We start from the raw sequence: 115,343 nt of genomic DNA, 5'->3' as shown, positions 1-115,343 counted from the left end.
AGATAGGTCGGGATGAGTCCGGCGCCGAAGAACATCGTCGCCATCAGCGTCATCAGCAGCTTGCCGTGCGCGAAGGAGTCCCGCCGGCTCAGCCCGTAGGCACAGAGCACCGAGATCACCATGCTGAAGGCCGTACCCACGAGGGTCAGGCCGACGCTGACCAGAGCGGCCCGGGTGACCGCGCCGCCGCCGAGCAGTTCCTTGTACGCGACGAAGGTGACGGTCCTCGGCCAGACGACGAGACCTCCGGCGTCGTTGATCGTCCTGGTGTCGGAGAGACTGGTGACGATCACCACCCACAGGGGCACGAGGACGACCGCGCAGATCGCCACGAGACCGAAGCCCTTGAAGGCGAGTCCGGTCCTGGTCGGCTCCTCCTCCCACACGGGGCGGGGTTCGATCCGCAGTGCACGCCGGAGCGGTGACTCCTCGGGTTCCACCGAGGGCTGCTCCGTGCGGTCCCGCTGCGCGTCCGTTTCCAGAAGAGTCGTCATTTCTTGGAGTACACCCCCTGTTCGCCCAGCATGTGGGCGACCTTGTTGGCACCCAGCACCATGGCGACGCTGAACAGCCCCTTGAAGATTCCGGCGGCGGCCGCGTAGCCGAAGTCACCGGTCTTGATGCCCGTCCACCAGATGTAGGTGTCGAGGATTTCGGAGGCGCCCGGACCGACCTGGTCGCGCTGGAGCAGGATCTGCTCGAAGTCGAGATTGAGCGCACCGCCGACCCGCAGGACGAGCAGCAGTGCGATGACCGGGCGCAGCGCGGGCAGGGTGACGTGCCACATGCGGTGCCAGCGCCCCGCCCCGTCCACGGCCGCGGCCTCGTACAGATCGGTGTTGACCGCGGCGAGCGCGGCGAGGAACACGATGATGCCCCAGCCCGCGTCCTTCCATACGGCCTGGGCGGTGACCAGGAACTTGAAGAAGCTCGCATTGGTCATCAGGTCGAAGCCCTCGTGCCCGTGTTCGCGCATCCACTGCGCGACGAGGCCGGCCCCGCCGAACATCTGCTGGAAGACGGTGACGACGAGCACCCATGAGAAGAAGTGCGGCAGATAGACGACGGCCTGGACCCAGGCCCGTACCCGTGCGCTCATGATCGTGTTGAGCAGCAGGGCGACGGCTATCGGGATGGGGAAGAAGAGGAGCAGCTGGGTCAGGAAGATGACCAACGTGTTGATCAGGACTTGCCAGAAACGGTAGTCCTCGAAGATCCGGGCGAAGTTGTCGAAGCCGACGAAGGGGCTGCCGGTGATGCCCAGGTCGTACACGTCGTAGTCCTGGAAGGCCACGATGTTCCCGAGCAGCGGGATGTAGTTGAAGATCAGCAGCAGGGCGATGGCGGGCAGCGTCATCAGGACGAGCGTGCGGTCCCGGCGCAGACGCAGCCGCCAGGTGATGCCGCCGGCCGGTGGCGTGGTCCCGGCCCGGCGTGCGCTTCTCCGGCCGCCGGCGCTCCTTCCGCCGTCGTCGCCCGCGCTCTTCCCGCCGTCGCTGCTCCCGCCGCCGGCCGGGCCCGTCGCGTCGGCCGCGAGATCCGTCCCGGCCGCAACCGTGGCCCTTGGCTTCACCGTGTGCTCCCCATGTCGTGCTCTCCGCCCTGGCCGCCGGGCACTCTGCGCCCGGCGGCCGTCTCGCTGTCGTCCGTACGGTTCGGTCCCGCCGTACGGGTCAGTTGCCGGAGCCGTTCTTGTCGAGAATTTCCTGGTACCAGTCGCGCAGCTTGTCGCCGCCGCTGTTCTTCCACGTCGTCACCGCGGCGTCGACGTCCCCGACCTTCTTGCGGCCGCGCCGGATGTCCTTCTGCAGGTCGTCGAAGGGCGTGTACAGGGAGGCGTACCGCTGCGGTTCGACGATCTGCATGCCGAAGAAGAGCGGCTTCTTGATGAACGGGGCCTGGCGGGCCATCCAGCCGGCGTAGTCCTTCACCAGCTGCGGCTCGTCCGGGAAGGCGATGGTGTGCGGGGGTGAGGCCAGGAACAGGAACGTGGAGGGCTGGGCCTCCTGGATGCCCTGCGGGGTGAAGGTCGGCACCCCGTCCTTGACCGTGTAATGGGTGTCCTGCACACCGTAGTTGGTGAGCATGAACTCCTTGGTGCCGTACGGCGCCGCGGCGTAGTCGGCGATGCCGAGGAATTCCTCGATCTTCGCCTTCGGCAGCGTCTTGCTGAGGAAGGTGAAGATGCCGGCCGGGTCGTCCTGCCACAGGACCGGCTTACCGCCGTCCTGGTCGAAGAAGTCCAGCGCCTGCATGTCGAACTTCGGGTTGGCGGTGGCCTGCTCGGTGACCATGCCCTTCCAGCCACCGGTGCCGTCGTTGTACATGAGGACATGGCCGCCGGTGAAGCGGATCTTGGAGTCGGCGTCCTTGCCGGCTTCGGCGTCCGGGTGGACGTACCCGCCGTCGTGGAGCTTGCGGGCGAAGGCGAGCGCCTCGCGGTACTCCTGCGTCTCGATCTTGTGGACGAGCTTGCCGTTCTCCAGCTTCCAGTAGTGCGGAGCGTCGGGAAGAAGGCCGAATATCTTCTGGATGCAGGTCCACAGGTCGTCGAAGGCCCAGACCTTCTTCTTCGCGTCGGTGTACTCCTTGCCGAAGGCCAGCAGGTCGTCGGCGCTCGCGGGCACGGCCCCCGAGCCGACCAGGTCCTTGCGGTAGAAGATCGCGTTGCCGAGGATCGGCTGCGGCATGGGCAGACCGCGGAGCTTGCCGCCGAAGACGGAGTACTGCCAGGCGCCGGTCGGGATGTTCGCCAGGTTCGGGTACTTCTTGATCACGTCACCGGCCAGGTACGGACTCAGGTCGGCGAACTTGGCGGTGATCGCGTTGCGGATCTGGCCCTGCATGTTCCAGCCGGGGATGGTCATGACGTCCGGGAGATCGGAACCGGCCAGGACCGCGCCGATCTTGTCCTGGTACGTGTTGCCGTCCTGCGGGTCGAAGTTGAGCGTCGCGCCGACCGCCTTGTTCACGGCCGTGTAGTACGGGTTGTCCTTCTTCGGGACGGTGCCCCACAGCGGGGTCATGATCCGGAAGGAGGAGCCCTTGCCCGGTACCGACTTCACCGAGGTGGCCAGCGGGTCGGGCAACTTGGTGAAGCCGGGGCTCGATCCGTTGACGCTTGCCACGTCGGGCTGGACCAGGTTCGACGGTATGTAGTTCGGCAGGACCTTCTTGAGCGCCTTGCCCGTCGTCGTGCCCTCCTTGCTCCCGGATCCGGAGCCGCCGCCGCACGCGGCGAGCAGCGGTACTCCGCCGGCCACGGCGACCGCGGCCACGGCGCTGGAAGCGAGGAAGCTTCTCCGGCTCGGAGCGGTGGAGGCGGGGGAGGAATTCGGCGTCATTGCGTCAACCCTTCGAGGCGCACCAGGACGACACACGGCGGGCGACCGCCGTTCGGCTCCTGTGTCTGAGGTGGGGCGTTACTGGCTGAGCCGGGCGGGCCGGAGGAACCGGCCGAACCGGCCGAGGTGAAGCGGTTCAACAAGGAGGTGGCAGAACGTGTCACCGTCCTGGGAAGTCAAAGGCGGCAGGCACTCCATCGAAGTGCGGTCGGCGGTGCGTCGAAGCGCTTCGATGTTGCAGCGAGGTTAAGTGAAGCGCCCCGGCCGCACAAGAGTCCGTTTCCAGATTCCTCCGACCTGTTTCCGAACCGTTTCCCCGCGCCGCAGGGCTTTGTTGTGGGCGAATGGCGAAGGTGTGCCCTTGACACCTGCCGGGTTGGGCACAGAGCATCGAAGCGCTTCGAAAGATCTTCCGAGGACTGGGCGGATCCTTCGCGGCCCGGCCGGCACATTCCCGGCACGGACACCCGGAAGACCTCCCACCTTTCCAAGGGGACCCGCACGTGACGGAACAACCAGAGCCCTTCCGCGACCCGGAGCTGCCCTTCACCCGGCGCGTCGACGACCTGGTCGGGCGGCTGACCCTCGACGAGCGGATCGCGATGCTGCACCAGTTCGCGCCCGCGGTGGACCGGCTCGGGCTCGGCGCCTTCCGTACCGGACAGGAGGCCCTGCACGGTGTCGCCTGGATGGGTCCCGCGACCGTCTTCCCGCAGGCCGTCGGATTGGGAGCCACCTGGAACGACGACCTGGTACGCCGGGTCGGTGAGGCCGTCGGCAACGAAGTCCGGGCCAAGCGGGCCAAGGATGACCGGGTCGGCCTCAACGTCTGGGCCCCCACGGTGAATCTGCTGCGCCATCCGCTCTGGGGGCGCGGCGAGGAGGGATACGCGGAGGACGCCGCGCTCACCTCCGCCATCGCCGTCGCCTACACCCGGGGACTGCGCGGCGACCACCCGCAGTACTGGCGGACCGCCCCCGTGCTCAAGCACTGGCTCGCCCACAACAACGAGACCGACCGCGACACCTCCTCCTCGTCGGTCCGCCCCAGGGTCCTGCACGAATACGACCTCCGGGCGTTCCGCGGCGCCGTGCAGGCGGGTGCGGTGGCCGGCGTCATGCCCGCGTACAACCTGGTCAACGGGCGGCCCAACCACGTCTCGCCGCTCCTGGCCCAGCAGCTGCGGAGCTGGACCGACCGGCCGCTCGTGGTCTGCTCGGACGCCGGGGCGCCGTCCAACCTGGTCGACTCCGAGCACTACTTCGACACCCATGAGGAGGCCACGGCCGCCGCGCTGAAGGCGGGGGTCGACAGTTTCACCGACCACGGTCAGGACTCCACCGTCATGACCGGACGCATCCGCCGCGCGCTGGAACAAGGGCTCCTCGACGAGCGCGACATCGACACCGCGGTCCGTCGGCTGCTCGAACTGCGCTGCTCGCTCGGGGAATTCGATCCCGGGCTCGACCCGTACGCGAACATCGCGGCGTTCGACACGGCCGAGCACCGGGCGCTCGCCCAGGAGGCCGCCGAACAGGCGGTCGTCCTGCTGAAGAACGACGGACTGCTGCCGCTCGACCCCGGGGCGGGTGGAACGGTCGCCGTCGTCGGGCTGCTCGCGGACTCCTGCAAGCTCGACTGGTACAGCGGCACGCTGATCCACCGCTCCACGCCGCTCGACGGGCTCCGGGCCCGGTTCGGCGCGGACCGGGTCACCTTCGCCGAGGGCGCCGACCTGGTCCGTCTGAAGTGCGCCGACGGCTGGCTGCGGATCCCCGAGACCGAGCACGGCGACGACGCCGGGCGCGGCGCCGAGGGTGCCCTCGACCCGGCCCTTCTGGCGGGACGCACCGACCTGCCGCCGCTGACCTGCGGCGACACCCCGTCCGAGCTGGCGCTCGTCGACTGGGGCGATGGCGTGATCACTCTGCGGGACCCCGCAGGCCGCTATCTCTCGGTCGCCGACGACGGCTACGTGCGCGCGTCCGCGGACGAGCCGGGCGGCTGGATCGTGCAGGAGACATTCCGGTGGGAGGAGGCGGAGGAGCACGCCGGAGGTCACCGCCTTCTGCACATCGGAACGGGTAGGCATGTCTCTGTTGCCGCCGACGGCGTAAAGGTTGCCGGTCAGGACGAGGAGATTTCCCGCAGCGCCGCGGCGGACGCCGCCACCGTCTTCGAGATCGAGGTGACCGCCCGCGGGGAGGACGCCGTGGCACGCGCCGCCGCCGCCGCGGACACGGTGATCGTGGTGGTCGGCAACGACGCACACATCAACGGCCGTGAGACCGAGGACCGCACCACCCTCGACCTCCCCGCCCACCAGGAGCGGCTGTGGCGCGCCGCGCATACCGCGAACCCACGTACTGTCCTCGCCGTCACCTCCGCCTACCCGTACGCACTCGCCGAGGCCCAGGCCGCACTGCCCGCCCTGCTCTGGACGGCGCACGGCGGCCAGGCCGCCGGAACCGCGCTCGCCCGGATCCTTTCCGGCGACGTCTCCCCGGCGGGCAGGCTCCCGCAGACCTGGTACACCTCCGACGCGGAGCTGCCCGGCCTGCTGGACTACGACATCATCGGGTCCCGGCAGACGTACCTGTACTACGAGGGGACGCCGCTGTACCCGTTCGGTCACGGCCTGTCGTACGCGGCCTTCACGTACTCGGCACTGACCGCCGAGATCGACGGGGACCTGCTCCGGGTCTCGCTGACCGTCAGCAACACCGGCGAAGTCGCCGCCGACGAGGTCGCCCAGCTCTACGTACGGGCGGTCTCGCCGTCCGTCGTCCGGCCGCTGCGGCAGCTCGTCGGACACCGGCGGCTGCACCTCGCGCCGGGCGCGGGGCGGCGCGTCGACTTCGAAATCCCGGTGATCGAGCTCGGCCACTGGGATGTGGCGCACGGCCGCTTGACCGTCGAGCCCGGTCCGTACGAGGTCGGGGCCGGGGCCTCCAGTTCCGACATCAGACTCACCGCCGCTGTCACCGTCGACGGCGAACGGCCCGGTCCGCGCCCCGTCCTGCGCCGGGGCCTGGAGGCCGCCGACTACGACGAGCAGCGCGCAACCGAGATCGTCGACCGCACCAGGACGGACGGCGACGCCGTGACCGCCACCGGGCCGGGGAACGAACTCCTCTTCCAGCGCTGCGACTTCGCGGACGGCATCCGTACCGTCACGGCCTCCGCGGCCGGGGAGGGCTCCGTGGAGATAACCGTCGACGGCCGCACGGCGGTCATCGGCGTCCCCGCCACCGAAGGGCGCTACGACTACCGCACGTGCTGCGCCCCACTGACCGCCTCCGGCGTCCAGGACGTGCGCGTCACCCTGCGCGGGACCGTGCGTCTCGCCGCACTCTCCTTCGCCGGAGACGGCCGGTGACCGCATCCGCCCGCCGAACCACCTTCACTCACAGTCCAGTTGTCCCCGGCAAGGAGTCCGCATGAAGTTCACCGACGGCTTCTGGCTCATGCGTGAGGGCGTCCGCGCCAGTTACGCCACCGAGATCCGCGACCTGCGTGTCGACGCCGACCGGTTCACCGCCTACGCGGCGGTCAAGCATGTCGCCCAGCGCGGCGACACCCTCAACACCCCGCTGATCACCGTGGACTGCTTCTCCCCGGCGGAAGGCGTCATCGGCGTACGCATCACCCATCACGCCGGAAAGGCCCACCACGGACCGGACTTCGAGCTCACCGGCGCCGACTCCGCGGCCGTCGGCGCCGGCACCCGCCGGGACGGCGCCGTCACCGAACTGACCAGCGGCCCGCTGACCCTGCGCATGGACGGCGACGGACCGTGGGGCATGACCTTCCTCGACGCCGGGGGCCGCCGTCTCACCGGCACCGGCACCAAGGGCGCCGCCTTCGCCACCACCCCTGACGGTGCGCACCACATGGTCGCCCAACTCGGCCTGGAGGTAGGGGAGAACGTCTACGGGCTCGGCGAGCGCTTCACCCCGTACGTGAAGAACGGCCAGACCGTCGACATCTGGCAGGCGGACGGCGGCACCAGCAGCGAGCAGGCGTACAAGAACATCCCGTTCTACCTCTCCTCGCGCGGGTACGGCGTCTTCGTCAACCACCCCGGCAAGGTGTCGTTCGAGATCGGCTCGGAATCGGTCGGCCAGGTGCAGTTCAGCGTCGAGGACCAGTCGCTGGAGTACTACATCGTCGCCGGACCGACACCGAAGGAGGTGCTCACCCGCTACACCGCACTGACCGGCCGTCCCGCGCTCCCGCCCGCCTGGTCCTTCGGCCTCTGGCTGACCACGTCGTTCTGCACCTCGTACGACGAGGAGACCGTCACCGCGTTCGTCGACGGCATGGCCGAACGCGACATCCCCCTCTCGGTCTTCCACTTCGACTGCTTCTGGATGCGCGAGTACCAGTGGTCCGACTTCCAGTGGGACCCGGACGTCTTCCCGGACCCGGAGGCCATGCTGGCCAGGCTCAAGGAACGCGGCCTGCGCATCAGCATGTGGATCAACCCGTACATCGCCCAGAAGTCACCCCTGTTCGCGGAGGGCGCCGAGCACGGATATCTGGTGCGCCGGCCGAACGGCGACATCTGGCAGTGGGACCTGTGGCAGCCCGGCATGGCTCTTGTCGACTTCACCAACCCGGCCGCCCGGGAGTGGTACAACGCCAAGCTGCGGGTCCTCCTCGATCAGGGTGTGGACTGCTTCAAGACGGACTTCGGCGAACGGGTGCCGACCGACGTCGTCTGGCACGACGGCTCCGACCCGGAGCGGATGCACAACTACTACGCGCAGATCTACAACCGCACGGTCTTCGAACTGCTGGAGAAGGAGCGCGGGCACGGCGAGGCGGTGCTCTTCGCCCGCTCGGCGACGGCGGGCGGCCAGCAGTTCCCGGTCCACTGGGGCGGCGACTGCTTCGCCTCCTTCACCGCAATGGCCGAGTCGCTGCGCGGCGGTCTCTCCCTGTCCCTGTCCGGGTTCGGCTTCTGGAGCCACGACATCGGCGGCTTCGAAGGCACACCCGACCCGGCGGTCTTCAAGCGGTGGCTCGCCTTCGGCCTGCTCTCCTCACACAGCCGCCTGCACGGCAACGTGTCCTACCGCGTGCCGTGGGCGTTCGGCGAAGAGGCGGTGGACGTGGCCCGGAAGTTCACGCTCCTCAAGCACCGTCTGATGCCGTACCTGTACGGGGCCGCCGCCGAGGCCCACCGCACGGGCATCCCGATGATGCGCCCGATGCTGCTGGAGTTCCCCGGTGACCCCACGACCCGGATGCTGGACCGCCAGTACATGCTCGGCCCGGACCTCCTGGTCGCCCCGGTCTTCACGGAGGACGGCCAGGTCGAGTACTACGTCCCCGAAGGCACCTGGACCCATCTGCTGACCGGGGAGACGGTCACCGGTCCGGTCTGGCGCCACGAGACGCACGGCTTCGACAGCCTGCCGGTCCTGGTCAGGCCCGGCGCGGTGATCCCCTGGGGCGCGGACGAGCGGCGTCCCGACGGCGACTGGCTGGACGGAGCGACCCTGCGGGTGTTCGGACCGGCCGGGCCGGCGGCCGGGACGCAGGTCACGGTGGTGGACCTGGCGGGCATCCCGGCGGCGACCTTCCACGTGACACGTGACGGGGGCGCGGTGCGGGTGACGGCCGACGGGACGGACCGGCCGTACCGGGTGGTGCTGGAGGAGACCGGGGCGACGGCGGAGGGGACGGGCACGGTGACGGTGGCGCCGGTCTGACCGCCGTCCGCGGCTCACGATCCCGCCCGGCAGCCCGCTACCACGCGCTGCCGGGCGGTGCCACTGTCCGGAGGGTCAGCGCGTGCCGCGGGCCAGCGCGGCGTCGGCGGCGGCTGCGGACCGCTGCCAGAGCGTGGTGACCGGCTCCCAGACACGGATCCCGCGGGCCATGCCCACGGAGGCCGCGCCGAACGTGACCCCGTAGTGCGACGGGTCGGCGGCCACACTCAGACTGCCGACCACATGCCCCTCGGTACCCGCCGGATCGGCGGTGCGGAGCGCGGCGTACGCCCGCTCGCCGCTCGGGAGGAGATAGGGGGCGCTCTGCGCGGGCGGCACGGCCTGGGCGGAGCCGTCCAGCCCCCTGAAGGTGATCGACGGGATCCGGTCGACGACGCAGCTCCGGCTCCCGCGGTTGGTGACGCCGATGCGCACCACGTTCGGCCGGCCGCCGGGCGCGGCCTGCAGGCGGAGGAACTTCTCCGGGCACACGCCGGGACGGGAGGCCACCGCGCGTGCGGAGGGCGCTGTGCCGGCGGCGGCTGCGCCGGTCGCGACGAGCACCAGGGCGGAGGCGGCGGCGACCGGGACGGTGAACGCGGAAGCGAGGGTGGAGCGGAGTCGCATGGTGTCTCTCCCGGATGCTCGACGGCCTGTGATCGCGGCAGGGTGGCCGGTCGTCCGCCCTTGCGCGGAGCTGGTGCGGACGGACCAGATCAGTATCTGCCGTCCGGTTGCGACCTGCCCATCGTGACGGATATGAACCTTCTGCCGGTGCGGCGGGGAGAAGCGGAGAGCGGGGCACGCGAGCGCGCCCCGCACCCGGTCAGTCGATGGCGGCGAAGGTGATCGTCACCGGGGTCTGCTGGATGCCGCTGTTGTTGCCGACCTGGAAGCTGTGGCCGAGGAAGGCCGAATCGGCGATGCTGTTGCCGCTGATCGTCTGCGTGGCGGTCGTGCCGTCACCGTTTCCGTTGCCGACGTCACCGTCGGCGGCGGCGGTGCCGGCCATGCCCAGGAGGGCGACGATGGCGACAGCGGGCACGGTGAGAGCAGTGCGGATGCGCATGAATGCTTCCTTCGACGAGGGGAGGAGCTGGCTCGCCCAGCAAATCGACCGCCCCTGCGACACGCCCCGATTCACCCGTACATTGGCGTGCCGCGGCCTGCGTGATCCGCTCGCGGTGCCATGCGTCATCGGACGGCCGGGGCACAGCCGTCCGGCTGCCCGCCGTGCTGTACGCGGGGTCCGTCAACGGGTGAAGCGTGGCAGCCACTTCGCCTGGTAGTCGGGATGGCCGGCGTCCTCCGCCGCCATCTGTCTGACGACGAATCCGAGCCCGACCGCGCGGCCGGAGGTGAAGTCCTGCTGAGGACGGTCGGTGTCCAGGGCGGCCACCTCCTCGTACTCGTCCAGGAGAACCCTGCTCGTCTCGATGCGACGCAGCGTGCGCGCGGGATCCTGCAGGGCGATGTGATCGTCGTAGCCGTGCGTGCGCAGCGTGAACGCGATGGCGCCGGTCCGGTCGTGGATCTCGCCCGGTGCCTCGGCCGGGCACCGCCATCGCTCGCCGCCGGCTGCTCGCGCGACCTGTTCCTCCTCGGTCAGGCGCGCCCGGACGAAGGCCACCATGTCGGAGTTGTCAGTCATCGGGTTCCGCATCCTCCACCGTCGGGTACGGCCCCGGAGTGGCAAGGTCACTTGCCGCTCCGGGGCCGGGCTGGTCGTTCAGCACGAGGATGCCGTACGGCGGAAGGCGAGGACACATCGCGTCCGGGCGCGTTCCGCCATCCGGACAGGGCTGCCTGCCGTGCTACCGGGCCCGCACCGTCGCCAGCACCTCCCGGTCCGGCTGAAGAGTCAGTGTCGGTACGGGGTTGACGTCCCCCGGGTCCACGTCCAGTTCGAACCGGCGCCCGAGCACCGCCAGGACCAGCACCGCCTCGACCATCGCGAACCGCGTACCGAGGCAGGCGCGGGGCCCGCCGCCGAACGGGAACCACGCGTACTCCGCGATGTCGTCGCCGTGTTCGGCGTCCCAGCGCTCCGGGCGGAACGCCTCCGGCTCCGGGAACCACCGCTCGTCGCGGTGGGTCGCCCACTGGCTGCTCCACACCCTCGTGCCCTCGGGCATGTCCACCCCGCCGATCCGCGCCCCCTCCTTCGCGACACCGGTCACCAGCCAGATCGTCGGGTAGAGCCGCAGCGTCTCCTTGACGACCGCCTGGGTGTACGTGAGTCGCGCGTAGTCGTCGAACTCCGGTTCCCGGCCGCCTTCCAGGACGCGGTCCAGTTCCTCGGCGAGCGCCGCGCGCGCCCCCGGATTGCGCGACAGCAGGTACCACGCCCACACCAGGGTGGAACTGGTCGTCTCGTGACCGCCGATGTACAGGGTGACGGTCTCGTCGCGGATCTCCTCGTCCGTGAGGTGCGCGCCGGTCTCGTCCACCGCCGTCAGCAGCCTGCTCAGCAGATCGGGACGCTCACCGTCACCGCCGCGATGGCGGGCCGCGACCCTGCCCACCTCGGCGTCGATGACCGCTGCGGCCTTTCTGATCCTGGTCCGGCCGGGCGTCGGCACCCAGTCGGGGAGCAGGGCGCCGATGCCGCTGAACTCCTTGCCGATCTCCTGCTGGGCGACGTCCATCGCCCGGCCCATCGCTTCGGCGTCCGCCGGGGTGTCCACCCCGAAGATCGTGCGGACGGCGATCTTCTGGGTGAGGGCGGCCATCTCCCGCTTGATGTCGATGCGGTCACCTCCGGACCAGGTGTCCGCCAGGTCCACCGCGCTGCCCGCCATCGTCGCCGCGTACGACCGCACCTGCTTCGGCCGTACCGACGGCTGCACCAGCGACCGCTTCCGCCGCCAGTCCGTCCCCCGTGCGACCACCACGCCGTTGCCCATCACGGTACGGAACGCGATGCCCAGCGCCGGCTGGTCGAAGGTCCGCTCCGTCTCGGTCAGAAGTTCGCCTATGCACTCCGGATCTGCCAGAAACACACAGGGGTTGGGTCCGAACTGCCAGCGCACCATGTCGCCGCATCCGCGAAGCCGCTCGAAGAACGCCAGCGGGTCCTTCCCGAACTGCGGAAGATTTCCGAGGAACGGCAGCCCTTTCGGGCCCGGTACGGGTAGGTGGCCGTGCGGCTCGGCATCGACGGCCGGACCGGTTTCCGTGGACATGAAGGGTCTCCGCTCCCTGCTGGCGCACCGGCGTCCGGTGCGCGGCGACATGGCTGGACTCCTGGGTGCCGGCTGGGCCGGGATACCCGTCGGCCTTGTGGGGCAGTCGAGTTGACGAGACTGTCCGGTTCACGTTACGGGAGCGCCTGCGGCGCGGCGGCGCAGTGGAGCGGCTCCCGGGCGCCACCGGACCGGGAGACGGAGCGAAATGGGTTGCCGGGGGAATGGGTGGTAGCGGGACTTTCGTGATCCGTTCATTTCTCTGACCGTGGAGCAAGTCCGACAAGGGAAAAGGAGTTCGGCCGGTGATCCTGGGCCCGTGCGGAGAGATGTGGCCACCGGGGAAGGCTCCAGCAAAGTCACCTGCTGCCTGCGGTGGAGCTGCACAGTGAATTGCGACCCCCGGGTCGATTCGTCTCCCGGGCCGGTGGGTGACGTGGCCGGCAAGGTTTCCGATTCGCGGCTGCGGCGGAGCCCTGAGCGGTTCCGAACGGAGGCCGCGACGCCCATGACCGTGTTCGCATCCCCGTCCGAGGGTGTCGCCGGTGGAGGCGAGGGTGTCGACGGATTCGAGCAACAAGGCGGCAGGTGTGGGGAGTTGATGTATGACGTACCTCACATTCCCCGTACCTAGCGTCACTTGCACGACGGAGGACTCCATTGCGCGTAGGTGTATTTAGACACATCTAGAGGTCGCCCAACGCCGGATCGATTACGCATGGTGCGCGGTACTCAAAGTTCCGTTTAGGGGCATGGGTGACCGCTGGGAAAGGTGTGGCTACTGTTCCCTAGCCTCCATGTCTCCCTTGCGGTGAGCGCCTGGAGGTCTGGCGCCACGGCCAGGAAAAGCGGGAATCAGTCGCAGGGGGAACCATGTTCGACGTGAAAAGCGTTTTCGGTAGTTGTGCCGTCGCCGGGAGCGGTGACTTCCGCTCCGGCCGCAATGGTGCCGGCCGCCTCTGCGGACATGGGTCCGTCAGCTCCTGACGCGTCGGCCGATGCCTGATGACTCCATCCTGGGTGCGCGTTCACAGTTGTCATGAACGCGTCCTGTCGGGCGGCGTGGGTGCCCTGATCCCATCGCGCAGGGGTGGGCCGGGGCGCTGCCCCCGCCCCGGGCGGCACCAGACCATTGCTTGCTCGGCGACTGAACCGCGGTCACCCGGGGTCGGGTGACCGCCTGTGATGCGTCAACTGCCACAGGCGTAGCCGCCATGCCTCCGTCCTCTCCAGATCCCGTCCACCGGGCCCGGCGGCCCGGTCCGTTCGGCGCCGCAGTGCTCGCCGAACGCCTCACATCTCCCGTTGACCTCGCCGGTGCGTCGGTGTGGCCGGCAGTCAACGGGTCGGCTCCGTGCACCGACCGGGCGCGGGGTGTCCCTCCAAGGAAGTCGGGAAACAACTCTCTTGAGATCCAGAACAGCCAGAAGAAGAACGTACTTACCCATCGCGGTGGCCGCCTGTACCGCGCTGGCCGGTGGCCTTCTGCAGGCCAGTCCCGTCACCGCGGCCCCGAAGCCGAGCCCCAGCAGCAGTGGCCCCGCGGCGCAGTCGCCCGGCCGGGTCACGGATCCGGACACAAAGTTCGGCAAGGGCTGGAAGACCTCTCCGGACCGTGCCGTCACCGCTGCGGCAGACACCGGCGGTCTGGACATCCTGGTCGCGGACAGCGCGAAGGCGTACGCGTGGAAGAGTGTGGCCACGCTGGCGGAGCCGGGCGTGCCCGCGGACTCGTGGATCGGCAACCAGTGCGTCATGGACGCCGATCACATCGCTGCCGTGTACGCGCCACGAGCCTTCACCAACAAGCCCGACCTGATGCAGGGCGGCGCGTTCGCCGCCATCGTCAACACCGGTACCGGCAAAGTGGTGAAGCTGCCGTTCACGGCATCGCTCGCCTACTTCGACCCGTCCTGCAACACGCGCACCCACACGGCCGCGTTCACCGCCTACCGCGGGATGAACGACCCGAAGAAGATGCAGACGCGCATCGTGACGGTCGATACGGCCGGAAAGCAGACCGGTTCGTCCGCGACAGCGGGTGAGGTCACCAGCGCGGTGCCGGTTCAGGACGGCGCGATCGGCGGACGCGGGCGCGACCTGGTCCACGTCGGCAGGACCGGCAAGGTGACGACCCTCGCCTCCGCCGACAGCACGCCGTTCGACATCCGGCCCACCTCGCGCGGGCAGATCGCCTTCGTCGACCGCAAGGGTGACTCCGGCGCACACGCCAAGCTGTGGCGCGGGAGCGGCGAACCGTCCGTGATCGCCTCCGGCAAGCTCGGCGACCTCAGCCTGCACCAGGGCACCGAGGGACGGGTGTTCCTCACCGGCAAGCCCACGAGCGCGCACACGGAGAGCACAGGCGTCACCCGTCTGGACGCACCCGCGGATCGTGACGTCTCGACGTTGGGCCGCCTGGCCGTCGAACCGGTCCTCACACCCGGCGTCCGCCGTGGCCTGAGCCGGATCAAGGACGCGGGCAAGAACTTCAAGAACGCCGACCCCGGTCCGGAAGCCGGCTCGGCAGGCGCGCCGGACACCGAGGACCCGGATCAGCCGGTCACGGTGACCTCCACCGCCACCACCACTGGGAAGAAGATCACCCAGACCGTGGAGAGCATCAGCGCGGCCAGCGGCAACGGGACATTCTCGCCCGCATTGACGGACGCCGCAGTCCCGGCGGTGGCGCCCCGCGCCGGTACCGTCACCGCCGCGCCCTCGGCGCACGACCCGGTCGACACCGACCGCTGGTGCTCCGTACCCCGCAACGACGTCAAGTCCCAGGCCCTGCAGCCGACACCGAATCAGGTCGAGTGGGCTGTCGACATGGCGGTGCGCGGCGAACTCCGCTCGCAGTACATCACCCAGGGCGGCTGGCGCGACCAGGCGGGGCTGGGAACCGTCGACCCGCAAGGCCTCTTCCCCCGCCCCTCGTTGACCGGCGGCGGCCGCATACCCGCCAACGTGCTGCTGGGAGTGATGGCGCAGGAGTCCAACCTCTGGCAGGCCGAGCCGGGCTCGATCCCCGGCCAGATGGGTAACCCCCTGGCCTCCTACGCCGGCTTCTACGGGCACGAGGGCACCGAACCCGCCGGCTACTGGAAGATCCACTGGAACCTGTCCGACTGTGGGTACGGCGTGGGGCAGGTCACCGACGGCATGCGGCTCGCAGGCTTCGAGAAGGAGGGCGAGACGGCTCTGCCCCCGGCCAAGCAGCGTGCCGTCGCCCTGGACTACTCGGTGAACGTCGCCGCCTCCCTCTACATCCTCGCCGACAAGTGGAACGAGGTTCATGAGTCGGGGCAGACGATCACCGTCAACAACGACGACCCCTCTCGCGTCGAGAACTGGTTCGCCGCTCTGTGGAACTACAACCTCGGCTTCAACCCTCGCTCCGAGGAGGGGACGAACGGCAACTGGGGTCTGGGCTGGTACAACAACCCCGCCAACCCGATCTACCCGGCGGACCGCGACCCCTTCATGGACATGAACGCGGACCCGGAGAACTGGCCCTGGGACGCCTCCCACCCGCAGTACTGGCCGTACGAGGAGAAGGTGATGGGCTGGGCCGCCTGGTCCATCGACACCGGCTTCTCCTACGCCACATCCGGCCGCCAGGACTGGCCGGGCGACTCCGGCTACTCCTCGGCCGGTTTCCGTCCGGCGTGGTGGACCACGGTCGAGGCGCGCACCGCGATCAAGCCGCCACTGGACACCTTCTGCAACACGCACAACAACTGTGACACCTCCAACCCTCCGGACTGTCCCACCGAGGAGTGCTACACGCAGTACTGGTGGCACGAGGCGAACGTGACGTGGAAGGCCGACTGCGCCACGACGTGCGGTAACGAGAACATCAAGTACGAGTCACTGGTCTCGGAACCGGGGCGCGGCACCCGGCTGCAGAACGGCACGCCCACCTGCGCGAACGAGGTCAGTACGCCCCCGGACTCGCTGATCGTGCACTCCATGCCCGACCAGACGGACACCTACAGCTCATGCGGCAACACCGGCACCGACTCCGGAAGTTTCCAGTTCACCTTCAACCCCGACCCCTCCGCTACCGGGCCCGGCCTGGGCCCGTACGAGGGCAAGGCCGATCTGGCCCAGGTCGGCGGCGGCTTCGACGGCCACTTCTGGTACGCCCACACCCGTGACACCGCCCACCTGGGCGGTCCGAGCGGACTGATGACCGTCACGGGCACCTGGACGCTGGAGAAGAGCGTCTCCTGGGCGCGTGTCATGGTGCACGTGCCCGACACGGGGGCGCACACCCGGCAGGCCGCCTATGTGGTGAGTGGTTCCGACAGCACCTCCAAGACCCGGATCGTCGAACAGCGAGCGAACCGCTGGGTCAGTATCGGCGCCTTCCACTTCACCGGCACCCCCCAGGTCACCCTCACCAACGCCACCCCCGACGGCACAGGGGACGAGGACGTCGCCTGGGACGCCGTCGCCTTCCAACCGCTTCCGGGCAAGCCCAAGAACATCGAGGTCGCCATGGGCGACTCGTACAGTTCGGGTGAGGGCGCCTCGGACCCGGGCGGCGACGACTACTTCCCCGAGTCGGACTACGTCAGCAAGGTCGGGGGTGACAAGGTCAGGGACGACTGTCACCGCTCCTGGCACGCATGGTCCCGCCGTGCGGTTCTCCCGGGGGAGACCCAGTCGACGGGAGACCTGGCCGACTCGTGGAGCACACGTCAGGAGTACAGCTTCATCGCCTGCTCCGGCGCCCGCCACTTCAACATCCTCAACATCCCCAAGGGCGGGGAGCTGCCGCAGATAGATCAGGGATATCTGGACCAGAACACGACTCTCGTCTCCCTGTCGATCGGCGGGAACGACATGCAGTTCGCCGACATCATCAAGAAATGCATCACGGAACTGCTCGGTGCCTGCCCGAACTCCTCGATCAACGAGCGTGACCCGGACACCGGCGAGGAGACCGGAGGCAAGACGCCTGCCCTCAAGGACTGGGCTCCGGTGTGGGCCCACGACACGGTCCGGCCGCGGCTGGTGAAGACATTGCAGGCCATCCACGCCAAGGCCCAGAACGCAAAGATCGTCCTCATGGGATATCCGAGGCTGTTCGAGAAGGACGGTCAGTGTGCGGGTGCGACCGGCATCGGCACCGAAGAAGGACCCTGGCTGAACGAAATGGCCGACAATCTGGCGGAGGAGATGAAGGGGGCGGTCACGGACACGGGTTCCTACGCCGTCTTCGCCGACCCGCGTGAGGCATTCGCGGGGGAGGCGGTCTGCGGGGACACGGAGACCGTCAACGGCATCGTCCTGAGCGGTTACGCCAAGGCGGACGCGACTCCGCCCCAGCCGTCCATGAAGTCCTTCCACCCGAAGGTCTCCGGGACGGCCCACTACGCCGAGGCGTTCGAGGACGCTCTCGCGCAGTAGTGTGCTCCACCATCCATGAGACCGGGGGCGTCCCACGCACGCCGGGGCGCCCCCCGGTTCTTCGAGTACCTGTACGGACGGCCCGCCCACGTCTCGGGGAGGAACACCGTGGTCATGCGCCCCTACCTCATGCGCGGTACGAAAACGGCAGTCGTGGCAGCCCTCGCCACCGTGGTCGCGTGGAAGTCGTCCGAGTGGCTGAACGCCTGGGCCGATCACTCCGCCGGCGCCCAGGTCGCCTCCGGAGAATCGGAGTGGACGGCAGGCTTCATCCAGTATGTCGTCGCCGGCGCCGCGGGCGTCCTGGTCCTGCCGCTCGCCGTCTGGCTGGGGTTGCGCCTGACCGGGGTCAAGGGCAACCATCTGGCTGTGGTCGTCCCGGGCTTCACCTGGTTCGCCGTCGTCGGCGCCCACCTCGTCGACGCCCGCCCCGGTTGGGGCACGGTCCTCTGGTCCGTGACGGCTGAAGCCGCGGTTGCCGCGGCGGCCGCGACCCTGCAGGGCGCACTCCGTACGTCGGAGCATGCGTGAGTCCGCGTCGGTGGGCACGGCAGGCCGCGCTGCGCGTGGGGAGGGCGCTGGCCACCACCGGCATCGTCCTCCTCGCGCACGGCTACGACCTCGTGATGAAACCGAGTCCGAGGACGGTACGCAGACTGGCGGGGAGCCGCGCGGCGCGGACGGCGCGTGAGGCGGCCGAACGACAGGTACGGGACGTCGTCCGGACCTACGCCGCGCTCCCCTTCCTCGAACTGCGCCTGCTGGCGCTGGAGGACACCTGTTCGGGCGGCGGCGGCTGGGGCTTCGACACCGGCGAGCAGCACAGAATCTCCTGCACCCTGCGTGCCGCCGCCTATTACACCGTCTCCCCGGACGTCGGCACGGCTCTCGAAGACCTTCCGTTCGTCATCGGGCGGACCCTGACCTGGGACACCCCGGACGGGACCGCGGTGGACGAAGTGCGCACGTGCACAAGGAAGAACGATCCGCCGGTCCACCGGTGCCTGCGTGAGGGCGAACTCCTGACCGTGAACGAGCTCCGCAGCACGTACGGCCCCGTCCTGCGGCTCACGCTCCACCCGGTCACCTACTTCCGCAAGGGCCGCTGACCGACGGAAGGCCGACCGCCGCCGCCGTTCCCCCGCTCACCACGCGGGCCACGGCCTCGCCGCGGGATGCGGCGCGGCGCCCCCGCCCCACCGGTGTGGGGCGAAGGCGCCGCGTGCGGGGCCGGTCGGCGGACCGGCGCGGGTCAGACGCCCGGCGGGACCCTGGACGGTCGGCCGTTGCCCCGGGTCAGGGAGTAGCCGAACACGGCGGCGAGCGCACCGAGTACGCCACCGCCCACGGTCCAGATCCAGCGATCCGTCCACCAGCCGGAAGCCCAGCCGTCGTCGGGCTCGCTGCCGAGCGGGACCCGGGCCGTGGACCCGTCTTCCGACGAGGTGCCGTCCGCCGTCTGCTGAACCGATGACACTCCCGGCACCAGCGGCTCGCCCAGCGTCCCGTCGACGTCGTGCGCGCCGCCCTCGTCCGACGACGTCACCTCGACCTCGGTCCGCACCGGCTGTCCGAGGTCGGCCGACGGCAGATCGACGACCGTCAGACGTACGTAGTAGCTGCCCGGCAGCGGATCGTTCGCCCACGGCTCGGACCAGGCCCGGACGGTCCGCAGGACGCAGGAGAGTTCGGCCTTCGACGCGTCGGCGGCCGCCGTCACGGTCTGGTGGCCGTACATGCAGGCCTGCCGGCGCCGCAGCCCGTCGTACACGTCGACCTGCCAGGTCGACGCACCGTGTCGGGTGGCGCTCTCGGGCAGCGTGACCGTCGCCTTCACCGTGGCCCGCTGGCCGGCGTCGGCGGGGAACACCCAGTACAGGTAGTCACCCGTGGACGCCCCGGCGGTGGCGCGCTGGTCCTGCTGGACCGCCGTCGCGGTACGGAAGGTGGTGCCCGCCTCGGTGGGGCCCGCGGCGCCGTCCGAGGCACTCGGGCTCGGGCTCGCCGACGGATCGTCGGCCGCGGCTGCCCCCGTCGGGGTCAGCAGGGCGATCCCGGTCAGCAACGCTCCCGCGAATATCCGTCGTGTACGCACCATCAGTTGGTCCTCCATACGGCGATGCGCCAGCGCGAGATCCAGCCGAAGACCAGACCCGCGACCAGACCGGTCAGGACGAGCACGCCCAGCAGCCACCAGCCGCGGCCGAGACCGAAGGCGGCTGCGTCCGCGGCGTCGTCCGGCGCGTCCACCACGTCGACGGTCAGCTCGACCGGCATGCCCGGCGAGGTCTTCACCGAGGCGGGAGCGGAGAAGGAGTTGCTGAGCTGGAGGCAGACGGTCTCGGCGGGCGGCGTCTCCTCGCCGTCCCGCGCGTCCTGTTCGGGCTTGGGGTAGCGCAGTCCGGACGAGATCGCGTCGGTACGGCCGGTGCCGGACTCGGATCCTCTGACGATTTCGCGGCCGTGCACGGTCACCGCGCGCAGCAGCACCCCGTAGTCGTTGTCGACGGCGCGGTCGGCCGACACGCTCGCCGAGGCGCGCAGCTCCTGGCCCGGCTTCACGTCCACCCGGTACCAGCGGTGCTCGCCGATCTTCTCCCGGTCGGTGTAGAGGCCCGCCTTGAGCTGCGGGGCGGCGGAGCAGCTGTCCGCGCCCTCGGTCGCCACCGGGGTGACGACAGGTTCGGCCGCCCGGTCCACCAACTGCGTGACTCGCCCGGAGAGTTCATCGGTGTGCTGGACTGCGGTGTAGGTGCCGCCGGTCGCCTCGGCGATGCAGGTCAGCTGCTCGCGGATCTTGGCGTTCGGGACCAGGCCGAGCGTGTCGATGACGAGGTGGATGCCGCGGGCCGCGATGTCGCGCGCGACCTCGCACGGGTCGAGCGGACCGCAGGTGTCCTCGCCGTCGCTGATCAGCACGATCCGGCGGGTGGCGTCGCCGCCTTCGAGATCGTCGGCGGCGCCCAGCAGGGCCGGTCCGATCGGGGTCCAGCCGGTGGGGGCCAGCGTGGCGACGGCGGTCTTCGCCTCGGTGCGGTCGAGCGGCCCGACCGGGTACAGCTGCTTGGTGTCCTTGCAGCCGACCTTCCGGTCGTTGCCCGGGTAGTCGGCCCCGAGGGTGCGGATGCCGAGCTGCACCTCTTCCGGCACCGCGTCCAGGACCTCGTTGAACGCTTGCTTGGCCGCGGACATCCGGGACTGGCCGTCGATGTCGCGGGTCCGCATGGAACCGCTGACGTCAAGCACCAGCTCGACCTTGGGGGAGGCTTTGGTGGGGGCTTCGTCGGCGGCGGCCGGGAGCGCCGTGCCGAGCCCGGCGGTCAGGGTGGCGAGCAGAATGCCCACCCCGACCGTCAGCCTTCTTCTTATGATCATCGCCGGATACTAGTGAAGATCACATGCCATTCCCAAACCGGTCCGGAGCTGCCCGGGACACCGATGTCCCGGGCAGTGCGGAGCGCGTGACAGCCAGTCAGTGACTGTTGCAGGACGTGGTGGGTGCGGCGGCTACCGCTCCCCGCCGAGCAGCGGTGCCGCGGCCCGCTCCAGCACCGAGTTGACCCGGTCCCAGGTGTCCATGTCCCGCGTGACGGGCGGCAGTTCGGTGTCGGCTTCGCCGCCGGCGTTCCACCCGGTGACGGTCGCGACCGGGTCCTCTCCGGTGGCCGCCGCGGCGGCGAGCGCGGCGGCGCCCAGCGCCACCAGTTCGCCGCTGCCGGGCACGATCACGGGCCGCCCCGACAGTCGTCGCACCGTCTCCACCCAGGTGTGGCCCTGCGCGCCGCCGCCGATCAGGCGCAGCGGGCGGGCGGCGACCTCGGGGTCGGCGGGGTCGAGACCGCAGGCCCGCAGCAGTTCGTCGAGGGCGCGCAGCACCGTGACGACCGCGCCCTCGTAGGCGGCGCCGAGGAGTTGCTGCGCGGTCGTGTCGTGCCGGAGCCCGGTGAGCAGACCGGAGGCGGTCGGCAGGTCGGGGGTGCGCTCGCCGTCGAGGTAGGGGAGGATCACCGCCTCGCCGCCGGGCGCCGCGTCGTTGCGGTCCAGGCCGAGCAGGGCGGCGACCTTGTCCACGGCGAGCGTGCAGTTGAGCGTGCAGGCCAGCGGGAGGTACGTGCCGTCCGCCGCGGCGAATCCGGAGAGCGCCGGTGACGCGGGCCGGGTGCGGGACGCGGCGAAGACCGTGCCCGACGTGCCGAGGCTGAGGACGGGGTGGTCGAGGAGCCCGGCGCCGCCGAGTCCGAGGCCGACGGCGGCACTCATGTTGTCGCCGGTGCCCGCCGCGACGGCGATTCCGGCAGGCAGGCCGAGCGCCGCGGCGGCCTCGTCGGTGAGCGAACCGGCGCGTGCCGCTCCGCTCTGCGCCACCTCGGGCAGCAACGCGGCGTCCAGGCCGAGCAGTTCGAGCAGCTCGGGGTCGTAGGCACCGGTCGCGGTGGAGTACCAGCAGGTGCCCGACGCGTCGCCGGGGTCGGTGACGGCGGTGCCCGCGAGCCGTTCGGTGAGGAAGTCGTGGGGCAGTCGGACGGCGGCGGTCGCGGCGGCGGTCTCCGGCTCGTTCTCGCGCAGCCACTGCCACTTCGACGCGGTCATCGCGGCCACCGGGACCGATCCGGTGCGGGCGGTCCAGGCGTCCGGACCGCCCAGCGCGGCCGTGAGGGCGGCGGCCTGCGGGGCGGACCGGGTGTCGTTCCACAGCAGGGCGGGGCGGAGCGGGCGGCCGGTCCGGTCGAGGACGACCAGACCGTGCTGCTGGCCGGCCACCGCGATGCCGGTGACGGATTCGGCCGGGACGCCCGCTTCCTTGAGTCCTGCGGCGACGGCGTCACGGAGCGCCTGCCACCACACCTCGGGGTCGGTCTCGCGGGCTCCCGCCTCGCCGGTGACGACGTGCGGGGCGCGCCCGACGGCGAGCAGCCGCCCGGTACCGGCGTCGACGAAGGCCGCCTTGGTGGACTGGGTGGAGCTGTCCACGCCGATGACGACGTTACGCGGCGGCATGGGTTACCTCATTCTCACGGTGCAGGGGCCGCAGGGGCCGGTGGGCCCGGCGGCGATCTATTTGGTCGTGCAGAAAACAAATTACGTGATGGAGCCCGTGCGGAACAGGGGGCGCTTCGGATTTTCCGTGATGGGGGGTTTACGTCCCCGGGGGAGTGCGTGCATGATTAGTCATGACACTGAACAAATAGGAGTTCGAGGCCGCCACCGGCCGCGGGCCCGACTGCACCGAAGGTGGTCAGACAATGACGGAACGCTTCAAGCCCACCCCGGGGGACAAGTTCACCTTCGGCCTGTGGACCGTGGGCTGGCAGGGTCGCGACCCGTTCGGCGACGCGACCCGCGCCGCGATCGACCCCGTCGAGACCGTGCAGCGCCTGGCCGAGCTGGGTGCCTACGGCGTGACCTTCCACGACGACGACCTGATCCCGTTCGGCTCGTCGGACACCGAGCGCGAGAGCATCGTGAAGCGGTTCCGGCAGACGCTGGACGCGGCCGGCCTCGTCGTGCCCATGGCGACGACGAACCTCTTCACCCACCCCGTCTTCAAGGACGGTGGCTTCACCGCCAACGACCGGGACGTCCGTCGGTACGCCCTGCGCAAGACCATCCGCAACATCGACCTCGCCGTCGAGCTCGGCGCCACCACCTACGTGGCGTGGGGCGGCCGTGAAGGAGCCGAGTCGGGCGGCGCGAAGGACGTACAGGTCGCGCTGGACCGGATGAAGGAAGCCTTCGACCTGCTCGGCGACTACGTCACCGAGCAGGGCTACGACCTCAAGTTCGCCATCGAGCCCAAGCCGAACGAGCCGCGCGGCGACATCCTGCTGCCGACCATCGGCCACGCCCTCGCGTTCATCGAGCGCCTGGAGCGCCCGGAGCTCGTGGGCGTCAACCCGGAGACCGGTCACGAGCAGATGGCCGGGCTGAACTTCCCGCACGGCATCGCGCAGGCCCTCTGGGCGGGCAAGCTCTTCCACATCGACCTCAACGGTCAGTCCGGCATCAAGTACGACCAGGACCTGCGCTTCGGCGCCGGTGACCTGCGTCAGGCGTTCTGGCTCGTCGACCTGCTGGAGACCTCCGGTTACGCGGGCCCGCGCCACTTCGACTTCAAGCCGCCGCGCACCGAGGACTTCGACGGCGTCTGGGCGTCGGCCGCGGGCTGCATGCGCAACTACCTGATCCTCAAGGAGCGCGCTGCCGCCTTCCGCGCGGACCCGGCGGTCCAGGACGCGCTGCGCGCTTCCCGGCTCGACGAGCTGGCCCGGCCCACCGCCGAGGACGGCGTGGCCGGACTGCTGGCCGACCGCTCGGCGTTCGAGGACTTCGACGTCGACGCCGCGGCCGAGCGCGGCATGGCGTTCGAGGTGCTGGACCAGCTGGCGATGGACCACCTGCTCGGCGTCCGCTGACGTCTGCCCGTACAAGGTGGGGCCGTACCTGCGCGAGCGCGGGTACGGCCCCGCTTCCGTTGCGGCCGGTACGGGCCGGCGGGGGCGGGTACGGACCCAGCCCCCGGTGCAGCCGGCTCGTACCCGGGCACCCGGGTACGAGCCGGCTCCTTCTCAGCCGGCGACCCGCGTCGTGTACGCCACCGGGTCGACCAGCACGTCCTGCATCACCAGCGCCGCCGCGCCCCGCGCCGCGTCGCCCGCGACCGACGAGGCCCGCAGCCGGCCGCCGCCCCGGGACCACAGCCCCGAGACGACCCGGCCCGTCAGCTCCTCGTCGACGGGCGGCGACAGCCACGGCATCAGGCCCCGGTATATCCCGCCGAGCACCACCGCATCGGGGTCGAGCAGATTCACCGCCCCGGACAGCACCCGTCCGAGCATCCGGCCGGCCGCGGCGACCGCGGCCACCGCCCGCTCGTCGCCCGCGCGAGTGCGCCGCGCCAGCTCGGCAACCCCGACGCCGCTGCCGGTCTCCTCGATGCCGGCCGCCCGCAGGAGCGCCGCCTGTCCCGCGTACTGCTCCAGACAGCCGCGTGAACCGCAACGGCACTCCGGCCCCTCGGCGTCCACCACCACATGCCCGATCTCCCCGGCGAACCCGTGCGCACCGCGCAGCAGTTCGCCGTCGATGACCAGGGCGCCGCCGACACCGATCTCACCCGTCAGGTACAGGAAGCTGCGGATCTCGTCGAGCCCGCCGAACCAGAGCTCGGCCAGTGCCGCCAGATTGGCCTCGTTCTCCGAACTCACCGGAAGTCGGGTGCGGCCGGGGCGCCGCGCGGCGAGCGAAGCGGCGAAGAGCTCCTCCGCCGGTACCTGGTTCCAGCCCAGGTTGGGTGCCTGGCGCACCGCACCGCCGGACACCAGACCGGGCAGCGCCAGCGCCACCCCGACCGGGAACAGCTCCTGCTCGGCCGCCGAGTCCAGGGTGCGTGCCGCGATGCCGGCCGCCCGCGCGAGCACCTCCTCGGGCGGCGCCCCCCGGTTGTCGAGATGCTCGGTCAGCCGGACCCGGCCGGTGCCGGCCAGGTCGACGACACACACCGACACATAGTCGATGTTGACCTCGACGCCGAGCCCTGCGGGCCCGGTCCGCGCCACCTTGAGTGCCGTGCCGGGGCGTCCGGCCTGCCCGCTGAACGTCTTGCCGGACTCGGTGAGGAACCCGCCGTCGATCAGCTGCTCGACCAGCGAGGAGACGGCGGCACGGGTCAGTCCCACGCGTGCGGCCACCCCGGCCCTCGTCGCCTCGCGCTCACCCTCGTCACGGACGGCCCGCAGTACCAGACTGAGGTTGCTCCGTCGGACGGTGTCCTTGTCGGCCTTGGGCCCCAGCGTCGTGAGGTTGCTCTTCATATCACTGCTGAGCCTATGCGATACCGCACGTCAGTACGGTCTTGAGGCCGCATCGGTTTCTCGTCGTCCCGCTCGGCCGGGAGTCGCCCGGCGGCCCGGGCGGCGGGCACCGTGGCAGCGGCCCGCCGAACTCGTGGGGCCGGCCGCCGAGTCCGGGCCCAGGTGCGGCGACCGGGGCCGGGAACGGCTGCTGCGCGGGCGCCGTCGCGTCGTCGGACTGCACGCCGTATCCGCGGCTCCCGGCGGCGCGCGGGCTCCGACGGCTCCGGGATCGCTGTGAATGTGAAGAACCGGGGGTTGCCCCACCGGGTCGGCGGGATAGTGTGCCCCGGTGACAACGCAATCGAACGTATCTGCTGGTTGGTATCCGGATCCGCACGGCGCACCTCAGCTGCTGCGCTACTGGGACGGTGCCCGGTGGACCGAGCACACGAACCCGGCCGGCGGCCCGCAGCCCCAGGCGCCGGTCCAGGCGCAGGCCCATGCCCAGGCGCAGGTGCCTCAGCAGCAGACCGCCCCTCAGCACCAGCAGGGCGCGGCCCCGAGTGGCGCCACGCTCTTCAACCAGCAGGTCCTGGTCGTGAACCAGAAGGCCAAGCTGATCGAGGTGACGAACGAGTACCGCGTCTTCGATCAGCAGGGAAACACGATCGGCTCGGTCATCCAGGTCGGCCAGAGTGCACTGCGCAAGGTGCTGCGGTTCGTCTCCAGCATCGACCAGTACCTGACCCACAAGCTCGAGATCCGTGACGCGTACGGGCAGCCGCAGCTTCTGCTGACCCGCCCGGCGAAGTTCATCAAGTCCCGCGTCATCGTGCAGCGTCCGGACGGACAGCCGGTCGGCGAGATCGTGCAGCAGAACGCCATTGGCAAGATCAACTTCGCCATCATGGTCGATGGCCAGCGGGTCGGCGCCATCAAGGCGGAGAACTGGCGCGCCTGGAACTTCGCGATCGTCGACCACAACGACGCCGAGATCGCCCGGATCACCAAGACCTGGGAAGGTCTTGCGAAGACGCTGTTCACCACGGCGGACAACTACGTGCTGCAGATCCACTACCAGCTGCCCGAGCCGCTGCTGAGCCTTGTCGTGGCGACGGCACTGACTGTGGACACGGCCCTCAAGCAGGACGCCCGCGGTCTCGGCTGACGAGCCCCCGCCGCACACGGCGGCCCTGTCCCACCGGCGGAGATGAGACCCGCTCGGCCCGCACGAGATATGCGGACCGAGCGGGTTTTCTGTGTGTTCGCCCGGGCGGGGCCGATCCGGTTTCCCCGCTCCCGGCCGTGCGCGATGATCCATTCATCTGGTATACCGAATACCGATATGAAGATCCCGGGACTTCCGGAGACGCGCAGGGAGTACGTCGATGAGCAGCAGCCGAACCGCCGGGGCGCCGGCCGGTGACACGATCGGTGGTGCGCACAAGTCGCTGCGCGACCAGGTGTATCTGGAGGTACGCGAGCGGATCATCGACGGCCGGTACCCCTCGGGGCAGCGGGTCGTGGAGCGGGAGCTCGCGGTCGAGCTGGGCGTCTCCCGCATCCCGGTGCGCGAGGCGCTCCAGCGGCTGGAGACCGAGGGTTTCATCGCCGTGCAGGCCCGCAGGGGCGCGTTCGTCGCGCCGCTCGGACCCGCGGAGGCCGCGGACTTCTTCGACATCCGTGAACACCTGGAGGCGCTCGCCGCTTCCCTGGCGGCCCGCCGCGCCGACCGCGACGGGCTGCGCACCCTGGAGAAGCTCCTGGAGCGGGCCCGGCGGGCCGCCGGTTCACCCCGCAGGGCCAGGGAACTCAGCACCGTCCACGCCGACTTCCACCGCCAGATCGTCGTCATGTCCGGCAACCCGCTGCTCCAGGACCTGATGGCGCCCCTCGACGGGCGTCTGCGGCGGTTGTTCGGTCTCACCTCCGTGCCCGCCGACGGCCCGGTGATGTGCGGTGAGCACGAGCAGTTGTACGCGGCGATCCGCGACGGCGACGCGGACGCGGCTGAGCGCATCGCCCGCCGACATGTGGCCGGTACCCGCGCCACCACGATGCGGATCCTCACCGCCACCGCCGATGCCGCCGAACAGCCGGACACCGCGCAGAAGACCTGAGTACGAACCGCACCGTCCCGAAGGAGATCCCGCCCGATGGCTACCGCCGCCCGTGCCCACGTCCTGTTCACCGCCGTCCGCACCGCCGACGGACACACCCGTGACCTGCTGGTCTCCGACGGCCTGATCGCCGCCCACGACCCGGCGGGACTCCCCGACGGCTGCCCGACCGTGGACGCCGCCGGAGTCCTCGCCCTGCCCTCGCCCGTGGACGCGCACATCCACGTCGACAAGACGACCTGGGGGCAGGAGTGGCTGAGCCGTGAACCGACCGCTTCCCTGCGCGATCTGATCGAAGCGGACGTGCGTGCCAGGTCCCGGTTCACGGCCTCCGTCGAGGAGCGGGCCGGGGCGCTGATGGACCAGGCGATCGCCCATGGCACGCGGGCCATGCGGGCGCATGCCGATGTCGCACCCGTGCACGGCCTCGCCGGAGTCCAGGGCGTACGGGCGGCGGCGGACGCGCGCAAGGACCTCCTGGACGTCCAGATCGTCGCTTTCCCGCAGGTGGGCCTGGTGTGCGAGCCCGGCACCACCGAACTCGTCGAAGAGGCGATGTCCGCGGGCGCCGACGTCATCGGCGGCCTGGACCCGATCGGCTACGACGGCGACATGGAAGGGCAGTTGGACTTCCTCTTCGGCCTGGCCGGCCGGACGGGCGCGCCGATCGACATCCACCTGCACGACCGCGGCGTCACGGGCATACGGCAGGTCACCGAGGTCGCCCGCCGCACGGTCGAGGCCGGCATGCAGGGGCGCGTCACGCTCAGCCACGCATTCGCCGTGTCCGAGCTGACCGGCGACGAACTCGCCCGCACCGCGGCCCTGCTGGCGGATTCGGGCGTCTCGCTCGTGACCTGCGCAGGCGGTGGTGGACCGGCCATGCCGACCGCACGGCTCACCGCGAGCGGGGTGCTCGTCGCCGCCGGATCCGACGGGGTGCGCGACGCGTGGACCCCGTTCGGCGACGGCTCCATGATCACCCGGGCGCATCTGCTCGCGTACCGTACCGGCGCCCGCACCGATGCCCAACTCGCCGCCTGCTACGAGGTCGTGGCCCGGGGCGGCGCGGACCTGCTCGGTCTGCCCGCCTCCAGGCTGGAGGTCGGCGACCCGGCCGACTTCGTGCTGCTGGCCGCCGGTTCACTGCCGGAGGCCGTCGTGGACCGGCCGGTCCCGGCCGCGGTGGTGCGGGGCGGCCGGGTCATCGCCCGCGACGGCCGGCTGATCTGAGGAGGATGCCGGGTGACCGGGGCATCACCGGCGGTCCAGCGCGCGGTCGGTGAGCCTGCCCGCCGATCCGGTGTACCGGGTGGGGTCGGTCAGTTCGGCCAGATCGAGACCGGCGAGTTCCGGTTCCTCGTTCAGGACGTCGAAGAGGACGTCGGAGAGGTCTGCCGTCTCGGATCGCGCCCGGGCGGCGGCGCCCGCCAGGACCTCCTCGGCGCGCACCCGGCCGATCCGTCCGGCGAACACCGCGACCAGCCGCTCCGAGACGATCAGGCCGTCGGTGAGGTGCAGGTTCTCCAGCATGGCGTAGGGGGCGACCCGTAGTTCCGCCACGAGTTCTGCGGCGTCGCGCGCGGCGCCGCCGACGAGCCTCAGCAGATCGCGCAGTGGCTCCCACTCGGCGTGCCATGCCCCGGCCGGACGCTCGTCCTCGGCGGCCAGCGAGCCGTACAGGGTGGCTGCCAGGCCGGGCGCCCGGCGGGCGGCGGCGGCAATCAGCGTGGCGCGCACCGGATCGGTCTTGTGCCGCCTGGCGGACGAGCCGCCCCCCTGGCCCTCCTCGGCCTCGCCGATCTCGGTACGGGACATCGTGAGCACGTCGGCCGCCGCCTTGCCGAGCGCGCCCGCGGTGAAAGCGAGCGCTCCGGTCAGATCCGCGATCGGCGTACGCAGCGAGTGCCAGGGCAACGCGGGCTCCATCAGGCCGAGTTCACGGGCGTACACGGCGACCAGGGCGGGACCGTCCACGTCGTCCGGGGCGGCCGAGAATGCCGAGAATGCCGCCAAGGTGCCTGCCACACCGCCGAGTTGGACCGGCAGCGAATCCCGTACCACCGCCAGCCGGTCCCGTGCGTCGAGGGCGAGGGCTCGCCACCCCGCCGCCTTCAGCCCGAAGGTGGTCGGTACGGCGTGCTGGGACAGCGTGCGGGCCGCCATGGGAGTGTCGCGGTGCATGGCCGCGTGCCGTGCCAGTTCGGCCGCCACCCGCTCAAGATCGGCAAGCACCGCCACCAGTGTCCGTGAGGCGACGAGCATCGTGGCCGTGTCGAGAATGTCCTGGCTGGTCGCCCCCCGGTGCACGTACGGCCGTGCCTCCTCCGGTACGGCCGACGTGAGGTCCGCGACCAGGGGGACGACCGGATTGCCGTCGGAGCGCGCCCGCAGCGCCAGGTCCCGCACGTCGAAGCGGTCGGCGTCCGCCGCCTCCGTCACCGCCGGTCCGGCCCCGGCCGGGGCGAGCCCGGCCGTGGACTGTGCTCGGGTCAGGGCCGCCTCGGCGTCGAGCATCGCCTGAAGGAAGGCGCTGTCGCCGGTGGCCGTCTCGGCGGGGGAGCCGGCCCACCCGGGGGCGAGCAGACCGGCATCGCTCTCGTGCATCAGCTGAACTCCATGAGGACCGTTGTGCCGGCGCCCGGCGGGGGACGGCGGACCGGAGGGTGCGCCGGTCCACGGGCGTCGCGATCAGTGTGGCCCGGCGCTCCGCGTCCAGCGACTCCAGCGGACGACGGCGCCCGGCCGGGGGAGCGCCCGGCCGGAGGGCCGCACCTGCTCTTCCCGGCGCCGGTTCCGGGCGCGGCCGGCGGTGTTCCGCACCGCCGGGCAGCCCCCGGCGGCCCTCAGCCCTCCTCGCCCGCCCTGTGGATGCCGAAGACCGCGCCCTGGGGATCACGTACCACCGCGATCCGTGGCCCGTCCGGGACGCTCGTCGGCGGCATCATCAGCTCGCCGCCCGCGCCCTGCGCGGTGGCGGCGGCCGCGTCGACGTCCGGCACGGCGAAGTACGGCAGCCAGTTCGGCGGGGCCTCGGGCGGGAACCTGTCGTCCATCACCAGCATGCCGCCGAAGTCCTCGCCGTCCACACCCCACTGGGGGTAGGTCTCGGACGCGCCGACCGTCCAGCCGAACACCGACGGGTAGAAGGCGAGCGCGGGATCGGCCTCGTGGGTGACGAGCTCGACCCAGCCGAGCGCGCCCGGGGCGTTGAAGCGCTCGGCGCCGGCGAAGGCCCGGCCCTGCCAGAGCGAGAACACCGCGCCGGACGGGTCGGCGACCACCGCGAACCTCCCCTGGTCGAACACGTCCATCGGTCCGGCCAGCAGCGCCCCGCCCGCCGACGTGACCTTCTCGATCGTCGCGTCCACGTCATCGGTGGCGAACGAGACGGTCCAGGCGGGCAGCTGCCCCGGCTGGTGGACCGGGCTGAGCGCGGCGACGCGCGCCTCCCCGAGATGCGCCATCGTGTAGCCGCCGGCCTCCTCGCGCGGATCGGTCTCGGACCGCCAGCCGAAGAGCGCCGCGTAGAACGACTTGGCCGCTGGGATGTCGGGGGTGCTCAGCTCGAGCCAGCAGGGACCGCCGGGCACCGGTGCGGAGAGCTTCATTCGTTCCCTCTGTTTCTCCGTGGACGCGTGCGTGTCCTGGTGTTCTCGCAACCTACGACCCGCCGGGAGACCGAGCCATCGGGGCGGCTGCAGCGGGGCGGCGCCGTGGCCGGGCGGAGGAGCCGCCCGGGCCTGGACCGGGAAAAGTGTTTTACGGGTGTAATACCTGTTAAAGTAGTGGGGTGAGTGATACAACCATCGGAATCCGGCAGCCCTCGGTCCGCAAACTCCCGCTGGCGGGCGTCCTGCGCCTGGCCCGTCCCTCGGACATGTGGTTCAAGCCGGCACTGAGCGTGGTCGTCGCCTCCGCCGTACCCGACCTGGCGCTCCATGCCTTCGGCCGGCTCGACCTCGTCATGTACACGATGGCCGGGTCGCTCTGTGCGCTGTACGGCCACAGCCTCCCGTACGCCCGCCGCGCGCGAACCGTCGCCATGGTCGTCCTCGGCATGCTCGCCGGCTTCGCGATCTCCCTGCTGACGGCCTCGCTCACCGACTCGACCGCGGTGCTGATCGCGGTCGGCGCCGTTCTCGCCGCCGCGCAGAAGGCGCTCTGCGACGCCACCCGGATCGGGCCGCCCGGGCATGTGATCTTCACGTTCGTCACCTCGGCCGCGCTCTTCGCCCCGCAGCACCTCGGTCAGCTGCCCGGGCATCTCGCGCTCACCGTGGCCGCGGGCGCGGTGGCCTGGCTGGTCACCGTCGGCCCCGCGCTGATCCGCCGGGAGGGCCCGGAGCGCCGAGCCACCGCCCGCGCGCTGAAGGCCGCCGCCGCGTACGCCGACCACCCCGGCCACCGCACCCGGCACGCCGCGGCCGCCGCCGTGCACGCCGGCTGGCAGACACTGCTCGCCGCCGGGCGCCCCACCCCCGTACGCAGGGAGCTGGAGCGGCTCCTCGTGCACGCCGAAGCCGCACTCGCCGAAGCCGCCCTCGGGGGCCGTGCCGCCGACCCCGCACGGCTGCGCGACTGGGCCCGGCAGGTCCTGGCCCGCGGGCCCGTCCCCGCCCCGCCGGCCGCCCCCGGCACCACCGAGGAGCTCTTCGGGATCCAGGCCGAACGGGCCGCCCACCGGGCCGGCAGCCGTCGCGACACCCTGCGTGCGCCGTTGCGCGCGCTTGCCCCCGGCTCCCCGTTGCTGCCCATCGCCGTCCGCACCCTGATCGGCTGCGCCCTGGCCGGATACGTCTCCATGCTGCTCGGCGTCGGCCGCCCCTACTGGGCGATCGTCACCGCCGCCTCGCTCTATCAGGCCAATGTCACGCTGTCCTGGAACCGCGCGCTGCAGCGCACCCTCGGAAACCTCCTCGGTGTGCTCGTCTTCGCCGCCGTCCTCCCCGTCACCCGGACGAGTCCGCTGGCGCTCATCGGATGCTGCCTCTTCTTCAACTTCGCCGCCGAGGCCCTGATCACCCGGAACTACTGGCTCGGCTCCGTCGCCGTGACCCCGATGGCACTCCTCGTCATCGAGTTCGGCGGTACCCATCCGGCCGGCGAACTCATCGGTGACCGGGCTCTGGACACCGTCATCGGCGCGGCCGTCGGCCTGCTCGCCGCCATGGCCGTCACCAACCGCCGGGCCGCCGGGCGCCTGGAACGGGCGCTCGCCGCCACCGAGCGGGCCCGCGCCCACGCCGTACAGACCATCGCCGTCCCGGTGCCCGCCCCCGCCGCCCTAGACGCGGCGCGGCGCAGGCTGACGGGATCGCTCGTGGAACTGCGCGAGGCCGGCGACACGGCAGCGGGCGAATGGTGGCAACGCGCGCTGCCGGTGGAACAGGTCCTCGCGGCGGAGCAGGCAGGACACCGTACGCTCGCGGCGACAGCAAGACGGCGGGGGCTGATCGCCCCCGTACTGGAGAACGGAGCGGTGTGACCGACGACATCGTCGCCTCGGTGGTACGGCAGTGGCAGGCCGTCAACCCGGAGCTGGACACCGGACCGATGGAACTCATCGGCCGCATCAACCGCTGTGCCGCCCTGCTCCAGCAGGCGGAGGACGCCCCGTTGCGCTCCGCGGGACTCACCCGCGCCGAGTTCGACCTGCTCGGCGCCGTGCGCCGCACCGACCGCGAACTGACCCCCGGTGAACTGGCCAGGGAGACGTTCTCCTCCGGTGCCGCCGTCACGAAGCGGCTACGCGTGCTCCAGGAGCGCGGCCTGGTCGACCGCCGCAGCGATGCCCGGGACCGCCGCGTCGCGCACGTCCGGCTCACCGAGGAGGGGCGCGCGCTGGTCGACCGGTTGCTGCCCAGGCAACTGGCGTACGAACGCACCGTGCTGTCCGGCCTCGACGAGCGGACCCGCGGCCGGCTCAGCTCGCAGCTCAGCGAATTGCTGGTGCAGCTCGAGGGACGGCTCGGCGGGGCGCGGCGCTGAGCCGAGCACCGGACCCGCCTCACGCGGTGGGCCTCAGTCAGGCGTCCACCTGCCGGCGCGCGGCCGGCACCGGACCGCACGCCGCCGTGTCGCCGACAGCGCCGTCTGCGCCGGAACGCGGGACGGCTCAGGGGCGGCGCCGCCCCTGAGCCCCGTCGTCAGGAGCGGTGCGGGGCCGGTGCCGTAGGGGTTCCGCCGGACCGCCGCGCCGGGCCGAGCACCGCGGCGGCCCGGCGCAGCCCCGCGGCCCTGCGGATGAGCACCGCCTCGTCGCTCCGGTCGGTGGGCGCCGATGCCACGAGGGCGAGCCGGTCGCGCCGGCTGGACCCGGCCAGTGGTACGGCGACGCATTCATGCCCCGTGCCGACTCCCCGAGGCTGGGCGCGCATCCGCGTTCGCGGATCCCGGCGAGCTCCGCGAGCAGGGCGGACCGGGACGTGAGGGCAGGGCGGCGGCCTCGGTGACGGTGAGCGTGTCATGGGAGAGGAGCAGCCGCATCAGGCGGAGCCCGGTGTCCAGCGATTCGATGGTGCAGCTCCGTTTCGGGCCCACGATGGGGTTCGCCCTCTCCAGTACCGCCCGCACCGGCCGTCACGGCCGTGACTCGGTCCTGCACCCGTCCGACGGTCATGATTCTGCTCCTTTCGATCCGCTCCGATCAGACGTGCCCTTGTAGCGCGGAGCGGAACGGAATCACTCGTTCGGGAGGTGGTGTGCGCTCCACGGCTTCACCTCCGGGGTGAATGCTGTTGGCGCCGAAGGGCTTTGGCCCGATCGGCAGTCGGGGGGTGTCCCGGCAAGCGGTACGGAGGTCGGTGTCTGCGGTGGATGCATGCCGCCCGTCACTCCTCGCGCACAGCTGGAGGCGGGGCGTGCAAAAACTCGTGAGTTTATAACTGCGGAAGCGCTTCCGCAGAGGGTTGGGTGAATGTGCCGAAGCGCTGTTTCGATCTGGCTAAGCTCACGCGCAGTGAAGTCGAGTTGATGCAAATTCGAGCGCTTGTTCCCTCATGCCCCTGCATGTGCGTATACCTCCCGAATCCACCGCCAGAGGTCTTAGATGGTTCGTGTTGAATCACCGCCGATCGACCGAGAAACCCCCATGGCCCGCGTCGCGTTGTTCCCCGTGCTCCTCGTGGCGGGCGCCACCGCCGCCGCTGCCGCACTGGTCGCCGAGCCCGCGCGGATGCCGGTCGTCTGGTGCGGTGCGGCCGCCACCGCCGTGATCGCGTCACTCACCGTCGCGCTCGCCCGACGCGCACGCGCGATGCGCAGGCAGCGCGCGGAGTACGAGCACCGCATCGCCGTCCTGGAGCGACGTCTCGCCAGCCATGACGAAGAGACCGTACGGATCAGCAAGGAGCTGCTGCCGGCGGCCATCCACCGGCTCCGCGTGGGTAACTCGCCCGACGAGGTGCTGCGCGACATCGTCGACGCCGACGAGCTCTACCGCGACCTGCCCGACGCCCAACGCACCCTCGTCTACACGGTGTTGGACATCATCGACAACGAAGAGGCGATGCGTGACTCCGCGCAGCGTGCCTTCGTCAACGTCGCCCGGCGGGTCCAGGCGATCGTCCACCGCCAGGCCAGCGAACTGCGGGAGATGGAGGAGCACCACGGGCGCAACCCCGACGTCTTCGACGACCTGCTCCGCATCGACCACGGCACAGCGCTGATCGGCCGGCTCGCCGACTCCATCGCGGTACTCGGCGGCGCCCGGCCCAGCCGCCAATGGCCCAAGCCCGTACCGCTGTTCAGCGTGTTGCGCGGGGCCATGTCCCGGATCCTCGAATATCCGCGCGTCGATCTGCACTCGATCGCCAAGGTCGCCATCATCGGCACCGCCGTCGAACCGCTCATCCACGCCTGTGCCGAGCTTCTCGACAACGCCACCCGCTACTCCCCGCCGCAGACCCGTGTGCACGTCACCGCGGTCGAGGTGCAGACCGGCATCGCCATCGAGATCGAGGATGGTGGGGTCAGCCTCAGCGAGGAGGCCCGTGCGCGGGCCGAGAACATGCTCGCCAGGGCCCAGGCCGGGTCCAGCATGAACGACCTCGGCGAGTCCCCGCGTCTCGGCATGGCCGTCGTCGGCCGGCTCTCCCGGATGTACGACCTCCAGGTCTCGCTGCGGCAGTCCGCGTACGGCGGGGTCCGTGCCGTGCTCATCGTCCCCCGCGCCATGATCACCACCGGCCCCGCGCCGGGTATCGCCCACGGCATCGGCGCCACGTCGAGGCCTACCAGCGACATCGACCTGGCGAACCTGAAGCACGTCGTCCCGGCGCGCAGCAAGCGCCGCACCCCCCTCCCCGTGGAATCACGCCCGGCCACCGGACCGGTCGCCTCGGACAGCCGGCCGGCCGCCCCCGCGTCCGCCATGGAGGACGACGTCCCCGTGGTGACGGAGTGGACCGCGGGCGGGCTGCCGCAGCGCCGCAGCCGCGGTCGCGCGCCGCTGGGCTCGCACAACCTCCCCGCACAGCCCGTCGCCCCGCCCGCGGGGCAGCGCAACGGTCACAGCAACGGAAAGGACAAGGAGCCGCCGCCCGGCCTCTGGCTGGAGGCGTTCACCAGCGCCGTCAACGGCGTGCCGCAGGAGCGGAAGAACGACGAAGACACCGATGGCGCGTGGGACAAGGGAGACCTGAAGTGATCCAGCAACGGGGCAATATGGACTGGATGCTCAAGGAACTGGCCGACGACGTTCCGGACATTCATCAGATCGTGGTGCTCTCCGCGGACGGGCTGCGCATCGCCCGGCACGGCGGCGACCCCGATGTCGCCGACCGGCTGGCGGCAGCCTGCGCCGGGCTGCAGAGCCTGGCCGCGGCCGTCGCCTCGGAAATCCCTTACAGCGACGGTCTGATGAAACTCGTGGTCATCGAAGTGACCGGGGGTTTCTTCTACTTGATGGCCGCCGGAGCGGGCGCGTACCTCGCAGTCCTGGCCGGAGAGACAGTGGACGCGGGACTCGTCGGAGCACGAATGCGCGACATGGTCGTCCGGATCGGCGCCCATCTGACGAGCCCGCCGCGCCATGACGGGCAGACCGGATGAGTTCTCCCCGACGAGAACGCCGGAAGGCCGATCCGGCCCTGAGCGATCCGGAGCGGCTGTACGTCATCACCGGCGATCCCGACGGAGGCGAGCGAGCGGCACTCGACCTGGTCACCATGGTCGTTGCCAAGGAGGAACCGGCACCGACGGTCCAGCCCGAGCAGGCCGCGATCCTGCGGCTGTGCCAGGCGCCGTTATCCGTCGCCGAGATCTCGGCTTATCTCAGCCTGCCGTTCAGCGTGGTGACCTCGCTCCTCACCGATCTCCTCGCCACCGAACTGATCGAATCGCGCGCGCCCATCGTCCGCGCCACTCTCCCGGACAGGTCCCTTCTCGAAGCGGTGATGCATGGACTTCAGAAGCTCTGACACGATCACCGGCCCCCGGACCGAGGACGTCCTCCCCACCACGGCCACAGCCGCCGTGAAGGTGGTGATAGTCGGGGGGTTCGGGGTCGGCAAGACGACCATGGTCGGTTCCGTCAGCGAGATCCGGCCCCTCACGACCGAAGAGACCATGACCCAGGCCGGCGTCGGCGTGGACGACAACGTCGGAGTGGAGAGCAAGACCGCCACCACCGTCGCCATGGACTTCGGCCGGATCAGCATCACCGAGGAGCTGATCCTCTATCTCTTCGGCACCCCCGGCCAGGAACGCTTCTGGTTCCTGTGGAACGGCCTGTTCGAGGGAGCCCTCGGCGCCGTCGTCCTCATCGACACCCGGCGCCTGGAAGTCAGCTTCGACGTCATCGGGCGCCTGGAGGAGCGCGGGGTGCCGTTCGTCGTCGCCGTGAACACCTTCCCGGACGCCCCGAAACACCCCGTCGAGGCTTTGCGCAGCGCACTGGACCTGCCGGACGAGGTCCCGATCATCGACTGCGACGCCAGACTGCGCGCGTCCAGCCGAGATGTGCTGATGACCCTGATGCGCTACCTGCACAGCCTGGCCCTACCGGTCGACTGACCGCAGCACGTCCCCCGGCGCCCCCACCTCCGGCTCGTCCCACAGCCTGAGCCCCGCCCGATCATCCGCCCTGAGCCTTGGAAGCCTGATCCCTGGAGCGATCGTGACAACCCCTTTCCACTACGAGCCCGGAGCAGCCACGGGGCCGGTTCCGCCCCCACAGTGCCCGGCCCACGGACTCGGTGTCGGAGCCGGCGGGCTGCGCCGGTTCTACGGCCCCGAGGCCGAGCAGGACCCCGCAGGGCTGTACGAGAAGCTGCGCGCCGAACACGGCACGGTGGCACCGGTCCTGCTGCACGGAGACGTCCCGGCCTGGCTGGTGCTCGGGCACAGCGAGAACCTGCACGTGACCCGCACCCCCTCGCAGTTCTCCCGCGACTCACGGCGCTGGAACGCTCTGCAGGACGGCAGCGTCGCCCCTGACCACCCCCTGGCCCCCATCTTCACCTGGCAGCCGGTCTGCGTCTTCGCCGACGGCGCCACCCATGAACGCCAGCGCGGCGCGGTCACCGACAGCATGGAGCGCATCGACCACCGAGGTGTCCGCCGCCACATCAACCGGTACAGCAACCGGCTCGTCAACGACTTCTGTCAGGAAGGCCGCGTCGACCTGGTCAGCCAGTTCGCCGAGCGGCTGCCGATGATGGTGATGTGCGCGATCCTCGGCATGCCCGAGGAGTACAACGACCGGATGGTGCAGGCCGCCCGCGACATGACCCGCGGCACGGCTACCGCCGTCAGCAGCAACGCGTATGTGGTCGCCGCACTGAACCGGCTGGTCGCACGGCGCCGGGCCGAGCCCGCCGCCGACTTCGCCACCTGGCTCGTCGAGCACCCCGCCGGCCTGACGGACACCGAGGTCAGCGAACATCTGCGGCTGATCCTCATCGCCGCGTACGAGGCGACCGCCAACCTGATCGCCAACGTGCTGCGCATGGTTCTCACCGACCCGCGGTTCCGGGCCCGGCTCAGCGGCGGCCACATGACGGTGCCGGAGGCGGTCGAGCAGACACTGTGGGACGAGCCGCCGTTCACCGCGGTCTTCGGCCGCTGGGCGGTCGGCGACACGGAGCTGGGCGGTCAGCGGATCAAGGCGGGCGACGCGCTGATCGTCGGCATCGCACCCGCCAACACCGACCCGGTGGTACGGCCCGACCTCACCGCCAACATGGAGGGTAACCGCGCCCACCTCGCGTTCAGTGGCGGACCGCACGAATGCCCCGGCCAGGACATCGGGCGAGCGATCGCGGACGTCGGTGTCGATGCCCTGCTGATGCGCCTGCCCGACCTCGAACTGGCCGTCGAGGAGCGCGAACTGCAATGGATCGGGAACATCATGTCCCGGCATCTGGTGGAACTGCCCGCCGACTTCGCCGTGCGTCCGCCGCAGGACGACAACGAACCGCCGTCGATGGGGCGGCGCAATCCGCCGCGCGAGGACTGGGAGGTGCAGTCGCCGGTCCGGCACACGGTGCCCACCCCGGTGCCGACGCCCCCGCCCGCTCCGGCCGGTGCCGGGGCGCGGGCAGCCTCCGTTCCGGCCGACGGGCCGGGCACCGGCATGCCGCCCGGCGACGCGTTCGAGGACCGGTCGGCGTCCGGCCGGATCCCGCAGCAGCGCAGGCCGGCCGCACCGGCCAGGCTGTGGCGTGCGGTGACACGCTGGTGGAACGGGTACTGACCGGGCAGGCGTGACCGAGCACGATGCGGGCCGGTGGCCCGGGGCTGGTGCCCCGGGCCACCGGCCCGCGCGTCAGTCGTGGCGGCGGGCACGGCGCAGGCGCAGTGTCCCCCGTACGATGCGGAAGCGTGAAGCTGACAATTCTGGGCGGCGGCGGATTCCGGGTTCCTCTCGTGTACGCGGCGCTGCTCGCCGACCACGCCGAGGGCCGCGTCACCGCCGTCACCCTCTACGACACGGATACCGACCGGCTCACCGCCGTCGCCCGCGTCCTCGCCGATCAGGCCGCCGGCGTCGAGGACGCACCCGTCGTTCTCGCCACCACCGAGCTCGACGAGGCGCTGCGCGGCGCCGACTTCATCTTCTCCGCCATCCGCGTGGGTGGTCTCGCGGGCCGGGCCGCCGACGAACGGGTGGCTCTCGACGAAGGTGTGCTCGGCCAGGAGACGGTGGGCGCGGGCGGCATCGCGTACGGACTGCGTACCGTCCCCGTCGCCGTCGACCTCGCCCGGCGCATCGCACGGCTCGCCCCGCACGCCTGGGTCATCAACTTCACCAACCCGGCGGGTCTGGTGACCGAAGCCATGTCCCGTCACCTCGGGGACCGGGTCATCGGCATCTGCGACTCCCCGGTCGGCCTGGGCCGCCGTATCGCCCGGGTCCTCGGCGCCGACCCCGAACGGGCCTGGATCGACTACGCCGGCCTCAACCATCTGGGCTGGGTCCGCGGGCTGTACATCGACGGCCGGGACGAACTGCCGCGACTGCTCGCCGACCCGGAGCTGCTCGGTTCGTTCGAGGAGGGGAAGCTCTTCGGCACCGAATGGCTGCGGTCGCTCGGCGCGATCCCCAACGAGTATCTGCACTACTACTACTTCAACCGTGAAGCGGTGCGCGCCTACCAGGACGCCGAGCGGACCCGTGGCGCCTTCCTCCGCGACCAGCAGGAGGGCTTCTACGCCCGGATGAAGGACCCGGCCGCGCCCGCCTTCCCGACCTGGGACCGGACCCGCGCCGAACGCGAGGCCACCTACATGTCGGAGAACCGGGACGTCGCCGGGGCCGGAGAGCGCGACGAGAGCGATCTCGAATCCGGCGGATACGAACACGTCGCCCTCGCTCTCATGCGGGCAGTCGCCCGCGACGAACGGACCTCCCTGATCCTCAACGTCCGCAACCGCACCACCCTTTCGGTGCTCGACGCCGACGCCGTCGTCGAAGTGCCGTGTCTCGTCGACGCGAACGGCGCGCATCCGGTGACCGTCGCCCCCCTCCCGTACCACGCCGTCGGGCTGGTCACCGCGGTCAAGGCCGTCGAACGTGCCGTGCTGGACGCGGCGGAGAGCGGATCGCGCTCCGCCGCCGTACAGGCCTTCGCACTGCACCCGCTCGTCGACTCGGTCTCGGTCGCGCGACGGCTCGTCGACGGGTACACGAAGGTCCACCCCGGACTCGCCTATCTGAACCGCCCCTGAGTCACCGGCCCCGGGGCGTGCCCAGCGCCCCGGGGGCACCTGCACCGTCCGGTGCCCCCTCCGCCCCGCCCACGGTCATGACGCGACGCCCGCGGTCAGCCCCGTCAGGTCGGCGAGGAGTTCGGAGACGGTCACCGTGTCCAGACCGGCGAAGGTCATCGGGTACGTGCGCAGCGGGTGATGGTCGGCTGGGCGGTCGTCGAGCCATATCGTTTCGAGGATCTGGTCCGGGAACATGTCGACGGCTCCGACCGCGATGCCGGTGTCCAGCGCGATCACCAGATACACGTCGTCGGCGAGCCGCTTGGAGATCCACCGCTCCACCCCGGCGTCCTGCGGCGCACCCCGTTCCCAGCCGCGCCGCTCGAGTCCGAGTACCTTGCCCGTGGGTACCTTCAGCCCCTCGAACCGGGTCAGCCGGTGGCCGTCGCCCTCTTCGCCGCTCAGCCGGAACACCGCACGCCCCAACTGCGCGAACGGCTGCAGGGTCCCGAGCTCCGCGAACCCCTCGGACCAGTCGCCGAGCCGCTCACCCAGCGCCAGCGGGTGCGCGATCCGTACCGACGCCCCGTCGGGCAGTACGAAAGGATCGCCCGCCACATCGGCGAAGGTACGGTCCCCTGTCACCCGGAACGCGGTCGTCGCACCGTCGGTCCCGCACAGCCAGACCAGCCCGCCCACCAGGTGCTGGAGGAGCGGGTGCTGAAGGAGGAGTTCGCGGAACTCCGCCGGTGTCCAGGAGCGCTGCCCGACCATCGCCGCCTCCAGGCGCCGTATCTGGTCGGAGGCGACCGTGCGCACGTCCTTCTTCAGTGCCATGAACCGCTTGCGTTCCGCCGGGGCCAGCTCCGCGTCGTCCCGCGCACCGGGCACCGGCAGGTCCTTGCGGCGCTTGCCGTCACTGTCCAGTACATACGGGCGCAGCTGCTCGTCGAAGCCGACGGTGAAGCGGCGGGCGCCGTAGTCGACGACCGTCGTCCCCCTGGCGTCGAGCCCGAAGTCGGGCACCAGTCGGTCGGAGAGCTGTTCACCGGTGAGCCCGAGCACGGCCGCCACCTCGGTGATCCTCTCCTGCGCCCGGACCTTCAGCGCCTTGAACCTCACCCGCTGCGCGATGCCGTGCAGATGCAGCAGTGCCACATCCGTGCCGATGGCGGCGAGCACGTCGAGGCCCTCCACCGCACGGTGATGGGCGCCCTCGCCGGGCCAGGCGCGGATGACCGGAGTGAGCCGGCGCACCGTCCCGTCGTCACCGAGCAACCCGAGCGCGTGCAGGGCCCAGGACTCCTTGGCGGGCAGTCCGGCCAGCCGCCACCGCTCGAAAAGCGCCCAGGCGAAGGCGGCGAGCGATTCGGGCTCAGCCGTTTCCACCAGGACCGGGACACCCGGATACGTCTCTCCGGGTCCGGACAGCGCGAGCACCATCAGGGCGTGCCGGACCGACTCCTCCGGCAGCGCACCCCCGCCCCTGACCATGATCTGCGGCAGCAGAGCGGGCTCCGCCCATTCGGGTACGACCGGCAGCCGGGCAGGCAGCGACCGCTCCAGCGGATCCCCCGACAGCAGCTCGTCGATCACATCTGCCGCCCCGGTGCCGTACCCGGCGGCGGCGGCGCGGACCGCCGCGTCCCCGTGGACCGCGGCGATCTGCAGCAGTGCCTGCTCGGCGGCGCGGCGGGCGGCACCCGGCCCGCCCACCGCATCCGGCACCAGGAGCGCGGCCGCGGTGGCGCCGTGCCGGGCGAACCAGGAACGTGCCGTCGCCGCTGTCGACTTGAGCCGCGTCGACCAGTCGGCCATGTGCCGTGCGACGGTGACATCCACGAACGGCAGGAGCAGCGGGGCGATGGAACCCGGGTGGTGGGGCGCGGCGCGGAGCAGCACGGGCAGCGCGTCGAGTCCGAAGCGGGCCGCTACCGGCTTCAGCGTCTCCTCGGCCTCCCACAGGTCGTCAGGGGCCCACTTGCCGAGCCAGGGCCGGACCGTCTCCTCCGGGCCGTGCAGGAACATCCAGGCGGGCTGGAGATCGGTCAGGGTCTCCGTCGCCACGTACGACGCGGCCTCCCTCTCCCAGTGTTCGGCGTCGAGGGGCATGCGCTCGCGCTCCCGGTTGTACCAGGTGCGGCACGCCGCCCACTTCTCCTTCTCGCCCGGCAGCCACGAAACGGCGGGCGCCCCTTCGGCCGTCAGCTCCTCCACCACGGTGGCCGCGGTGGACCTGCGCGGGCGGGACCACGGCGGGGAGACCAACAGCTCGGGGAGTGACTCCGCGGGCGCGTCGGCGACCCGGCCGACCGGGTCGAGCAGCGGTTCGACGACTGCGGTCAGGCCGGCGTCGAGCGCCGGCAGTGCCCTCCTCACCAGGTCCCGATGGGCACCGATGTGCCCCGTCAGCAGCAGCCGTGTCGCCTCGGCGGGCCCGGGTGCCGAACCGTCCCGCACGGCCTCGGCGAGCAGCCGCAGCGCGCGGACCGGATAGCGATGGGTCGCCTTGAGCAGCGCGGCTCCGACGTGCTTCGCGTCCGCATGGGCGAGGAGCAGGCGGAAGGCCTCGTCGGAGGGGAGCTCGACCAGGGCGTTCGCGACGCGCTGCAGATGGTCGGTGCGGTACCGGTCGCTCAACTCGAGTCCCAGCAGCGGTGCGACCGCTGTTCCGATGCCCTCGGCGACCGTGGAGATCAGGGCGGCCGACCAGCCGAAGCCCCCCTCGGGGAAGAAGCCGGCCTGCTCGGGGGCGTTGAGCGAACAGAACACCATGGAGCGCAGGGTGTGGTCGCCCTCGGCGACCACCTGCGCGTCCGCACAGAGCTCGGCCACCCACTCCTGCTCGCTCGGCGCCAGATACGACACGACGATGCTGCGTACGAGATCGTCACGGCAGCGGGCGAGCGCGGCGACCGTCGTCCGGTACGTCCCCTCGTCGGCGCCGGCGAGCAGCGCGCGGACCCGGTCGGCCGCCGGGCGGCGCGCCGCCGACCAATAACCGTTGCGGCGGTCCGACCGTGTCTCCAGCCACGTGTCGTACCGGCGCGTGCCCTCCTGGGTCCAGTGCGCCTCGACCACGAAGAGCTCCACGACCGCGCGGGCGGCGAACGGGAGCCCGTACGTGTGGACCCAGCTGTCGGCCCACGCCGCGTGCGTCAGTGGATGAAGGCCGATCGCCGCGGCGAGGACCGCCGCACCGGCGGGATCGGGGCTGCCCGCCAGATGTGCCCGGGCGGATTCGACGAGCCGGACGTCACTGCGCGGATCCGTCAGGAAGTCGGCGATCCACTCGCGCTCCTGGGAGATGCGGCGCTCCACCGTGTCCAGCGCCTCCTGCGAGGCCTTGCCCGCCGTCCGGCGCACACCCCCGCGCCGCGGATGGAGTTGACGCCGCCATGCCTCCGGCAGTTCGAAGGTGTCCTCGTCCGGCAGGGCGTCCGCGGGGCCGGACGACGCGGACCCCGCGGCGCACGGACCCGCGGACGCCGGAACTGCCGGTGCGGCTTCCGCGCCCACCTCGCGGTAGCCCTTCCGCTCCTTCTCCACGACCGTCCGGCGGACCTGCTCCTGCGCGGCCTCCACCGACGCGTACTCCTTGCTCTGCGTGCGGCCCCCGCCGCCGACCCGTCCGTACCGCACCGTCACCACGGCGCCGTCGGCCCCGGTCTCCCAGAACTTCGACGCACTGCCCTCGACGTACTCCCAGCGCCGCACCGGACCGCCCCCTCCACACCCGCACAGCCCGCTTCCGGCGGGCTTCTCGATCACTGCTGCCACAGTAGATCCCGCCACTGACAACGCAGCGTGACGATCCGTCGGAAGGGGCCGACCGGCGTCCGTCCGCCGCACCGTGCCACCGCGCCGTCCCGGACGTTCCGTGGCCGGGCATGCCGGAGGGCCGGGGCGCCCTCACGACGCCCCGGCCCTCCGCCCCCCGTCCGCCCCTTTTCCGTCGTCCCGGACGCCGGTGCTCAGCCGGCGGGCACCGCGTGCGGTCCACCGGCCGCCGCCCAGGACGGCGTCACCCCCATCACCTGGCAGACCATCAGGAAGAGCGGAATGGGCGGAGTGTAGGGGGCGCGGCTGTCGGGCGCGTGGATGAGCCGCGGCCGGACCGCGGGTACGCTCGCCCCCCTGGCGTAGGTGACCTGCGGGGGCCAGTCCAGATCGAGGTCCGAGCAGGCCGGGACGATCCACCACCAGCGGTCGGCGTCCGCGAAGACACAGCCGGTGCGCGGCAGATGGGACATCAGCCGGAAGCCGTGTGCGGCAGGCACCCCCACCGCGTCGCAGCCGAGGCTCGCGGAGAGCGTGGGAGGCAACGGCAGTTGTACTAGGCCGTCACCGGCGCCGGGCAGCCGCTGCTCACGGGAGCGGCGCGCGCCGATCAGCTGGGACATCGCGTTCTTCAACATGGCCGCTCCGAGCCGTGCGGGAGTTCCGCCCAGACGATGCGGCCGGAACCGTCCCCCGCGTCGCGGGAACCCCAGGCGCTGCTCATCGTGTCGACGAGCAGCAGACCGCGTCCGTGCTCGTCGTCGGCGGTACGGCACAGCTTCGGACCGCCGGGCTGGTGTCCTTGGTCCTGCACGGCTATCCGAAGCCGTCTTTCGAGGCAGCGCAGCTCGCACACGACGCGAGCGCTCGCGGTGTGCACCACCGCGTTGGTGACCAGTTCCGAGACGATCAGGACCGCGGCGTCGTGTGCCTCCGCGTCCAGCCGCCACTCGTCCAGCCGATTGCGTGTCAGCCGCCGGGCGCCGGCCACCGACTCCGGATGCGCGGGCAGCGCGAAGCAGTAACGGAGCGCTTCCGTCCCGGGGCTGAGGTCGGTGAGCCGGGGGATGAGCGCACTGCCAGGTGCCACGACCGATTCCTCACAGTGGGGGATTCGTCACGCTTCGCATCTCCGGGGGTGAGAGCGGGCATGACTACGTGAACTTGTTCACTCGCCAACTCTCCCCCTGTCGCGAACACTTGGCAAGGGGCACTCTGAAATTTCCAGAGTGGTTGTGTCCTTGACGGCATACGCATGGCACACTGCTCGCACGTAGCGCATCGGGAGGTCTGAAGTGAGCGAACCGCGGTCCGCCCCGACCGTGGGTCAGGTCGTTCTCGGCAAGCGCCTGCAGGATCTGCGGGAGCGCGTCGGCCTGAGCCGCGACCAGGCCGCCAAGGTGCTCCGGGTCGCTCCTGCGACGATACGCAGGATGGAGACCGCCGAGGTCGCACTCAAGATCCCCTATGTGCACATGCTCCTGAAGGCGTACGGGGTCGGCGACGGGGAGGCCGACTCCTTCGTCGAGCTCGCCGAGGAGGCCAACAAGCCGGGCTGGTGGCAGAGGTTCCACGACGTCCTGCCCGACTGGTTCAGCATGTACGTCAGCCTGGAGGGTGCCGCGAGCCTCCTGCGCATGTACGAACCGCACTTCGTCCCCGGGCTCCTGCAGACCGAGGACTACGCCCGTTCGGTGATGCGTACCGGTGCCATCGGTCAGACCCGGCCCGAGGACATCGAGCGTCATGTGGCGCTGCGGATGGAGCGCCAGTCGCTGCTGACACGTCCGGACGCCCCCCGGCTGTGGGTGGTGATGGACGAGACGGTCCTGCGCCGCCCCGTCGGCAGTGCCGACGCCATGCGTGAGCAGATCGACCGGCTGCTGGAATCGACCGAGATGCCCAACGTGACACTGCAGATAGCGGAGTTCACGACCGGCCACCACCCGGGCACCTACGGCCCGTTCGTCCTCTTCCGGTTCGCGGTCCCCGAACTGCCCGACATGGTGTTCAGCGAGTACCTGACCGGTGCCGTCTACTTCGACGCGCGCCCCGAGGTGGCCTCCTACCTCGAAGTCATGGACCGCATGGCGGCTCAGGCCGCAACTGCACAACGCACGAAGGAAATCCTCCGGGACTTCCGCAAGGAGCTGTGATCGATGGACCCCATATACAACGGCATGCCTGCCGCTGAACTCGGCTCCGAGGGCTGGTACAAGCCGTGGAGCGGCGGGAACGGCGGCAACTGTGTCGAGACCATGAAGCTTGCCGACGGCAGAGTCGCCGTACGCCAGTCCGCGGACCCCGACGGCCCCGCCCTGATCTACACGCCTCGCGAGATGGCCGCGTTCATCCAGGGAGCCAAGGCCGGCCAGGCGGACTTCCTGCTCACCGGGAACTGAAGCACCGGGCGCCCGTCCCAGCCACACTCTGTCCTTCCGCCGATCCACGGACCAAGGAGCGAGCCATGACCGGGCACGAGCCCCAGCCCACCGAGATCGACACCTGCAAGCCGCATCCTGCCCGGATGTACGACTGGTTCCTCGGCGGCAAGGACAACTACCCGGTCGACGAGCAGATGGCCCGGCAGCTCCTGGACCTCGACGCGCGGGGGCGCGACATGGCCCGGGTCAACCGGGCGTTCATGCACCGTGCCACCCGGTGGCTCGCCGAGAACGGCATCCGGCAGTTCCTCGACATCGGCACCGGGATTCCCACCGAGCCCAACCTCCACCAGGTCGCCCAGCAGACGGCGCCCGACGCGCGCATCGTCTACTGCGACAACGACCCGATCGTCCTCGCGCACGCGGCCGCTCTGCTGCGCTCCACCCCCGAGGGCGCCACCGAGTACATCCAGGCCGATGCCCGGGAGCCGGAGGCCATCCTCGAACAGGCAGGCAAGGTACTCGACTTCGACAGGCCGATCGCTCTCTCCCTGCTGGCCCTGCTGCACTTCCTGGACGACGAGGACGGCGCGGCCGGCCTCGTCGACCGACTGGTGGAGCAGCTCCCCTCGGGCAGTTATCTGGTGCTCTCGCACACCACCGGGGACTTCGACCCCGAGGGCGCGGCGCAGGCGGCCGCCATGTACCGGGCCCGCGGAATGACGCTGCGTCCCCGCTCGCGCGCCGAACTCGGCGCGTTCTTCGGCGGACTCGAACTCGTCGAACCGGGCGTCTCGCTCTCCGCGCATTGGCATCCGGAGCTCGGCGAGGTCATCGACGTCACGGGCGACGAGCCGATCCCCGGCTACGCGGGCGTGGCCCGCAAGCCCTGACCCGGCCGACGCGGTGGCTCCGCCGAGCCGCGTCCGCCGAGCGCCGCGCCGTAGTCGTGCCGGTCACCCGCCGTCGACGTACCGGACGACCCGACCAGCGGCAGCGACGCGCCCTCCGCCGACGACGGCCGGTGCCAGGTGGCGCGCGGGGCGACGGACACCGCGTCCCGTTCGAGCGTGACCGTGCGCTCGCCGGCGTCCTCACGAAGCGCGATCTCCGGTAACCGGCTCCCCGTCCGTACCGGGCTCACCCTCGCCGGGCACCGGCGCAGGCTGACCCCGAGGCACCGGCCTCCCCGCAGCACGTCACAATGGACACATGTCCCGACGCAGCACCCACCCCCGGCGCTCCGCCGCCGCGAGCACCCCGTCCGCCGGGGCCACCGCGATCACCCAGGCCTCGCCGTGCCCGTGCGGCCTGCCCGCCACCTACGCCGACTGCTGCGGGCGGCTGCACGCCGGGACCGCCGCCGCGCCGACCTGCGAGGCGCTGATGCGTTCGCGGTACACCGCTTTCGTCGTCCAGGACGCGGCGTATCTGCTGCGCACCTGGCACCCGGACACCAGGCCGCCGGTCATCGACTTCGATCCCGGGATGCGCTGGGTGCGCCTGGAAATCCTGGACACGACGGACGGCAGCGCCTTCCACACGACGGGCACGGTCACTTTCCGCGCCCACTACACGGACAGCGGTCGGCCCGGCTCGCTCCACGAGCAGAGCCGCTTCGTCCGGCACGAGGGCGGCTGGGTCTACGCGACCGCGGTCTTCGTCGACTGACGGGCGCCTCACCGTCACCCGGGCCGCGGCACGTGCAGGAATACGGCGGTGTCAGGCCGGAGCCGTCACCCGGGACTCCGCGTCCGGGGCGGCGGGGGACAGTTCCTGCTCCAGGTCCTCCGCCAGCAGCCGCTTGGCGATCACGTCGACCGCCGCCCGCAACCGGCCGTCGTCGGGACGGGCGCCGTCGTGGTCCAGCTGTTCGTTGAGCCACTTCGCCCAGGCGGCGGAGATGGCCCGGGCCTCCCGGCTGCCCGCCTCGGTGTGGGTGAAGAGGTGACCGTCCCCGGTGAGGTACCCCTCCTCGATCATCCGGTCGAAGACCGGCACCAGTACCTCGGGCGGGATCCGGTGCCGGTTCGCGATCAGGTTGAGGCCCGCGTGGCCGAGCATCCGGGTGAACAGTTCGACCTGCATCACCGCCCAGGCCCCCGCCATGTCGAGCCGGGTGTCCGAGGCGGCGACGATCCGCCGGGCCGTATCGGGGCCCGCGCCGCGCAGGATCTTCGCCACCGAGAATTCGAGCAGCTTCTCCGAGTCCCCGGCGCTCGGGGACGCGAACCCCTCACCCATGTCGGTCGAACCGGCCCGCGCGGTGTCCCGCAGTTTCACCTGTTTCAGGAAGAGGGCGACGACGAACCCCAGCAGCGCGACCGGCACCGTCCACAGGAACACGGTGTGGAGTGTGTCCGCGTACGCCTGGGCCAGCGGAGCGGACTGCGAGGCGGGCAGGCTGTGCAGTCCCTCCGGGCTCTGCGCCGCCTTCGACAGCACCGCGGGGTCGCCGCCGGCCCGTGCCGCGGCCGCGACCCCCTCGGTCAGATTCGGCCCCAGCGCGTTGGCGTAGATCGTGCCGAACACCGCCGTACCGAAGGAACTGCCGAGCGTGCGGAAGAACGTCACGCCCGACGTCGCCGTCCCCAGGTCCGCGTAGTCGACCGTGTTCTGCACGGCGATCGTCAGCACCTGCATGGAGAGCCCGATGCCGACGCCGAGCACCAGCATGTACAGCGATTCCAGCCAGACCCCGCTGCCCGGACCCATCCGGGACAGCAGGTACAGCCCGGCCGCCATGATCAGCGAACCGATGATGGGGAAGATCCGGTACCTGCCGGTCTTGCTGACCACGTTGCCGCTGAAGACCGAGGCGACGAGCAGACCGATGACGAGCGGCAGCGTCCGCACACCCGACAGGGTCGCCGAGTTCGCGTCCACGAACTGCAGATACGTGGGCAGGAAGATCATCGCACCGAGCATCGCGAAGCCCACGATGAAGCTGAGGATCGAGCAGACGGTGAAGACCGGGTTCCGGAACAGCCGCATGGGCAGCATGGGTTCCTTCGCGCGGATCTCCACCAGGCAGAAGAGCGCGAGCGCGACGACGCCGCCCGCGAAGAGACCGATGATGACGGGCGACCCCCAGGCGTACTGATTGCCGCCCCAGCTCGTCGCCAGGATCAGGGCGCTCGCACCGGCTGTGACCATGGCGATGCCCAGATAGTCGATGACCGGCCGGCCGGCCGCCTTGACCGCCGGGATCGTCCGGGCGGCCGCGATCACCACCACGATCGCGATCGGCACATTGACGTAGAACGCCCAGCGCCACGAGAGATGGTCGGTGAACAGCCCGCCGAGCAGCGGCCCGACCACCGTGGCCACTCCGAAGACCGCACCGATCGCACCCTGGTACTTGCCGCGCTCACGCAGCGGGATCACATCGGCGATCAGCGCCATCGAGGTGACCATCAGCCCGCCCGCGCCGATGCCCTGCAGCGCTCGCCAGATGATCAGCATCGACATGTTGGTCGCGAGCCCGCACAGGAACGAGCCGGTGATGAAGACGATCGCCGAGACCTGGAAAACGATTTTCCGGCCGAAGAGGTCACCGAACTTGCCGACCAGGACCGTCGCCACCGTCTCGGCGAGCAGATACGCGGTGACCACCCACGACATGTGCGCGGCGCCACCCAGGTCCGCGACGATCGTGGGCAGCGCCGTGCCGACGATCGTCTGGTCCAGGGCGGCCAGCAGGATGCCCAGCACGATCGTGACGAAGACGATGTTCCGGCGACGCGGGTCGAGCACGGGCGGCGCGGCGGCGCTCTGCGTGGCGGGGGCGGTCTCGCTGGCGGTGGTCACGCTTGCACCCTCACATCGGGCCCTGCCTCCCGCATGTGGGGGACGGCCGGACGGGTCAGCGCAGCAGCGCCCGCACCGACGCCTTCATCCGGGCCACGAACGCCTCCCGCACCTCGTCCGGCACCCGGTCCAGCGAGAGGTAGGGATTGAGGTCCTCCAGCTCGACGAGCAGCAGCTCACCGTCGGCCGTCCGGCAGGCGTCGACCCGCTGGATGCCGTGCGCGAGGTCGTTCCATTCCACGAACCGCCGGGCGAACGCGAGGTCCTCCGCGGTCGGTGCGTACGGCTCCAGCACCCAGCGCCGCTCGGGGTGCGGCGCGTACAGGGCGTACTGGAAGTCGCGGTCGACGAAGTAGAAGGACACCTCGTAGCGGAAGTCGATCCTCGGCTGCACGAGCACGGTGCCGTCCGCCTCGGCGGCCACCTCTGCCGCGAGCCCGTCCGGGGCGACGAACCGCAGCCCGACCGAGTCCGCGCCCAGCTTCGGCTTGATCACGTACTCCGGGGCCGCGGGAAGCAGCCCGAGATCGGCCGCCCGGTCCACGGTCGCGATGACCGGGTACCCCGCGGCGGCGAGATCGACCAGATACTGCTTGCCCGCCATGTCCCCGCGTCCGGTCAGCGGGTTGTACACCGGCACCTTCCGCTCGCGTGCTCGGGCGCAGAACGCGTCGTACGCCTCCTGGTAGTGGAGTACCGGTCCGCTGTTACGTACGACGACGGCGTCGAAGCCGTCCAGCAGAGCCGCCGCGTCCCGCGGATGACAGAGCGCGACATCGAAGTCCTCGCGCAGCCGCGAGGTCAGGAAGATGTCCTCGTCGCAGTAGCGCCGCCCGCGCGCCTCGTACGCGAGATCGGTGACGAAGAGGACGGACGGGCGCGGGCCGGCAGGCATGACGTTCCCCCAGGGGGTGTGTGAGAGGACAGCGGATCAATAACCTTGATGGCGTTGTCCGTTCACCACTTTGGAGCGTCATGACCTCTGCCCCGCATGAGACGCACGCGTCGCCACCTCCGGACATTCTCTCGCCCGCGTTCGCCGCCGACCCCTACGGGGCCTACCGGACGATGCGCGAGAGCGCCCCCCTGATCCGCCACGAGGCCACGAACAGCTACATCGTCTCCCGGTACGAGGACATGGAGCGGGTCTTCAAGGACAAGGCGGGAGAGTTCACCACCGACAACTACGACTGGCAGATCGAACCGGTCCACGGCCGGACGATCCTGCAGCTCAGCGGCCGTGAGCACGCGGTGCGCCGGGCCCTGGTCGCCCCTGCCTTCCGCGGCAGTGACCTGCAGGAGAAGTTCCTCCCGGTCATCGAGCGCAACGCGCGCGAACTGATCGACAGCTTCCGGCACGCCGGTGAGGCCGATCTCGTCGGCGCATTCGCCACCCGCTTCCCGGTGCTCGTCATCGCCGACATGCTCGGCCTGGACCGTGCGGACCACGGCCGCTTCCACCGCTGGTACACCACCGTCATCGCCTTCCTCGGCAATCTCGCCGGGGACCCCGAGGTCGCCGCGGCCGGCGAGCGGACCCGCCAGGAGTTCGCCGCGTACATGATCCCGATCATCAGGCAGCGCCGGGACTCGCTCGGCGACGACCTGCTCTCCGGGCTCTGCGCCGCCGAGGTCGACGGCGTCCGGATGAGTGACGAGGACATCAAGGCGTTCTGCAGCCTGCTGCTCGCGGCGGGCGGCGAGACCACCGACAAGGCCATCGCCTCGATCTTCGCCAACCTGCTGGCCCACCCCGAGCAGCTCGCGGCGGTGCGGGCGGACCGCAGCCTCGTCGACCGGGCCTTCGCCGAGACGCTGCGTTACACCCCGCCGGTCCATATGATCATGCGCCAGACGGCGACCGAGGTCACGCTCAGCGGCGGTACGGTCCCGGTCGGCTCCACCGTCACCTGTCTGATCGGCTCCGCCAACCGGGACGAGTCCCGCTACCGCGATCCTGACCGGTTCGACATCTTCCGTACGGACCTGACCAGCACCACCGCGTTCTCGGCCGCCGCCGACCATCTGGCGTTCGCGCTCGGCCGGCACTTCTGTGTCGGGGCGCTGCTGGCCCGGGCGGAGGTGGAGACCGGGGTGAACCAGCTGCTGGACGCGATGCCGGATCTGCGCCTGGCGGACGGCTTCACCCCCACCGAGCAAGGCGTCTTCACCAGGGGTCCGCAGTCGCTCCCGGTCCGCTTCACTCCGGTCACCGCCGGCTGACCCGCGGCGCTCCTCGCCCGCCACGTGCGGGGACGCCCCCTGGGTGCGGCGGATGAGGTGTGGCGTTCTGCACCTGTTCGCCCGCATGGCTGTCCCGTGGCAGGGCGTCGGGACCGCAACAGGCCTGTGCTTCGGGCGTATCCGGCGGGAGCTGCATTCCGCACGGCAGGCGAAATGGGTCAACTTGCCCTAGTTTGAGCAAGAATGATCCGCACAACCCGAGGAGTAGCAGTGAGCAGTGAAGGTGCCAAGGACAAGATCAAGGGCAAGGCCAAGGAAACCATGGGCAAGGTGACCGGCGACCAGCGCAAGCAGGCCGAGGGCCGGACGGACCAGGCCAAGGGCCAGGCCAAGAGTGCCGCTGAGAACGCGCGCGAGAGCGCGAAGGGCGCGAAGGACTCGCTCAAGCACAACCGCTAGCGGACACCGCCCGGGCCTCGTGCCCCCTGGAGCCCTTGCCCGCACGGGCAAGGGCTCGGGCCGTCCGGGACCCCGCTGCCGGCGAGGTGTCGCGTCGCCCGGCGGTGGCATCGGTTTCGAGGTGACGGTCACCGCCGGGCGTCCGTACAGCCGGCACGGGGTGGTGACGCCCCGCTGTCAGCGGATGTGCCGCCCGGAGATCGCCCGCGCGATGACCAGCCGCTGGATCTCGCTGGTGCCTTCGAAAATGGTGTAGATCTTGGCGTCGCGGTACATCCGCTCCACCGGGTGCTCCCTGCTGTATCCGGCGCCGCCCAGGATCTGGACGGCCTTCTCCGTCGCTGCGACGGCCAGTTCACCGGCCCGCAGTTTGGACATGGAGCCCTGGCCGGCGTTGAAGGTCCGGTCGTTGCGGGCCATCCAGGCGGCCTGCCAGATCAGCAGCCGTACGGCTTCGATCTCGGTACGGATGTCGGCGAGGGCGAACGCGATCGACTGGTTCTCGATGACGGGCCGGCCGAAGGCCTGCCGGTCTCCCGCGTACTCCAGCGCGTACTCGTACGCCGCCCGTGCGATGCCCAGTGCCTGCGCGCCGACGGTGGGACGGCTGACCTCGAAGGTCGCCATCGCCGCCTGTCCCTTGGCATCGGCGCCTTCCCGGGCGCGCGCGAGGCGGATGTCCAGCTTCTCCTTTCCGCCGAGCAGGCAGTGGCCTGGCACCCGCACGTCGTCGAGGAAGATGTCCGCTGTGTGCGAGGCGCGCAGTCCCAGCTTCTTGACGGTGCGGCCGGCGGCCAGCCCGCCGGTGCCGGGCGGCACGATGAACGCGGCCTGCCCGCGGGCGCCGAGCGACGGGTCGACCGAGGCGACGACCACGTGGACCTCGGCGATACCGCCGTTGGTGATCCAAGCCTTCTGGCCGGAGAGCACCCACTCGTCGCGGGCCTCGTCGTAGCGGGCCCTGGTCGTCATCGCGGAGACGTCCGACCCGGCCTGCGGTTCGGAGACGCAGAATGCCGCGACCTTCGGATCGTCCGCGTCCCCGTAGCACTGCGGGACCCACTCGGCGAGCTGGTCCGGCGTGCCGGAAGCGAAGATCCCGGCGACGGCGAGGGAGGTGCCGAAGAGCGCCATGCCGATTCCGGCATCGCCCCAGAACAGCTCCTCGTTGGCTATCTGGAGGGAGAGTCCGCTGGGGTCGCCGTACATGTCGGCGAGCGATTCGAAACCGTACAGACCGATTCGGGCCGCTTCCTGGATGACCGGCCAGGGAGTCTCCTCCCGCTCGTCCCATTCGGCGGCCGCGGGGCGGACGACCTGGGCGGCGAAGCCGTGCACCCAGTCCCGCAGGTCCCGCTGTTCCTCGGTGAGCGCGAGAGAGAAGTAACTCATCGGCTCAGGCCTTCGGGATGTCGAAGTAGCGGGTCAGCCCGGAGGCCAGGCCGACATCGCCGGCCACCTTGAGCTTGCGCATCATGAACATGGTCACTGGATTGCCGTTGCCGGAGACGAGTTTGAGGAACTCGGTGTCGCCCATGATCAGCGTCGTGCGCGGTTCGGCCTCGGACCGCCCCTCGCCGACCCGGCAGGCACCGGCGGATATCTCCGTCTCGAAGATCTCGTCGCTCTCGCCGGTGATCTTCCAGCGGATGAGGGCCTGCAGCTGTCCGGCGGCCTCGGGGCGGAACTGCTGCTTCATCCTGCCGAAGACCTCCCGGAGTACACGGGAGCGCAGTTCGCCGTGCATGACCTCGCCGAGCTGTTTGGCGGACAGTCCCTTGACGATACGCGCGAACTCCTCGGGTGACACGGCCGAGAAGTCGAGCCCGGCCAGCTCGTCGACGAGGTCGCCGCTGCTGTTGTCGGCCACACCAGTTCCTTACTCCAGAGTAAACTTACTTTTGAGTAAGGTAAGGGCCGCGCCGTCCCTCCGCAAGGGAGGTGCGCGGCGTGCGAGGTGCGGGGGAGTCACCAGGAGCTGTCGGGGCGCACCGGTAGCTGGGGGTGGTGGGCGGCCAGGACCTTGTTGGCGCGGGCCAGTTCGGACAGGGCCTGTTCGCGGTCCGCCTGGTCCTCCATGCCGAGCCGCGGACCGCGGAACCTGCGGACCTCGCGGGCGGCGCACTCGGCATCGAACTCCGCCTGAAGGATGTGCGCAGGGATGCAGGACCCGATCAGCGCGGCGACGCGATCAGGGATCGGCACAGGGACGAGGAGGTGGGAGGCGGTCATGGGCGGTTCCCTCTCGGAAGATTGACCAGGAGGTGGTGCTGCGCGACCGCGGTGTGAGCGGTCGACTCCTCCTTATGTAACGGGACGCAGTTCCGGGTTTCTCGTTGAGAACGTCTCCGTCTGGCAACCGTTCGGGAGTGACCGGCTTTTTCCCCTTACCCGTAAGTAAGTTGACTCCACGTGAGGTACGTGCTCGGGTCGGAATCCGTACTGCGCCGCTCAGGGCGGAGCGTCGTCGCTGCGGGCGCGCAACTGCATCGCACGCAGCACCGCTTCGGTCGAGAACCGCGACTCGGGGTCGACGAGTTGTTCGCCGAAGATGGTCTCCAGATTGCGCATCCGGTAGCGAACCGTCTGCGGGTGTACGTCGAGCAGCTCTCCCATCTGGGCGGCGGTGCCGCGGGTTTCGAGCCAGATCCGCAGTGTCTCGATCAGCCGCTCGCGCCGGTTGGCGCTGATCTCGGCGATCGGGGCGAGTTCGCGCCGGGCGAGCTGGTCGAGGAGCACCGGGTCGGAGAGGAGCCACAGGGTGATGAGATGGTCTTCGCAGCGGACGACGGGAGCGTCGTCGATGACACCCGTGTCGATGAGTTCGAGGACCCGTCGGGCCCAGCGGATCGAATCGGAGGCGAGGACCGTCGGAACGGTCAGGCCGATGGCTGCGTGAGCACCCGGGAGCGCGTGGTCGAGCATGCGTCTTCGCACCTCGGTGAGCGGTCCCGGGACCAGTAAGTGCGGCTGCGGGTCGGTGAAGTCGGCGAGGACGTCGCGGTCGGCGGCGAGCCGCCCCAGGTCGGCCGATCCGCGCACCGCGACCATCGTCACCTGCTCGGGCAGCGTCCATCCGGTCTGGTCGCACAGCTCGGCGATGGCGGTACGCGGCACCGGCGGACCGGCGAGGATCAGATGGAGCAGCCGACGCCGCAGCGTGTCCGAGTGGTCGCCGGAGGCCGCCCTGACCTCCAGGTAGCCCTCGCGGGAGAGCGCTTCGAGCTCGTCGACGTAGGTGAAGAGCGCGTCGGCGAAGCTCAGCATCATGGTGGGGGAGAGGTTGTAGCGTCGGCCGACCTTCTTGGCGCGCCGCAGCGCGATCCTGGCGCCGAGCCGGTACGCACCCTGCAGCTGGTCCAGGCTCCGTCCCTCGTACGCCTCGAACCGGCCGAACCTGCGGCACATCTCGTCGCGGAGCGCGGAGGGCGCGGCCGGTTCGGCGACCTGGTCCACGAAGACGGAGATGCTCTGTTCCACGCCGACGCGAATGCCCTGCCCGTACGGCCCGTCGAGCAGGCGCGCGTACTCCGGATACGCGCGGGTGACCTCCAGTCCGATCTCCTTGATCAGGCTGGGGAGTTCCGGCCTTACGATCGCGGCGAACTCCTGCGGCAGTGGTCCCAGTGGTTCCCCGATGTCCGAGAGTGGCGCAACGCCCGGCATTCCTGTGCCCCTTGCTCTTCTGTGCAACCGATGGGGGGATGGGCACGTGGGAGAGCGCTCCCACGTGCCGTCAGGTGCATACCAACTTGGCGTGTCGAAGATAGTCCAACCCGGGGCTCGTGGACACAGGCGTGACAGGACGAGATGCAAGGGGCACGTATTGCCGTGCCGGGTGGGGGCCGCTGCCGTGCCGGGTCTGCCGGGGTTCCGGCGGCAGGGCGGCGGGTGCGCAGTCGGGTTCGGCGTGCGGGGACGGGCAATTTCGGAAAAGGAGCGAAATACCTGTGACGCCGTTACCCGTAATGGAATGCGTGAAGCGATCGATAGGGAAGTCGTCATTCGACTGCCGTGGTGCGGCGAAGTCAAGGCCCGGTGCCGGGCGCGGGTCCCGGCGCGCCTGCCGGATCCGGCGTCGCCCGGGGGCAGGGGCTGTGACGTGGGGAGTTGCCGGAGAGGCGGTCGCCGGCCGGTCGAACCGACGGAGACGGGCCGGACCGTCTCGGGGGCGCAACTGCTCACTTCTGGATAAGAATCCAAGGAATCGTACTCGCCCCGGAACAATTTATTGGCCCAGCGGTGCGCTATCGGATTTTCTTCGGCCGGAGTGTTGCGAAGCCACGTTACTCGCCCGTAGCGTCTTCGCCGAACGCAAGTGGTCGGGCAGTCGTCAGGTCGGACTGCCACTTCTCTGTCCTGCGACCCGGCACGGGAGTTCCGCCTATTCCGGCCGGAGGCGAGTCCCGGAACCGGGTCGCACATCCTGAAGGGATATGGAACCGTGAACACCCTTGCACGCAGAGCCGCAGTCGTAACCGCCGCCCTCGGTGCGGCCATCGGAATGACGGTGTCCTCGGCCTCGGCCGGCACCACGGCGACGTGGACGGTCACGCCGTCCGGCGCCTACACCGCGCACGCCGACTTCCCGACGCTCGACGTTCCGCTGGCATCGCTGGAATGCGACTCCTCCGACGTGACCGCCGGAACCCTCCAGGCGACGAGCCCCGACGGTGTCGGCATCGGTGACATCACCAACATCACGTTCACGAACTGCAGTGTCGCCGGAATCGGTTTCAGCGTCACGATGAAGGCGACGCCCTGGAAGATCAACGCAGTTCAGCCGAACGCCGGAAACTCCGACTGGGTCGACGGCACGGTGAGTTCGATCTCGGCCCACATCTCCGGTATCGGCTGCAGCGCCGACTTCACGGGCAAGGTCTACGGGCGCTACCAGAACGACACCGGCGAGCTCGTCATCGACGGTTCGGGAACCGACCTGGTCGCGTCCAACGCGAGCTGCCTCGGTCTCATCAGCAACGGGAATGTCGCCAGCTTCAACGCGTCGTACGCGGTGAGCACCTCTCCGGTGATCTCGACGCCGTAATACGCGCCGCGTACACAGGCCGGGCCGTCGGCGCGCAGATTCCGGCGCCCTCGGTCCGGACTGCTCCTTGTGTCCGGGTGACGGGCACGGCACCGTGCAGGGCAACACGTTGGACGGCAGGAAGTCGAGGACAGGGCCGACATGACCGTGAAGACACCTGTGACCGCCGGCAGACGGTCCGTACGCCTGGCCTCGGTCGCGGCCGCCGCCACCCTGGCGGGACTGCTGTCCGGTCCCGGGTCGGCCGTGGGCGCGTCGGATGCCGTGGACGCGGTGGCCTACGACTGCCAACTGCCGTCCGGCTCCGGTCGGGTGTCGATGGAGGTGCGCGCGGACTTCCCGGAGTCCGGAGAGACGGGCGTGCCGATGAGTCCGCAGGACGTGAGTATCACGGTGGCGCTGTCGGGCGCCGACCTTGCCTCGCTCCTGCCGGCCGGCAGCACCACGGTGATGAGCACGGCGACGCTCGATGTCGAGGTGGCGCAGAACGACCGTACGGCGCAGGCGCAGTGGACGGACTTCGCCGCCCCCGCCACGCCACTGGGCGTCGACGAGGACGTGCGGTTGGTGCACGCGGGAGAGGTCCCCTCGGTGACCGTCGGTGCGGCGGGCGATGTCACGCTCACCGCGGGGAAGCTGAAGCTGGATCTGCGGGCCGTCGCCGACGGGCAGGCGACCGGGGCGGCCCCCGTCGTTCTCCCGTGCGAGCGGAGTGCACAGGAGTCCGGGCTCCTCGCGACGGTCCCGGTGACGGGTGACACGGCACCGGGAGCCACGCCGACCACGCAGCCGGGCGGGCCCGGCGAGGACGGCGGCGGCAGGAACGACGCCATCACGGTGACGCCGCGGGACGAACCGGCCGAGGACCCGGCGAATCCGTGTCCGGTCGACCCTCCGGTGGGGGAGATGGACACCGGTGACGCGCCGAAACCCGCCCCGGGTGCCGATCTCACCGTCCGTGATCTGCCCGGGGCCTTCCCCGGATGCGCGTTCGCGGTGGGAATGGCCAATGTCCGAAAGCTCGATGGCGCGATGATCATCAATGATCCGGCGAAGAATCCCGCGCTGATCAGCGTCTACGCGAACAAGCGGTCGTCGACCCGTCGGGCACAGCAGGCAGGGGGGTCGTTCAATCAGTTCGACTCCATCGGAAATCTCAAGCTTCCCGACGCCGAGTCCACTTTTCTGGCATTCGGATTCCAGCCCGTTTCGGCCCGGGTGGAGTTCGAGAACGGGCCTTTGACGATCTCCACGGGTACCGCGATCCCGCATCCCCCGGTGCGGGAGAACTTCGCGGTGGCTTCGTTCATGCAGTCCTTGAGACTGTACGACGTGAAGGTGAACGGCGTCGCCCTCGACGTGGGGAGGAACTGCCGGACCGCCGATCCTTTCAAGGTCGTACTCCGCGGAGACTTCGAAAAGGATCCGAAATACCTGAATGTTCTTCAGGGGGGCCTGCTGAGCGGAGTGGTAAACATACCGGAATTCTCCGGTTGCGGATCGGGCGGCGAGGACCTCGACCCGCTGTTCACCGCCTCCATCTCCGGTCCCGACAATGCGATCACCATGAACCAGGGCACAACCTGCATCCCTATCGAACCCTCGACCATCTGCCCACCGAGCATGCCGACGATGCCCGGCACGAATTCGTGATATCTCGGGGAAAATGCGAATCGCGCACAGCCCTCAGGGAGAAGCTGCCGCGGGCTCCATTCCGGTGGATGGATGCCGTGCGGCGTGATGTCGCCGGCGACGGCTGAGGGCGCGTGAACGGCCGGTGGGGTGTCCTCGCCGCGAAGAGAACTAAAGTGGTACATAGGGGACACGTGAGAGCGCCCCCGGAGGGGCCCATGCGCGGACACCGCACCACCCAGGCCGACAGCACCCAGGAAGCCCTGCTCACCCTCGGGCGCCTCGTCGACCAGGCGCTGGAGCGGATCAGGATCGAGCGGGCGCGTGCGGAACTGGCCGAGGCACTGCAGCGCCACCTGCTCCCGCCCCAGCTCCCACGGGTGCCCCTGCTGGACATCGCGGCCCGTTACACGCCCTCGCACGACGGGTTCGATGTCGGGGGCGACTGGTACGACGCGTTTCTCATGACGAACGGATCGGTCGGCATCACCATCGGTGACGTGCAGGGCCACGACGTGGAATCCATCGCCTTCATGGGGCAGGCCCGCACGAGCCTGCGGGCGCTTGCCTGCGCCACGACCGATCCGGGTGAAGTGCTCAGGCGCGCCAACGACCTGCTCATCTCGATGGGCTGCGGCCTCTTCGCGACCTGCTGTTTCCTGACCTTCGACCCGCGGACCGGCGCCCTCGCCGTCTCCCGGGCCGGCCACATCCCCATGGTCTGGGCCAATGCCACCGGTCAGTCGGGCATCATCCTCGACAGCGGCGGACCGCCGCTGGGGATCCTGCCGGGCGAGACGTACCCCGTCACGCGACGGCAGCTGACCGAACCGGGATCGTTGGTCATGGTCACCGACGGGGTGGTGGAGGGCCCGTCCTGCCCGATCGAGAAGGGCCTGGACGAGGTGGTCCGGCTGGTGCGCCTGGGGTACGACGGCGACCCCGACGAGCTGGCCGGTGAAGTGGTGAAGGTGGCCGATCTGACGGGTCACTGCGACGACGCGGCGGTGCTCGTGGTCCATTACGCCGGACTTCCGGCGGCCGGGTAGCGGCGGCAGGCGCCGCCTGCTCCGCGCTGCAACCATTGAAGTGACCCCCGGCGAGGTTCCGGCCGGGACTGTTCCTCCAGGTGGTGTCCGATGACCGCGGTGGTGACGGATCCGGAGCTTCGGCGCAAAGGCGCCGCGGTTGCGCTGATCCTCGCCGTGGCCGCCGTCTACTACGGAGCCGCCCGGCTCGGCCTGCTCGAACAACTGGTCCGCGGCCAGGTCACCCCGCTCTGGCCACCGACCGGTATCGCCCTGGCCGGGCTGCTGCTCTTCGGCCTCCGGGTCTGGCCCGGCATCGCTCTCGGCGCCTTTCTCATCAACGTGTCCATCGGGCCGACCACCCTCACCGTGCTGGCCATCGCCGCCGGGAACACGCTCGCCCCCGTCTGTTCCTACCTGCTGCTCCGACGGGTGGGGTTCCACAACGACCTGGACCGACTGCGCGACGCGCTGACGCTGGTCTTCCTGGGGGCCCTGGGCGGGATGGTCATCAGCGCGACCGTGGGCACCGGCGTGCTGGTGCTCGCCGGAGCCCTGCCCGCGGGCGACTTCTGGCCCACGTGGTCGGTGTGGTGGGCGGGTGACGCCATGGGCGTGCTGGTCGTCGCACCTTTTCTGCTGGTCCTTCGAAGAGCCCGGTGGCCGCGGGACGTACCGCTGAGGCGATGGGCCGAAGCGGCGGCCCTGGGGGCCGGCACCATCGCCGTCACCCTGCTCGTGGCCGGCGGTACCAGCGCATCCCTGCTCTTCCTCGTCTTCCCGTTCCTGATCTGGGCCGCTTTCCGTTTCGAGCTGGCCGGTGCCGCGTCGTGCGCACTGGTCATCTCCACCCTGGCGATTCTGGCCGCCGGCCGCGGAGCCGGCCCCTTCGCCCATCAGGACCTCTTCACCAGCATGTTCACGCTCCAGGCCCTGAACGGTGCCACCGCGCTGACCGCGCTGCTCCTCGCGGCCGTCATCACCGAGCGGAACCGCACGCACGAGGAGATCAGGCGGCTGTGCGGCCGGCTCACCGGCATGGTCGCTGCCATGCCGCAGCGTCCCTTCGCCGACCAGTGGCAGACCTCCGACGACCCCGATGAGGGCGGACCCGACGGCCGAGCCCACGGGCGGTGAGGGCGGTCCCGTGTCCGGGCGCTCTCCCGCGTACCCGCACGCGTGGGGCCGCCCCCTGTGGAGCGGCCCACCGGTCGATGTCGGCGGCTGTGGCTACCGGACCGCCGAGTGCCAGTACTGCGACAGCAGCTTGCCGGCGTCGGGGGCGACGCTGCCGGGGTCGTTGATCGTCGCGACGTACGTCCGGGCGTCGTCGAGGGTCACGTTGTTGTTGCCCGAGGCCGACGGCAGCCCGGTCTTCAGGTTCACCGCCCAGTTGAGCAGGTTCAGCCCGCAGCCACCGGCACCCGGGACCGCGTAGGCGGTGTCGGTCTGGTCGGCGCCGACCAGATCGATCCGGCCCATGGGGCCGGCCGCACCGGTGGTGCCGTCGCCTTCGAACTGCTGGGTGCCGATGACCGGGCGGGTCAGGTTCTGCGGGCGGAGCAGGACCGGGTCCGAGGCGGAGCCGATGTAGCACTTGTCGCCGAGGAGCGGGTTCTCCAGGTGGATCCGGACCGGGAGCGTGATGATCGGTTTCCCGGTGGTCGTTCCCGCGAGGAGCTGGAAGTCGCTGGGGTCGTTCACCGACTCGATGGTGGCGGTCACCCGGTTCAGGCTGACATCGGTCAGCTGGTTGCAGATGCCGGTGATCACGGGAATGTCGCTCGGACACATCAGCCCGAGCAGCCCACCGGGGATCTGGGCGGAGTCGGCGACGAGAGCGCCACCCGGAGGTGAGACCACGGTCGCCCCGCCGCCCGGATGCGTGACCACTCCGACCTGGAGGTCGCTGGCGCCCACCGGCACCACGGTGTTGCCGAGCTTGATGGAGCCGCTCGCCGAGTGCGAGGAGACGCAGACGGCGGTGTCGGTAGCCCCGTCCGCGGCGAGCATGGCGGGAGCGTCCACCGGGCAGCGGGTGAAGGGCGCCCAGTTGCCGTTCAGGTTCGTGGCGGCGGTCGCCGAACCCACGGACGCGAAGGCGGCAAGCGCGGTGAAGGAGGCCAGCAGCCCCGCACGCGCCCGGTTCGAACCAGATCTCATGTCGTCCCCTTTTTTGAGGCAGCCGCCAGTGAGGCGGCCCGGTGAAACACAGAGGTGCTCGGTCTGCCTGCGACGCCCTGTGCGCCGGCGCCTTTCGGCATCATGTGATCGGTGTACACGCCATACGTGTGCGGCAAGCGGGTGCCCTGGTCCCTGGCGGGCAGAGCCGTTTCGGACTCGCCATTCACCGAGCCGTGAGGTTACTGGCGGGAAACACCGGCACACAATCCCACCGTTTGAGAATCATTCCCCGAATGCGACTTCTCGTCCGCCGGTGAGTACGGCGTCGCCTCGTCTTGTCAATCGGTGCGTATCGCCCCAGGGCGGAAATCTCCACCCGCTCCACACGCGATATGCGGAACTGGCGCTCCCGCTTGTGTGTTCCCGCCGGTCCGCCGGTCGTCGCGGCGGTGAAGGTCTTTCCGGTGGAACTCCGCCCCTGGGCCTCCGGGCTTGTCACTCACCGACAAATTTCTCGGGGCCTGTACTCAAACAATGTAAAGGATCCGGCCGGGCCGTGCGGGCTCGCGAAAACTTGGAGAACTGGTATTGCGGGCCAGGTTACCCGGCCGTAACGTCGCCCCCGTAAGCAACTCGACCGCTGTCACGGGCGATTGCTCACCTGTCAGGAAAGGGATCCCTGTCGTGGCCCCCCGCGCGGGATTCCGTGTCCGGGAGCGCCTCGCCCCGAACCCTCCACACGGGGTACCGCCTCCTGGGGCCCCGCGGTCCCGGCCCCCCTGGACCGCGCGGCCCCAGCCTGCACCGACTGCTGTGAGTACGCATTTCTCAACAAGGTTTGCACGAGTATTTGTCACCGGGTGACAAACGGACCGGCCGTTCACGAATTGGCTGTTCAAGGACTTGTCCTACCGGTGTCGGTGAACTTAACGTGCGCCCCTCGGTGCACTTCTGTCACTTCGTGAGTGCATGCAGGAGGTGGGATGGGAATCGAAGTAGTGGTCGAGGGACTTACCAAGTCTTTCGGTAAACAGAACATCTGGCAGGACGTGTCTCTCACACTTCCCGCCGGAGAGGTGAGCGTCATGCTCGGGCCGTCCGGCACCGGGAAGACCGTCTTCCTCAAGTCCGTCATCGGCCTGCTGAAGCCGGAGCAGGGGCGCGTCCTCATCAACGGCGTCGACATGGTCAACAGCCCCGAGCGGGACATCTACGAGACCCGCAAGCTCTTCGGGCTCATGTTCCAGGACGGGGCGCTGTTCGGGTCGATGTCGCTCTTCGACAACATCGCCTTTCCACTGCGTGAGCACACCCGCAAGAAGGAATCGGAGATCCGGCGCATTGTCATGGAGCGGATCGACATCGTCGGACTGCTGGGTGCCGAGGAGAAGCTGCCCGGCGAGATCTCCGGTGGTATGCGCAAGCGCGCCGGCCTGGCCAGGGCGCTCGTGCTGGACCCGCAGATCATCCTCTGCGACGAGCCCGACTCGGGACTCGACCCCGTCCGCACCGCCTACCTCTCCCAGCTCCTGATCGATCTCAACGCACAGATCGACGCGACGATGCTGATCGTCACCCACAACCTCGACATCGCGGCGACCGTCCCCGACAACATGGGGATGCTGTTCTGCCGCAACCTCGTCACCTTCGGGCCGCGCGAGGTCCTGCTCACCAGCGATCTGCCGGTCGTCTCACAGTTCCTGGCCGGACGCCGCGAGGGCCCGATCGGCATGTCCGAGGAGAAGGACGCGGCGACCCTCGCCGCCGAGCAGCTGAACGGCAACGGTCACGGCTACGCCCCCGGCCCCCGGACCGTCGTGCCGCAGCTGGAGCCCTCGCCGGGGATGCCCGTGCGGCAGGCCGTCCTGCGTCGCCGTGAGCGTGTCATCGGGATGATGAGCCAGCTGCCGGAGGCCGCACGCACCGCCATCATGGAGAGTTACACCCCGACCGCCGGCGGTGCGCGCCCGTGACCGCCGAGACGCCCGTGCGGCCCGCGGGCCCGCCCACCAACGACGCGCCCGTGCGACGCCCGCCGGAGCACCGGCCGCCGAGCCGGCTGCTGTCGCCGCTGCGGGAGACCGGAAAGCTGTTCGCGCTTGCGCTGCACGTGGCCCGGTCGGTCTTCCGACGGCCCTTCCAGGTACGGGAGTTCATCGAGCAGTTCTGGTTCGTCGCCAGCGTCACCATTCTGCCCGCAGCCCTCGTCTCCATCCCGTTCGGCGCGGTCATCGCGCTCCAGGTCGGCTCGCTCACCCAGCAGCTCGGCGCCCAGTCGTTCACCGGCGGCGCCAGTGTCCTCGCCGTCATCCAGCAGGCCAGTCCGCTCATCGTGGCGCTGCTGATCTCCGGTGCGGGCGGCTCCGCGATCTGCGCCGACCTCGGCTCACGGAAGATCCGCGAGGAGCTGGACGCGATGGAGGTGATGGGCGTCTCGCCCGTCCAGCGCCTGGTCGTCCCGCGCGTCCTGGCCACCATGTTCGTCGCCGTCCTGCTCAACGGCCTGGTCTCCGTCGTCGGCACCCTCGGCGGCTACTTCTTCAACGTGATCATGCAGCACGGTACCCCCGGTGCCTACCTCGCCAGCTTCTCCGCCCTGGCCCAGCTGCCCGACCTCTACATCAGCGAGTTCAAGGCGCTGATCTTCGGGTTCATCGCCGGCATCGTCGCCGCCTACCGCGGTCTGAACCCGCGCGGCGGACCGAAGGGCGTCGGTGACGCGGTCAACCAGTCCGTCGTCATCACCTTCATGCTGCTGTTCTTCGTGAACATGGTCCTCACGGCGATCTATCTCCAGATCGTCCCCGCGAAGGGGAGCTGACCGATGTCGATGCTCAGCTGGCTGGACCGCTCCGGCGACCATCTCACCTTCTACGTACGGGCGTTGGTCTGGATCCCGCGGACCTTGCGCCGATATCTGAGGGAGGTCCAGCGCCTCCTCGCCGAAGTCGCCTTCGGCAGCGGCGGGCTCGGGGTCATCGGCGGCACCATCGGCGTGATGATCGCGATGACGCTCTTCACCGGTACGGTCGTCGGCCTCCAGGGATACGCCGCGCTCAACCAGATCGGCACCTCCGCCTTCACCGGCTTCATCTCCGCCTACTTCAACACCCGCGAGATCGCACCGCTCGTCGCCGGACTCGCGCTCTCCGCCACCGTCGGCGCAGGCTTCACCGCCCAGCTCGGCGCGATGCGGATCAACGAGGAGGTCGACGCCCTCGAAGCAATGGGTGTGCGCTCCATGCCGTACCTCGTCACCACCCGGATCATCGCCGGTGTCGTCGCGATCATCCCGCTGTACGCGATCGGGCTGCTCTCCTCGTACGTCGCCTCCCGTTACGTCACCGTGCTCTTCAACGGTCAGTCCGAGGGCACGTACGACCACTACTTCAACCTCTTCCTCTCCCCGGACGACGTGCTGCTGTCGGTGCTCAAGGTGCTGATCTTCAGCGTGATGGTGATCCTCGCCCACTGCTACTACGGCTTCCACGCCGAGGGCGGGCCGGCCGGGGTCGGTGTCGCCGTCGGCCGGTCGGTGCGGAACGCGATCGTGCTGATCAGCGTCACCGACTTCTTCCTCTCGCTCGCGATCTGGGGCGCCACGACGACGGTGAAGGTGGCCGGATGACGCGCGCACGGACGGCCCGGCACAGAATCGCCGGAGTCGCCTTCCTGCTGGTGCCCGCCGTGCTGGTGTGGGTGTCGGTCTCGGTGTACGAGAAGGACTTCACCCACGACGCCACGGTGACCGTACGCACCGGGTCGGTCGGCAACGAGATGCACGACAACGCCGATGTGAAGCTGCGCGGCGTCGTCGTCGGCCAGGTCCGCACCATTTCGGCGGACGGGGACGGGGCCCGCCTCACCCTCGCGATCGATCCGGACCAGCTCGACCGCATCCCGGCCGACGTCACCGCCCAGATGCTGCCCACCACCCTGTTCGGGGAACGGTTCGTGGCGCTCGTACCGCCGAGGACCCCGTCCGCGCAGACCCTGCGGGCCGGGGCCGTCATCCCGCAGGACCGCTCCAGCAACGCCATCGAACTCGAAGAGGTCCTCGACAACGTCCTGCCGCTGCTGACCGCCGTGAAGCCGGAGAAGCTCTCCGCCACCCTCACCGCCGTCTCCCAGGCGCTCGAAGGGCGCGGCGACCAACTCGGCGACACCCTCGTCAGGCTCGACCGGCATCTGCGCAAACTCAACCCGCAACTCCCCACGTTCAACCGTGACGTCACCGAACTCGTCAAGGTGAGCAGGGCGTACGGGGACGCGGCACCCGATGTGCTGGACGCGCTGACCGACTTCACCACCACCAGCGGCACCATCGCCCAACAGCAGGCGGAACTCGCCGACCTGTACGGATCGACGACCGCGTCCGCCCAGGACCTCACCACGTTCCTGCGGAAGAACAAGGACAACCTGATCCGGCTCGCCGCCACCGGCCGGCCCACCCTGGAGACCCTCGCCACCTACTCGGACGAGTTCCCCTGCACACTGCGCACCATGGCCGGGTTCGTCCCGGCCATGGACAAGGCGCTCGGCAAGGGCACCGACGAACCGGGGCTCCACGTCACGCTGAAGACCGTGCCGTCCAAGGGGAAGTACGTGCCCGGCAAGGACACCCCGGTCTATGACGCGACCGGCGGACCGCACTGCTACTCCGTGCCCTACATCGGCGCGGCCGTACCGACCGCGGACGCCCGCTCCTCGGCGGACACGGACACCGGTTCCGGCTCCACACCGAGGACCGCCCAGGAGGTTCCGGCCGCGGACTCCTCACTCGGCATGCCCAACTCCCCGCAGGAGAGCCGGCTCGTCAACGAACTGGTCGCTCCCTCACTGAAGGTCCAGCCGCAGACCCTGCCCGACTGGAGCAGCGTGCTCATCGGTCCGGCCTTCCGCGGTGCGGAGGTGACGCTCAAGTGAAGCGCCGCTCGATCGCGGGACCCCTCGCGAAATCGCTCGTCTTCATCCTGGTGACGGTCCTCGCGACCACCGTCCTCGCCCTGTCCATAGCCAACACGGGAGTCGGCCGGACCAGTTCGTACAAGGCCCGCTTCACCGACGCGACCGGACTCGTGGTCGGCGACAGCGTCCGGATCGCCGGGGTCGAGGTCGGGCAGGTCGAGTCGATCGAGGTGGCCGACCGCCGGCTCGCCGAGGTCGGCTTCAGCGTCCAGAAGGGCCGCAGACTCCCGGCGTCGGTCACCGCGTCGATCAAGTACCTCAACATGGTCGGCCAGCGGTACATCGACCTCGACCAGGGGGCCGGACCGGTCGGGGAGAGCTTCACCGCGGGTTCCACGATCCCGCTCTCCCGTACCACCCCCGCGCTCGACCTCACCCAGCTGTTCAACGGCTTCCAGCCGCTCTTCGAAGGGCTCTCCCCGCCCGACGTCAACAAGCTCGCGGGCTCCATCGTCCAGGTGCTCCAGGGAGAGGGCGGCACCGTCGACAGCATCCTTCAGCACGTCGGTTCCCTGACCGGCACCGTCGCCGCCAAGGACAAGGTGATCGGTGAAGTCGTCAAGAACCTCAACACGGTGCTGAAGACCGTCAACGACCGCGAGGCGGGCTTCAACGACCTCGTCGTCACCCTCCAGAAGCTCGTCTCAGGATTCTCCGGCGACCGTGAACCGCTCGGCGAGGCGGTCACCGCCATGGGAGCACTGACCACCGTCACCGCCGGCCTCCTCCAGGACGGGCGCAAGCCGCTCAAGGACGACATCAGGCAGCTCGGCCGGCTCTCCGACCGGCTGGCCGACAACAGCCCGAAGATCGAGAGCTTCCTGGAGAAGACCCCGGACAAGATGGCGGCGATCACCCGCCTCACCTCGTACGGTTCCTGGCTCAACCTCTACCTCTGCGAAGCGCGGATCAGCGGTGTGGCGACCAGCGACGGCAGCGCCCCGCCGACCGGCATCGCGATCACCCAGCCGAGGTGCCTGTCATGAGGATCAAGCCCGTACGGGAACGCAACCCCGTCGCCGTCGCCCTCGTGGGCCTGTTCGTCCTGGCCCTCGTCGCGGTGGCCGCCTACCGCGCCGACGCGCTCCCCTACACCGGCGGCGGGACGACGTACAACGCCGACTTCACCGAGTCCGCCGGACTCGGCGACGGGGACGAGGTGAGGATCGCCGGGGTGAAGGTCGGCGAGGTCACCGGGGTCGCGCTGGACGGTGACAAGGTGAAGGTCAGCTTCAAGGTCGAGAGTGCCTGGATCGGCAACGCCAGCACCGTCGGCATCGCCATCAAGACACTCCTCGGGGAGAAGTACCTCGCCGTCGATCCGCTCGGCAACGCCCGGCAGGACCCGCACGAGCGGATCCCCGCAAGCCGCACCACCTCTCCGTACGACGTCACCCAGGCGTTCAACGGCCTCGGCGAGACCATCGGCGCGATCGACACCCGGCAGCTCGCCAAGAGCTTCGAGACGATCTCCGCCACCTTCAAGGACTCCCCGCCGGACGTGAAGAGCGCGGCCGACGGACTCTCCGCCCTTTCGAGGACCGTATCCGAGCGTGACGCCCAGCTCGCCACGCTCCTCAAGGGCAGCAAGCAGCTCACCAAGACCCTCGCCGGCAAGAAGAGCAGCTTCGAGACGCTGCTGCAGGACGGCAATCTGCTCCTCGGCGAGATCCAGGCGCGCCGCGACTCCATCCATCTGCTGCTCACCGGCACCCGCGACCTCGGCACCCAGCTCACCGGGCTGGTCGCCGACAACAACAAGCAGCTGAAACCGACACTGGACGCGCTCGGCCGGGTCACCGCGGTCCTGCAGAAGAACCGCAAGAGCCTCGACAAGGTGCTCTCCATGGCAGGTACGTACAACCGGCTGGTCGGCAACACGCTGGGCAACGGCCGCTGGTTCGACAACTACGTCTGCGGAGTCGTCCCGAAGAACTACCTCCCCGCCGGCACCCCACCGGCCACCGGATGTATGCCTCCCAAGCAGCAAGGCGGCAGCTGACATGAGACTCACGCGCATCGTCGGCATCGGCGCCGGGCTCGCCGTGGTGGCCGTCGCCGCCACCACCGGAGTGATGGCCCTCGACGAGGAGGGGACGACGACCGTCACCGCCTACTTCGACCAGGCCACCGGTGTCTACGCCGGATCCGACCTGCGGATCCTCGGAGTGAAGGTCGGCACCGTCGAATCGGTGGAACCACGGGGCAAGGAGGTCGGGGTCGTCCTCCGGGTCGACAGGGGCGTCAAGGTACCCCGGGACGTCCACGCCGTCGTGGTCGCCCCCAGCCTCGTCGCCGACCGGTACATCCAGCTCGCACCCGCGTACGACGGGGGAGCGGTCCTGGAGGACGGCGCCGAACTGCCCGCGTCGGACAACGCCACACCGGTCGAGGTAGACCAGCTGTACGCGTCGATCACCGAACTCGCCGACGCCCTCGGCCCGGACGGGGCCGACGCGGACGGTGCCTTCGCCGCACTGCTCGACACCGGGGCGAAGAACCTCGACGGCAACGGCAAGGCCATCGGGGACTCCGTCGCACAGTTCGGCAAGGCCACCAAGACGCTCGACAAGAGCAGCGGCAACCTCTTCGACACGCTCTCCTACCTGCAGACGTTCACCACCATGCTGAAGGAGAACGACGGCGACGTGCGCGCCGCCGAGGAACAGCTGAACTCCGTGACCGGCTTCCTCGCCGACGACAAGGAGAACCTCGGAGCCGCGCTGAAGGAACTCGGCACCGCCCTCGGCCAGGTCAAGACGTTCATCAAGGACAACCGCGGCGCCCTGAAGAAGAACGTGGACGCCCTGGTCCCGCTCACCCGGATCCTCGTCGACCGACGGGCCTCGCTCGCCGAGTCCCTCGACACGCTGCCGCTCGCGGCGGGCAACGTGCTCAACGCGTACGACCCGACCTACCGGACACTCAACGGCCGCACCGACCTCAACGAGCTGAGCATGGGCGGGCCGCTCATCGCGTCGACCCCCGGCCTCGACGGGCTCACCCCGGTGGACGCCGCACGGCAGAAGACGCTTCCCTCGCTGCCGCTGCCCGCCGTGGGCACCGTGTACGGCACACCCGAGGACGGCAAGAAGGCCAAGGAATCCGATCAGGAGAAGGGAGCGAACCCATGAGCCGTGCCTTCCGCAGACCCGGAGCCCGTGCCACCACCGGCCTCGTCGCCCTGCTCGCCGTCGGCGTCGGCCTCGCACTTGTCGCGACCACCACCGACCTGCCGGCGTTCACCGGGATCGAGCAGCTGCCGCTGCCCGGAGGCGCCGACCTCGGCGACCATCCGTACGAGGTCACCGCGGAGTTCGCGGACGTCCTCAGCCTCGCACCGCAGTCCACGGTGAAGGTCGACGACGTCGCCGTGGGGCGCGTCACCAGAATCACCCTCGCCCCGGGCAGCTGGAACGCCGAGGTCACCATGCGGGTCAACGGCGGGATCAAACTGCCGGCGAACGCGTACGCACACCTGGAACAGTCCAGCCTCCTCGGCGAGAAGTACATCCAGCTCTCCCCGCCCGCCGCCGGCACCGCCGAGGGCACCCTCGCCGACGGCGCCAGGATCCCGCCTGCGCGGACCAACCGGAACCCGGAGGTCGAAGAGGTCCTCGGCGCACTGTCGATGCTCCTCAACGGCGGCGGCATCAGTCAGCTCAAGACCATCACCACCGAACTCAACAAGGCACTGGCCGGCCGGGAGCCGCAGATGCGCTCGATGCTCAGCAGCGTCGACACGCTCGTCACCGACCTCGACGACCACAAGAAGGACATCACCGACGCCCTCGACGGCGTCAACCGCCTCTCCGCCACCCTCGCCACCCGTAAGCAGGACGTCGGCGAGGTCCTCACCGGGCTGAGCCCCGGCATGAAGGTCCTGGAGAAACAGCGGGGCTCGCTGCTCACCATGCTCCGCGCCCTCGACACCCTCTCCACCGTCGCCGTCGACACCATCGACAAGAGCAAGGCGGACACCGTCGCCGACCTGAAGGCGATCGCCCCGACCCTCAGGGCGCTCGCCGACTCCGGCAACGACCTGCCGGACTCCCTGCAGGTCCTGATGACCTACCCGTTCACGGACGAGGTGCTGCGCGGGGTCAAGGGCGACTACCTCAACGTCTACCTGGACATGACGGCCGTACCCGGCACCACGATCATTCCTGCCTTCGAACCGGACGCGGCGACGGCGGCCACCACCGCGAAGACAGCCGCGTTGCCGTTGCCGCTGCCTTCCGTGACGAACCCGCGAACGGAGGGGACCAAGCAGTGATCACCCTTGCCATCCGGCTGAAGAACATCTCGTTCCTGGTCATCGCCGTGCTGGTACTCGGCTACCTCGGCGTCCGCTACGCCGACCTCGGTCACTACGTCGGGATACGGGACTACTACACCGTCAAGGTCCAGCTCTCCCGCACCGGCGGCCTGTACACGCACGCCGACGTCACCTACCGCGGCGTCTCCGTCGGCCGGGTCGGACCCATCGAGCTCACCGACGACGGGGTGGAGGCGGAGCTGCGGATCGACAGGTCCGCGCCGCGGATCCCGGACGACCTGAAGGCCGTCGTCGCCAGCCTCTCCGCGGTGGGCGAGCAGTACGTCGACCTGCGCCCGGCCCGCACCGACGGGCCGTACCTGGCGAACGGCTCGGTCATCGACCAGGTCGACACCACCGTCCCGGCCCCGGTCACCGACGTCCTCACCAGCGTCGACAACCTTGCGGGCTCCGTCGACCTGGAGTCCCTGCGGACCGTGGTCGACGAATTCGGCGCCGCGTTCAGCGGGCGGGGCGACGACCTCCAGGTCCTGCTGGACACCGGCAGCGACTTCGTCCAGTCGGCGGACGACGCCCTGCCCGTCGACATCAGGCTGATGCAGGACGGCGAGGCCGTCCTGCGCACCCAGGCCGAGCAGGGCGAGGCGCTCAAGGGCTTCGCCTCCGGTGCCGCGGAACTCGCCGCACAGCTGAAGAGCTCCGACACCGACCTGCGGACCTTGATCGCCACCGCGCCGGACGCGACCGGGCAGATCAGCGGACTGCTGCGGGACCTCGACCCCAGCTTCGGCGTCGTGGTGGCGAACCTGCTGACCACGTCCGAGGTCGCCGTCACCCGGCAGCGCGGACTGGAAGAGCTGCTGGTGAAACTGCCCGCGGTCGCCGCGGCCGGCGCCAGCGCGGTCGACGAGGAGGGGGCACGGTTCGGCATGTCGGTCACCTTCTTCGAGCCGCTGCCCTGCACCGCCGGATACGGCTCCACGACCTATCGCAACGGGCTCGACACCTCGCCCGCGCCCCCGACCGACACCGGGACGCGATGCACCTCGTCACCCGGCACCGGCATCAACGTCCGCGGCAGCGCGAACGCGCCGAAGGGAGGGGCCGTGCCCGAGCCCGCCCGACCCGGCTCGCTGCTCCTCGGCGACGAAGCGGGCGGACAGCTCCCGGGGGCGCTCGGGCTCGGAGCGGACGCGCCCGCCGCGAACGGCATGGCCGGGCTGCTGGGACTGGGGAGCGACGGATGAACGCCCGCACCAGGAGCCTCGGAGGGTGGGCGGCCGTGCTCGCAGCGGCGCTGATCTGCGCCCTCGGCGGCTGGTCGTACGCGCAGGCGCGCGGCGACGACGACCTCGCGTACGCGAAGACCCGGGACGCCGTACTCGCCGAGGGCAAGCACCATCTCGCCCGGCTGAACAGCCTGGACGGGAAGGACGCGGTGAGCGTCGACGCGGGGCTGCGGCAGTGGCTCGCCGTCTCCACCGGACCGCTCCACGACCAGCTGGCGCGCACCCGGAGCAAGGACGCGAGCGAGCTGAGGAAGTCCGGCAGCACGGCGCGCGGCACGGTCACTGACGCAGCGCTCACCGCGCTCGACGAGCGGACCGGCACGGCGGAACTGATCGCAACCGTCGACATCGAGGTCACGCCGCGCACCGGGAACGCGGGCACCGAACGCAAACGCTTCGAGGCCACGCTCGCCCGCACCGCGGACGGCTGGAAGGTCAAGGCACTCGACGCGATCCCGGTCGGTGCCGCATGAGGCGTGGAGGAGGACGGGCATGGTGAGCACCGGTCAGGACGTCGAGGAGACCCCGGCGGCGCGGGACGCCGGGCGGGCCCGGGCCGCGGGGGACACCGACGAGGACCGGGAAACCGCTGCGCCTTCCACCGGGGAGGCGGCGGACGGCGAAGCCCCGCGGACCGGCGGGCGGTGGCGTCCCGTCGCCGCCGCGGTCCTGGTCGTCGCGCTGCTGGCGGCGGGCACCGGACTCTTCGTCCGGGGCCGGCAGCTGCGCGACACCCCGGCCACCGACAACCTGGCGCTGACCGACACCGCCGCGACCGCCCGGGTCGCCGGCGATGTCAGCAGCGCGCTGACCAAGGTCTTCTCGTACGGCCCCGGCGGCACCGACGAGACGAAGGCATCGGCGAAGAGGCTGCTCGGAGGAGAAGCACTGAGGCAGTACGCGGCGCTCTTCGGGCAGGTCGAGAAGCAGTCCGCGGACCAGAAGCTGACACTCACCACCCATGTCGTGCGCACCGGAGTCATCCGGCTCTCGGGCACCGGAGCCCATCTGCTGGTCTTCCTCGACCAGGTCTACGAACGGCAGGGCAGGACGGCCACCACGGCGGGGGCGCAGCTCTCCGTCACGGCCGAACTCCGGGACGGGCATTGGCAGATCGTCGGGATCACCTCCAGATAGCACAGGCACATCAGCAGGGACGGGCCAGCTCAGCCGGCAGGGGAGAGACAGCGATGGCACGGGTACGGACGGCAAGGAACCCACTGGTCACGGTGGGGGTGGCACTGACGGTCGCGGCGGCCGCCGGCGCGGGCTGGGGCGGCTGGTCGTGGTACGGGGCCGCTCACGACGAATCCGCCGCCTACGCGCAGACCCGCGATGACGCGCTGGCCGCGGGCGAGCAGGCCGTGCAGAACATGAACACGCTCGACCATCAGAACCTGCGCAAGGGCCTGGACAGCTGGGAGGACTCCACCACCGGCGACCTGCACCAGCAACTGGTCGCCGGGCGGACCGAGTTCGAGAAACAGATCCAGCAGGCGAAGACCATCAGCACCGCCAGAGTGCTGTCCGGCGCGGTCACCGAACTCGACGACCGGACGGGCAAGGCAGCGGTGATGGTGGCGTTGCGGATCACCGTGACGGCGCCGAAGGGAAAGCCCGCGGTGAAGGAGAGCCGGATGCTCGGACAGCTCACCCGCACGTCCGAGGGGTGGAAGCTCAGCGCCCTCGGCCAGGCGCCGGTCGGCAACACCGCCGGCTGACACGGTCCCGGCCGGGCCCGCCCGCCCGATCCATCAGATCACCGAGAGGAAGTCCGGACATGTCGACGACCCGCCACCTGGTCAACCGTCAGCGACGCCTGGCAACGGTGGCCGCTGCCGAGCGCACCGCCACGCCGCCGCGCAGAACCGGGGCACCGGGCAGCGAACCGCACCGGCCGGAGGCGGCCGGCGATACGGCGGTCACCGCGGATCCGGCGGACTCACCCGACTCCGGGGACCTCTCCGGAGAACCGGAGAAGGAACCGGCGGCTCCGCGCGGGTGGTTGCCCCGCCCCACGATCCGGCTCCCCGCCGTGCTCTGCGCGCTCACCGTGCTGCTCGGCGTGTTCGCCGTCTGGTCGTTCACCGCGGCGGCCGGCCTGAACAGCGACGCGGCCAGGAGCAACACCGCGCTGACCGACATCAGCCGGACCAGCGAGGTGAAGGGCCAGATCTCCGAGGCCGTCGGCGCGGTGTTCTCGTACAACTACGCCGCGACCGCCAAGTCCGACCAGGCGGCGAGTACCTATCTCGTGGGCAAGGCCGTGCAGCAGCACCGGGACATGCTCGCGGAGGTCCGGGCGCAGGCGCCGAAGCAGAAGCTCGTCCTCACCACCACGGTCACCGAGAGCGGTGTCGAACTGCTGGACGGCAACCGTGCCCGGCTGCTGGTCTTCGCCGACCAGAGCAACACCCGTACCGGCAAGTCCGAGGAGACGACCTACGCCGCGGCGATGTTCGCCGTGGACGCCGTCCGCCGAGGCGGCAGCTGGCGGATATCCGCCATCGACACGTTCACCCGGTGACCCGGGGGAGAGGGGAGCACGCATGAGGTTCACCGGCACCGTACGCCGCGGACTCGGCGGCACGGCGGCCGCCGTCGCCGCGATGGCCGCGCTCACCGCGTCCCAAGCACCCGGAATCGTGAACCACCGGCATCCCGGGAAGAACGCCGCGCTGGACGAGGTGAAGTGGACCGAGGTGCCCAACGACGACTCGTACCACACCGAACTCCCGCCCCTGAAGACGCCGGTGCCGCCGAAGGTCGGCGCCGAACGGAGCCCGGCCGTCGCCCGGTCGTGGTCCGAGGCGGGCATTCCGGCCACGGTGCTGGCCGCCTACCGAACGGCGGAGAGCGCGCTCGGCCGCACCGACCCCGGCTGCCGTCTGCCGTGGCAACTGCTCGCGGCGATCGGCAAGGTCGAGTCCGGGCAGGCGGGCGGCGGACGGGTCGACGCCCGGGGCGACACGCTCACCCCGATCCTCGGGCCGGTGCTCAACGGCGCCGGGTTCGCCGACATCCCGGACACCGACGACGGTGTCTACGACGGGGACAGGACGTACGACCGGGCGGTCGGGCCGATGCAGTTCATCCCCTCCACCTGGGCGCACTGGGGCAAGGACGGCAACGGCGACGGACGCCGGAACCCGAGCAACATCTACGACGCGGCGCTCGCCGCCGGGTACTACCTGTGCGCGGGGCCGCGCGATCTGTCCGTGAAGGCCGATCTGGACCGGTCGGTCCTCAGCTACAACCACTCGGACACCTATCTGCGCACGGTGCTCTCGTGGCTGGAGTTCTACCGCAAGGGCACTCACCCGGTGGCCGACGGCCAGGGCACCGTCCCCAAGAGCCCCGGTGCGGGCGGGCCGAACAAGCCGACGCACCCGGTGGGCGGACCCGGCACCCCCGAGGGCGGCATCATCATCGGTCCGCAGCCCAGCCATGCGGCCGACCCGTCGTCGTCGGGCTCCCCGGACCCGTCGCCGACCGAGTCCGGATCGCCGGACCCCGGCGGCTCCACCGACCCGGGCACCCCCGATCCGACCGACTCCGGATCGGCCACCCCCGACCCGGGCACGACCCCCGACCCCGACCCCAGCACCTCCGCGCCCGATCCGGGCACCGACCCCGGCTGCCCGACGGACACCCCGGAGCCGGACCCGACCGGCACGGCCGGAGCGGACGGGACGCCGTCGCCGGACCCCAGCCCCACCGGCGACCCCTGCGCCACCCCGACGGACCCCGCGTCAGCCGGCTGACAGCACCTCGGCGAGGTCGTACCGCACCACCTCTTCCAGCTGCGTGTACGTGCATCCAGCTGGGGTGCGGTCCGGCCGCCACCGGCGGAACCGGGCGGTGTGCCGGAACCGGTCACCCTCCATGTGGTCGTAAGCCACCTCGCACACCCGCTCCGGACGCAGCGCCACCCACGACAGGTCCTTCTTCCCGGACCAGCGGCTCGGGGAGCCGGGCAGCCGGGCGGTCTCGTGCGCGGCGGCGTCGGCCCACGCCGCCCATGGATGACCGGTGAAGCCGGTCCGCAGGGGTTCCAGCTCGGCGGCCAGCTCCTCGCGGCGCTTCATCGAGAAGGCCGCGCACACCCCGACGTGCTGCAGCACGCCCCCGGAGTCGTACAGGCCGAGCAGCAGCGAGCCGACGACCGGACCGCTCTTGTGGACCCGGTAGCCGGCCACCACGCAGTCGGCGGTCCGCTCATGCTTGATCTTGTACATGGCGCGTGTGTCCGGGCGGTACGGCAGATCGAGCGGTTTGGCGACGACACCGTCGAGCCCGGCGCCCTCGTACCGTTCGAACCATTCCTGGGCGACGGCCGGGTCCGTGGTCGCGGGCGCGAGATGAACGGGGGCAGAGGCGCCGGACAGCGCCGCTTCCAGGACGGTGCGCCGGTCCGCCTGCCGGTTGGAGAGCAGCGAGTCGTCGCCCACCGCGAGAATGTCGAAGGCGATCAGGCTGGCCGGGGTCCGTCCCGCCAGCAGCCGTACCCGTGAATCGGCCGGGTGGATGCGTTCGCTGAGCCGGTCGAAGTCCAGCCTTCCGTCGTACGCGACGACGATCTCGCCGTCGATCACGCAGCGCGGCGGCAGATTCTCCCGGACCGCGACGACCAGCTCCGGGAAGTAGCGGGTGAGCGGCTTCCCGGTACGGCTTCCGATCACCACCTCGTCCCCGTCGCGGTGCACGATCGCCCGGAACCCGTCCCACTTGGCCTCGTACTGCATGCCCGGCGGAATCCTGGCCACGGACTTGGCGAGCATCGGCTTCACGGGCGGCATCACCGGCAGATCCATGGACCGATTCTCGCCCGGATGTCCCGGCGAGTCTCCCGATATGCGGCATTTGTGAGCCCGGCCTACCGTGGCCCCCATGGGCGCAGCAGGAACAGCGGTGGAGCTGGAAGCGGACGGCCGGGCGGTACGGCTGTCCAACCCGGACAAGGTGTACTTCCCGGAGAAGGGTTATACGAAGCGGGACGTCGCCGAGTACTTCCTCGCCGTGGGCGGCGGAATCACCCGGGCCCTGCGTGACCGGCCCACCACCCTCCAGCGCTTCGTCGACGGTGTGGACGGAGACTTCTTCTACCAGAAGAGGGCCCCGAAGAACCTTCCCGACTGGATCCCCACCGCCCGCATCACCTTTCCCAGCGGCCGCCCCGCCGACGAGATCTGCCCCACCGGACCCGCCGCCGTCCTCTGGGCGGCGAACCTCGGCACGCTCACCTTCCACCCCTGGCCGGTGCGGAGCGCCGACACCGACCACCCGGACGAACTGCGCATCGACCTCGACCCCCAGCCCGGCACGGACTACGCCGACGCGGTCACCGCCGCCCACGAACTGCGCGCCGTCCTCGACGACCACGGTCTGCGCGGCTGGCCCAAGACCTCCGGCGGCCGCGGCCTCCACGTCTTCGTACCGATCGAACCCCGCTGGACCTTCACCGAGGTCCGCCGCGCCACGATCGCTGCCGGGCGTGAGCTGGAACGCCGGATGCCGGACCGGGTGACCACCGCCTGGTGGAAGGAGGAGCGCGGCGAACGCATCTTCGTCGATTTCAACCAGACCGCCCGCGACCGCACGATCGCCTCCGCCTACTCCGTGCGGCCCCGCCCCCACGCCCCGGTCTCCGCGCCGCTGCGCTGGGACGAGATCGACGACGCCGAGCCGGGTGACTTCGACATCCGGACCATGCCGAAGCGCTACGCCGAGGCCGGTGACGTGCACGCGGACATGGACGACCACGCGTTCCGGCTGGACCGGCTGCTCGAACTGGCGGACCGGGACGAGCGGGAGCGCGGGCTCGGTGACATGCCGTACCCGCCGGAGTACCCGAAGATGCCCGGCGAACCCAAGCGCGTCCAGCCGAGCCGCGCCCGGCACGACGAGAACGGGGAGGCATGAGCGCGCCCGGCCCGGAACCCGTCACACCTCATGGGGAGCACGCGCGCCCCCGGACCCACGGCGACAGATGGGCGGAGTTCAGGGCGTCCCCGTATCTGCCCGCCGTCGTACTCCTGTTCATCATCGCGGCCGCCGCCGGTCTCTTCGCCGGCTCCTACACGTACGCGATGGCCAATCCGACCCCGCGCAACATCCCGGCCGCCGTGGTCGGCGATCTCGGCACCGTGCGCGACAAAGCCATTCTCGACCGGCTGGAGGCCGCGCTCGACACCTCGCTGGTACTCCACGAGTACGCCACCGAGGCCGAGGCCCGCGACGCGCTGGAGGAGCAGAAGGTCTTCGCTGTCCTGCGGCCCGAGGACGGCGGAGTCGCGCTGGACATCGCGAGCGCGTCCGGAGCCTCGGTCGCCCAGCTGCTCGCCGAGTCCACGCTGAAGGTGGGGGAGGCGGCCCATGTGCCGGTGAAGGTCAGGGACGTGAAGCCCCTGCAGAGGGGTGACCCGCGTGGCCTCGCCCTCTTCTACATCTCGCTCGCCGCAGTGATCATCGGATTCCTCGGCGCCATCCAGCTGAGTGTGCACGCCAAGGCGCTGCCCCACCTGGACCGGATCGGGTTCACCCTCGCCTACGCCCTGCTCGGTGGGTTCGCGATCACCGCCGTGGTGGACTGGCTGCTCAGCTCCGTCAAGCTGCCGTTCCTCCAGTCGTGGATGATCCTCGCCCTCACCATGTTCACCACGGGCATGGTCTTCACCATGTTCAACGCACTGATGGGCCGCTGGGCGATGATCCCCACGTGGGGACTGATGGTGCTGCTCGGCAACCCGTCCTCAGGCGGTGCGGTGTCCTGGCCGCTTCTTCCGTCGGTGCTCGGGTTCATCGGCCGCTGGCTCCCCCCGGGGGCTTCGGTCAACGCCCAGCACGCCGCCGTCTACTACCAGGGGCACCAGCGGGTCTTCCCGTACCTGGTGCTCGCCGGATGGTCGCTGGTCTCCTGCACGGTGTTCTGGGTGTGGTGCCGCCGGCACCCCGCAGGCCGCGACCACATGCCCGGGCATGCGGCCGCGGCCTCCTGACGCACCCGGGTCTACAGCTCCTTGACGCGGATGTCGCGGTACGAGATCACATCCGAGGTGCTGTGGACCTGGAGCCCGATGTAGCCGGACGAGTACCGCCGTCCGTCGGTGCCCGGGTCGTCGCCCCGCGGCGGTTCGAAGACCTGTCCGCCGGTGTTGTCGAACTCGTTGAGCAGGACACCGTTGCGGTAGATCGAGTAGTGCTGGTCCACCACCCGGATCTCGTAGTCGTTCCAGGTGCCCTTGGGCGTGACGCCGGCGCCGGCCAGACCGACCCGGTCGAAGCCGTAGACCGAACCCGTCTTGTACATGTCCCCGTCAGGCTTGTCGAGGATCTGCACCTCATGGCCGTACTTGATGGCGACCCACTCCGGACGGGACTCCTCCGGGTTGTCGTGGACGTTCGGGAAGCGGACGAAGACACCTCCGTTGGCGTTGCCGGTCCCCGGGGCGTCATCACGCCACTGCAGCTTCAGCGAGAAGTCGTCGTACTTCCGTCCCGGGAACCAGAGCATCCCCATGCCGTCCACGGTGGTGGAGCTGGTGATCGAGCCGTCCGCGTTGAGCCCGAACCTGCCGCCGCCGACCTGCTGCCACTTGGCGAGCGACGCCGCCGTGCCGTCGAAGAGCTTCTTGTAGCCCTCGTCCTGGCCCGGCCTGCCGATCCCCGACTGCCTGGCCGCCCGGTAGATCTTCTTGTGCTCCCGGGCGTCGATCACACCGTCCCCCAGAAGCCTGTCGAGCACCTTGTCGACGTGCTTGAGGAACAGCGCCTGCGAGGACCAGTCCTTCTCGTCCTCGATCAGCTCGTTGATCGTGCAGCGGTTGCCGGTGATGCGGTTGGGAATCCCGGTGTCGACGGTGCCGACGATGACGGTCAGCCGCTCGTCGAACTCCGGGCAGTTCGGAGCCGGTACGCCCCCGCTCGCGGCGACGGTGAACGAGACCTGCTTCGCCTCGGAGGTGTTGCCCGCCTTGTCGGTCGCCCGGTGGGCGACGGTGTGGTACCCGACGCGGTCGACGATGACGGTGTCCGTGTACGCGAGGTACGGGCCGCCGTCGAGGGAGTACTCGATCCGGTCGACACCCGACTCGGCGTCGGTGGCCGTCACCGTCACCTCGGCGCTGGTGATGTAGGCGTCGTCGGAGTTCTTGTCGCCGTCGGTCCTCGCCGTGGTGACCGGCGGGGTGTCGTCCTGCGACGGCGGCTCGACGACGGTGAAGCCGACGGACTGCTCGGCGGCGGTGTTGCCCGCCTTGTCGGTCGCCCGGTAGCGGACGGTGTGCGCCCCCACCTCGTGGACCATCACCGGCGCGGTGTACGGCTGCCAGGCGCCGTCCGCCCCGATGGCGTACTCGATGGCGTTGACGCCGGACCCGGTGTCGGACGCGGTCACGGTGACCGTCGCCATGCCCAGGTAGGCACCCTGGTCGTCCTTCTCGCCCGACACGGTCGCCGACGTCTCCGGCGGGGTGGTGTCGTCGGTCGGCGGCGCGGCGACCGCGAATTCCACGGACCTCTCCGTCGCCACGTTGCCCGCCTTGTCGGTGGCCCGGTAGCGGATGGTGTGCGTGCCCACCTCGTTCACCACGACGGGTGTGGTGTACGGCTGCCAGGCGCCGTCCGCCCCGACCGCGTACTGGACGGTGTCGACGCCCGAACTGTCGTCCGTCGCCGTGACGGTGACCGTGGCCTGGCCGATGTACGCACCATCGGCGTTCCTGTCGCCGTCGACCTTCGCCGACGTCTGGGGTGCGGTGGTGTCCGCGCCGCCACCGCCGTCGGTCACGGTGAGAATGCCCTGCATCGCCTGATGCCCCGGCATGGTGCAGTGGTAGAAGTACCGGCCGGGCGTGAGCGTGACCTCGACGGTGTGCTTGCCACCCTCGTCGTCAGCGGGGTTGGCCAGGATGTTCAGCGGTACGTCGTTGTTGAACTCGGGGTCCGACACGCTGAACGTCAGCGTGTGCGGCATGCCCGTCGTGTTGCCGGTCGCCGTGCTGTTCTCGAAGACGACGGTCGCCTTGCCGGCCACCGCGGTCGTCGGCGCCGACAGGTAGTGGTCGATGGAATCGCCCGCGGTCCAGGTGAGGACCTGCTCGGCGGCCGCGGTCTCCCGGGTGGCGTCACGGCCGTACGCGGCCGTCGAGGACAGTCCCAGGACCATCAGGAACGAACCCAGGAGTGCCAGCCACAACCGGACGGGCCGGTACCGGGGTCGTGCGAGGTACGAACGGTGTCTCACTTCGCTGCCGCCTTCCTGGCCAGATCCGAGGCGGCCGGCGTCGGCTCGCCGCCCTTGTACGTCACACGCCACAGCGCGGACTTGGAGTCGGAGGTGAAGAAGCCCCGCCCGTAGTCCAGGACGTACAGCGAGCCGTCCGGGGCGAACTTCCAGTCCATCAGGTTGCGGATACCGCTCTCCCCGACCGGGATGATCTTCTTCAGTGACTCGGCGTGGGTCGGCAGACCGCCCTTGCCGACTGTCGCCGGGTCGGTGACCACGGCGTGGCGCGGCTGCGTGTCGTCGTAGAAGTCGCCGACGAACCACTTGCCGTCCCAGTAGGAGGGCCACTTGTCGGCGCTGGTGCTCGCCGCGTCGTACCGGTAGACCGGGCCGTTCATCGTGGCCTGGCCGCCGCCCTTGAGCCACGGCAGCAGTTGCTTCTGCTCCTCCACCTTGTAGCTCGGGATGCCGTCGGCGTCGCGCGGGTAGTCCACGCCACCGCCCTGCGGCGAGTACCAGATGGTGTTGGAGGTGATCGGCGGCAGGTTCACCAGGCCGTCGTTGTTCGGCGACTCGTTCTTGGGGTGGTCGCAGTCGTACCATCCGAGCGGCTTGCTCGGGTCGGGCAGATTGCGGTCCCGGTACGGCTGCTTGTTGCCCATGCAGTACGGCCAGCCGTGGTTGCCCGCCTTGGTGATCGCGGCGAACGTGTCGTACTTCGCCGGACCCCAGGTGGTGCTCGGGGCGCCCGCGTCGGGGCCGACCCACCCCGCGTACAGGGTGTCGGTCGCCTTGTCGACGGAGATCCGGGCCGGGTTGCGCACGCCCATCACATAGATCTCACCACGGGTCTTGCCGCCGCCCTCGGCGGTCTCCCTGCCGGTGAACAGGTTGCCCTCGGGCAGGGTGTACGTGCCGTCGTCCTCGGGGTGGATCCGCAGGATCTTCCCGTTGAGGTTGTTCGTGTTCCCCGCGGTGCGCCGGGCATCGGCGAACGACACGCCCTTGTAGTTCGGCTGCGGGTTGTTCCCGGAGTAACCGTCGCTGAATCCGGACGAGTTGTTGTCGCCGGTGGCTATGTAGAGGTTGCCCTTGGAGTCCCACGCCATCCCGCCGCCCGCGTGACAGCAGCTGTGGATCTGGACCGGCCAGTGCAGCAGCACCTTCTCCGAGGACATGTCCAGCTTGTTCGTGGCCAGGTCCATGGTGAACCGGGAGACCTGACGCACCGCCATCTGCTTGTCGCGGTCGATCCCCGAGTGAGGCGTGTAGTGCAGATACACCCAGCCGTTCTTCTCGAAGTCCGGGTCCAGCTCGATCCCGAGCAGCCCCTCCTCGACCTTGACCAGCTCGTCGCCACCGCCCTTGTTGCCGAAGACGGTCAACTCGCCGGCGAGGGTCACCTTCTTGGTCTTCGGGTCGTAGACATGGATCTGGCCGATGCCCTTGCCGACATCCGGGTCGTTCCAGTCGGTGACCACCGGCTTGCTGCTGTCGGCGCCGCCACGCCCGATGTAGAGCACCCGGCCGTCGGGAGCTACCACCAGGCCGTGCGGCTCACCGATCTGGTCGTTCAGGCCCGGCTGATTGGGCTGGGTGACGCGCTCCGCACGGTAGTTGGAGGTGATCGTCGCCTTGCAGTCGGCCTGTGACAGCCGGGTCGTCCAGGCGAGAGCGCCGCGCAGGTGGTCGCGGAAGTCCGTCTCCGCGAAGCTGTCGGCGGTACCGCCCATCGCCGTGTAGAAGGACCGGCCGCCGTCGTAGTCACGGCACCAGGAGACCGGGTGGTCCCAGCCGTTGGCGCTCGCCCCCGGCTTGTACGTGATCTCCCGGACGCGTGCCACGGTGTGCACGTCACCGGACGGATTCTTCGTCCAGTTCAGCCACTTGTCGGGACGCTTCCACTCCAGCGGCAGGTTCCTGGTCGCCGGATGCTGCTGGTCACCGATCTCGACTGTCGCGCGCTGGACCGATGTCGGGCTGTCGGCTGCCGGACGGGCGCCGATCAGACCGGTGAACCAGTCCGAGTAGGGCTCGGTGCGTGCGGCGTCATGAATGCCGAGGAAGCCGCCGCCCGCCTCCATGTACGCCTCAAGACCCGCCTCCTGCTCCGGGTCGAGGACATCGCCGCCGCCGGTCAGGAAGACGACGGCGTTGTACGTGCCGAGCTGCTTGCCACGGGTGAAGACGGCCGGATCGTCGGTGGCGACGGTCTTGAACCGACCGGCCGCGGGACCGGTGAGCCCGATCTTCTCGATCGCCGCGATGCCGGCGTCGACGGTCGGCGACTCGTCGGTCGCCGAGGCGTGGAAGACCAGCACCTTCACGTTGGCCCCGCCGGGTGGCGACGGTAGGGACAACGTTGTCGCAATCGACTCCTCGTCCGCCGGATAGGGCCTGGCGGCAGCGGTGTTCCCGCCGAGTAACGAGACGGTCAGTGCGCCGGCCGCGACTGCGGCCGCGAGTCCGCGTCGCGATCTGGACCTGTGATGTGGCGCGCGCTGCATGTGGTCACCCACCTCTCTGTGGTCACTGCAACAGCATGTGGTCACTGCAACAGCGGATGAAGCTAGACCTCTTTTCGCGACTCGCCAATAGCTATGGCGGCAATGGCACGAACTTTGTCCTTAGTGTGGATAAACGAAGATCTCCGAGCTACGGTATGGCCCGTTCCGGGGGTCACATGCGCCCCGCCGGTCTCTGCAGACCTCCGCAACACCCGTCCAGATTTGGAGAGTTCGACATGGATCGCAGGAGTTTCAACCGCCGGTTCCTGGTGGGCGGCGGGGTCGCGGCGGCAACCGGGGTGACATCGTTGTCGCTAGGGGCGATCGAGGCCAGCTCGGCCGAACCCCCGCCGAGGACCGCTCCGGAGGGGGGCGTGGTCCGCCATCTCAAGCTGTACGCGGAGAAGCTGGCGGACGGCCGGATGGGCTACGGCTTGGAGAAGGGCAGGGCGACCGTCCCGGGACCGCTCATCGAGCTCAACGAGGGCGACACGCTGCACATCGAGTTCGAGAACACGATGGATGTGGCCGCCGGCCTCCACGCGCACGGCGTCGACTACGACATCGCGAGCGACGGCACCCGGATGAACAACAGCATCGTCGAACCGGGCGGCACCCGCACCTACACCTGGCGGACCCACGCGCCGGGCCGCCGGAAGGACGGCACGTGGCAGCCGGGCAGTGCGGGCTACTGGCACTACCACGACCACGCCGTCGGAACGGACCACGGCACGGGCGGCATCCGCAAGGGGCTGTACGGTCCGGTGGTCGTCCGGCGCAAGGGCGACATCCTGCCGGACAAGACGATCACCATCGTCTTCAACGACATGACCATCAACAACCAGCCCGCCGATGCGAGCCCCAACTTCGAGGCCACCGTGGGCGACCGGCTCGAAGTCGTCATGATCACGCATGGCGAGTACTACCACACGTTCCACGTCCACGGTCATCGCTGGGCCGACAACCGGACGGGGCTGCTCACCGGGCCCGACGACCCCAGCAGGGTGATCGACACGAAGATCGTCGGACCGGCGGACTCCTTCGGATTCCAGGTCATCGCCGGCGAACACGTGGGCGCGGGTGCCTGGATGTACCACTGCCATGTGCAGAGCCACTCGGACATGGGCATGGCCGGCCTGCTGCTCGTCGCCAAGGCGGACGGCACGGTGCCCGGCTACGACCCCCATGACATGCACGACATGCACGGCGCGACGGCCGCCCCGTCGAAGGGCGGCGGATCGGCGGCCGGCGGATCGAAGTCCGACGGATCGGCGGGCCACCCATCGATGGACCACCCATCGAAGGCCGATGCGCCGAAGACCGCCGGGTCAGGTACCGCGAAGTCCTGAGGGCCGGATCCCCGTCCTCGCTGTCGCCAGGCGCAGTTGTTCCTCCTCGACGATGCGCCGGACCAGACTCCCCTCGGACACGTCCACGGCGTCCGGCGTCGTCTCGGCGACGTCGCTGCGCCGTGCGTACGCGTCGAACAGCCGCTCCTTGCGGGCCAGGATGTCCAGCATCCGCTGGTCGACGCTGTCCACGGCCAGCAGCCGGTGCACCTGCACCGTGCGTATCTGTCCCATCCGGTGCGCGCGGGCCACGGCCTGGTGCTCCATCGTCGGCTTGATCTGCGGCTCGCAGAGGATGACGACGGAGGCGGCCTGCATGTTCACTCCGATGCCCCCGGCCTGGATCTGGCTCAGCAGCACCGCGTGGCCGTCGACCGCGCTGAACTCGTCGATCAGTTCCTGCCGTCGGGCCACCGGAACGTCCCCGGTGACCGGACCGAACACGGTGGCGCCCAGGGCCTCCCGTACCGTGGTCAGCACGGGCCGGAAGTACGAGAACACGACCACCTTCAGACCACTCCGGGACGCCTCGGCGACCAGCTCGCGCAGCCGGTTCAGCTTCGCCGAGGTCTCGGGGCGGGCATACGCGGCCTGTCGCATCCGCATGAACTGCCCGGCGGCGACCGCCTCCCGGTAGACGTCGAGATCGGCTCCGCTGAACTCCTCCCACTCGTCGACCTGTACCAGCGCCGGGAGTTCGCTGAGCACGTCCTCCTGGTTACGCCGCAGGTAGGCGGGTGCGACGGCCCTGCGGAAGGCGTGCGAACCGGCGACGCCACGGGTGGTGCTGATCGACGGAGCCAGTTCGGGCTGAAGATGACGCACCAGGCTGCGGAACTCCTCGACCCGGTTCTCCATCGGCGTGCCGGTCAGGAACAGCACGCGCTCGGTGTGTCCCGCCCAGCCGGACACCGCGCGCGAGCGGCGGGTGGCGGGGTTCTTCACGTAGTGCGCCTCGTCGACCACCAGCATGCCGGGCCGCCTGCCGCCGTCCCGTGCGGCCGGCAGGGTGTGCAGGGCGTCGAACGTGGTGAGGGCGACCCCGCCGCCCCCCTGCCATTCGGCGAACGCCGCCTGGCGCTCGGGGCCGTGCAGCGGGAGCACCCGCAGGGTGGACCGGGCCCGGACCTCCCGCGTCCAGTTGATCAGTACGCTCGCCGGGCAGACCACCAGGAAGTGCGTCTCGCCCCGGGCGGCGAGATGAGCGAGCGCGGCGATCGCCTGCACGGTCTTGCCCAGCCCCATCTCGTCGCCCAGGATCACCCGCTTCTGCGCGAGAGCGAAGCGTGCGCCGAACGACTGGTAGCCGCGCAGCGAGACGCGCAGATGGGAGTCGTCCAGGCGCAGCCCGCGCACCCGGTCCGCCATCGCCGACGGGAGGAAGCCCGCGGCGGCGTCCCGGTCGGGACCGGCCCCCGACATCTCGGCGAGCAGGCTGTAGTACTCGGCGGACCGCAGCTCGAAGTCGACCCAAGCCGCGAGGTCCGACTCAGGGTGCCGCAGGAGGTCGACGGACACCTGCCCGAACAGCAGCGGCAGTCCGCGCTCCGCCGCGCCGGCGACCGTGGTCCGTACGGAGGCGACGGCGGCGAGCGCCGCAGCGCGGGTCTCCCGTCCGGCGAACAGCATGCGCAGCCGCCCACGGGCCGGTGACGCCCCGGTCAGCGCGGGCTCGAGCCGTCCGGCGAGCCGGCGGGCGGCGTCCACCGCCCGCCGGACGTCGGGACCTGCCTCGACCAGCCGGTGCAGCGCCGTGACCAGGGCGGTGGTGGACTCGTCCGGTGCTTCCACGTCGATCCGGACGGCGACCGTGTCACGGACCGCGTGGGCGATCTGACCTGCGGCGGCGAGCGCCTGGTCGGCGGTCTGCGCACCGACGCCCGGAATCTGCCGGAGTTCGTACCGGTTCGCCTCGTGGACCTGGCCGACCGTCGTGTAACCGGCCTGTTCGACCGCGCCCAGGCGCAACCGGCCTTCGGTGACGTCCTTGAGCCGGGAGACCGGGATGGCGGCCAGCTCGCGGCGGACCAGTGAGTCGAGAAGGGGGACGAGGGCGGCGTGTACGGCGTCGACCGCCCGGGTGTGGTCGGCCAGCACGGCACGTGCCGCGTCGAGCTGCTGCTCGGCCCGTGCGATCAGCTCCCGGGCGGCCTTCCCCGTCGGCGCCCCGGTCGTCCTTGCCCCGGTCTCCGTCTCCCCGGCCTCTTCCATGTGCGTTCCTCTGTCCGCGCAGCCCGCGGCCGCCTTGCCCGGCACCTGCCCGAGTGAGACATATCGTGCCATGGGCAGCTGACCGCCAAGGCCGCTCGGGGCCCGGTCGGCGGTGCGTGGCCGGGGCGGCGCGTAGGCGTCCGGCCGGGGCGGCCGCCCTGTGCCGGGCCGCCTGCACGCCGGGCCGTTCTATTCTGCGCGGTCGACGGGCGCCGTACCCTACGCTCCGGCCGTGAGTGAATACGCCGTCAGTTACCTGATCACCAAGTACGACCCCGCCGACTTCGACGCGTCCGGCGCGTACACCGGTGCCGAGGACTCGGTCAGTGATCACGGTCCGGTCGAGTGCGCCTATCTGGAGGCGGTGGCCGCGTTCGCCGAGGAGGCCGGCGTCCTCCACCTGACGATCCGTGAACCGGAGGTCGCCGGCCTCGTCAACTTCGGCCTGGAGGCACCGGTCGCCGGGCACGGTCTGGCCGGGCTCTTCCCGCCTGATCTCACCGGATACCACGACGGAGCGGAGGTGTCCGTCCCCGTCGGGCTGGAACTCGTCCGGGCCATGCTCCGGGACAACGGAGCATGGTGCCGGCTGGAGGTCGAGGGCAGATTCGCCGTCCACGTCGGGTACGACCAGTACGTCTACGTGTCCGGCAGCGGGCCCAGCGAGGGCGCCGTGTCACGCGCCCGCGCTCTGGGACTCTTCCCGGTACGCATCCAGGCGTCCCCCTACATCCCGGACTTCGACGACCGGTCGGTGGAACAGCGGCCGGCGGACGACGACTTCTGGCAGCTCCTGTACCTGACCGTGCCCAGGGGTGGGACGTTGCTCGTCGAGGAGGGCTATGTGGCCAATGCGGCCCGCTGGCACCGTGTCACGCGCGCCGGTATCGGGAACCTCCGTGCCGGACTGGCTCCTCGCGCATGGCTGACGGTGTGGCCGGACTTCCTGTCCGATGACGTCGACGCGGTGCTCGGCGCGCTTCCCGGCGAGTTCCGCGCCGAGTTCGTGGTGGTGCACGCGTCCGGACGGATCAGCAGTTTCATGGCCGACGACGAGGTGCCGGAGGCTGGACTGAGAGCGTCGCTGGCCGGCGCAAGTGCGGTGGGCGCCGTGTCCCATTCCGGAGAACGGTCCGATCCCGAGCCGCTGTTCACCGCTGTCCTGCCGGACGACGACGGAGTGCTCCGTGCCCGGTGGGGAGTGGATCCGACTCCGAGCGACATCCGCTGGGCCGCCCTCAACAGGGTGACCCGCGGTGAGATCCGTACCGGAACCGTCACCTCGATCGCCGACTGCGGGGTGTTCGTCGACATCGGCGGGGTCGAGGGCATGATCAACGCCGCCGAACTGTCCTGGCAGTCCTTCGAGCGGTACACCGACGTCGTCGCAGTCGGCGACGAGGTCACCGTGGAGGTGCTCGATGTGGATCCGGCCCGGGAGCGGATCGCGCTCTCCCGGAAGGCGCTGGTGGAGGATCCGCTGCCGTCGTTCGTCCCGCGCGTCGGTGAGATCGTCCCCGGGCGCGTCACGAAACTGGTTCCCTTCGGTGCGTTCGTCCGCATCGGCGGCCTGCGGGACGGGTTCGAAGGCCTGGTCCGCAACTCCGATCCGGCCGTGGAACCAGTGGCGAGGCCGGAGGACGCCGTGCTGGTCGGGGACGAGATCATCGTGCGGATCACCGAGGTGGACCTCGCCCGCCGGCGCATGGTCCTGTCGCACTTGCCGACTCCCGGACCACCCGCCGACGTCCCGGACGGGGTCCGCTGATCACCTCAGGGCTGTCCCGTAGTCCCTGGCGGGCGCACGACGACAGCTCTACGGCACCTCACTGCGTTGTCGAACGCCCGAATACGCCCAGCATGAGGACGCTCCTCCGCCTTGCGATGCACCGCATCCGACGCCGCGCGCTGATCCACCAGGAACGGGACAGCCCTTACGGGCTGACCCGCGATTGATCTTGGGGCGTGTTGGTCTGGGGTTCGGCGGGCTGGTGGTTCAGCAAGCGCAGGTCGGCCCGTTACTCGTACCGGTACTTCAGCGAATCCGCCTCCGCCTGCTCGATGTCAGCGATCGTCAGCTCCGGTATCCGCAGCTGGGCCAGCGTCACCTCGGCCGAGGTCGGCTGGGCGTCCGCCGGTAGCCACTGCTCCGGCTTCCAGGCCCCGCTGCGCAGGAGCGACTTGGGGCAGTGCGGGTAGACCTCCTCGATCCCCAGCACCAGCGCACTGGCCGGCGGCTTGCCCACGGCGGTCAGCTGCGACAGCAGGTCCGGGCGGGTGGAGACGCAGGCCCGGCCGTTCACCCTGAGCGTCGTGGTGCGCCCCGGGATGAAGAACAGCAGCCCGGCCCGTCCGGTGGCGATGACGTTCTGCAGGGTGTCCAGACGCTTGTTGCCGGTCGCGTCCGGTATCGCCACCGTCCGTGTGTCCAGGACGGCGACGAACCCGGCGGGGCCGCCGCGCGGGGAAACGTCACAGTTGCCCTCGGCGTCCGCGCTGGCGACCAGGACCAGCGATGAGCAGCCGATCAACCGCTGCGTCTGTTCGGTGAGTTCGGTCATCTGCTTGCGCACGGCCGCGTCGCTGGGGAGTTCGTAGGCCCGGCGCAGCGCCTCCTGGTCGGGCACGGCGTCGAGTCGGAGCGAGTCGAAGGCGCTGCTGGCAAGGGGTGTCGTCATGCCCCCGACCCTAATGGGCCGACCTGCGATTGATCTTGGTCGGCGAGTGCGGGGACATAGAGACACCCGCGCGAGTTATCTGGTGTGTGAAGATCAAATAGGTCCGTGCGGCCATGTCTCATCCTGCCTTCTGCGGGCTGTCGCGCCGACATCTGGGCGAGTTGGTTACGGAACTCGCCCCGCGCTGGGTGGCGCGCTGTGAGTCTGGGCGTCATGGGCGACGTGAGGGCGACCGTCGGCGGGAGGCGGGGGCCGGGCCGAAGTACGAACTGGTCTTCACCGACCGGCTCCTGGTGACACTGGCCCATCTGCGGACTGGGCTCACCCATGAGGCGTTGGGCGACCAGACCGCCGTGCGCACCGAGGGCATCGCCGAGCAGTTCCACCGGCACCCCGGCGTGAAGGCCGAGGTCGACGATGGCTACCGCGGCCTGGCGAACGAGTTCCCCGACCAGGTCAGCGCCCCACCCAGGAAACCGAAGGGCATGAAGGCCCCGAACGACGAGCCCGTCACCGAACGGTACGGCTGGCGCGAGATGAAACGCCGCCAGTCCTCCCGCCGGATCTGTGTCGAGCACGCCAACGCCGAAGTCCGGCAGTGGCGCCCGCTCCAGCGGTACACCGGCCGCCGCGAAACCTATGGCGAGACTCACCTCGCCATCGCCGCTTTGGTCTCCGACGGCGCCGCCAAACGGCCCACCCGGCACAAAACCAGCATCGAGCTGATGCATGTTCGCGCCACGGCCTTCTGAACCACGACCCAGCCGAACCGCAGGCCAACACGTCCCAAGATCAATTGCGGGTCAGCCCGTTAGCCGGGCGTCCACGAGTGCCGTGCTCCGGCGCAGTGGACTCCGGCGTTGCGCGTACCGCGGTTGTCAGTGCCCGGTGCAAGACTCGGATGGTCAGGAGACACCCCGCGGCACGGGAGCGGGACCCGCTGAAGGAGCCACACGATGCTCACCACCGAATTTGTCACCGGAGCGCCCAACTGGCTCGATCTCTCCACGCCTGACCTCGAAGCGGCCGCCGCCTTCTACCAGGCGCTCCTCGGCTGGGAATTCGAGCCGGGCGGTACCGAGACCGGCGGATACGGGATGTTCACACTGAACGGCAAGTCGGTCGCGGGCGCGATGGCCGTACCTCCGGAGCGGGCGAAGTCGTCCTGGACGGTCTACTTCCGGACCTCCGACGTCGACGCCACCGCCAAGGCGGTCGCGCAGGCCGGCGGGACGGTGCCCTTCCCGCCGATGGACGTCCTCGACTTCGGGCGGATGGGCGGTTTCACCGACCGGGGCGGTGCGTACTTCGGTACCTGGCAGCCGAGGAAGAACCCCGGACTCGGCGCGGTGGGCGGCCCGCGCACGCTCTGCTGGGCCGAGCTGTACACCCCCGACGTGCCGGCTGCCGCGGCGTTCTACGGCATGGTCTTCGGGTGGGAGACCCACGGGGCGGCGCTCCCCGGCGGTGGCGGGTCCTACACCCTGATCCGCACCCGGGGCGGTGGCGAGGAATCCGAATTCGGCGGGCTGCTACCCCTCGGGACCGCACCGGTCCAGGCCGTGCCGGGACCGCACTGGCTGCCGTACTTCGAGGTGGACGACTGCGATGCCACGGTGGCGGACGTGGAGCGACTGGGCGGCAAGCTGACACGGGCGCCCGTGGAGAAGGCAGGCGTGGGCACGTTCGCCGACGTCGCTGATCCGTTCGGCGCGCACTTCGCCGTGATCAGGAGCGCGAACAGGTCGGAGAGCTGATTGCGGGGCGTACGGGCCGGGCATTGACGCATCGTTGATCAGTTGTTTATCGCGACCGGGCACTGTGTCGCCATGCTGATCAACACCGCGACCGACCCCGCACTCGCCTGGCAGGAGACGGCGCTCTGCGCGCAAGCGGGACCCGAGTTCTTCTTCCCCGCCCCCGGAAGCTCCACGCGTGAGGCCAAGCAGCTGTGCAACGCCTGCGAGGGCCGGGAGGCCTGTCTGGAGTACGCCCTCGACAACGACGAGCGGTTCGGCGTCTGGGGCGGGCTCTCCGAGAAGGAGCGGGAACGGCTGCGCAGAGCCGAACGCAACCGGGCCTGAACCGGGCCTGAACCCCTTCTCGCCTCCCGCCGTTCGACTCCGCGCGATCCTGCGCCCCTCGTCCGGGCATCCGGGCGGCAGATACCGCCGATGCGGACCGGACCGACGGCGCACTCGTGCGGGCCTCCGCCGCGGACAAAACCTGGGAGCGCGCAGGCCGCAGCCGGTTAGAATCTGCCCAATGCCCGGACGTAGCGCAGAGGCAGGCGCGCCGCCCTTCAAGGCGGATACGCCGGTTCGAATCCGGCCGACCCTGGCAGGTCGCCCCCTCGGGGCCCCGTAGCGCAGAGGCAGGCGCGTCCGCATGGCATGCGGAAGGACGCCGGTTCGAATCCGGCCGGGTCACGAGGGGGCGGATCCATGGACAGTGGCATCACGGACGGGGAACTGGCGGCCTTCGACCGGCTCGTCGGCCGGCTCAGGGCGTTGCCCCCCGACGATCCCGCCCGGCTCCGCGCCGAACAGGTCGCCTTCTCGTTCGCGCGTGACGGGCGCCGGGGGCGGCGCAGGATCCGGGGTGAGCAGCGGGCCGCTGCCGACGCCGCCGTCACCTCGGCGACGGCGACCGGCGCCACGGACCGCCGTGAGGACGCCGCGCTGGACGCCGGTCCGGTGCCCGCCCGTCCGGCGGGAACGCTGGCGCGGCCCCGGCGTTGCTACATATGCAAGGGCCGGTATCGGCAGGTCGACGCCTTCTACCATCTGCTCTGCCCGGACTGCGCGACGGAGAACCGGTCCCGTCGCGCACTCTCCACCGATCTGTCGGGGCGCCGCGCCCTGCTCACCGGCGGCCGGGTCAAGATCGGGTTCCAGCTGGCGCTGATGATGCTCAGGGACGGCGCCGAACTCGTCGTCACCACCCGCTTCCCGCACGACACCCTGCGCCGCTTCCGGTCCGTCGAAGACAGCCCGGAATGGCTCGGCCGGCTCACCGTCGCCGCCATCGACCTCCGCGACCCGCGCCAGGTCCTGGGCCTGTGCGAGCAGTTGCGCGACGCCGGTGAGCCGCTCGACATCCTGATCAACAATGCCGCCCAGACCGTGCGCCGCCCGCCCGGGTCGTACGCGCTGCTGGCCGCGGGGGAGCGCGGCCCCTTGCCCGCCGGAGTGCTCCGCGCCCCCGGCTACACACCCGTGACCGCCCTCGAAAGGCACTCCGCGCCGAACGCATTGGCACTGGTGCTGCCCGACACCGGGGAGACCGGGCTGCTGCCCGGGCTCGACGAGGCGGGCCTGCTGCCCGGCGTGGACGAGGCGGGCCTGCTGCCCGACACCGCACCCGTGAACTCCTGGTCCGCACGGATCGGCGAGCTGGACCCTGCCGAGGTCCTGGAGACCCAGCTCGTCAACGCCCTGGCCCCCGCGCTTCTCTGCGACCGTCTGCTCCCGCTCCTGCTGGCCTCCCCGCGGCCGCGGCGCTACATCGTCAATGTCACCGCGGTGGAAGGCCGGTTCGCGGTACGGAACAAGACCGGCGGACACCCGCACACCAACATGGCGAAGGCCGCCCTCAATATGCTGACCCGTACCAGCGGCCCCGAACTCGCCTCCCAGGGCGTTCACATGTCCGCCGTCGACACCGGCTGGATCACCGACGAGAACCCGGTGCCGACGAAGGAGCGGATCGCCGCCGGAGGCTTCCGTACGCCGCTCGACATCGTGGACGGCGCCGCCCGCGTCTATGACCCGATCGTGCGCGGGGAGGCAGGATCGCCCGTTTCCGGGGTCTTCCTCAAGGACTACCGGGAAGCGGCATGGTGACCGCCGGTCACGGCAGCGGTCCGGAGCCCGGAGCCCACCCGCCCCCGGGTTCCCGCCGCTGCCGCCTCGATGCGCGGCACACATAAACCCCTGGGAGTACTTCGGACCCGCAGGGCACAATCACTCCCGTGATCGATTCCCTGCTGGACGCGCTGGACTCACTTCCGTACCCCGAGCGGATGCGTGAACTCACCGTACGGGCGCGCGGCCTGGCCGCCGACGGCGGTCTGCGACCGGTCCTGCTGGAGCTGGAACGGCGGGGCCCGTACGAGCGGGGCCTGGCCGTCATCGCCGCGGCGGCCGGCGGGGACCGCGACCGGATCGCCGCACACCTCGCGGACGAGGACGCTTTCGTCCAGGCCCATGCCCTGCGGGTGGCGCGCAGTCTCGGCGTACCGGACGCCGGGTACGAAGCGGCGCTGGACGACGCCTCCGAAACGGTACGGCGCAGGCTGATGCGGGCGATCGTCGCGGAGCGGCGCACCGCGCTCGCCGACCGGCTGATCGACGGGGTGCGTGCGAACTGGGGGGACGCCGAGGCGGCCCGTCTGCTGCCGGGCTGTTCGACCCCCACCGTGGCGAGACTGCTGCCGGAGCTCTTCCACGCGGTGGGCTGCTGGTCCGCGCTGGGCCGCCGCCACCCCGGCGCGTTCCTCGACGCCGCGGAACGGGACCTGGCCGGCGGCCCCGAATCCGCACGTGACGGATGGTGGCAGTGGTACGGGCACGACCGTGGGGTCGCCGCGACCGTCACCGACTGCCCGCAGCGGGTCCTCGACCTGCTCGAACGCTACGGTCCGTCGCAGCTTCCCACGCCTCTGCGCCGGAGGCTGGGCCTACTCGTCGCCGCCGACCCCGCACGCGTCGTACGGCTGCTGCTCGGCCCGCACGGCTTCGCGATCCGCCGCAGCGGCGCCCTCACCCGCACCGTGCTGCGCCGTCTCGCCAGAACGGCGCCGGAGACACTTCTGGTCGAACTGGGCCGCGCCATGGACGGATTCTCCGAGCGGGACCTGCTGATCCAAGCACTGCCACCGGGCCGTCGCGTTGCCTTCCACACCGCGCTGGCCGACGGCCGGGGCGAGGGTTCGGCCGTCACCGTGGACGCCACCCTGCTCGCCGCGCTCCCCCGGATCTCCGTGGCGCGGCAGGCGCGGCGCATGGCGGACCGGGCCCGCGAGCGCGGCGCTCCATGGAACTCCGTCCTTCTCGCGGAGTCGTTCCTGCCCGTCCCCGAGGTACGGGAGAAGCTGCTGGCCGCCACCCGCAGGCCGGCCGCCGACGACCGCGCCGAAGCATGGCCGCTGCTGATCCACAACGCCGGACGCTCCGCGGACCCGGCCGCCGTCGCCGCCGTCCTGGACGACATGGGCGGACTCCGCAACGAGCAGGACCCCGTCCGGTGCGCCGCACTGCACGCCCTGCTCGCCGTTCCGCCCGGCCTCCTGACCGACGACATGGAACCGCGGCTGGACCGGATCGCCACCGATGCGGTCGAGGCCCGTGACTCCTCCCCGGACACCCGCCGCACGTTGAGTTCCCTCGCTCTCGCCGTGCTGCGCACCCACGCGGCCACCGGGCGGCGCGCGCTGGTCAACTGGGCGCTGCGCACCCTGACCAGGCTCTCCGGGAACACCGGCGGCGCCGACCTCGGCCGACTCGACCGCACACTGCGGCGCGGCCAGGAACACACGGTTTTCGAGGCGCTGCGACCCTGGCTGGAGGCGGGCGCCGAGAAGTCCGACTACGGGCTGGTCCTCGCCCTCGCCCGGGCGGTGGGCCGTCGCGCGGCAGCCATGGAAGACCTCCAGGAACTGCTCTGGCAGGCCGTGCGCTACGGGAACGGCTCCACCGCGCACGCCGCCGTCGACCTGTGGCTGCGGGCGCCCGCCGGCCGGAGCGCCCGCGTCGAGCAGCTGCTGGCCCATGAACCGTCCGCCGCCGTGCTCCCCGCGGTGCTGTCGGTCCTCACCGGGCGGCGCACCGACCTGCTCGACCGGTTCCTCGGCGACACCCCTCCGTACGGACGGTTCCTCATCCGCGGCACCCCCTGGACCGTGCCGGTCGGACGCGAGGCGCGTCGCTGGGTCCCACGTCAGCAGCGGGCCGCCGCCCGCGCACTGGAGCGGTCGGTGCGGGACGAGAAGCTGCCGCTGTACACCCGGGCGGCGGCGCTGGGACAGCTGGCCGCGATTCCGGAGGCGGGGGCCGAGGCGCTGCGCCGCTGGACCGGGTCGTCCGAGGTGGTGCTCGCCGAAGCGGCGCTTGCCGCGCTCGCCCGGACCGACCGGCCCGCCGAGGTGCTGGCCGAGCTGTTCGGGCACACCGCGGACGACCGGGCCCGGGTCGCCGTGTACGCGGCGAGCCGGGCCTCGCGGGCGGTCCGGCCGTCCCGGCTCGGTCCCCTGCTGCGGGACCGGGTGGCGCCGGGCACCGGCAAGGTCACCAGCCGCAAGGAGGCCGTGCGGATCGCCGCCACCCGGCTGCCCGCCGGCGAGGCGGCCCGCGTGCTCGCCGAGGCCTACGCGCTGCCCGGCCAGCACCCGGACGTCCGGGCCGCCTGCGTGAACTTCGGCACGGATCTGCTCGGTGACGAGCGGATGTGGGCGGTGATGGCGGACGCGGCGACCGGCGGCGGAACCCTGCGGACAGCGGTGCTGCGGCCGATTCCGGCGGAGCTGCCCGAGGCGCACCGGCCACGCTACGCGCAACTGGTGCGGCAGGCCTGCGCCGCCGGCGACGAGGAGTCCGCCGAGCTCGGCCACCAGGCGCTGGCCCGCTGGGTGCCGTGGGCACCGGGGGCATGCGCGGTGCTCGTCGACGCCCTCACCGACCTGGATCGCCGCCGCGACTGGCAGTCCGCCGCCTCCGCGCTGACCGGCGCGGCCGCCACGGCGCCGGAGGCCGCCGCCGAACTGAACCGGGCACTGACGTCGCTGACCACCACCGACACCGCCGACGACGCGGGTTCCGAACGCGACCGGCCGGCCCGGCAGCGGATCGACCACCTGGTGCGGCTGCTGACCGCAAGGACCGTGACCCACCGGCCCGAAGCGCTCCAGCAGGAACGCACCGCCGCCGCCGGCATCCTCGCGGTGCACCGGGACTTCGTACCGCAGGCCGCCGCGCTGCTCACGCACGCCGTGGACCTGGACGCCGCTGCCGACCCGCTGCACGCGTCGCTGGTCCGGCTGGCCCGCCTGCACGACGGGCGTCCCGTGCTGGCCGCTCGTACCGCGCAGACACTCGCCACCCGGATCACCTACGCGCACCGGTCCGGCACCGGGGACACCGACACCCTGCTCACGGTCGTGGCCCGGCTCGGCGCCACGGGGGACGCCGCGGAAGGGCTGTTCGCCGCCGCACTGACCGCCGCCGGAGGCGCCCGCACCGCGTGGACCGGGCCCTGGCGCACCCAGCTGAGGCTGCTGCGCCAGCACCCGGTCCCGGATGTGCGCGACGCCGCCCACGCAGAAGTGACGGCCCACGAGTGAGCGGTCTCGTGGGCCGTCGGGGAACTACCGAATCCGCGGGTCAGGCGTTCGCGCGGGCCGCCATCCGGGCCTTGCGCGTGGCCAGCTTCTCGTCGAACTTGGACGCCTCACTGTCCAGGCCGCCCATGTACAGACCCAGCTCCTCCTGCGCCTGCAGCCCGTCCGGGCCGAGTCCGTCGATGTCCAGCACCTTCAGGTAGCGCAGCACGGGCTGGATCACGTCGTCGTGGTGGATCCGCATGTTGTAGATCTCACCGATCGCCATCTGCGCGGCGGCCCGCTCGAAGCCGGGCATGCCGTGGCCGGGCATCCGGAAGTTGACGACGACGTCGCGCACGGCCTGCATCGTCAGGTCGGGCGCGAGCTCGAAGGCGGCGCCGAGCAGATTGCGGTAGAAGACCATGTGCAGGTTCTCGTCGGTGGCGATGCGTGCCAGCATGCGGTCGCAGACCGGGTCGCCCGACTGGTGGCCGGTGTTGCGGTGCGAGACGCGGGTCGCAAGCTCCTGGAAGGCGACGTACGCCACCGAGTGCAGCATCGAGTGACGGTTGTCGGACTCGAAGCCCTCCGCCATGTGCGCCATCCGGAACTGCTCCAGCTTGTCCGGGTCGACGGCGCGCGAGGTGAGCAGGTAGTCGCGCATCACGATGCCGTGCCGGCCCTCCTCCGCCGTCCAGCGGTGCACCCAGGTGCCCCAGGCGCCGTCGCGGCCGAACAGGGAGGCGATCTCGTGGTGGTAGCTGGGGAGGTTGTCCTCGGTCAGCAGATTCACCACCAGAGCGATCCGGCCGATGTCGGAGACCTTGGACTGATCGGCCTGCCACGCCTCGCCGTCCTCGAAGATGCCGGGGAAGTTCCGGCCGTCGGAGAACGGGACGTACTCGTGCGGCATCCAGTCCTTGGCGACCTTGAGATGGCGGTTGAGCTCCTTCTCCACCACCTCTTCCAGGGCGTACAGCAGCTGCGCATCGGTCCACGCCTGCGAACTGCCGAGGTGGGGAGAGGTGATCGTCACGGGGGCTCCTGGGGACGGGAGAATTACCTACGGCCTCGTAGGTTACGAGACCGTAGGTTAAAGCGGGAGTAAGGCTGCCGCCAAGCCCGTCCGCGCGAAGTCCGATTACGTACCGTTATATGTGCAGGTCGGATGGGCATGTGGAGAGCCAGGTCACGCACTCGCCCCACTGCTTGAATCGGTCGATATCCCCCTTATTGGTGTGTCACGTGGCGGAACTCGCTGATTCCGCCTGCCGGTTCACCCGGGCCGGCCCTGCTCCCGGCCGCGTCGCCGACGGGCCGGTGTGCCTCCCGTGGTCCGGCCGGGGAACCGGTGGGGCTCCCCGGCCGGACCCGCTCACAGGCTCTCGCGCACCGCGTCGGCCGTGGTGTCGCGCAGTTCGCCGTCCAGCATCAGCCAGCGCGAGATCCCGAGGGATTCCAGGAACGGCACGTCGTGACTGGCCACGATCAGTGCTCCTTCGTACGACTCCAGGGCCGCCGTCAGCCGACGCACGCTCGCCATGTCCAGATTGTTCGTCGGCTCGTCCAGCATCAGCAGCTGCGGCGCGGGTTCGGCCAGCAGCAGCGCCGCCAGCGCCGCACGGAACCGTTCCCCGCCCGACAGGGTTCCCACGGGCCGGTCCGCCCGGGCACCCCTGAACAGGAAGTGCGCCAGCCGCGCCCTGATCCGGTTGTCCGTGGCGTCCGGTGCGAACCGCGCGACGTTCTCCACCACGCTCAGCCCGTCGTCGAGCACGTCCAGGCGCTGCGGCAGGAAGCGCAGCGGGAGCTGGGCGGTCGCCTCACCGGACAGCGGCGCCAGTTCACCGGCGACGGTCCGCAGCAGCGTCGTCTTTCCCGCACCGTTACGGCCGACCAGCGCGATCCGCTCGGGGCCGCGCAGCTCGAAATCGCCGCGTACCCGCGCCCCGTAGGCGAGTTCCAGATCGCGCAGTACCAGCACACCCCGGCCTGGATGGACCTTGGTGTGCGGCAGGTCGACCCTGATCTCGTCGTCGACGCGCACCGCGTCGACGGCGTCATCGAGGCGTTCCTTCGCCTCCGACAATTTCTCGGCGTGCATGATGCGATGCTTGCCCGCCGACTCCTGGGCGGCCCGTTTGCGATTGCCCATGACGATCTTCGGCTCGCGCTTGGTGTCCTCCATCTTCTGTCCGTAGCGCTTGCGGCGGGCCAACTTGACCTGGGCATCGACCAGTTCGCGCTTCTGCCGCTTTACGTCGGCCTCGGCGACCCGCACCATGCGCTCGGCCGCCTCCTGCTCGACGGCGAGCACCTCCTCGTACGCGCTGAGGTTCCCGCCGTACCAGGTGACCGATCCGTCCCGCAGATCCGCGATCTGGTCGACCCGTTCCAGGAGCTCACGGTCATGGCTGACGACGACCAGGACCCCCGTCCAGGCGTCGACCGCCTCGTACAGCCGCCTGCGGGCGTACAGATCCAGGTTGTTCGTCGGCTCGTCCAGCAGCAGCACTCCCGGACGGGCCAGCAGCAGCGCGGCCAGCCGCAGCAGCACGCACTCGCCGCCCGACATCTCGCCGATCGTACGGTCGAGCCCGATGTGACCGAGTCCGAGCTGGTCGAGGGTGGCACGGGCACGTTCCTCCACGTCCCAGTCGTCTCCGACGGCCGCGAAGTGCTCCTCGCGCACATCACCCGACTCGATGGCGTGCAGGGCGGTCCGGGTGGCGGCGACACCGAGTGCGGAATCGACCCGCAGTGCCGTGTCCAGGACCAGATTCTGCGGCAGGTAGCCGATGTCGCCGTGGATCTGGATGCGGCCCCCGGAAGGGGTCAGGTCACCGGCGATCAGTCGCAACAGGGTTGTTTTTCCACAGCCGTTGAGGCCGATCAGGCCGGTCCTGCCGGGGCCCACGGCCAGCTGGAAGTCGTCGAAGACCTCGCTGCCGTCCGGCCAGGTGAAGGAGAGCGACGAGCAGGCGATATGAGTCAGTGGGGTGGACATACGGTTCTCCCGGTTGCGAGGAAAGGCAGGAAGCAACGGGTGAGACACCGGTCACGGGCGTTCCACGGACACGGCCGAGGGGGAGTCCCGGTTGCGGAGGACGGCTCGAAGAGCTGAGGTCACACTCGGGCGCGCATACCTGACAGACATGGCAGACCCGAACGGGATGCACTGTCCGGACACGGCGCGCAACGCGGTGTCTCACGACCTCAGACGAGCAACGTCCTACTCCGATCGACGACAACAAGGACGTCACGAACGCTACGACGGGACCCCACGGCACGGCAAAGGATTTACGGTGATGCCTGCCGCGCCGGTGGGGCGGCAGGACGGGGGCCGGACGATGGCACGTCGCTGGACGGACAGAGCCCTGAGGGCGCTCGCGGTGCTCTGCGCCGGTGCGGTGCTCACCGGATGTTTCGGACCGCAGCCGCCGATGTTCTCGGACGGTGAGTCCGTCCCCTCCGAGCAGCGGCGCATCCCACTGACCGTCCCGCCGGGACCCGACGGCAGCTGGTCGCTGCTCGGGACCGGGGACGGCCTGCTGGGTCAGGGGCGCAAGCTCGCCCGGATACCGCAGGAGGGTGAGGAGGGCGTGCGCGCCCCGGTGCGGGGCTGGACGGTGACTCTTCCGGCCGAGTTCGCCATCACCTCACGGCTGCCGGGCGGGCCGCACTCGGCTGTTCCGCTCTCCTCGCGCGGCACCGTGCTGATCGGCGGCCGCGCCGGCCGCGCGGACCCGACCGCCGTCGCCCTCGCCGACCCCGGCAGCGGCGCCCTGGTCTGGAGACACACCCTGCCCCCGGACAGCCGGGTCTTCATGATGCCCGGTCCCATCGGGACGGTGATCGGAGCGGCCACCTGCTCCGCCGCCGGATGCCGGTTCACGGCCTGGGACGTCTCCCGCGGGACGCGGCAGTGGAGCACCCGGATCACGGGGGCGTACCGGGTACGGACCCCGTGCGGCGCCGACGCCCTGGGCGGCCGTGCAGCCGCCGCCGAGGGCCTGTGCGAGCCGTTGCTCATCGGCAGGGACCGGGTCGGCACCCTCGACGAGGAGACGCACCGGCCGGAGTGGATCCCGGGCCTGCACCCGCCGGCCGGGACCGTCGACCGGGCCGCCCGGTTCAGCTACCGGACGTTCCTGGTCACCGCGCCCGCCCGAGGGAGCTGCCGGGCGACGGTCATGGCCGCCGCTCCGCCGGACGACGAGCACGAGGGGTGGCGGTACGACTTCGTCTGGGACCAGCCGCAGGCCGCCCGCGATCCGCGCACCGGCTGCCGCTGGGACCGCACCCTGTCGCTGAGGGCCGACTACGACCTGGTGCTGCCCGAGCGCGGCGGCGCCCTGGTCGTCGATCCGTACTTCGGTCCGAAGCAGACGCTCCGCCGGCTCGCCGAGGGGGCGTACCTGGTCCCGTCGGACGGCAGGGGCACCGAGGACCTGATCCGTGCCCCCGGCACTGCCGACCGCCCGGTCGACGCCGTCGTCGCCGACCGGCGGGCCAAGGCCCTGGGGGCGGGGGCACGGCGCGTGAACGGCGACCTCTTCCAGGTCGGGCGCCACCTGCTGCTGGTGAATTACGACGGCACCGTCCGCTGGCGCGGAACGTCGGACTGCGTCGCGTTCGCCGGGGCGAAGTCGCCCGTGACGTACTGCGACGGCCGGAACCTGGTGGAGATCAAAGCGGTGAAGAAGGACTGACCGGGGCGGTGGGAGCCGTCCGGGACGTCGGGGCCGGTCAGCAGGTTCCGTCGAGCAGCTCCGCCAGACTCCGGTCGACGTCCAGGAACCGGGACTCGTCGCCCGGGGGAACCAGCTCCTGCGCACGCCTGAGGAAACGGCGCAGCTCCGCCGTACGGACATGCACCATCGCGATGCCTTCGGCTGCATGGAACTCCAGGACCGTGCGGTCGTAGCCGAACGGCCTGACGCGTACGTCCCCGACGCCGGCCGGCGCGTCCACCCCGGCCGCCAGCAGATCGCGGGAGAACTCCCAGGCCACCTCGGTGCCCTCCAGGGTCGCCGGGGCGGGGAACGCCATGCGCACGGTGAACGGGTCCCCGCGGTCGTACTGCAAAGTGGCGGGAAGGGTCTCCATCCGCGGCGCGGATGCGACCATGCGGGCCTGCACGGACTGCTCGATGACGCTGGACAAGACCTGCTCCCTCTTGCGGCCGGACGGACGGTTCACGGCACCGACAGAGACGACGGAAGTCCCCTGTCCGTGCACTGCGAGGCGGCGTGAGTTGCATCACCGCGCACACCGCCTCCCGGATCATGTGCCCGCTCGTCGGCGGCGCATCCTGGACGGAGTACTGCCGGCCCGTCAGCTTCCTGCGTCATGAGGTCCGAGGGGAAGACGCCACGACGGATTTCATGGGGTCGGTTTACCGGGGTACCGACTGCCGTGCCGACGGCGCGGCAGTCGGTACCCCGGACGCAGGACGGCCCCGGCCGCCGGGCGAGCCGGCGCTCACCGAAAGGGCGGACGTCTGCTTCCGCGGCCTGTCGGCCCTCACCCGTCGCACTGCGCAGGCCGAGGCCGCACCGGGCCCGGCCCGCACGACACTTCCCCGTCGCCCGCCGCCCGGGAAGGCCGTCCGGGCAGGACCTAGGCTGGACGGCACCATGACGACGTTCCGCATGCCCGCCGACGCGGCCGAAGCCCGAGCCATTCAGGACACCCTCCGCGCCCGCGTGGTGCTGGACGAGCCGGGACCGCCGCCCGGCACGGGACGGGTGACCGGAGTCGATGTCGCCTACGACGACGAACGCGACGTCGTCGTGGCAGCGGCCGTCGTCCTCGACGCGGCAACGCTCGACGTCGTCGCGGAAGCCACCGCGGCCGGCCGGGTCACCTTCCCCTACGTCCCGGGGTTGCTCGCCTTCCGGGAGATCCCGACCGTGCTGGCCGCGCTGGAATCCCTTCCGGTCGACCCCGGCCTCGTCGTCTGCGACGGGTACGGCAGGGCGCACCCGCGCCGCTTCGGGCTCGCCAGCCACCTCGGCGTGCTCACCGGACTGCCCGTGATCGGCGTCGCGAAGAACCCGTTCACCTTCACGTACGAGCAGCCGGGTCCCCGGCGCGGTGACTCCTCCCCGCTCGTCGACGGCGACGAGGAAGTGGGCAGGGCGCTGCGCACCCAGGAGGGCGTCAAGCCGGTGTACGTCTCCGTCGGCCACCGGGCGGACCTGGACAACGCGTGTGCGCACACGCTCCTGCTGGCCAGGGACTTCCGGCAGCCGGAGAGTACCCGGAGGGCCGATGCGCTCTGCAGGCAGGCCCTCCGGGACGCGACCGCGTGAGTACCGGTGAGCGGTCGCATCTGAGTATGTGTACGGATATCACTCATTGATCATGAACGACACTCTGGTATGTATGAGCGATCGTCGAACAGCCACGCGCCCCGGAACCGTTTACGTCGCCCAGCGGCGCCTTGCCGTGGGGATGACTCTCGGAGTTCTGGCGGGAGCCGTCTGGGTCGTCTCGATGATCTGCACGCTCGCTTCGTGGGTGTTCTGACCCGGCGGCCCACCGGTCGCCGGGTCACGGATCCGCTCAGCGGACCGCCGCGACGCGGAAGCGCAGGCCTGCCCCGCGCAGCCGTCCCAGCAGTGCGTCGCCCATCGCGACGGCCGTGGTGACCTGCCCCGAGGTCGGCGGGAGTTCGTCGAAGGCGAGGCAGAGCGCGGACTGCGCGAGCATCTTCGCCGTCTCGTCGTAGCCGGGGTCGCCGCCGGAGACCTCCGTGTAGACCCGGCGTCCGCCGCCTTCTCCGACGAACCGGACGGTGAACCAGCTCCGCCTCCGGCGTTCCGCGTCCGGGCCCCGGCCCGGCTCGTAGCGGCCCATCAGCCAGTTCCGCGCGGCCGGCAACTGTGCGGCGCCGAGCAGGCCGCCCGCCGCCGCAGCACCGCCCAGTGCCATCGGCAGCGTCCGTACCGAGGCGAAGTGGCGGTAACGGAAGTCGGGGCCGTACCGCGCCAGTGCCCGCGCCGAGCGCTCGACGACCTGGGGGTCCAGGGTCGGCAGCGGCAGCGCCCAGGTGCCGGTCCCGGCGCTGAAGTGCGGGGTGCCGAACGGCGCGCGGGCGCGTCGGCCGACCAGCCGCGGTTCGTGCAGCCGGCGCTCCCGGGCGGCGCGCAGCAGTTGCGGGCCGCGGCCCATCGCGGTGAGCGCGGAGGCGAAGGTACCGCCGGAGAAGACGGCGTTGCTGCGGACGAAGCCGTCGACCGTCAGCGGCACGTCGGCCGGCAGCTGCTGGACGGTGAAGTACACCCCGAGGTCGTGCGGTACGGAGTCGAAGCCGCAGGCGTGCACGAGTCGTGCCCCGGTCTCGCGGGCCCGCACGTCGTGCTCCAGGAACATCCGGTCGACGAACTCCGCCTCACCGGTGAGATCGGTGTAGTCCGTCCCGGCCTCCGCGCAGGCGGCGACCAGCTGCTCGCCGTACCAGACGTACGGACCCACCGTCGTGGCGACCACATGGGCCGATTCGGCGAGTGCGCGCAGCGAGCCGGGGTCCTCCGCGTCGGCGTGCAGCAGAGGCAGCTCCGCGCAGCGGGGGTCGATGGCGGTCAGACGCTCGCGGACCTTCTCCAGCTTCGCCCGACTGCGGCCGGCCAGCGCCCAGCGGCAGCCGGCCGGCGCGTGGGCGGCGAGATATTCGGCGGTGAGGGCACCCACGAAACCGGTGGCGCCGAAGAGGACCACGTCATAGGGGCGTTCTGCCCCGTTCTGCCTGTTCACGAGTGCCTCCGCAGGGGCCGGCGCCGATGTAGCAGGCAGAGGTTAGCGGAGGGGTCGTGGCGGTGTGCAGCCGGGCGGCGATCGTGAGGGAGGATCCCGGAGAGAGAACTAAGCGCTTGCTCGGCCCAAGGGGTTGTGCGGAGCGCGGCACGTTCTTAGCATCATCGATGTTACATCGGTTGTGTCACACCGCTGGGGGCTTGATGGCAACGACGGAGCACGGTCGGCACGGCCCGTTGACCGGAGTGCGCGTGGTGGAGCTCGCGGGCATCGGCCCCGGCCCGTTCGCCGCGATGCTCCTGGCCGACCTCGGCGCCGATGTCGTCAGGGTCGACCGTCCCGGCGGTGCAGGGCTCGGTATCGACCCCGCGTACGACCTCACCAACCGCAACAAGCGCTCCGTGCTCGTCGACCTCAAGGCCGAGGACGGCCCGGACCGGGTGCTCGACCTGGTCGAACGCGCCGACATCCTGATCGAGGGATACCGGCCGGGCGTCGCCGAACGGCTCGGAGTCGGCCCCGACGTCTGTCTCGCCCGCAACCCCGGGCTCGTCTACGGGCGGATGACCGGCTGGGGCCAGGACGGGCCGCTCGCCGAACGGGCCGGGCACGACATCGCGTACATCGCCCTCACCGGCACGCTCTCCGTGATCGGCAAGCCCGGTGAGCCGCCCGCCGTCCCCGCCAACCTGGTCGGTGACTACGCGGGTGGCTCGCTCTACCTCGTCGTCGGCGTCCTCGCCGCCCTCCAGCACGCCCGTACGCCCGGCGGCGCGGGCCAGGTGGTGGACGCGGCGATCGTCGACGGTGCCGCACACCTCGCCACGATGATCCACGGGATGCTGGCGGCGGGCGGCTGGCAGGACCGGCGCGGTTCCAATCTGCTCGACGGCGGCTGCCCGTTCTACGGTTCGTACGAGACCGCCGACGGCCAGTACATGGCGGTCGGCCCGCTGGAGCAGCGGTTCTACGACGAGTTCGTCAAGCTCCTCGGGATCGAGGACCTGGCCCCGGACCGGGCGGACCTCACCCGCTGGGAGGAGCTGCGCACCGTCGTCGCCGACCGGTTCAGGACCCGGACGCGCGCGGAGTGGACCGAGGTCTTCGAAGCCACGGACGCCTGTGTGGCCCCCGTCCTCTCGCTCCGCGAGGCCCCGCATCACCCGCACCTCGCCGCCCGCTCCACCTTCGTCGAACACGGCGGCCTCACCCAGCCGGCCCCCGCACCCCGCTTCTCCGCCACACCCGTCTCCGTACGCAGCGCACCGGCGCAGCCGGGCGCGGACACCGAGGACGTCGCCCGCGACTGGGGCGTACCGAGCATGCACCGGCCCCGGAAGGACACCACCCCCTGATGGAACTCTCCCTGCCGCTGAACTACGCGGGCGACCCGCGCGAGGCCTGCGACCAGGTCGCTGCCCTGGAGTCCGCCGGACTCGACGCCGTCTGGGTCGCGGAGGCGTACGGCTTCGACTCACCGACCCTCATGGGCTATCTGGCCGCCCGCACCGAACGCATGAAGATCGGTGCGGCGATCCTCAACGTCTACTCCCGCACCCCCGCCCTGATCGCCCAGACCGGCGCCGGACTCGACGCGATCTCCGGCGGCCGGGCGCTGCTCGGGCTCGGCGCGTCCGGGCCGCAGGTCGTCGAGGGCTGGCACGGCAAGGCGTACGACAAGCCGCTCGGCCGGACCCGCGAGACCGTCGAACTGTGCCGCCGGATCTGGCGCCGCGAGGTCATCGACCACCACGGCATCACCGACATGCCGCTGCCCAAGGAGAAGGGCGGCCGGCTCGGCAAGCCCCTGAAGATCCTCACCCGTCCGGTGCGCGAGGAGATCCCGCTCTACATCGCCTCGCTCGGCCCCGCCAATGTCCGGCTGACCGCCGAGATCGCCGACGGCTGGCTACCCACCCTCTACCTCCCCGAGAAGGCCCGGCAGGTGTGGGGCACGGCCCTAGCCGAGGGCGCCGCCGAGCGCGACCCCGCGCGCGGCCCGCTGCAGACCGTCGCCGGTGGACTCCTTGCCATCGGCGACGACGCGGCCGCGCTCAGGGACCTCGCCCGCCCGCAGATCGCGCTGTACGTCGGCGGAATGGGCGCCAAGGGCAAGAACTTCTACAACGACCTCGCCGTCTCGTACGGGTACGAGAAGGAAGCCGCGCTCATCCAGGAGCTCTACCTCTCCGGGAAGAAGAGGGAGGCCGAGGCCGCCGTCCCGGACGAATTCTGCGAGCTCATGTCGCTGTGCGGACCCGAGGGGTACGTACGCGACCGCATCGAGGCGTTCCGCGAGTCCGGCGTCACCATGCTCAACGTCATTCCGGTCGGTCCCGATCCGGCCCGGCTGATCTCCACCGTCAAGAACTGGCTCTAGGGGGCCCGCAGTGCAGCGGCAGATCTTCACCGAGGAGCACGACGCGTTCCGTGAGACCGTCCGGACCTTCCTGACCAAGGAAGTCCTCCCGCACTACGAGCAGTGGGAGAAGGACGGCATCGTCTCGCGCGAGGCCTGGCTCGCGGCCGGCCGGCAGGGACTGCTCGGCTTCGCCGTGCCCGAGGAGTACGGCGGCGGTGGCACCACCGACTTCCGCTACAGCGCCGTCCTCGCCGAGGAGTTCACCCGGGCCGGCGCCCCCGGACTCGCTCTCGGTCTCCACAACGACATCATCGGCCCCTACCTCACCGGGCTCGCCACCGAGGAACAGAAGCGGCGCTGGCTGCCGGGCTTCTGCAGCGGCGAGATCATCACCGCCATCGCGATGACCGAACCCGGCGCGGGCTCCGACCTCCAGGGCATCCGCACCACCGCCGAGGACAGGGGCGACCACTGGCTGCTGAACGGCTCCAAGACGTTCATCTCCAACGGCATCCTCGCCGACCTGGTGGTCGTCGTGGCGAAGACCACCCCGGAGGGCGGCGCGAAGGGGCTCTCCCTGATCGTCGTCGAACGCGGCACGGAGGGCTTCGAGCGGGGCCGCAACCTCGACAAGATCGGCCAGAAGTCCCAGGACACGGCCGAGCTGTTCTTCAACGACGTCCGTGTCCCCAAGGAGAACCTGCTCGGTGAGCGCGACGGCGCGTTCATCCACCTGATGACCAACCTGGCACAGGAGCGGATGGGCATAGCGCTCGCCGGTATCGCCGCCGCCGAGTACCTCCTGGAGATCACCACCCAGTACGTCAAGGAGCGCGAAGCCTTCGGGCGGCCGCTCTCCAAGCTCCAGCACATCCGCTTCGAGATCGCCGAGATGGCCACCGAGTGCGCCGTCACCCGGACCTTCGTCGACCGGTGCATCGTCGACCACTCGAACGGCGAACTCGACGCCGTACACGCCTCGATGGCCAAGTGGTGGGCCACCGAACTGCAGAAGCGCGTCGCCGACCGCTGCCTCCAGCTCCACGGCGGCTACGGCTACATGGCGGAATACCGGGTCGCCAAGGCGTTCACCGACGGCCGCATCCAGACCATCTACGGCGGAACGACCGAGATCATGAAGGAGATCATCGGCCGCTCGCTGCTCGCCTGACCCCGACGATCGACCACCCTCGAAAGGCTGCTGTCTTGAGTACCGAAGCATTCGTCTACGACGCGATCCGCACCCCGCGCGGCCGCGGCAAGGCCAATGGCGCCCTGCACGGCACCAAGCCGATCGACCTCGTCGTCGGCCTCATCCACGAAATCCGCAACCGCTTCCCCGGGCTGGACCCGGCCGCCATCGACGACATCGTCCTCGGCGTGGTCAGCCCGCTCGGCGACCAGGGGTCCGACATCGCCCGGATCGCCGCCATCGCCGCCGGACTCCCGGACTCGGTGGCGGGCGTCCAGGAGAACCGGTTCTGTGCCTCCGGTCTGGAAGCCGTCAACCTGGCTGCGGCCAAGGTCCGTTCGGGCTGGGAGGACCTGATCCTCGCGGGCGGTGTCGAGTCGATGTCCCGGGTGCCGATGGGCTCCGACGGCGGCGCCTGGGCGATGGACCCGATGACCAACTACGAGACCGGCTTCGCCCCGCAGGGCGTCGGCGCCGACCTCATCGCGACCATCGAGGGCTTCTCACGCCGCGACGTCGACGAGTTCGCCGCGCTCTCCCAGGAGCGGGCCGCCGAGGCGTGGAAGGACGGCCGCTTCGCGCGCTCCGTCGTCCCGGTCAAGGACCGCAACGGCCTCGTCGTCCTCGACCACGACGAGCACATGCGCCCCGGCACCACCGCCGACTCGCTGGCCGCCCTCAAGCCCTCGTTCGCCACCATCGGCGAGCTGGGCGGCTTCGACGCCGTGGCGCTGCAGAAATACCACTGGGTCGAGAAGATCGACCACGTCCACCACGCGGGCAACTCCTCCGGCATCGTGGACGGCGCCGCACTCGTCGCGATCGGCTCGAAGGAGATCGGCGAGCGGTACGGTCTGACCCCGCGGGCCCGGATCGTCTCCGCCGCGGTCTCCGGATCCGAGCCGACCATCATGCTGACCGGCCCCGCCCCCGCCACCCGCAAGGCCCTCGCCAAGGCCGGACTCACCATCGACGACATCGACCTCGTAGAGATCAACGAGGCGTTCGCCGGTGTCGTCCTCCGCTTCGCCCGCGACATGGGGCTCTCCCTCGACAAGATCAACGTCAACGGCGGCGCCATCGCGCTCGGACACCCGCTCGGCGCCACCGGAGCGATGATCCTCGGCACGCTCATCGACGAACTGGAGCGCCAGGACAAGCGGTACGGCCTCGCCACCCTCTGCGTGGGCGGCGGGATGGGCGTCGCCACCGTCATCGAGCGCCTCTGACCGTCCCCGGCCACCCCTTGCCTACGGAGAACACAGCAATGACCGAGAGCACGACCATCCGCTGGGAACAGGACGAGACCGGCGTCGTCACCCTTGTACTCGACGACCCCAACCAGTCCGCCAACACGATGAACCAGGCCTTCAAGGACTCCATCGCGGCCGTCGCCGACCGCGCGGAAGCCGAGAAGGACGCCATCCGCGGCATCATCTACACCTCCGCCAAGAAGACCTTCTTCGCGGGCGGCGACCTCAAGGACATGATCAAGGTCGGCCCGGCGAACGCCCAGGACGCCTTCGACGCCGGCACCGCCATCAAGGGCTCGCTGCGCCGCATCGAGACCCTCGGCATCCCCGTCGTCGCCGCCATCAACGGAGCAGCCCTCGGCGGCGGTTACGAGATCGCACTCGCCTCCCACCACCGCATCGCGCTCGACGCGCCCGGCTCCCGCATCGGCCTGCCCGAGGTCACGCTCGGCCTGCTGCCCGCGGGCGGCGGTGTCACCCGCACCGTACGCCTCATGGGCGTCGCCGACGCGCTGCTGAAGGTCCTCCTCCAGGGCACCCAGTACACCCCGCAGCGCGCCCTGGAGAACGGGCTCGTCCACGAGGTCGCGGCCACACCCGAGGAGATGCTCGACAAGGCCCGGGCCTTCATCGACGCCCACCCCGAGTCCCAGCAGCCCTGGGACGTCAAGGGCTACAAGATCCCCGGCGGCACCCCGTCCCACCCGAAGTTCGCCGCCAACCTGCCCGCCTTCCCGGCCAACCTGAAGAAGCAGCTCGCGGGCGCCCCCATGCCGGCGCCGCGCAACATCCTGGCCGCCGCCGTCGAGGGCTCCCAGGTCGACTTCGAGACCGCGCTGACCATCGAGGCCCGGTACTTCACCGAGCTCGTCACCGGCCAGATCTCGAAGAACATGATCCAGGCGTTCTTCTTCGACCTCCAGGCCGTCAACTCCGGTGCCAACCGCCCCAAGGGCATCGAGGAGCGCCAGGTCAGGAAGGTCGCCGTGCTCGGCGCCGGGATGATGGGCGCCGGCATCGCGTACTCCTGCGCCCGCGCCGGCATCGAGGTCGTCCTCAAGGACGTCTCCACCGAGGCGGCCGCCAAGGGCAAGGCGTACAGCGAGAAGCTGCTCGCCAAGGCGCTCTCCCGGGGCCGTACGACCGAGGCGAAGCGCGACGAGCTGCTGGCCCTCATCACCCCGACCGGCGACCCGGCCGATCTGGCGGGCTGCGACGCCGTCATCGAGGCGGTCTTCGAGGACACCGCGCTCAAGCACAAGGTGTTCCAGGAGATCCAGGACGTCATCGAGCCCGACGCGCTGCTCTGCTCCAACACCTCGACGCTGCCGATCACGGTCCTCGCCAAGGGGGTCACGCGCCCCGCCGACTTCATCGGACTGCACTTCTTCTCGCCCGTCGACAAGATGCCGCTGGTAGAGATCATCAAGGGCGAGCAGACCGGGGACGAGGCCCTGGCCCGCGCCTTCGACCTGGTCCGGCGGATCCGGAAGACGCCGATCGTCGTCAACGACTCGCGCGGTTTCTTCACCTCGCGCGTCATCGGCCAGTTCATCAACGAGGGCGTCGCCATGGTCGGCGAGGGCGTCGAGCCCGCCTCGGTCGAGCAGGCCGCGGCACAGTCCGGCTACCCGGCCAAGGTCCTCTCGCTGATGGACGAGCTGACGCTGACCCTGCCGCGCAAGATCCGCAACGAGACGAGGCGAGCGGTCGAGGAGGCCGGCGGCACCTGGGCCGGGCACCCGTCGGACGCGGTCATCGACCGGATGGTCGACGAGTTCGGACGGACCGGGCGCAGCGGCGGCGCCGGCTTCTACGAGTACGACGAGGACGGCAAGCGGGCCGGGCTGTGGCCGGGGCTGCGCGAGCACTTCACGAAGCCGGACGCCGACGTCCCGTTCGAGGACATGAAGGAGCGGATGCTCTTCTCCGAGGCGCTGGACAGCGTCCGCTGCCTGGAGGAGAACGTCCTCATCTCGGTCGCCGATGCCAACATCGGCTCCATCATGGGCATCGGCTTCCCGCCCTGGACCGGCGGTGTGCTCCAGTACATCAACGGGTACGAGGGCGGCCTGCCCGGTTTCGTGGCGCGCGCCCGGGAACTCGCCGAGAAGTACGGCGACCGTTTCCTGCCGCCCGCGCTGCTGGTGGAGAAGGCCGGGAAGGGTGAGACCTTCCACGACTGACCGGCGGCCCGGCAGGTCACGTACGGCCGGAGACTGCGCCATCCGCGCCCCCCGGCCGTAAATCACCGGGTGGACGGCGGGACATCCTGCTAGCGTCAGCGTCATGAAGCGCACTGCCGTCATGACGACGACGCCGGAGAGTGTCCCGGCGCGCTGACAGATGTCTCAGTCCAAGCCCCGGGGCGAGTGCCCCGGGGCTTCGGCTTGCGGCTGCTCGCCCGATGACCGCGAGGAGACCGCCATGCACGACCACCGCAGGCTCGGCCGTGAACTGGACCTGTTCGACACCGACCCACTGATCGGCGCGGGCCTTCCGTACTGGCTCCCGGACGGCGCGACCGTCCGGCACACCCTGGAGGAGTACATCCGCACCGCCGAGCGGCGGGCCGGCTACCGGCACGTGTACTCGCCGGTGCTGGGCAAGCGGGAACTGTACGAGATCTCCGGACACTGGTCGCACTACAGCGACGACATGTTCCCGCCCATGGACGTGGGCTCGGAACAGGTCGTCCTGCGGCCGAGCCTCTGCCCCCACCACGCGGTGATCTACCGCTCCCGCTCCCACAGCTACCGCGAACTGCCGCTGCGCATGGCCGAACTGGGCGGCATGTACCGCTCCGAACTCTCCGGCGTGCTCGGCGGACTGACCCGCGTCCGGGCCATCCAGCTCAACGACGCGCACATCTTCTGCACCCTGGACCAGGTCGCCGACGAGGCGCGGGCCGCCCTGGAGATGATCCGCAGTGCGTACGAAGCACTGGGCATCCGCCCGGCCCGCTACCGGCTCTCGCTCCCCGGACCCGGCGGAAAGTACGTGGCCGCCCCCGATGAGTGGCGGCGCTCCGTCGACCTGCTCACCGAGGTCCTCGACCGGTCCGGCCTGCCCTACGAGCCGGCCGAGGGCGAGGCCGCGTTCTACGGCCCGAAGATCGATGTCCAGGTCACCGACGGCGCGGGACGGGAGTCCACCCTGTCCACCGTCCAGGTCGACTTCCACCAGCCCGAGCAGTTCGATCTGCACTACGTCGGCGCGGACGGCGCGAAACACCGGCCGGTCATGGTCCACCGCAGCATCATCGGCAGCGTGGAGCGGGCCGTCGCGCACCTCGTCGAACAACACGGCGGTGCGTTCCCCGCCTGGCTCGCCCCGACCCAGCTGGTGATCCTCCCGGTCTCCGAGGCGGAGCTGCCGAACGCCGAGGCGCTGGCGGCCCGCTGCGCCGACCGCGGGTTGCGGGCCGAGATCGCCGGGCCGGAACGCGGCACCCTGGGCGCCCGTGTCCGGGAGCACCGCCTGGTGCCGTACCTGGCCGTGATCGGCGCGAAGGAGGCCACCGAGGACCATGTCGCCGTACGGCTGCGCGACGGACGCCGCCTGGAACCGCAAACCGCCGACGCCTTCCTCGACCGGATCGGCGCGCTGGTGGACTCCCACACCACCGAGCTGTGGGACGCCGTCGCCTGACGGACGCCTGGGAGGGCGCCGCGGGGCCCCGGCACCGCGGGGGGCACTACGCCGGGGAACCGGCCCCCCGCACCGCCAGGAGCGACCCCAGGAAACCGGTCACCAACGCCAGCAG

General features: G+C 70.5%; 93 protein-coding genes and 2 tRNA genes (1 of these 95 running past the window's edge). 61 read left to right on the top strand and 34 right to left on the bottom strand.

The genetic code is table 11. The annotated features are described in order from the left end of the window. The 3 genes from ACFVXE_RS00475 to ACFVXE_RS00465 form a co-directional block, all read right to left on the bottom strand. Window positions 1-494: the 5' portion of a carbohydrate ABC transporter permease gene (locus ACFVXE_RS00475; RefSeq protein ID WP_389667704.1), read on the bottom strand. It extends 490 nt beyond the left edge of the window; the window shows 494 of its 984 coding nt (coding positions 1-494); it begins with the start codon at window positions 492-494; its stop codon lies beyond the left edge, outside the window. After that, the gene (locus ACFVXE_RS00470) at window positions 491-1,573 is read right to left on the bottom strand and encodes an ABC transporter permease (protein WP_389667702.1); all 1,083 of its coding nucleotides are present in this window, start codon (window positions 1,571-1,573) and stop codon (window positions 491-493) included. The genes ACFVXE_RS00475 and ACFVXE_RS00470 overlap by 4 nt, the downstream gene beginning before the upstream one ends. A 100-nt stretch (window positions 1,574-1,673) precedes the next feature. Further along, window positions 1,674-3,278, bottom strand: coding sequence for an extracellular solute-binding protein (locus ACFVXE_RS00465; RefSeq protein WP_389668072.1), 1,605 nt, complete (start codon window positions 3,276-3,278; stop codon window positions 1,674-1,676). 569 nt (window positions 3,279-3,847) lie between these two features. Here ACFVXE_RS00465 and ACFVXE_RS00460 point away from each other — a divergent pair. Beyond that, window positions 3,848-6,724, top strand: a complete 2,877-nt coding sequence (locus tag ACFVXE_RS00460) for a glycoside hydrolase family 3 C-terminal domain-containing protein (RefSeq protein WP_389667700.1) — start codon at window positions 3,848-3,850, stop codon at window positions 6,722-6,724. A gap of 61 nt (window positions 6,725-6,785) precedes the next feature. Then, complete coding sequence (yicI, locus tag ACFVXE_RS00455; protein ID WP_389667699.1) at window positions 6,786-9,065, top strand: alpha-xylosidase; 2,280 nt, start codon at window positions 6,786-6,788, stop codon at window positions 9,063-9,065. A 75-nt stretch (window positions 9,066-9,140) separates the two neighbouring features. On the opposite strand, the gene ACFVXE_RS00450 is transcribed toward yicI, so the two are convergent. From ACFVXE_RS00450 to ACFVXE_RS00435, 4 genes are all read right to left on the bottom strand, one after another. Continuing rightward, window positions 9,141-9,692, bottom strand: coding sequence for a DUF4232 domain-containing protein (locus ACFVXE_RS00450; RefSeq protein WP_389667697.1), 552 nt, complete (start codon window positions 9,690-9,692; stop codon window positions 9,141-9,143). Between the two features lie 199 nt (window positions 9,693-9,891). Next, window positions 9,892-10,134, bottom strand: a complete 243-nt coding sequence (locus tag ACFVXE_RS00445; RefSeq protein WP_389667695.1) for a hypothetical protein — start codon at window positions 10,132-10,134, stop codon at window positions 9,892-9,894. A 183-nt stretch (window positions 10,135-10,317) separates the two neighbouring features. Continuing rightward, entirely contained in the window at window positions 10,318-10,716 is a 399-nt protein-coding gene (locus ACFVXE_RS00440) for a DUF6221 family protein (RefSeq protein ID WP_389667693.1), read from the bottom strand. A 163-nt stretch (window positions 10,717-10,879) separates the two neighbouring features. Next, entirely contained in the window at window positions 10,880-12,250 is a 1,371-nt protein-coding gene (locus ACFVXE_RS00435) for a cytochrome P450 (protein ID WP_389667691.1), read from the bottom strand. A 1,452-nt stretch (window positions 12,251-13,702) separates the two neighbouring features. On the opposite strand from ACFVXE_RS00435, the gene ACFVXE_RS00430 reads away from it, so the two are divergent. The 3 genes from ACFVXE_RS00430 (at window position 13,703) to ACFVXE_RS00420 (ending at window position 18,777) form a co-directional block, all read left to right on the top strand. After that, entirely contained in the window at window positions 13,703-17,668 is a 3,966-nt protein-coding gene (locus ACFVXE_RS00430) for an SGNH/GDSL hydrolase family protein (protein WP_389667689.1), read from the top strand. Window positions 17,669-17,782: 114 nt separating this feature from the next. Further along, window positions 17,783-18,199, top strand: coding sequence for a hypothetical protein (locus ACFVXE_RS00425; RefSeq protein WP_389667687.1), 417 nt, complete (start codon window positions 17,783-17,785; stop codon window positions 18,197-18,199). Further along, entirely contained in the window at window positions 18,196-18,777 is a 582-nt protein-coding gene (locus ACFVXE_RS00420; RefSeq protein WP_389667685.1) for a hypothetical protein, read from the top strand. Before ACFVXE_RS00425 ends, ACFVXE_RS00420 begins: the two co-directional genes overlap by 4 nt. Before the next feature lie 143 nt (window positions 18,778-18,920). On the opposite strand, the gene ACFVXE_RS00415 is transcribed toward ACFVXE_RS00420, so the two are convergent. The 3 genes from ACFVXE_RS00415 to xylB all read right to left on the bottom strand — a co-directional run bounded on the left by ACFVXE_RS00415 (window position 18,921) and on the right by xylB (window position 22,666). Next, complete coding sequence (locus ACFVXE_RS00415) at window positions 18,921-19,766, bottom strand: hypothetical protein (RefSeq protein ID WP_389667683.1); 846 nt, start codon at window positions 19,764-19,766, stop codon at window positions 18,921-18,923. Next, complete coding sequence (locus ACFVXE_RS00410) at window positions 19,766-21,043, bottom strand: VWA domain-containing protein (protein ID WP_389667681.1); 1,278 nt, start codon at window positions 21,041-21,043, stop codon at window positions 19,766-19,768. Before ACFVXE_RS00410 ends, ACFVXE_RS00415 begins: the two co-directional genes overlap by 1 nt. A 132-nt stretch (window positions 21,044-21,175) precedes the next feature. After that, window positions 21,176-22,666 (bottom strand): xylulokinase, encoded by a 1,491-nt coding sequence (xylB, locus tag ACFVXE_RS00405; RefSeq protein WP_389667679.1) that lies wholly within the window; start codon window positions 22,664-22,666, stop codon window positions 21,176-21,178. A 245-nt stretch (window positions 22,667-22,911) separates the two neighbouring features. Here xylB and xylA point away from each other — a divergent pair, with 245 nt between their 5' ends. After that, window positions 22,912-24,081 (top strand): xylose isomerase, encoded by a 1,170-nt coding sequence (gene xylA, locus ACFVXE_RS00400; RefSeq protein WP_389667677.1) that lies wholly within the window; start codon window positions 22,912-22,914, stop codon window positions 24,079-24,081. A gap of 153 nt (window positions 24,082-24,234) precedes the next feature. On the opposite strand, the gene ACFVXE_RS00395 is transcribed toward xylA, so the two are convergent. After that, on the bottom strand, window positions 24,235-25,479 hold the full coding sequence (locus tag ACFVXE_RS00395; protein ID WP_389667675.1) for an ROK family protein: 1,245 nt from the start codon (window positions 25,477-25,479) through the stop codon (window positions 24,235-24,237). A gap of 331 nt (window positions 25,480-25,810) precedes the next feature. Here ACFVXE_RS00395 and ACFVXE_RS00390 point away from each other — a divergent pair, with 331 nt between their 5' ends. From ACFVXE_RS00390 to ACFVXE_RS00380, 3 genes are all read left to right on the top strand, one after another. Continuing rightward, window positions 25,811-26,629 (top strand): phospholipid scramblase-related protein, encoded by an 819-nt coding sequence (locus ACFVXE_RS00390; protein WP_389667673.1) that lies wholly within the window; start codon window positions 25,811-25,813, stop codon window positions 26,627-26,629. A 220-nt stretch (window positions 26,630-26,849) separates the two neighbouring features. Continuing rightward, window positions 26,850-27,581: a GntR family transcriptional regulator gene (locus ACFVXE_RS00385; RefSeq protein ID WP_389667671.1), complete on the top strand. Its 732-nt coding sequence runs from the start codon at window positions 26,850-26,852 to the stop codon at window positions 27,579-27,581. A 36-nt stretch (window positions 27,582-27,617) separates the two neighbouring features. Continuing rightward, complete coding sequence (locus ACFVXE_RS00380; RefSeq protein WP_389667669.1) at window positions 27,618-28,814, top strand: amidohydrolase; 1,197 nt, start codon at window positions 27,618-27,620, stop codon at window positions 28,812-28,814. Window positions 28,815-28,838: 24 nt separating this feature from the next. On the opposite strand, the gene pcaB is transcribed toward ACFVXE_RS00380, so the two are convergent. After that, window positions 28,839-30,188, bottom strand: a complete 1,350-nt coding sequence (gene pcaB / locus ACFVXE_RS00375) for a 3-carboxy-cis,cis-muconate cycloisomerase (RefSeq protein WP_389667667.1) — start codon at window positions 30,186-30,188, stop codon at window positions 28,839-28,841. 239 nt (window positions 30,189-30,427) lie between these two features. Further along, the gene (locus ACFVXE_RS00370) at window positions 30,428-31,192 is read right to left on the bottom strand and encodes a VOC family protein (RefSeq protein ID WP_389667666.1); all 765 of its coding nucleotides are present in this window, start codon (window positions 31,190-31,192) and stop codon (window positions 30,428-30,430) included. Window positions 31,193-31,374: 182 nt separating this feature from the next. Between ACFVXE_RS00370 and ACFVXE_RS00365 the strand changes: the two genes are divergently transcribed. Together ACFVXE_RS00365 and ACFVXE_RS00360 are read left to right on the top strand one after the other, a co-directional pair. Continuing rightward, the gene (locus tag ACFVXE_RS00365) at window positions 31,375-33,069 is read left to right on the top strand and encodes an FUSC family protein (protein WP_389667664.1); all 1,695 of its coding nucleotides are present in this window, start codon (window positions 31,375-31,377) and stop codon (window positions 33,067-33,069) included. Further along, on the top strand, window positions 33,066-33,572 hold the full coding sequence (locus tag ACFVXE_RS00360; RefSeq protein ID WP_389667662.1) for a MarR family winged helix-turn-helix transcriptional regulator: 507 nt from the start codon (window positions 33,066-33,068) through the stop codon (window positions 33,570-33,572). The genes ACFVXE_RS00365 and ACFVXE_RS00360 overlap by 4 nt, the downstream gene beginning before the upstream one ends. A gap of 158 nt (window positions 33,573-33,730) precedes the next feature. Here the strand turns inward: ACFVXE_RS00360 and ACFVXE_RS00355 are convergent, their stop codons facing one another. Further along, complete coding sequence (locus ACFVXE_RS00355) at window positions 33,731-33,961, bottom strand: hypothetical protein (RefSeq protein WP_389667660.1); 231 nt, start codon at window positions 33,959-33,961, stop codon at window positions 33,731-33,733. A gap of 671 nt (window positions 33,962-34,632) precedes the next feature. Here ACFVXE_RS00355 and ACFVXE_RS00350 point away from each other — a divergent pair. From ACFVXE_RS00350 to ACFVXE_RS00325, 6 genes are all read left to right on the top strand, one after another. Continuing rightward, on the top strand, window positions 34,633-36,231 hold the full coding sequence (locus ACFVXE_RS00350; protein ID WP_389667659.1) for a sensor histidine kinase: 1,599 nt from the start codon (window positions 34,633-34,635) through the stop codon (window positions 36,229-36,231). Further along, entirely contained in the window at window positions 36,228-36,635 is a 408-nt protein-coding gene (locus ACFVXE_RS00345; protein ID WP_389667657.1) for a roadblock/LC7 domain-containing protein, read from the top strand. Before ACFVXE_RS00350 ends, ACFVXE_RS00345 begins: the two co-directional genes overlap by 4 nt. Continuing rightward, the gene (locus tag ACFVXE_RS00340) at window positions 36,632-37,003 is read left to right on the top strand and encodes a DUF742 domain-containing protein (protein ID WP_389667655.1); all 372 of its coding nucleotides are present in this window, start codon (window positions 36,632-36,634) and stop codon (window positions 37,001-37,003) included. The genes ACFVXE_RS00345 and ACFVXE_RS00340 overlap by 4 nt, the downstream gene beginning before the upstream one ends. After that, window positions 36,984-37,598: an ATP/GTP-binding protein gene (locus ACFVXE_RS00335; protein WP_389667654.1), complete on the top strand. Its 615-nt coding sequence runs from the start codon at window positions 36,984-36,986 to the stop codon at window positions 37,596-37,598. Before ACFVXE_RS00340 ends, ACFVXE_RS00335 begins: the two co-directional genes overlap by 20 nt. A 103-nt stretch (window positions 37,599-37,701) precedes the next feature. Then, window positions 37,702-39,279 (top strand): cytochrome P450, encoded by a 1,578-nt coding sequence (locus ACFVXE_RS00330; protein ID WP_389667652.1) that lies wholly within the window; start codon window positions 37,702-37,704, stop codon window positions 39,277-39,279. A gap of 128 nt (window positions 39,280-39,407) precedes the next feature. After that, window positions 39,408-40,754: a 6-phospho-beta-glucosidase gene (locus ACFVXE_RS00325; RefSeq protein WP_389667651.1), complete on the top strand. Its 1,347-nt coding sequence runs from the start codon at window positions 39,408-39,410 to the stop codon at window positions 40,752-40,754. Between the two features lie 75 nt (window positions 40,755-40,829). Here ACFVXE_RS00325 and ACFVXE_RS00320 read toward each other — a convergent pair whose 3' ends face one another. The 3 genes from ACFVXE_RS00320 to ACFVXE_RS00310 all read right to left on the bottom strand — a co-directional run bounded on the left by ACFVXE_RS00320 (window position 40,830) and on the right by ACFVXE_RS00310 (window position 45,606). Further along, window positions 40,830-44,507, bottom strand: coding sequence for a DUF4132 domain-containing protein (locus ACFVXE_RS00320; protein ID WP_389667650.1), 3,678 nt, complete (start codon window positions 44,505-44,507; stop codon window positions 40,830-40,832). A gap of 203 nt (window positions 44,508-44,710) precedes the next feature. Then, window positions 44,711-45,154 (bottom strand): hypothetical protein, encoded by a 444-nt coding sequence (locus tag ACFVXE_RS00315; protein ID WP_389667649.1) that lies wholly within the window; start codon window positions 45,152-45,154, stop codon window positions 44,711-44,713. Beyond that, entirely contained in the window at window positions 45,148-45,606 is a 459-nt protein-coding gene (locus ACFVXE_RS00310; protein ID WP_389667648.1) for an ATP-binding protein, read from the bottom strand. Before ACFVXE_RS00310 ends, ACFVXE_RS00315 begins: the two co-directional genes overlap by 7 nt. A gap of 205 nt (window positions 45,607-45,811) precedes the next feature. Here ACFVXE_RS00310 and ACFVXE_RS00305 point away from each other — a divergent pair, with 205 nt between their 5' ends. From ACFVXE_RS00305 to ACFVXE_RS00295, 3 genes are all read left to right on the top strand, one after another. Further along, complete coding sequence (locus ACFVXE_RS00305; protein WP_389667646.1) at window positions 45,812-46,672, top strand: helix-turn-helix domain-containing protein; 861 nt, start codon at window positions 45,812-45,814, stop codon at window positions 46,670-46,672. Window positions 46,673-46,675: 3 nt separating this feature from the next. Continuing rightward, window positions 46,676-46,918, top strand: a complete 243-nt coding sequence (locus ACFVXE_RS00300) for a DUF397 domain-containing protein (RefSeq protein ID WP_389667644.1) — start codon at window positions 46,676-46,678, stop codon at window positions 46,916-46,918. 65 nt (window positions 46,919-46,983) lie between these two features. Continuing rightward, window positions 46,984-47,793, top strand: a complete 810-nt coding sequence (locus ACFVXE_RS00295) for an SAM-dependent methyltransferase (RefSeq protein WP_389667642.1) — start codon at window positions 46,984-46,986, stop codon at window positions 47,791-47,793. Here ACFVXE_RS00295 and ACFVXE_RS00290 read toward each other — a convergent pair. Beyond that, the gene (locus tag ACFVXE_RS00290) at window positions 47,766-48,044 is read right to left on the bottom strand and encodes a hypothetical protein (RefSeq protein WP_389667640.1); all 279 of its coding nucleotides are present in this window, start codon (window positions 48,042-48,044) and stop codon (window positions 47,766-47,768) included. The two genes, ACFVXE_RS00295 and ACFVXE_RS00290, sit on opposite strands and share 28 nt — an antisense overlap. Window positions 48,045-48,112: 68 nt before the next feature. On the opposite strand from ACFVXE_RS00290, the gene ACFVXE_RS00285 reads away from it, so the two are divergent. Next, entirely contained in the window at window positions 48,113-48,571 is a 459-nt protein-coding gene (locus tag ACFVXE_RS00285; RefSeq protein ID WP_389667639.1) for a YchJ family protein, read from the top strand. 51 nt (window positions 48,572-48,622) lie between these two features. On the opposite strand, the gene ACFVXE_RS00280 is transcribed toward ACFVXE_RS00285, so the two are convergent. Further along, on the bottom strand, window positions 48,623-50,710 hold the full coding sequence (locus ACFVXE_RS00280) for an MDR family MFS transporter (protein WP_389667638.1): 2,088 nt from the start codon (window positions 50,708-50,710) through the stop codon (window positions 48,623-48,625). Between the two features lie 55 nt (window positions 50,711-50,765). Next, window positions 50,766-51,605 (bottom strand): hypothetical protein, encoded by an 840-nt coding sequence (locus tag ACFVXE_RS00275; RefSeq protein WP_389667637.1) that lies wholly within the window; start codon window positions 51,603-51,605, stop codon window positions 50,766-50,768. An 80-nt stretch (window positions 51,606-51,685) separates the two neighbouring features. Here ACFVXE_RS00275 and ACFVXE_RS00270 point away from each other — a divergent pair, with 80 nt between their 5' ends. Both ACFVXE_RS00270 and ACFVXE_RS00265 read left to right on the top strand, forming a co-directional pair. Further along, window positions 51,686-52,933, top strand: coding sequence for a cytochrome P450 (locus ACFVXE_RS00270; RefSeq protein ID WP_389667635.1), 1,248 nt, complete (start codon window positions 51,686-51,688; stop codon window positions 52,931-52,933). Window positions 52,934-53,137: 204 nt separating this feature from the next. Further along, on the top strand, window positions 53,138-53,353 hold the full coding sequence (locus tag ACFVXE_RS00265) for a CsbD family protein (RefSeq protein WP_389667633.1): 216 nt from the start codon (window positions 53,138-53,140) through the stop codon (window positions 53,351-53,353). A 177-nt stretch (window positions 53,354-53,530) separates the two neighbouring features. On the opposite strand, the gene ACFVXE_RS00260 is transcribed toward ACFVXE_RS00265, so the two are convergent. The 4 genes from ACFVXE_RS00260 to ACFVXE_RS00245 form a co-directional block, all read right to left on the bottom strand. Beyond that, window positions 53,531-54,745, bottom strand: coding sequence for an acyl-CoA dehydrogenase family protein (locus ACFVXE_RS00260; RefSeq protein ID WP_389667631.1), 1,215 nt, complete (start codon window positions 54,743-54,745; stop codon window positions 53,531-53,533). A gap of 4 nt (window positions 54,746-54,749) precedes the next feature. After that, on the bottom strand, window positions 54,750-55,223 hold the full coding sequence (locus ACFVXE_RS00255) for an SCP2 sterol-binding domain-containing protein (RefSeq protein WP_389667629.1): 474 nt from the start codon (window positions 55,221-55,223) through the stop codon (window positions 54,750-54,752). A gap of 98 nt (window positions 55,224-55,321) precedes the next feature. Further along, the gene (locus tag ACFVXE_RS00250; protein ID WP_389667627.1) at window positions 55,322-55,585 is read right to left on the bottom strand and encodes a hypothetical protein; all 264 of its coding nucleotides are present in this window, start codon (window positions 55,583-55,585) and stop codon (window positions 55,322-55,324) included. A 219-nt stretch (window positions 55,586-55,804) separates the two neighbouring features. Further along, the gene (locus ACFVXE_RS00245; protein ID WP_389667626.1) at window positions 55,805-57,019 is read right to left on the bottom strand and encodes a helix-turn-helix domain-containing protein; all 1,215 of its coding nucleotides are present in this window, start codon (window positions 57,017-57,019) and stop codon (window positions 55,805-55,807) included. Window positions 57,020-57,797: 778 nt separating this feature from the next. On the opposite strand from ACFVXE_RS00245, the gene ACFVXE_RS00240 reads away from it, so the two are divergent. The 4 genes from ACFVXE_RS00240 to ACFVXE_RS00225 all read left to right on the top strand — a co-directional run bounded on the left by ACFVXE_RS00240 (window position 57,798) and on the right by ACFVXE_RS00225 (window position 62,197). After that, a complete protein-coding gene (locus ACFVXE_RS00240; RefSeq protein ID WP_389667624.1) occupies window positions 57,798-58,400 on the top strand; it encodes a hypothetical protein in 603 nt (200 codons plus the stop codon). 141 nt (window positions 58,401-58,541) lie between these two features. Then, entirely contained in the window at window positions 58,542-60,053 is a 1,512-nt protein-coding gene (locus tag ACFVXE_RS00235; protein ID WP_389667622.1) for a DUF6801 domain-containing protein, read from the top strand. A gap of 197 nt (window positions 60,054-60,250) precedes the next feature. Continuing rightward, window positions 60,251-61,081 (top strand): PP2C family protein-serine/threonine phosphatase, encoded by an 831-nt coding sequence (locus ACFVXE_RS00230; protein WP_389667621.1) that lies wholly within the window; start codon window positions 60,251-60,253, stop codon window positions 61,079-61,081. A gap of 90 nt (window positions 61,082-61,171) precedes the next feature. Further along, window positions 61,172-62,197, top strand: coding sequence for an MASE1 domain-containing protein (locus ACFVXE_RS00225; RefSeq protein WP_389667618.1), 1,026 nt, complete (start codon window positions 61,172-61,174; stop codon window positions 62,195-62,197). 93 nt (window positions 62,198-62,290) lie between these two features. Here ACFVXE_RS00225 and ACFVXE_RS00220 read toward each other — a convergent pair whose 3' ends face one another. After that, a complete protein-coding gene (locus ACFVXE_RS00220) occupies window positions 62,291-63,223 on the bottom strand; it encodes a hypothetical protein (protein WP_389667616.1) in 933 nt (310 codons plus the stop codon). A 944-nt stretch (window positions 63,224-64,167) separates the two neighbouring features. On the opposite strand from ACFVXE_RS00220, the gene ACFVXE_RS00215 reads away from it, so the two are divergent. The 14 genes from ACFVXE_RS00215 to ACFVXE_RS00150 are packed head-to-tail and all read left to right on the top strand — an operon-like array spanning window position 64,168 to window position 77,484. After that, a complete protein-coding gene (locus ACFVXE_RS00215) occupies window positions 64,168-65,157 on the top strand; it encodes an ABC transporter ATP-binding protein (RefSeq protein WP_389667614.1) in 990 nt (329 codons plus the stop codon). Continuing rightward, window positions 65,154-66,005, top strand: coding sequence for an MlaE family ABC transporter permease (locus ACFVXE_RS00210; protein ID WP_389667612.1), 852 nt, complete (start codon window positions 65,154-65,156; stop codon window positions 66,003-66,005). The genes ACFVXE_RS00215 and ACFVXE_RS00210 overlap by 4 nt, the downstream gene beginning before the upstream one ends. Window positions 66,006-66,008: 3 nt before the next feature. Beyond that, window positions 66,009-66,812, top strand: a complete 804-nt coding sequence (locus ACFVXE_RS00205) for an MlaE family ABC transporter permease (protein ID WP_389667610.1) — start codon at window positions 66,009-66,011, stop codon at window positions 66,810-66,812. Beyond that, entirely contained in the window at window positions 66,809-68,110 is a 1,302-nt protein-coding gene (locus tag ACFVXE_RS00200; protein WP_389667609.1) for an MCE family protein, read from the top strand. Before ACFVXE_RS00205 ends, ACFVXE_RS00200 begins: the two co-directional genes overlap by 4 nt. Next, complete coding sequence (locus ACFVXE_RS00195) at window positions 68,107-69,138, top strand: MCE family protein (protein ID WP_389667607.1); 1,032 nt, start codon at window positions 68,107-68,109, stop codon at window positions 69,136-69,138. The genes ACFVXE_RS00200 and ACFVXE_RS00195 overlap by 4 nt, the downstream gene beginning before the upstream one ends. Beyond that, window positions 69,135-70,154, top strand: coding sequence for an MCE family protein (locus tag ACFVXE_RS00190; RefSeq protein ID WP_389667605.1), 1,020 nt, complete (start codon window positions 69,135-69,137; stop codon window positions 70,152-70,154). The genes ACFVXE_RS00195 and ACFVXE_RS00190 overlap by 4 nt, the downstream gene beginning before the upstream one ends. A gap of 1 nt (window position 70,155) precedes the next feature. Continuing rightward, entirely contained in the window at window positions 70,156-71,286 is a 1,131-nt protein-coding gene (locus ACFVXE_RS00185; RefSeq protein ID WP_389667604.1) for an MCE family protein, read from the top strand. Then, window positions 71,283-72,428 carry an MCE family protein gene (locus ACFVXE_RS00180; RefSeq protein WP_389667602.1) on the top strand — a complete coding sequence of 382 codons (1,146 nt, stop codon included), beginning with the start codon at window positions 71,283-71,285 and terminating at the stop codon, window positions 72,426-72,428. The genes ACFVXE_RS00185 and ACFVXE_RS00180 overlap by 4 nt, the downstream gene beginning before the upstream one ends. After that, window positions 72,425-73,678: an MCE family protein gene (locus ACFVXE_RS00175; protein ID WP_389667600.1), complete on the top strand. Its 1,254-nt coding sequence runs from the start codon at window positions 72,425-72,427 to the stop codon at window positions 73,676-73,678. Before ACFVXE_RS00180 ends, ACFVXE_RS00175 begins: the two co-directional genes overlap by 4 nt. Next, a complete protein-coding gene (locus ACFVXE_RS00170; protein WP_389667598.1) occupies window positions 73,675-74,193 on the top strand; it encodes a hypothetical protein in 519 nt (172 codons plus the stop codon). Before ACFVXE_RS00175 ends, ACFVXE_RS00170 begins: the two co-directional genes overlap by 4 nt. 19 nt (window positions 74,194-74,212) lie before the next feature. Next, window positions 74,213-74,857, top strand: coding sequence for a hypothetical protein (locus ACFVXE_RS00165; RefSeq protein ID WP_389667596.1), 645 nt, complete (start codon window positions 74,213-74,215; stop codon window positions 74,855-74,857). 53 nt (window positions 74,858-74,910) lie between these two features. After that, window positions 74,911-75,441, top strand: coding sequence for a hypothetical protein (locus ACFVXE_RS00160; RefSeq protein ID WP_389667594.1), 531 nt, complete (start codon window positions 74,911-74,913; stop codon window positions 75,439-75,441). Between the two features lie 59 nt (window positions 75,442-75,500). Beyond that, window positions 75,501-76,247, top strand: a complete 747-nt coding sequence (locus tag ACFVXE_RS00155) for a hypothetical protein (protein ID WP_389667592.1) — start codon at window positions 75,501-75,503, stop codon at window positions 76,245-76,247. 22 nt (window positions 76,248-76,269) lie between these two features. Beyond that, window positions 76,270-77,484, top strand: coding sequence for a lytic murein transglycosylase (locus ACFVXE_RS00150; protein ID WP_389667590.1), 1,215 nt, complete (start codon window positions 76,270-76,272; stop codon window positions 77,482-77,484). On the opposite strand, the gene ACFVXE_RS00145 is transcribed toward ACFVXE_RS00150, so the two are convergent. Continuing rightward, complete coding sequence (locus ACFVXE_RS00145) at window positions 77,473-78,534, bottom strand: ATP-dependent DNA ligase (RefSeq protein WP_389667588.1); 1,062 nt, start codon at window positions 78,532-78,534, stop codon at window positions 77,473-77,475. The two genes, ACFVXE_RS00150 and ACFVXE_RS00145, sit on opposite strands and share 12 nt — an antisense overlap. 97 nt (window positions 78,535-78,631) lie before the next feature. On the opposite strand from ACFVXE_RS00145, the gene ligD reads away from it, so the two are divergent. Together ligD and ACFVXE_RS00135 are read left to right on the top strand one after the other, a co-directional pair. Further along, entirely contained in the window at window positions 78,632-79,642 is a 1,011-nt protein-coding gene (gene ligD / locus ACFVXE_RS00140) for a non-homologous end-joining DNA ligase (protein ID WP_389668071.1), read from the top strand. Further along, entirely contained in the window at window positions 79,639-80,718 is a 1,080-nt protein-coding gene (locus ACFVXE_RS00135; RefSeq protein WP_389667586.1) for an ABC transporter permease, read from the top strand. Before ligD ends, ACFVXE_RS00135 begins: the two co-directional genes overlap by 4 nt. An 11-nt stretch (window positions 80,719-80,729) precedes the next feature. On the opposite strand, the gene ACFVXE_RS00130 is transcribed toward ACFVXE_RS00135, so the two are convergent. Both ACFVXE_RS00130 and ACFVXE_RS00125 read right to left on the bottom strand, forming a co-directional pair. Beyond that, complete coding sequence (locus ACFVXE_RS00130; protein ID WP_389667584.1) at window positions 80,730-82,964, bottom strand: OmpL47-type beta-barrel domain-containing protein; 2,235 nt, start codon at window positions 82,962-82,964, stop codon at window positions 80,730-80,732. Continuing rightward, a complete protein-coding gene (locus tag ACFVXE_RS00125) occupies window positions 82,961-85,453 on the bottom strand; it encodes a ThuA domain-containing protein (RefSeq protein ID WP_389667582.1) in 2,493 nt (830 codons plus the stop codon). Before ACFVXE_RS00125 ends, ACFVXE_RS00130 begins: the two co-directional genes overlap by 4 nt. A gap of 236 nt (window positions 85,454-85,689) precedes the next feature. On the opposite strand from ACFVXE_RS00125, the gene ACFVXE_RS00120 reads away from it, so the two are divergent. Beyond that, the gene (locus ACFVXE_RS00120) at window positions 85,690-86,802 is read left to right on the top strand and encodes a multicopper oxidase domain-containing protein (RefSeq protein WP_389667581.1); all 1,113 of its coding nucleotides are present in this window, start codon (window positions 85,690-85,692) and stop codon (window positions 86,800-86,802) included. On the opposite strand, the gene ACFVXE_RS00115 is transcribed toward ACFVXE_RS00120, so the two are convergent. After that, a complete protein-coding gene (locus ACFVXE_RS00115; protein ID WP_389667579.1) occupies window positions 86,782-89,013 on the bottom strand; it encodes a DEAD/DEAH box helicase in 2,232 nt (743 codons plus the stop codon). The two genes, ACFVXE_RS00120 and ACFVXE_RS00115, sit on opposite strands and share 21 nt — an antisense overlap. 232 nt (window positions 89,014-89,245) lie before the next feature. On the opposite strand from ACFVXE_RS00115, the gene ACFVXE_RS00110 reads away from it, so the two are divergent. Further along, on the top strand, window positions 89,246-90,781 hold the full coding sequence (locus tag ACFVXE_RS00110; RefSeq protein ID WP_389667578.1) for a S1 RNA-binding domain-containing protein: 1,536 nt from the start codon (window positions 89,246-89,248) through the stop codon (window positions 90,779-90,781). Between the two features lie 250 nt (window positions 90,782-91,031). On the opposite strand, the gene ACFVXE_RS00105 is transcribed toward ACFVXE_RS00110, so the two are convergent. Beyond that, window positions 91,032-91,691, bottom strand: coding sequence for an MSMEG_1061 family FMN-dependent PPOX-type flavoprotein (locus ACFVXE_RS00105; RefSeq protein WP_389667576.1), 660 nt, complete (start codon window positions 91,689-91,691; stop codon window positions 91,032-91,034). A gap of 113 nt (window positions 91,692-91,804) precedes the next feature. Here ACFVXE_RS00105 and ACFVXE_RS00100 point away from each other — a divergent pair, with 113 nt between their 5' ends. From ACFVXE_RS00100 to ACFVXE_RS00070, 7 genes are all read left to right on the top strand, one after another. After that, window positions 91,805-92,443: a hypothetical protein gene (locus ACFVXE_RS00100; RefSeq protein ID WP_389667575.1), complete on the top strand. Its 639-nt coding sequence runs from the start codon at window positions 91,805-91,807 to the stop codon at window positions 92,441-92,443. Between the two features lie 204 nt (window positions 92,444-92,647). Next, window positions 92,648-93,448 carry a VOC family protein gene (locus tag ACFVXE_RS00095; protein WP_389667573.1) on the top strand — a complete coding sequence of 267 codons (801 nt, stop codon included), beginning with the start codon at window positions 92,648-92,650 and terminating at the stop codon, window positions 93,446-93,448. 72 nt (window positions 93,449-93,520) lie between these two features. Further along, entirely contained in the window at window positions 93,521-93,775 is a 255-nt protein-coding gene (locus ACFVXE_RS00090; protein WP_389667572.1) for a WhiB family transcriptional regulator, read from the top strand. A gap of 183 nt (window positions 93,776-93,958) precedes the next feature. Beyond that, a tRNA-OTHER gene (locus ACFVXE_RS00085) sits at window positions 93,959-94,034 on the top strand. Between the two features lie 13 nt (window positions 94,035-94,047). Beyond that, a tRNA-Ala gene (locus tag ACFVXE_RS00080) sits at window positions 94,048-94,122 on the top strand. Window positions 94,123-94,135: 13 nt separating this feature from the next. Continuing rightward, window positions 94,136-95,536, top strand: coding sequence for an SDR family NAD(P)-dependent oxidoreductase (locus ACFVXE_RS00075; RefSeq protein ID WP_389667570.1), 1,401 nt, complete (start codon window positions 94,136-94,138; stop codon window positions 95,534-95,536). Window positions 95,537-95,664: 128 nt separating this feature from the next. Beyond that, window positions 95,665-99,030: a hypothetical protein gene (locus tag ACFVXE_RS00070; protein ID WP_389667569.1), complete on the top strand. Its 3,366-nt coding sequence runs from the start codon at window positions 95,665-95,667 to the stop codon at window positions 99,028-99,030. 40 nt (window positions 99,031-99,070) lie between these two features. Here ACFVXE_RS00070 and ACFVXE_RS00065 read toward each other — a convergent pair whose 3' ends face one another. Both ACFVXE_RS00065 and ACFVXE_RS00060 read right to left on the bottom strand, forming a co-directional pair. Continuing rightward, window positions 99,071-100,045: an acyl-ACP desaturase gene (locus ACFVXE_RS00065; RefSeq protein ID WP_389667567.1), complete on the bottom strand. Its 975-nt coding sequence runs from the start codon at window positions 100,043-100,045 to the stop codon at window positions 99,071-99,073. 339 nt (window positions 100,046-100,384) lie between these two features. After that, on the bottom strand, window positions 100,385-102,016 hold the full coding sequence (locus ACFVXE_RS00060) for an ABC-F family ATP-binding cassette domain-containing protein (protein WP_389667565.1): 1,632 nt from the start codon (window positions 102,014-102,016) through the stop codon (window positions 100,385-100,387). Window positions 102,017-102,317: 301 nt separating this feature from the next. Here ACFVXE_RS00060 and ACFVXE_RS00055 point away from each other — a divergent pair, with 301 nt between their 5' ends. After that, window positions 102,318-103,721 (top strand): hypothetical protein, encoded by a 1,404-nt coding sequence (locus ACFVXE_RS00055; protein WP_389667563.1) that lies wholly within the window; start codon window positions 102,318-102,320, stop codon window positions 103,719-103,721. Window positions 103,722-103,758: 37 nt separating this feature from the next. On the opposite strand, the gene ACFVXE_RS00050 is transcribed toward ACFVXE_RS00055, so the two are convergent. Next, a complete protein-coding gene (locus ACFVXE_RS00050) occupies window positions 103,759-104,175 on the bottom strand; it encodes an SsgA family sporulation/cell division regulator (protein ID WP_389667561.1) in 417 nt (138 codons plus the stop codon). A 473-nt stretch (window positions 104,176-104,648) separates the two neighbouring features. On the opposite strand from ACFVXE_RS00050, the gene ACFVXE_RS00045 reads away from it, so the two are divergent. Beyond that, window positions 104,649-105,326, top strand: a complete 678-nt coding sequence (locus tag ACFVXE_RS00045; protein ID WP_389667559.1) for an endonuclease V — start codon at window positions 104,649-104,651, stop codon at window positions 105,324-105,326. A gap of 73 nt (window positions 105,327-105,399) precedes the next feature. Beyond that, the gene (mmpA, locus tag ACFVXE_RS00040) at window positions 105,400-105,543 is read left to right on the top strand and encodes a morphogenic membrane protein MmpA (RefSeq protein ID WP_389667558.1); all 144 of its coding nucleotides are present in this window, start codon (window positions 105,400-105,402) and stop codon (window positions 105,541-105,543) included. 36 nt (window positions 105,544-105,579) lie between these two features. On the opposite strand, the gene ACFVXE_RS00035 is transcribed toward mmpA, so the two are convergent. Further along, complete coding sequence (locus ACFVXE_RS00035; protein ID WP_389667556.1) at window positions 105,580-106,770, bottom strand: saccharopine dehydrogenase family protein; 1,191 nt, start codon at window positions 106,768-106,770, stop codon at window positions 105,580-105,582. A 203-nt stretch (window positions 106,771-106,973) separates the two neighbouring features. On the opposite strand from ACFVXE_RS00035, the gene ACFVXE_RS00030 reads away from it, so the two are divergent. The 6 genes from ACFVXE_RS00030 to thrS all read left to right on the top strand — a co-directional run bounded on the left by ACFVXE_RS00030 (window position 106,974) and on the right by thrS (window position 115,228). Next, window positions 106,974-108,125, top strand: a complete 1,152-nt coding sequence (locus ACFVXE_RS00030; protein WP_389667554.1) for a CaiB/BaiF CoA transferase family protein — start codon at window positions 106,974-106,976, stop codon at window positions 108,123-108,125. Continuing rightward, window positions 108,125-109,150, top strand: a complete 1,026-nt coding sequence (locus ACFVXE_RS00025) for an LLM class F420-dependent oxidoreductase (protein WP_389667553.1) — start codon at window positions 108,125-108,127, stop codon at window positions 109,148-109,150. The genes ACFVXE_RS00030 and ACFVXE_RS00025 overlap by 1 nt, the downstream gene beginning before the upstream one ends. Window positions 109,151-109,160: 10 nt before the next feature. Next, window positions 109,161-110,303 carry an acyl-CoA dehydrogenase family protein gene (locus ACFVXE_RS00020; protein ID WP_030979747.1) on the top strand — a complete coding sequence of 381 codons (1,143 nt, stop codon included), beginning with the start codon at window positions 109,161-109,163 and terminating at the stop codon, window positions 110,301-110,303. Between the two features lie 35 nt (window positions 110,304-110,338). Continuing rightward, a complete protein-coding gene (locus ACFVXE_RS00015) occupies window positions 110,339-111,553 on the top strand; it encodes an acetyl-CoA C-acetyltransferase (RefSeq protein ID WP_389667551.1) in 1,215 nt (404 codons plus the stop codon). Between the two features lie 38 nt (window positions 111,554-111,591). Beyond that, window positions 111,592-113,763 (top strand): 3-hydroxyacyl-CoA dehydrogenase NAD-binding domain-containing protein, encoded by a 2,172-nt coding sequence (locus tag ACFVXE_RS00010; RefSeq protein ID WP_389667549.1) that lies wholly within the window; start codon window positions 111,592-111,594, stop codon window positions 113,761-113,763. 160 nt (window positions 113,764-113,923) lie between these two features. Further along, window positions 113,924-115,228, top strand: a complete 1,305-nt coding sequence (gene thrS / locus ACFVXE_RS00005) for a threonine--tRNA ligase (protein WP_389667547.1) — start codon at window positions 113,924-113,926, stop codon at window positions 115,226-115,228. The last annotated feature ends 115 nt before the right edge of the window (window positions 115,229-115,343 follow it).

The sequence above is a fragment of the Streptomyces sp. NPDC058231 genome, assembly GCF_042882275.1.
In the GTDB taxonomy this organism is placed as follows: Bacteria; Actinomycetota; Actinomycetes; order Streptomycetales; family Streptomycetaceae; genus Streptomyces.
The sequence above is the reverse complement of the archived record's forward strand: the minus strand, read 5'-3'. Positions and strand labels throughout refer to the sequence as shown.

Bases quoted from the DNA above. Each gene is read 5' to 3' on its own strand.
- yicI (WP_389667699.1), top strand. From the start codon at position 6,786: ATGAAGTTCACCGACGGCTTCTGGCTCATGCGTGAGGGCGTCCGCGCC.
- ACFVXE_RS00450 (WP_389667697.1), bottom strand. From the start codon at position 9,692: ATGCGACTCCGCTCCACCCTCGCTTCCGCGTTCACCGTCCCGGTCGCC.
- ACFVXE_RS00445 (WP_389667695.1), bottom strand. From the start codon at position 10,134: ATGCGCATCCGCACTGCTCTCACCGTGCCCGCTGTCGCCATCGTCGCC.
- ACFVXE_RS00440 (WP_389667693.1), bottom strand. From the start codon at position 10,716: ATGACTGACAACTCCGACATGGTGGCCTTCGTCCGGGCGCGCCTGACC.
- ACFVXE_RS00435 (WP_389667691.1), bottom strand. From the start codon at position 12,250: ATGTCCACGGAAACCGGTCCGGCCGTCGATGCCGAGCCGCACGGCCAC.
- ACFVXE_RS00425 (WP_389667687.1), top strand. From the start codon at position 17,783: ATGCGCCCCTACCTCATGCGCGGTACGAAAACGGCAGTCGTGGCAGCC.
- ACFVXE_RS00415 (WP_389667683.1), bottom strand. From the start codon at position 19,766: ATGGTGCGTACACGACGGATATTCGCGGGAGCGTTGCTGACCGGGATC.
- ACFVXE_RS00410 (WP_389667681.1), bottom strand. From the start codon at position 21,043: ATGATCATAAGAAGAAGGCTGACGGTCGGGGTGGGCATTCTGCTCGCC.
- xylB (WP_389667679.1), bottom strand. From the start codon at position 22,666: ATGCCGCCGCGTAACGTCGTCATCGGCGTGGACAGCTCCACCCAGTCC.
- xylA (WP_389667677.1), top strand. From the start codon at position 22,912: ATGACGGAACGCTTCAAGCCCACCCCGGGGGACAAGTTCACCTTCGGC.
- ACFVXE_RS00395 (WP_389667675.1), bottom strand. From the start codon at position 25,479: ATGAAGAGCAACCTCACGACGCTGGGGCCCAAGGCCGACAAGGACACC.
- ACFVXE_RS00385 (WP_389667671.1), top strand. From the start codon at position 26,850: ATGAGCAGCAGCCGAACCGCCGGGGCGCCGGCCGGTGACACGATCGGT.
- ACFVXE_RS00380 (WP_389667669.1), top strand. From the start codon at position 27,618: ATGGCTACCGCCGCCCGTGCCCACGTCCTGTTCACCGCCGTCCGCACC.
- pcaB (WP_389667667.1), bottom strand. From the start codon at position 30,188: ATGCACGAGAGCGATGCCGGTCTGCTCGCCCCCGGGTGGGCCGGCTCC.
- ACFVXE_RS00370 (WP_389667666.1), bottom strand. From the start codon at position 31,192: ATGAAGCTCTCCGCACCGGTGCCCGGCGGTCCCTGCTGGCTCGAGCTG.
- ACFVXE_RS00355 (WP_389667660.1), bottom strand. From the start codon at position 33,961: ATGCGCGCCCAGCCTCGGGGAGTCGGCACGGGGCATGAATGCGTCGCC.
- ACFVXE_RS00350 (WP_389667659.1), top strand. From the start codon at position 34,633: ATGGTTCGTGTTGAATCACCGCCGATCGACCGAGAAACCCCCATGGCC.
- ACFVXE_RS00340 (WP_389667655.1), top strand. From the start codon at position 36,632: ATGAGTTCTCCCCGACGAGAACGCCGGAAGGCCGATCCGGCCCTGAGC.
- ACFVXE_RS00335 (WP_389667654.1), top strand. From the start codon at position 36,984: ATGGACTTCAGAAGCTCTGACACGATCACCGGCCCCCGGACCGAGGAC.
- ACFVXE_RS00315 (WP_389667649.1), bottom strand. From the start codon at position 45,154: ATGTTGAAGAACGCGATGTCCCAGCTGATCGGCGCGCGCCGCTCCCGT.
- ACFVXE_RS00300 (WP_389667644.1), top strand. From the start codon at position 46,676: ATGGACCCCATATACAACGGCATGCCTGCCGCTGAACTCGGCTCCGAG.
- ACFVXE_RS00295 (WP_389667642.1), top strand. From the start codon at position 46,984: ATGACCGGGCACGAGCCCCAGCCCACCGAGATCGACACCTGCAAGCCG.
- ACFVXE_RS00285 (WP_389667639.1), top strand. From the start codon at position 48,113: ATGTCCCGACGCAGCACCCACCCCCGGCGCTCCGCCGCCGCGAGCACC.
- ACFVXE_RS00275 (WP_389667637.1), bottom strand. From the start codon at position 51,605: ATGCCTGCCGGCCCGCGCCCGTCCGTCCTCTTCGTCACCGATCTCGCG.
- ACFVXE_RS00270 (WP_389667635.1), top strand. From the start codon at position 51,686: ATGACCTCTGCCCCGCATGAGACGCACGCGTCGCCACCTCCGGACATT.
- ACFVXE_RS00265 (WP_389667633.1), top strand. From the start codon at position 53,138: ATGATCCGCACAACCCGAGGAGTAGCAGTGAGCAGTGAAGGTGCCAAG.
- ACFVXE_RS00260 (WP_389667631.1), bottom strand. From the start codon at position 54,745: ATGAGTTACTTCTCTCTCGCGCTCACCGAGGAACAGCGGGACCTGCGG.
- ACFVXE_RS00250 (WP_389667627.1), bottom strand. From the start codon at position 55,585: ATGACCGCCTCCCACCTCCTCGTCCCTGTGCCGATCCCTGATCGCGTC.
- ACFVXE_RS00245 (WP_389667626.1), bottom strand. From the start codon at position 57,019: ATGCCGGGCGTTGCGCCACTCTCGGACATCGGGGAACCACTGGGACCA.
- ACFVXE_RS00235 (WP_389667622.1), top strand. From the start codon at position 58,542: ATGACCGTGAAGACACCTGTGACCGCCGGCAGACGGTCCGTACGCCTG.
- ACFVXE_RS00230 (WP_389667621.1), top strand. From the start codon at position 60,251: ATGCGCGGACACCGCACCACCCAGGCCGACAGCACCCAGGAAGCCCTG.
- ACFVXE_RS00225 (WP_389667618.1), top strand. From the start codon at position 61,172: ATGACCGCGGTGGTGACGGATCCGGAGCTTCGGCGCAAAGGCGCCGCG.
- ACFVXE_RS00220 (WP_389667616.1), bottom strand. From the start codon at position 63,223: ATGAGATCTGGTTCGAACCGGGCGCGTGCGGGGCTGCTGGCCTCCTTC.
- ACFVXE_RS00215 (WP_389667614.1), top strand. From the start codon at position 64,168: ATGGGAATCGAAGTAGTGGTCGAGGGACTTACCAAGTCTTTCGGTAAA.
- ACFVXE_RS00205 (WP_389667610.1), top strand. From the start codon at position 66,009: ATGTCGATGCTCAGCTGGCTGGACCGCTCCGGCGACCATCTCACCTTC.
- ACFVXE_RS00200 (WP_389667609.1), top strand. From the start codon at position 66,809: ATGACGCGCGCACGGACGGCCCGGCACAGAATCGCCGGAGTCGCCTTC.
- ACFVXE_RS00190 (WP_389667605.1), top strand. From the start codon at position 69,135: ATGAGGATCAAGCCCGTACGGGAACGCAACCCCGTCGCCGTCGCCCTC.
- ACFVXE_RS00185 (WP_389667604.1), top strand. From the start codon at position 70,156: ATGAGACTCACGCGCATCGTCGGCATCGGCGCCGGGCTCGCCGTGGTG.
- ACFVXE_RS00180 (WP_389667602.1), top strand. From the start codon at position 71,283: ATGAGCCGTGCCTTCCGCAGACCCGGAGCCCGTGCCACCACCGGCCTC.
- ACFVXE_RS00170 (WP_389667598.1), top strand. From the start codon at position 73,675: ATGAACGCCCGCACCAGGAGCCTCGGAGGGTGGGCGGCCGTGCTCGCA.
- ACFVXE_RS00165 (WP_389667596.1), top strand. From the start codon at position 74,213: ATGGTGAGCACCGGTCAGGACGTCGAGGAGACCCCGGCGGCGCGGGAC.
- ACFVXE_RS00160 (WP_389667594.1), top strand. From the start codon at position 74,911: ATGGCACGGGTACGGACGGCAAGGAACCCACTGGTCACGGTGGGGGTG.
- ACFVXE_RS00155 (WP_389667592.1), top strand. From the start codon at position 75,501: ATGTCGACGACCCGCCACCTGGTCAACCGTCAGCGACGCCTGGCAACG.
- ACFVXE_RS00150 (WP_389667590.1), top strand. From the start codon at position 76,270: ATGAGGTTCACCGGCACCGTACGCCGCGGACTCGGCGGCACGGCGGCC.
- ACFVXE_RS00145 (WP_389667588.1), bottom strand. From the start codon at position 78,534: ATGGATCTGCCGGTGATGCCGCCCGTGAAGCCGATGCTCGCCAAGTCC.
- ACFVXE_RS00135 (WP_389667586.1), top strand. From the start codon at position 79,639: ATGAGCGCGCCCGGCCCGGAACCCGTCACACCTCATGGGGAGCACGCG.
- ACFVXE_RS00125 (WP_389667582.1), bottom strand. From the start codon at position 85,453: ATGCAGCGCGCGCCACATCACAGGTCCAGATCGCGACGCGGACTCGCG.
- ACFVXE_RS00120 (WP_389667581.1), top strand. From the start codon at position 85,690: ATGGATCGCAGGAGTTTCAACCGCCGGTTCCTGGTGGGCGGCGGGGTC.
- ACFVXE_RS00115 (WP_389667579.1), bottom strand. From the start codon at position 89,013: ATGGAAGAGGCCGGGGAGACGGAGACCGGGGCAAGGACGACCGGGGCG.
- ACFVXE_RS00105 (WP_389667576.1), bottom strand. From the start codon at position 91,691: ATGACGACACCCCTTGCCAGCAGCGCCTTCGACTCGCTCCGACTCGAC.
- ACFVXE_RS00100 (WP_389667575.1), top strand. From the start codon at position 91,805: ATGTCTCATCCTGCCTTCTGCGGGCTGTCGCGCCGACATCTGGGCGAG.
- ACFVXE_RS00095 (WP_389667573.1), top strand. From the start codon at position 92,648: ATGCTCACCACCGAATTTGTCACCGGAGCGCCCAACTGGCTCGATCTC.
- ACFVXE_RS00090 (WP_389667572.1), top strand. From the start codon at position 93,521: ATGCTGATCAACACCGCGACCGACCCCGCACTCGCCTGGCAGGAGACG.
- ACFVXE_RS00075 (WP_389667570.1), top strand. From the start codon at position 94,136: ATGGACAGTGGCATCACGGACGGGGAACTGGCGGCCTTCGACCGGCTC.
- ACFVXE_RS00060 (WP_389667565.1), bottom strand. From the start codon at position 102,016: ATGTCCACCCCACTGACTCATATCGCCTGCTCGTCGCTCTCCTTCACC.
- ACFVXE_RS00055 (WP_389667563.1), top strand. From the start codon at position 102,318: ATGCCTGCCGCGCCGGTGGGGCGGCAGGACGGGGGCCGGACGATGGCA.
- ACFVXE_RS00045 (WP_389667559.1), top strand. From the start codon at position 104,649: ATGACGACGTTCCGCATGCCCGCCGACGCGGCCGAAGCCCGAGCCATT.
- mmpA (WP_389667558.1), top strand. From the start codon at position 105,400: ATGAGCGATCGTCGAACAGCCACGCGCCCCGGAACCGTTTACGTCGCC.
- ACFVXE_RS00030 (WP_389667554.1), top strand. From the start codon at position 106,974: ATGGCAACGACGGAGCACGGTCGGCACGGCCCGTTGACCGGAGTGCGC.
- ACFVXE_RS00025 (WP_389667553.1), top strand. From the start codon at position 108,125: ATGGAACTCTCCCTGCCGCTGAACTACGCGGGCGACCCGCGCGAGGCC.
- ACFVXE_RS00010 (WP_389667549.1), top strand. From the start codon at position 111,592: ATGACCGAGAGCACGACCATCCGCTGGGAACAGGACGAGACCGGCGTC.
- thrS (WP_389667547.1), top strand. From the start codon at position 113,924: ATGTCTCAGTCCAAGCCCCGGGGCGAGTGCCCCGGGGCTTCGGCTTGC.